General features: G+C 43.3%; 69 protein-coding genes, 1 tRNA gene and 1 pseudogene. 22 read left to right on the top strand and 49 right to left on the bottom strand.

What is annotated here, in order from left to right; translation table 11 throughout:
* The 3 genes from G3569_RS14590 to G3569_RS14600 all read left to right on the top strand — a co-directional run.
* A partial coding sequence (locus G3569_RS14590) for a lamin tail domain-containing protein (protein ID WP_165270490.1) occupies window positions 1-3,576 on the top strand: 3,576 nt, incomplete at its 5' end.
* A 160-nt stretch (window positions 3,577-3,736) separates the two neighbouring features.
* Entirely contained in the window at window positions 3,737-4,543 is an 807-nt protein-coding gene (gene murI / locus G3569_RS14595) for a glutamate racemase (protein WP_165270492.1), read from the top strand.
* Entirely contained in the window at window positions 4,543-5,790 is a 1,248-nt protein-coding gene (locus G3569_RS14600) for a BaiN/RdsA family NAD(P)/FAD-dependent oxidoreductase (protein ID WP_165270494.1), read from the top strand. The genes murI and G3569_RS14600 overlap by 1 nt, the downstream gene beginning before the upstream one ends.
* Window positions 5,791-5,850: 60 nt before the next feature.
* Here the strand turns inward: G3569_RS14600 and G3569_RS14605 are convergent, their stop codons facing one another.
* The 3 genes from G3569_RS14605 to G3569_RS14615 form a co-directional block, all read right to left on the bottom strand.
* Window positions 5,851-6,537, bottom strand: coding sequence for an ABC transporter ATP-binding protein (locus G3569_RS14605; RefSeq protein ID WP_165270496.1), 687 nt, complete (start codon window positions 6,535-6,537; stop codon window positions 5,851-5,853).
* A complete protein-coding gene (locus tag G3569_RS14610; RefSeq protein WP_165270498.1) occupies window positions 6,524-7,486 on the bottom strand; it encodes a hypothetical protein in 963 nt (320 codons plus the stop codon). Before G3569_RS14610 ends, G3569_RS14605 begins: the two co-directional genes overlap by 14 nt.
* Before the next feature lie 81 nt (window positions 7,487-7,567).
* Entirely contained in the window at window positions 7,568-8,896 is a 1,329-nt protein-coding gene (locus tag G3569_RS14615; RefSeq protein ID WP_165270500.1) for a PhoH family protein, read from the bottom strand.
* Window positions 8,897-9,375: 479 nt separating this feature from the next.
* On the opposite strand from G3569_RS14615, the gene G3569_RS14620 reads away from it, so the two are divergent.
* The 3 genes from G3569_RS14620 to G3569_RS14630 all read left to right on the top strand — a co-directional run bounded on the left by G3569_RS14620 (window position 9,376) and on the right by G3569_RS14630 (window position 12,970).
* Window positions 9,376-10,191 carry a GLPGLI family protein gene (locus G3569_RS14620; protein ID WP_165270502.1) on the top strand — a complete coding sequence of 272 codons (816 nt, stop codon included), beginning with the start codon at window positions 9,376-9,378 and terminating at the stop codon, window positions 10,189-10,191.
* A gap of 197 nt (window positions 10,192-10,388) precedes the next feature.
* Window positions 10,389-10,757, top strand: a complete 369-nt coding sequence (locus G3569_RS14625; RefSeq protein WP_165270504.1) for a carboxypeptidase-like regulatory domain-containing protein — start codon at window positions 10,389-10,391, stop codon at window positions 10,755-10,757.
* A gap of 83 nt (window positions 10,758-10,840) precedes the next feature.
* On the top strand, window positions 10,841-12,970 hold the full coding sequence (locus G3569_RS14630; RefSeq protein WP_165270506.1) for a TonB-dependent receptor: 2,130 nt from the start codon (window positions 10,841-10,843) through the stop codon (window positions 12,968-12,970).
* A gap of 66 nt (window positions 12,971-13,036) precedes the next feature.
* Here the strand turns inward: G3569_RS14630 and G3569_RS14635 are convergent, their stop codons facing one another.
* Entirely contained in the window at window positions 13,037-13,822 is a 786-nt protein-coding gene (locus tag G3569_RS14635) for a TrmH family RNA methyltransferase (protein WP_165270508.1), read from the bottom strand.
* Between the two features lie 122 nt (window positions 13,823-13,944).
* On the opposite strand from G3569_RS14635, the gene amaB reads away from it, so the two are divergent.
* The gene (amaB, locus tag G3569_RS14640) at window positions 13,945-15,474 is read left to right on the top strand and encodes an L-piperidine-6-carboxylate dehydrogenase (protein ID WP_165270510.1); all 1,530 of its coding nucleotides are present in this window, start codon (window positions 13,945-13,947) and stop codon (window positions 15,472-15,474) included.
* 75 nt (window positions 15,475-15,549) lie between these two features.
* Here amaB and G3569_RS14645 read toward each other — a convergent pair whose 3' ends face one another.
* On the bottom strand, window positions 15,550-16,497 hold the full coding sequence (locus tag G3569_RS14645; protein ID WP_165270512.1) for a DUF3078 domain-containing protein: 948 nt from the start codon (window positions 16,495-16,497) through the stop codon (window positions 15,550-15,552).
* Between the two features lie 75 nt (window positions 16,498-16,572).
* On the bottom strand, window positions 16,573-17,079 hold the full coding sequence (locus G3569_RS14650) for a phosphoribosyltransferase family protein (protein ID WP_165270514.1): 507 nt from the start codon (window positions 17,077-17,079) through the stop codon (window positions 16,573-16,575).
* Window positions 17,080-17,217: 138 nt separating this feature from the next.
* Between G3569_RS14650 and G3569_RS14655 the strand changes: the two genes are divergently transcribed.
* From G3569_RS14655 to G3569_RS14690, 8 genes are all read left to right on the top strand, one after another.
* Complete coding sequence (locus G3569_RS14655) at window positions 17,218-17,520, top strand: YtxH domain-containing protein (protein WP_165270516.1); 303 nt, start codon at window positions 17,218-17,220, stop codon at window positions 17,518-17,520.
* Complete coding sequence (locus G3569_RS14660) at window positions 17,513-18,700, top strand: DUF2851 family protein (protein ID WP_165270518.1); 1,188 nt, start codon at window positions 17,513-17,515, stop codon at window positions 18,698-18,700. Before G3569_RS14655 ends, G3569_RS14660 begins: the two co-directional genes overlap by 8 nt.
* A gap of 52 nt (window positions 18,701-18,752) precedes the next feature.
* Window positions 18,753-18,823: transfer RNA gene (locus G3569_RS14665), tRNA-Gln, on the top strand.
* Window positions 18,824-18,902: 79 nt separating this feature from the next.
* The gene (locus tag G3569_RS14670; RefSeq protein WP_165270520.1) at window positions 18,903-19,835 is read left to right on the top strand and encodes a ribose-phosphate diphosphokinase; all 933 of its coding nucleotides are present in this window, start codon (window positions 18,903-18,905) and stop codon (window positions 19,833-19,835) included.
* Between the two features lie 102 nt (window positions 19,836-19,937).
* Entirely contained in the window at window positions 19,938-20,648 is a 711-nt protein-coding gene (locus G3569_RS14675) for a 50S ribosomal protein L25 (RefSeq protein WP_165270522.1), read from the top strand.
* Window positions 20,649-20,687: 39 nt separating this feature from the next.
* A complete protein-coding gene (gene pth, locus G3569_RS14680) occupies window positions 20,688-21,245 on the top strand; it encodes an aminoacyl-tRNA hydrolase (RefSeq protein ID WP_165270524.1) in 558 nt (185 codons plus the stop codon).
* 36 nt (window positions 21,246-21,281) lie between these two features.
* Window positions 21,282-23,483 (top strand): sodium-translocating pyrophosphatase, encoded by a 2,202-nt coding sequence (locus G3569_RS14685; RefSeq protein WP_165270526.1) that lies wholly within the window; start codon window positions 21,282-21,284, stop codon window positions 23,481-23,483.
* 150 nt (window positions 23,484-23,633) lie between these two features.
* On the top strand, window positions 23,634-24,296 hold the full coding sequence (locus G3569_RS14690) for a hypothetical protein (RefSeq protein WP_205720226.1): 663 nt from the start codon (window positions 23,634-23,636) through the stop codon (window positions 24,294-24,296).
* A gap of 67 nt (window positions 24,297-24,363) precedes the next feature.
* Here the strand turns inward: G3569_RS14690 and G3569_RS14695 are convergent.
* Window positions 24,364-25,137: pseudogene (locus G3569_RS14695) on the bottom strand (class I SAM-dependent methyltransferase); the annotation flags it as partial.
* A 216-nt stretch (window positions 25,138-25,353) separates the two neighbouring features.
* On the opposite strand from G3569_RS14695, the gene G3569_RS14700 reads away from it, so the two are divergent.
* The 4 genes from G3569_RS14700 (at window position 25,354) to rnhA (ending at window position 29,412) form a co-directional block, all read left to right on the top strand.
* A complete protein-coding gene (locus G3569_RS14700) occupies window positions 25,354-26,607 on the top strand; it encodes an OmpP1/FadL family transporter (RefSeq protein WP_165270530.1) in 1,254 nt (417 codons plus the stop codon).
* A gap of 20 nt (window positions 26,608-26,627) precedes the next feature.
* Entirely contained in the window at window positions 26,628-28,007 is a 1,380-nt protein-coding gene (locus G3569_RS14705) for an SGNH/GDSL hydrolase family protein (RefSeq protein WP_165270532.1), read from the top strand.
* A gap of 123 nt (window positions 28,008-28,130) precedes the next feature.
* On the top strand, window positions 28,131-28,973 hold the full coding sequence (gene pyrF, locus G3569_RS14710; RefSeq protein WP_165270534.1) for an orotidine-5'-phosphate decarboxylase: 843 nt from the start codon (window positions 28,131-28,133) through the stop codon (window positions 28,971-28,973).
* Window positions 28,960-29,412, top strand: a complete 453-nt coding sequence (gene rnhA / locus G3569_RS14715) for a ribonuclease HI (protein ID WP_165270536.1) — start codon at window positions 28,960-28,962, stop codon at window positions 29,410-29,412. Before pyrF ends, rnhA begins: the two co-directional genes overlap by 14 nt.
* 728 nt (window positions 29,413-30,140) lie before the next feature.
* Here rnhA and tsaD read toward each other — a convergent pair.
* The 12 genes from tsaD to G3569_RS14775 form a co-directional block, all read right to left on the bottom strand.
* A complete protein-coding gene (gene tsaD / locus G3569_RS14720) occupies window positions 30,141-31,142 on the bottom strand; it encodes a tRNA (adenosine(37)-N6)-threonylcarbamoyltransferase complex transferase subunit TsaD (protein ID WP_165270538.1) in 1,002 nt (333 codons plus the stop codon).
* Window positions 31,143-31,190: 48 nt separating this feature from the next.
* On the bottom strand, window positions 31,191-32,132 hold the full coding sequence (nadA, locus tag G3569_RS14725; RefSeq protein ID WP_205720227.1) for a quinolinate synthase NadA: 942 nt from the start codon (window positions 32,130-32,132) through the stop codon (window positions 31,191-31,193).
* Window positions 32,133-32,153: 21 nt separating this feature from the next.
* The gene (gene nadC, locus G3569_RS14730) at window positions 32,154-33,017 is read right to left on the bottom strand and encodes a carboxylating nicotinate-nucleotide diphosphorylase (RefSeq protein WP_165270540.1); all 864 of its coding nucleotides are present in this window, start codon (window positions 33,015-33,017) and stop codon (window positions 32,154-32,156) included.
* 11 nt (window positions 33,018-33,028) lie between these two features.
* Complete coding sequence (nadB, locus tag G3569_RS14735; protein ID WP_165270542.1) at window positions 33,029-34,591, bottom strand: L-aspartate oxidase; 1,563 nt, start codon at window positions 34,589-34,591, stop codon at window positions 33,029-33,031.
* Window positions 34,592-34,853: 262 nt separating this feature from the next.
* Window positions 34,854-36,830 carry a molecular chaperone DnaK gene (dnaK, locus tag G3569_RS14740; protein ID WP_165270544.1) on the bottom strand — a complete coding sequence of 659 codons (1,977 nt, stop codon included), beginning with the start codon at window positions 36,828-36,830 and terminating at the stop codon, window positions 34,854-34,856.
* Window positions 36,831-36,952: 122 nt separating this feature from the next.
* The gene (locus G3569_RS14745; protein WP_165270546.1) at window positions 36,953-37,378 is read right to left on the bottom strand and encodes an Hsp20/alpha crystallin family protein; all 426 of its coding nucleotides are present in this window, start codon (window positions 37,376-37,378) and stop codon (window positions 36,953-36,955) included.
* 138 nt (window positions 37,379-37,516) lie between these two features.
* The gene (gene aroA, locus G3569_RS14750) at window positions 37,517-38,806 is read right to left on the bottom strand and encodes a 3-phosphoshikimate 1-carboxyvinyltransferase (RefSeq protein WP_165270548.1); all 1,290 of its coding nucleotides are present in this window, start codon (window positions 38,804-38,806) and stop codon (window positions 37,517-37,519) included.
* 3 nt (window positions 38,807-38,809) lie between these two features.
* Window positions 38,810-41,800 carry a DUF6340 family protein gene (locus G3569_RS14755; RefSeq protein WP_205720228.1) on the bottom strand — a complete coding sequence of 997 codons (2,991 nt, stop codon included), beginning with the start codon at window positions 41,798-41,800 and terminating at the stop codon, window positions 38,810-38,812.
* Between the two features lie 99 nt (window positions 41,801-41,899).
* Window positions 41,900-42,568, bottom strand: coding sequence for a CBS domain-containing protein (locus tag G3569_RS14760; protein WP_165270550.1), 669 nt, complete (start codon window positions 42,566-42,568; stop codon window positions 41,900-41,902).
* 23 nt (window positions 42,569-42,591) lie between these two features.
* Complete coding sequence (gene hflX, locus G3569_RS14765) at window positions 42,592-43,881, bottom strand: GTPase HflX (RefSeq protein ID WP_165270552.1); 1,290 nt, start codon at window positions 43,879-43,881, stop codon at window positions 42,592-42,594.
* A 42-nt stretch (window positions 43,882-43,923) separates the two neighbouring features.
* Window positions 43,924-44,505: a hypothetical protein gene (locus tag G3569_RS14770; RefSeq protein WP_165270554.1), complete on the bottom strand. Its 582-nt coding sequence runs from the start codon at window positions 44,503-44,505 to the stop codon at window positions 43,924-43,926.
* 4 nt (window positions 44,506-44,509) lie between these two features.
* On the bottom strand, window positions 44,510-46,645 hold the full coding sequence (locus G3569_RS14775; RefSeq protein WP_165270556.1) for a BatA domain-containing protein: 2,136 nt from the start codon (window positions 46,643-46,645) through the stop codon (window positions 44,510-44,512).
* A 114-nt stretch (window positions 46,646-46,759) separates the two neighbouring features.
* On the opposite strand from G3569_RS14775, the gene G3569_RS14780 reads away from it, so the two are divergent.
* Entirely contained in the window at window positions 46,760-49,399 is a 2,640-nt protein-coding gene (locus tag G3569_RS14780) for an FG-GAP repeat domain-containing protein (RefSeq protein ID WP_165270558.1), read from the top strand.
* Window positions 49,400-49,857: 458 nt separating this feature from the next.
* On the opposite strand, the gene G3569_RS14785 is transcribed toward G3569_RS14780, so the two are convergent.
* Complete coding sequence (locus G3569_RS14785) at window positions 49,858-50,754, bottom strand: TIGR01777 family oxidoreductase (protein ID WP_165270560.1); 897 nt, start codon at window positions 50,752-50,754, stop codon at window positions 49,858-49,860.
* A gap of 79 nt (window positions 50,755-50,833) precedes the next feature.
* Between G3569_RS14785 and G3569_RS14790 the strand changes: the two genes are divergently transcribed.
* Window positions 50,834-51,289, top strand: a complete 456-nt coding sequence (locus G3569_RS14790) for a MauE/DoxX family redox-associated membrane protein (RefSeq protein WP_165270562.1) — start codon at window positions 50,834-50,836, stop codon at window positions 51,287-51,289.
* A 140-nt stretch (window positions 51,290-51,429) separates the two neighbouring features.
* Here G3569_RS14790 and G3569_RS14795 read toward each other — a convergent pair whose 3' ends face one another.
* The 16 genes from G3569_RS14795 to G3569_RS14870 all read right to left on the bottom strand — a co-directional run bounded on the left by G3569_RS14795 (window position 51,430) and on the right by G3569_RS14870 (window position 64,055).
* Entirely contained in the window at window positions 51,430-52,215 is a 786-nt protein-coding gene (locus tag G3569_RS14795) for an ABC transporter ATP-binding protein (RefSeq protein ID WP_165270564.1), read from the bottom strand.
* 2 nt (window positions 52,216-52,217) lie between these two features.
* Window positions 52,218-52,862 (bottom strand): hypothetical protein, encoded by a 645-nt coding sequence (locus tag G3569_RS14800; RefSeq protein ID WP_165270566.1) that lies wholly within the window; start codon window positions 52,860-52,862, stop codon window positions 52,218-52,220.
* A 21-nt stretch (window positions 52,863-52,883) separates the two neighbouring features.
* Complete coding sequence (locus G3569_RS14805) at window positions 52,884-53,681, bottom strand: hypothetical protein (protein WP_165270568.1); 798 nt, start codon at window positions 53,679-53,681, stop codon at window positions 52,884-52,886.
* A 101-nt stretch (window positions 53,682-53,782) separates the two neighbouring features.
* A complete protein-coding gene (locus G3569_RS14810) occupies window positions 53,783-54,844 on the bottom strand; it encodes an IS5 family transposase (protein ID WP_165270570.1) in 1,062 nt (353 codons plus the stop codon).
* Between the two features lie 845 nt (window positions 54,845-55,689).
* Window positions 55,690-56,010, bottom strand: coding sequence for a hypothetical protein (locus G3569_RS14815; RefSeq protein ID WP_165270572.1), 321 nt, complete (start codon window positions 56,008-56,010; stop codon window positions 55,690-55,692).
* Window positions 56,011-56,100: 90 nt separating this feature from the next.
* Complete coding sequence (locus G3569_RS14820) at window positions 56,101-56,700, bottom strand: hypothetical protein (RefSeq protein WP_165270574.1); 600 nt, start codon at window positions 56,698-56,700, stop codon at window positions 56,101-56,103.
* Window positions 56,701-57,018: 318 nt separating this feature from the next.
* The gene (locus G3569_RS14825; RefSeq protein ID WP_165270576.1) at window positions 57,019-57,387 is read right to left on the bottom strand and encodes a helix-turn-helix domain-containing protein; all 369 of its coding nucleotides are present in this window, start codon (window positions 57,385-57,387) and stop codon (window positions 57,019-57,021) included.
* Window positions 57,388-57,685: 298 nt separating this feature from the next.
* Complete coding sequence (locus tag G3569_RS14830) at window positions 57,686-58,726, bottom strand: dipeptide epimerase (RefSeq protein ID WP_165270578.1); 1,041 nt, start codon at window positions 58,724-58,726, stop codon at window positions 57,686-57,688.
* Window positions 58,713-59,534, bottom strand: a complete 822-nt coding sequence (locus G3569_RS14835) for a phosphatidate cytidylyltransferase (RefSeq protein WP_165270580.1) — start codon at window positions 59,532-59,534, stop codon at window positions 58,713-58,715. The genes G3569_RS14830 and G3569_RS14835 overlap by 14 nt, the downstream gene beginning before the upstream one ends.
* A gap of 7 nt (window positions 59,535-59,541) precedes the next feature.
* Window positions 59,542-59,805 (bottom strand): putative signal transducing protein, encoded by a 264-nt coding sequence (locus tag G3569_RS14840; RefSeq protein WP_165270582.1) that lies wholly within the window; start codon window positions 59,803-59,805, stop codon window positions 59,542-59,544.
* Between the two features lie 12 nt (window positions 59,806-59,817).
* Window positions 59,818-60,723, bottom strand: coding sequence for a CPBP family intramembrane glutamic endopeptidase (locus tag G3569_RS14845; RefSeq protein WP_165270584.1), 906 nt, complete (start codon window positions 60,721-60,723; stop codon window positions 59,818-59,820).
* Window positions 60,724-60,775: 52 nt separating this feature from the next.
* Window positions 60,776-61,363, bottom strand: coding sequence for a DUF4199 domain-containing protein (locus tag G3569_RS14850; RefSeq protein WP_165270586.1), 588 nt, complete (start codon window positions 61,361-61,363; stop codon window positions 60,776-60,778).
* Window positions 61,335-61,835 (bottom strand): DUF2085 domain-containing protein, encoded by a 501-nt coding sequence (locus G3569_RS14855; RefSeq protein ID WP_165270588.1) that lies wholly within the window; start codon window positions 61,833-61,835, stop codon window positions 61,335-61,337. The genes G3569_RS14850 and G3569_RS14855 overlap by 29 nt, the downstream gene beginning before the upstream one ends.
* A gap of 9 nt (window positions 61,836-61,844) precedes the next feature.
* Entirely contained in the window at window positions 61,845-62,273 is a 429-nt protein-coding gene (locus tag G3569_RS14860; RefSeq protein WP_350356569.1) for an acyl-CoA thioesterase, read from the bottom strand.
* Between the two features lie 11 nt (window positions 62,274-62,284).
* Window positions 62,285-63,250, bottom strand: a complete 966-nt coding sequence (locus G3569_RS14865) for an acetyl-CoA carboxylase carboxyltransferase subunit alpha (RefSeq protein ID WP_165270592.1) — start codon at window positions 63,248-63,250, stop codon at window positions 62,285-62,287.
* Window positions 63,251-63,326: 76 nt separating this feature from the next.
* Window positions 63,327-64,055 (bottom strand): polyprenol monophosphomannose synthase, encoded by a 729-nt coding sequence (locus G3569_RS14870; protein ID WP_205720229.1) that lies wholly within the window; start codon window positions 64,053-64,055, stop codon window positions 63,327-63,329.
* Between the two features lie 155 nt (window positions 64,056-64,210).
* On the opposite strand from G3569_RS14870, the gene tgt reads away from it, so the two are divergent.
* Window positions 64,211-65,338, top strand: a complete 1,128-nt coding sequence (gene tgt, locus G3569_RS14875) for a tRNA guanosine(34) transglycosylase Tgt (protein ID WP_165270594.1) — start codon at window positions 64,211-64,213, stop codon at window positions 65,336-65,338.
* A 191-nt stretch (window positions 65,339-65,529) separates the two neighbouring features.
* Here the strand turns inward: tgt and G3569_RS14880 are convergent, their stop codons facing one another.
* The 13 genes from G3569_RS14880 to G3569_RS14940 all read right to left on the bottom strand — a co-directional run bounded on the left by G3569_RS14880 (window position 65,530) and on the right by G3569_RS14940 (window position 81,745).
* On the bottom strand, window positions 65,530-66,516 hold the full coding sequence (locus G3569_RS14880; RefSeq protein ID WP_205720230.1) for a carboxypeptidase-like regulatory domain-containing protein: 987 nt from the start codon (window positions 66,514-66,516) through the stop codon (window positions 65,530-65,532).
* Window positions 66,517-66,587: 71 nt separating this feature from the next.
* Window positions 66,588-67,580 carry a methyltransferase gene (locus G3569_RS14885; RefSeq protein ID WP_165270598.1) on the bottom strand — a complete coding sequence of 331 codons (993 nt, stop codon included), beginning with the start codon at window positions 67,578-67,580 and terminating at the stop codon, window positions 66,588-66,590.
* Window positions 67,581-67,694: 114 nt separating this feature from the next.
* Window positions 67,695-68,159: a nuclear transport factor 2 family protein gene (locus G3569_RS14890; protein ID WP_165270600.1), complete on the bottom strand. Its 465-nt coding sequence runs from the start codon at window positions 68,157-68,159 to the stop codon at window positions 67,695-67,697.
* A 74-nt stretch (window positions 68,160-68,233) separates the two neighbouring features.
* A complete protein-coding gene (locus G3569_RS14895; protein WP_165270602.1) occupies window positions 68,234-68,761 on the bottom strand; it encodes a YybH family protein in 528 nt (175 codons plus the stop codon).
* Window positions 68,762-68,907: 146 nt separating this feature from the next.
* Entirely contained in the window at window positions 68,908-69,930 is a 1,023-nt protein-coding gene (locus G3569_RS14900; protein ID WP_165270604.1) for a hypothetical protein, read from the bottom strand.
* A gap of 234 nt (window positions 69,931-70,164) precedes the next feature.
* A complete protein-coding gene (locus tag G3569_RS14905; RefSeq protein WP_165270606.1) occupies window positions 70,165-71,007 on the bottom strand; it encodes an alpha/beta fold hydrolase in 843 nt (280 codons plus the stop codon).
* 142 nt (window positions 71,008-71,149) lie between these two features.
* Entirely contained in the window at window positions 71,150-71,620 is a 471-nt protein-coding gene (locus G3569_RS14910) for an SgcJ/EcaC family oxidoreductase (RefSeq protein WP_165270608.1), read from the bottom strand.
* Between the two features lie 154 nt (window positions 71,621-71,774).
* Window positions 71,775-72,650, bottom strand: a complete 876-nt coding sequence (locus G3569_RS14915) for a hypothetical protein (RefSeq protein ID WP_165270610.1) — start codon at window positions 72,648-72,650, stop codon at window positions 71,775-71,777.
* A 176-nt stretch (window positions 72,651-72,826) separates the two neighbouring features.
* Window positions 72,827-73,831, bottom strand: coding sequence for a hypothetical protein (locus tag G3569_RS14920; RefSeq protein ID WP_165270612.1), 1,005 nt, complete (start codon window positions 73,829-73,831; stop codon window positions 72,827-72,829).
* A 38-nt stretch (window positions 73,832-73,869) separates the two neighbouring features.
* A complete protein-coding gene (locus G3569_RS14925; protein WP_165270614.1) occupies window positions 73,870-74,850 on the bottom strand; it encodes a hypothetical protein in 981 nt (326 codons plus the stop codon).
* A gap of 77 nt (window positions 74,851-74,927) precedes the next feature.
* Complete coding sequence (locus tag G3569_RS14930) at window positions 74,928-75,896, bottom strand: hypothetical protein (protein ID WP_165270616.1); 969 nt, start codon at window positions 75,894-75,896, stop codon at window positions 74,928-74,930.
* A 278-nt stretch (window positions 75,897-76,174) separates the two neighbouring features.
* On the bottom strand, window positions 76,175-77,176 hold the full coding sequence (locus tag G3569_RS14935) for a hypothetical protein (protein ID WP_165270618.1): 1,002 nt from the start codon (window positions 77,174-77,176) through the stop codon (window positions 76,175-76,177).
* Window positions 77,177-77,512: 336 nt separating this feature from the next.
* Entirely contained in the window at window positions 77,513-81,745 is a 4,233-nt protein-coding gene (locus tag G3569_RS14940; RefSeq protein ID WP_165270620.1) for a hybrid sensor histidine kinase/response regulator transcription factor, read from the bottom strand.
* Window positions 81,746-81,883 lie beyond the last annotated feature (138 nt).

An 81,883-nucleotide genomic window follows, 5' to 3' on the forward strand; every position in this document is an offset into this window, starting at 1 on the left:
TCTGTTTCAGCTTCCTATAAAGAAAATTGGGGAGAGGCCCCCAACGGAAAGGGCACTCCCGGCACGGCGAATACCATTACGACGGATAACGATGCCCCGCAACTGGCAAACTTTATTATTCAAGATAGTAACACCCTGGTTCTACAGTTTTCAGAACAGCTTAAACAGTCTTCCGTTACCAATACCAGCCAATACAGTATCACAGGCTCCCTTTCTGTCAATAATGTCCAGTTTTCCTCACCCGATAGTGTGTTCTTAACTCTCGACAGTGATCTGCTAAATGCCACAGAATATACGCTTTCAGCCTCAGGCATTAGCGATATTTTTGATAATGCCATCAGCTCCATAGACACAACCTTTACTTTTTATGAAGTATCTGCTGTTGACTCCGGCGAGGTATACGTCAATGAATTTAGTGCTATTCCGGCATCAGAAAGTACCGAATATATTGAGATCTACAATCCCACATCAAAATCATTTGACCTCCGCAACTGGACCATAAGCGATAGCCGGCAGAACCCGGCTACGATCACCGAATCTCAGTTCATAGTACCGCCCGACAGTTTTGTAGTTGTTGCTCCTGATAATACGCTTTTAACCAATAATCCGAACATTGCATTAATCTCCATGGGGTCCGACTTCCCATCCCTAAATAATAGTGATGATCAAATAATTCTGAGAGATGATAAGCAGATACTGTTGGATTCTCTGCAATATGATAACTCCTGGAATCTTTCTGAGGGTTCTCTCGAACGACGCCAACCAACCATCTCCGCTTACTATAAAGGAAACTGGGAATATTCCGAAATCACCGGCAGTACTACACCGGGTATGGCAAACACCGTTACCCAAGACCAAAACCCTCCACAGTTTACCGGCTTTAAAATACTGTCATCCAATAAATTACAAGTTAGCTTTGATGAACAAATAACAGAAACGACCGCCGCTAATACCACTAACTTCGATCTATCCGGAAATGTGATAACCTCAGCAACCGCCACCGCAGCTGACACCGTAGAGCTGGATCTTAAATCTGCCTTACAAAATGCCCAGGATTATACGTTAACCATTACCGGCCCCGAAGATATTTTTGGCAATAGTATGCCCAAAACAGACAGTACCTTTACCTATTATGAACTATCGTCTGTCACGGCCGATGATATTTTCATCAATGAATTTAGTTACGATCCCGCTTCAGGCGAAACGGAATACATTGAAATTATTAATACCTCCTCAAAATCCTTTGACTTACAACATTGGTTGCTAAACGACAATTCAGGATCACCCGCATCGATCTCTGATACCCCTTTTATTATCCCGCCCGATAGCTTTGCCGTTATTGCCCCGGACAACACCCTGCTTACCCATTATCCTGGTATTTCTCTCGTAGCTATGGGCAGTAACTTTCCTTCACTCAACAACAGCGGAGACGATATTATATTACGAGACGGCAACGGAACTACCCTCGATTCTTTGCGTTTTACTTCGGAATGGGGCGGCAATGAAATAGCCCTGGAACGTCGAACCACCTCACTTGCCGGTATTTATGACGAAAACTGGGGAGAGGCACCCATAGCACCCGGCACTCCGGGATCAGCTAATAATATTGCTGATGATAATACCGCTCCTGAATTAAAATCGCTCTCTTTTACAGACGCCTCTACGCTTCAACTCATATTTTCAGAACATCTGGAATCGACTTCTGCTGCCAATAAAAACAATTATTCGATAAGCCCGACGCGCGGCATTCAGCTGGTAGCAGTCAATGAAGATACGGTATCTCTGTTCCTTGACCAGGATATGAATTCCGGGGAGACCTATTCGGTTACTGCTTCAACTATTAACGACCTATTTGGCAATACCCTGGGTTCTGCAACCAAAGAAATTGAATACCTGAAGGTTGATAACGCCCAAACCACTGATATTGTGATCAATGAAATTTTATATGATCCCGGCGACACCGGTCAGGCAGATTTTATTGAACTGTACAATACCACCACCAAAAACTTTGACTTAAAAGATTGGCTTGTTGGGGATGCCAGCGGCGAAACCTCCATCTCGTCCCGCCTCACCATCAGGGCCGAGGAATACCTGGTATTAACCGGAGACAGAACCTTTGCCGGCAGTTCTGAAAAGATCAAATATGTCAGTGGTTTCCCTTCTTTAAATAATTCCACGCCGGATGCGGTATACCTTAAAACAGATAACGGCACCACCATTGATTCGCTCCACTACTCCCAACATTGGGGCACTCATAAAGAGGGCGCTTCCCTTGAGCGAAAAGATCCCCTGGCGGCCTCAAATGATGCTTCCAACTGGAAAACAAGTGGTGGAGATTCAGGTAGTTCTGCCGGAGAACAAAACATCAGCTTTCAATCTGATGATGCTGCCCCAGAGATTGTCTTCTCCAAAGCGTTGGAAAACAATCATTTCGAAGTACAGTTCAATGAATTCATAAAAATTACGAACGACCTCAACTTTTTAATCGATGGTCAACCACTCGAAATAGCTTCCTTCGATTCTACACAAGCAAATATAATCAGCCTGCGAACTCCAAAAGCAAAGAAAAAAGCACCGGCAAACATCGCAATTACCGCTCAAAACCTAACCGATGTAAAAGGAAATACAGCTTCAAAATCGGAACTGCCTGTGGCCTATCCCATGCGTTCAACCGATACAGATTTGGTAATTAATGAGATCATGTATAATCCCCTGGCCGAAGATGATGACAACCTACCCGACCAAAGTGAATATATTGAACTCCGTAACACCGCAGATTATGCTATCTCCCTCGAAGGCCTGGTACTGCACGACGCGCCGGATGAGGATGGCAACATCCGAGAGTTACAACCGGTAAGCAGTACCGCCAAGTGGGTGCCAGCCCAAGGGAATGCACTTTTCCATGCCGACAATGCCTCCCTCTTTTCTGAAAGCAAGATCGCCACATTTTTTGACCTTGCCCCTTCATCACAACACGCTATCATGCGCGCCGACCGTTCCAGCCTTAGCCTGGCCTCTTCCGGCGATGCCATATATGTGGCAGACAGCACCGGGGCTACAATCGACTCTGTCCATTATAGTGAAAGCTGGCAAAATCCCAATATTATTGATACCCGTGGTATTGCCCTGGAACGGATATCTCCCAAGGGACCCAGTAATGATCAATCGAACTGGGGCTCCAGTGTGAATGCCAAGGGCGGAACCCCCAATGCCGAAAACTCGATCTATCAGGCCCAGGGAGAAGCTCCTCAAGAAACAGGAATCAGCTTTACCCCCAACCCCTTCACCCCCGATGGCAATGGCGAAAAAGAGAACCTGTTTATAAACTACAAGCTGGATCAACAAGATTACCTGATCAAAGTCCATATTTATGACCGCTACGGGCGGCTCGTGAAAGAACTGGCCGACGGTAAGCCGGCCGGGCTGCAGGGGCAACTTATTTGGGACGGCCGAAAAGATGATGGCAGTCGCAACCGAATCGGCATCTATATTGTGGTATTTGAGGCCTATGACAGTGCCTCCGGTAAAGATAAAGCCTTTAAGAAAACCGTTGTACTTGCACGCCCGCTGAAATAATACTCATATAGGCTATACCACAGCAGCCTCGGGCTACCGGGGCTCCATCCCTTTTCGGCAATCCTCATAGTTCAATGGATATATTGGGGAACAATCTCCCTTGTTCATAAGCCTACTGTTCAATACCTTTTCTCATTCCTTTTAACTTCAACTAATATTGATGGATCCTTCCTCTCCTATTGGAATTTTTGACTCCGGTATCGGTGGCCTAACTGTTGTAAAGGCGGTTCGCAATGTCCTGCCTGATGAAGATATCATTTACTTTGGCGATACCGCTCGGGTACCTTACGGGATAAAGTCCGAACAAACGGTCCGCAGCTATGCCCTGCAGATTACAGATTTCCTGATGGAACGAAACGTAAAAATGATTCTTATCGCCTGTAACACGGTTTCTGCATCTGCGCGGGATGAAATCCAGGAGGCGGCCGGTGATATCCCGGTCCTCGATGTTATTACAGCAGGCAGCAAAGCCGCCATGCAGTTCCCGCATCACAAGCATATTGGTGTGATCGGTACCCTCGCTACCATCGGCTCAAAAGCTTATGAAAAAGCTATTCGACAATACAACGGGGAAGTTAAAATCACAGCCGAAGCATGTCCTATGCTGGTTCCTTTGGCTGAAGAGGGATGGACCGACAATGATATCGCAGAACAGATCGTAAGAAAGTATCTGCAACAGTTTGGAGGTAGCGATATTGACAGCCTCATTTTGGGGTGCACGCACTACCCACTGTTTACGAATACCATCCGCAAGGTCCTGCATGATTCAAGTATAGAAATTGTGGACTCTGCCCTTTCCATTGCCTCCATGGCAAAGAACAAGCTGGGGAACCTCCAGCTACTGAACAACAAACAGTCTGGTGATTTTCAATGCTTTGTCAGTGATCGCCCTCAACGTTTCCAGGAGCTGGCAGAACGCTTCCTGGGCCACGACATCCCCAATGTACATATAGCACAAATACAGTAATGGACAGCCCATCTTCCCAACAATCACTCGCTGTTATTGGTGGCGGAGCGGCAGGCTTTTTTGCTGCTGTCAATGCTGGCCGGCGTTATCCTGAGCTATCAGTTACCATTTTTGAAAAGAGCCGTGAAGTGCTTTCCAAAGTTCGTATTTCGGGCGGTGGCCGATGTAATGTTACCCATAACTGCTTTGACCCGGAGGTTTTCTCTCAAGCTTATCCGCGGGGCTCTAAAGAGCTGCGATGGGCTTTTGAACAGTTCCAGGCCAAAGATACGGTTGCCTGGTTCGAAGATCGCGATATAGATCTCAAGGCTGAAAGTGACGGGCGCATGTTCCCGACCACAGATGATTCAGCAACCATCATCAACTGCCTAAAACGGGAAGCCAATCAACACGGGGTTACCGTACAGACCAAAAGTCGGGTTGAAGTAATCGAAGAAATAGGTCAAGGAACATCTAAATACAAGCTGAGAGTGCGCGGCCAGTCGGATCAACTTTTTGATGCTGTAGTTGTTGCCACCGGGGGTTCTAACCGACGCAGCACCTATGAGTGGCTTACCGAGCTGGGGCACAGTATTACTGACCCCGTTCCTTCGCTGTTTACCTTTAATTTCCGGGATAAGATATTCAAAGACCTGGCCGGTATTTCTGTAGAAAATGGTTCTGTTTCTATCGAAGGTACTTCCTATCAGCATACAGGCCCCATCTTAATTACACACTGGGGCTTAAGTGGTCCGGCTGTTCTTAAAACTTCGTCCTGGGCAGCCCGCTACCTTTATGATAATGAGTATCGATTCACGATACGGGTCAACTGGGTTCATCCCAAAAATGAACAGGAAACTCGTAAAATATTGCAGGAGTTGCGCCAGGACAATGCCGCAAAGAATGCTGACAAACAAGATCGATTTAGACTGCCCAATCGTCTTTGGAAACGCCTGCTGAAACTAACCGACATCGCCCCCGACAGCCGGTGGGCAGAGCTTTCGAATCAACAGCTCCACGAGCTTGCTCAGGAGCTCACAGGAGCAACCTATGAAATACAGGGCAAAACCACTTTTAAAGAGGAGTTTGTAACAAGCGGCGGGATTCCCCTCAATGAAGTGAATATGGGAACGATGGAAAGTAAAAAGTGCCCGAACCTCTATTTTGCGGGCGAAGTACTGAATATCGACGGCATCACGGGCGGATTCAACTTTCAATCGGCCTGGACAACCGGATGGATCGCTGCCCAGCATCTCGATATTGGATAATTTTCAATTACTAAATCCCCGGCACTTTAAAAGTGCCGGGGACTCAGATAGCACTTAAAATCACAATAGCTTGTCAGCTAAATTTATTGCTTCCTCAACCTCTGACTTGCGATACTTTTCCTTCCACTGCTCAAAATTGCTTCGCTCAATGGGCTCTCCCAGCTGTCCATTCTGAAGAGGATAAATAGTATCACAAACTGTTGTTAGTACCTCAACAAAATGACTACTCAACACAATAATCTTTCCCTTATCTGCCAACAGGCGCAGCAGCTGTGCCACAAACTGATTAGCTTCCAGGTCCAGGTTGTTGAAGGGTTCGTCCAAGAGCATGATGGGACGATCCAGGCAGATCATCCCCATAATAGCCAGTTTTTTCTTCATACCGCTCGAATAGCTGTCCACCAACTGGTAGAGCGGAAGATTAAAAATCTCGTTCCATTCGTCAATTTTGAAATCGGGATTCCTGACCTGATGCAGCTGTAAGTATTCTGCCCCGGTCATTCGAGGATAAAAATAGGGGACTGTCTCCAGGTATCCTATATCGTGTATTGATATCGATTCTCCTTGGTAGTTAAGTACACCATCCTGCAAAGATTGGCGGCCTGCAATAACCTCAAACAAAGTTGTTTTTCCGGCCCCATTGGGCCCCAAAATACCATACACCTTTCCCACATTCAGTTGAACACTGATATCTTCCAATACCGGGACTTTATCATAATTGAATGTTAGATTTTTAAGCTCGAGCATATACTTTTTTGTTAAGGCGTCGTTTAGCTTTTATCCAGAGAAAGATGGCAATAAACGGTACTCCGATTTGCAAATATGGGACAAATAGGAAAAAGGATAATACGATAAAATATGTGGCAATCGGTAATTCGATAGATCTTTTAGGCTGATACAAAGTGTATTTTGCCAGTAAAACCATTGCCAATAAAATGGTATTAAGTAACAAAAATAATAGTGTATACAGGTACCGATCGGGATATAGCATAATACAACTCCCCCATATAGGAAGGCTTATTATACTGTATAAAGCTAATTCTCTGGTTATCTTTTTAATCAAAAAAGAAGTTGAATGGTCAGCAATTAAAGTGATAAATCGAATCGATTCATTCTCAGCATAGAAACCAGTAATGATAGCTGTAATACAAAATAGGGTTACCAATCCCGCTACAAAGTTTAGGTATGTCAATATGATTCCACCAGCCAATACTATTAATACCAACCACCACATATTCCGGAGGCCTCCGATCCATTCAAAAGAAGGTATTAAAAAGGAAGTAGAAAAGGCCTCACTATTGATAATATGGCTATCCCCTCTCCTCCTAAATATCAACGGCCAACCTGCTGCAAATGCCAGCACTACTGCTACTCCCGGCATAAATTGATTGTACAGTAAAAAGATAAGTAAAGGCAAAAAAGCCACGAAATATTCTATCGTGACAACAAGATAAGGTTTAGGACTAATCGAGTATAGAAAACCGATATCACTACGCCTGCTATGAATACCGGCAATAATACTACAAGCTGTCACCACCAGGGCCCAAAGTCCGGCCGGATCTCTAACATAGGTGAGCTGACCTACTCCTATCCCCATTAACACCAACAACAAAACAGAGCGCAGCCAACCCAGCTCAGTAAATAACCGGCTCACCATTTTAACACGGAGACGTAACAGGCATCCAATCTGCGTCATATACTTTGGTCTATCTAATGATCTAGCAAATCCCCTGACTTTTTAAATGCCGGGAATATGGGAGGCACTTCTAGAAAACGATTACAACAACTTGCTTGCCAGGTTGGCCAGCTCCGAACGTTCCCCTTTCTCCAGGTTGATATGGGCGTAAAGATCGTTATCATGCATACGATCCACCAAAAATGAGAGGCCGTTACTCTGGGTATCCAGGTAAGGAGTATCGATCTGATAAATATCCCCGGTAAAGATAATCTTGGTATTTTCGCCGGCCCGCGTGATGATGGTTTTTACTTCATGGGGCGTCAGGTTCTGTGCCTCATCCACAATAAAAATAATGTTCGACAAGCTTCGCCCGCGAATATATGCTAAAGGGACAATACGCAGCTTATCGGTTTCCAGCATCTTTTCTACATGCTGATATTTCTTACTGGTCTCGGGGAACTGGTTTTTAATGAATGACAAGTTATCCCAAAGTGGCTGCATATAGGGATCGATTTTGGCAGTAATATCTCCCGGAAGAAAACCGATATCATTGTTGCTCAACGGCACAATAGGTCGGGCCAGGTAGATCTGCTGAAAATTCCGGCGTTGTTCCAGTGCCCCGGCCAGAGCCAACAGCGTTTTACCGGTACCGGCCGCCCCCGTAATGGTAACCAGCAAGTTGTTGGGATTCATAATAGCCTGCAGGGCAAAAGTTTGTTCAGCATTACGCGGGGTTACCCCGTAAGCGGTACTGCGATGTACCGGTTCAATAAGATCTTTTTGGGGATTATAATAACCCAGTGCCGAACTGGAGTGATTCTTTAAAATATAGAAATGATTACTAGTAGGTTTCTCATCGGTTATTTCGCTGGGTTCCAGCTTCCCTTCCTCGTAAAGGCGATCAATAAATTCCGAACTCTCATACTTTATTTCTGTCTTTCCTTTATAGAGGTGATCGATATCTTTAATGCGCATCGTTTCATAATCTTCGGCCTCGATATTTAATGCCCGTGCTTTAATGCGCAGATTAATATCTTTTGAAACCAAAATAACCTTTCGGTCCGTCTCCTCCATTAATTTGAGAACCGAATTGAGTATCCGATGATCATTTTTCTTTTTCCCGAAGATATCGGAAGAATCCACCTCACTGTCTTCATCATTAAGAACCCGTAGCTTTCCGTGGGTTTTCCCATTCAGTGGGATCCATTTCTGAAGCATATTTTTGTCAGAAATTTTATCGAGGTAACGGCTGAACTCACGGGCATGCAGATTGATAACATCATTTCCTTTTTTAAAGGTATCGATCTCTTCCAATACCGTAATAGGAATGGCAATATCGTTTTTCTGGAAGTTTTTTACTGCATCAGAGTCATATAAAAGGACGGACGTGTCAAGAACAAAGATTTTTTTTTGCTTAGCTTCGGCCATAAAGCATCAATTTAGATTTTAAAGAACATCTATTTCTAAAACCTTCTCTATTCAACGTTATTGAATAGCCTGCCCAGAAGCAATTTTTAATGGAAATATTTGGAACAAAAAAATACCCCTCCTGCACTATTCAAAAACAGGTGGAATTCATTTGTTGACATGTCAAAAACCAGAAATTTCATTTCTAGATAATCCCCCCCAAATTTTGTATTAGAAAGAATTACTCTATACCTCCCCATTCTTTACCCCTATGATCTAAAAATTAGATTCATATAACACTTTCAATAAAATTTTTATACCTGTCCTAGTACTACTATAATAGTATTAGGCGTATTACTTATTTTAGAAATACCCAATGGGGTAGAAAAATTGCCCTATACCTTGATCTAATCTTGACCCGAAGTACTAAAGAGAGCTCATATACAATTACCCGTTGCCTGCTTATTGCAATACCATATTGAACCCAAAGAATGAGTCTTATGTATAAGTTTTTACTCTTAATCTTACCTTTGACTATTCAATCAGTTTATGGCAAACAGCATATTACTACCGCTGACTCCTTAACAGGAATGGTTATTTATTCTCAAAGAATTTCCCTCAGAACACCTGTTTTTACTACTGACACCCTAAAGTTTAACCGTCAAAGATCCATTTTCTCGTGGAATTTATATAATGATGATAACAAGTTGCCCGATGAGATTAAAAAAAGATTTCCCTCAGCTCAAATCCCTGAGGATGTCTCCGTATCTCGCAAAACGGGGCAAACAAACTATTATGATGCGATAAAGGATAGTTTATTCTCTCGGAAAAGCATGCGTCATATAAATAAAGTGCTTTACCTGCAGGAGAAAAAACCAACAATAAGCTGGAATATATCTGACAGTACCAAAAAAATTGGCAACTATACTGTCCAAAAGGCAACTGCAAGTTTCCGTGGCAGATCCTATACGGCTTGGTTTACCCCCGAAATTCCGGTGCCCTTTGGGCCATGGAAACTAAATGGACTGCCCGGGTTAATTTTAGAGGCCTATGATCAAAGTGGGAATATTTATTTTAGTGCCACTACTATCACATTTACGGATGTGGGGCCCATTGATCCCATCCAACGTAATGGGAAAGAACAGGTGGTCACCTTAGATCAGTACAAAAAAATTATGCAGAACTTCAGAAAAGAGATGCGGAATAAGGTAGTAAAAAAAGCAAGAGCCGTACTAAGTCAACAAGAGATAGCAAATATGAAGATAAACCTGCCGGATATAGAACTAATGGAAACTTTTGATAACGATACCCCCTAGTGTACACCACTATTTAGAACTCACTCTGCCAAGATAAAATATTGGGTTAAGGGCAAATATAGGAATTATTTACCTGTTAAAAGCTTTAGCCAGTTTTTAAGAACTTAATCTTTTGCGAAAGTTATATGCGTATTTACCACTTTGTTTGTCTTTGTATTCTTATCCTCTTGAGCACAGGCGTTTGTCAGGCCCAAGTTATGATCCAAGGCACTGTTACTGACAGCCTGCATAACCCAATATCCAACGTCAATATTTATGCCACCGGCCCGGATTCGACAAGCGTAAAAGCTTTTGACTACTCAGATTCCAAAGGAGAATTTACATTACAGCTAAATCTGCACCAATCCTATTTAATCCAGGTCAGTTCTCTCGGTTATAAAAAACGGGTTATCAAACTACCGGTATATACTACCCTCGATACCCTACACAAGCATTTTGTATTACAAACTGAAACTACCAAACTGAAGGAACTGGTTGTCAAAGAAAAAAGGGATCCTATCTCCATTAGAGAGGATACCGTCATTTTTAATACTGATGCCTTTAAGCAGGCAATGAAGAGAATGTAGAAGATCTGCTCAAGCAACTTCCGGGTATTTCTGTCAATAGTCAGGGCGGCATTAAAGCATACGGTAAAACAGTTTCTAAGCTATTGATTGAGGGGGATGATCTATTTGGACGCAACTACCAGCTGCTATCAAAAAATTTCACGGCCGATGCCATTGAAACAGTAAGCTTATATGACAACTATAAAGAAAACGAGATACTGAAAGAGATTAGTGAATCCGACGAAACCGTACTTAATTTAGCCTTAAAGGATGAATTCAAAGTTGACTTCTTTGGTACGCTTACCGCCCAATATGACGGAGATAAAAATTATGAACTGGATGGCAACCTGATCTCTATTACCAAAAAATTTAAGGGCTACCTGTTTGAAAATGCTAATAATATAGGTGCAGACCCTTCCGGCAATATTTATAACCTTCTGCGAACAGGCAGCAGTTTGCCCTTTCAAAACTCAACGCCCCTGGGCAGTAAGGCTTCGACAGAATTATTTGTATCAGAAACCGCTTACCGGGTATCGCAACTCGACCAACAACAGTACCTGAATAACCAGACCACTTTCCATGCTTCAGGGGGCATTTATAGCCCTACTGACAACCTTAAAATAAAGGGGGTAGGATATTTTCTACTGGCCAACCGCAGTATCCGCCAAGAGTTTCGTACTCGCTATGATCCATCTTTAGGGCTCCCTGATTTGGAACGTTCTAAAAAGACTGAAAAAAGTTTTGATGCCGCGTTTGGAAAGCTCAATGCCAAATACACTTTTTCCAAAAAAAGTAATCTTCGCTACGAAGGAATATATAAGTCCCAACCGAGCAGCAATCAAAGTGACAGGCAGTTTCGAGATCAGCCTCTTCTCACAACGTTAAAAACCAAGAAGCGTTTGTGGAATCAGCATCTGCGTTTCACTCACAAAATAGCAGATAAAAAAGCTTTGAGACTTCGAATTCGATATAAAAATGAGGATGGCGAGCAAAACTTCTCAATTACCCCTCCCCTTGCAAATGGTCCCTTTGGTAATAGCGATTCCACCAAAGCCTTACTTCAACAAACAGAAGCCCACACCTCCTATACGGGTGCTGATATAACTTATTGGGACCGTACCACCAAGAGCCTGTTTTCGATCCGTTCCGGCGCCGGGTATACTGCCACGACCCTCCAAAACCAAATTGAACAACAAGCGGACTTCACAGCTAAGTATTCATGGGATCGTTTACGCGCATTTTCAACACTCAGCTATCAGCATACGATCGGCAAGGGCTTAAAAGCTGAGACTCAACTCACAGGCAACGTTATCTGGAATTATACGAATCTGGAGCCTGCCATCGATGAATCCCTTTTTTACTTGGCACCGGGTGCCTCAATCACCTATGAGCCCAACGACAAAAATGAACTAACAATACGATATCAGTTTAACCGGGAACAACCCAACTTCCATACATTATTCAACGGTTTGCGTTTATCGAGCTATCAATCTGTTGTACAGGGCACCTCTGATTTTACCCTTTTACCCCAACACATCTTTTCCACTTCGTACCGCTATGGCAACTGGTCAGACGACTTCGTTTTAAACACCTTCTTCCGTATTTCTCATTCCGATAAAAACTATACGAAAGCTACTACTATTACTCCCACCTATAACTACGGTACATATCGTTTGCAGCGTAACCGTCGTATGTTAACCTCTCGTTTTGAAGTCAACCAATTTTTAAACGTTCTACAATCCAACCTTGCTGCCGAATACACATTTACCAATGCCTCATTCACTCGTTTCTTTAATAACCAATCCTATAATATTCGTTCTAATTCACATCTTATAAAGTCCTATTTGCGAACTGCTTTTGTCGGCCCAGTTAATGGGTCAATAGGCCTAAGATACAACCTCTCAGAATCAACGAACCGGATTAATAATTATAGAAGCCAGTATACCTATCTCTCAGCTTTTGCCAATACTACATTAAATATTAGTGATAAATTTCAGCTCTCTGCCGAATACACCTTTTATCAGATCGAAAATGCCGGCCATTATCACTTCCTAAATACATCTCTGGAATTTGAAACCATAGAAGATAAACTGACCTTGTACCTAGATGGACGCAATTTACTTGACCAAACGACTTTTAAATCGGTCAGTGCAGGAAGCTACAGCCAAAGTGAACAGTACGATACTTTAAACCCTCGCTTTGTGTTAGTCGGTGTCAAACTAGAGATCCGGTAAATGCCTACCATACCTGTTGACTAGTAGAATAACCTAGTCTTGCTTACTCTTCCCCACTTTTCTTTTTTAGGTCAATGCATAAAGGGCAATTGAGGTAGCTATTGCTGCATTTAAGCTCTCAACCTTGCGATTTTCCCCGACTGAGGGAATTTTCACTGTTTGCCTGTCACCGGTAATGAGCTCCGGGCGAACCCCGTGGGCTTCATTGCCTACTACGATGACGGATTTACCAAGTGAACTGACCTCTTTAAGTGGTATGGCCCCGGGGCCCGCATCCAACAAATAGATGGACCATCCCTGTGTTTCCAGCTCATCTAAAGCGGGAGAAAGCGGTCCATTTTTGTATGGGATACTGCAGGTAGCGCCCGCCGTAGCCCGAACAACCTTGGGATGAAAGAGATCAACCGTTCCCTTTCCCGAGATAATACCACGGGCTCCAAACCAGGATGCCGTTCGAATAATGGTTCCCAGGTTTCCGGGATCCTGTACTGCATCAAGAGCAATAATAATTCCGCCCCCCTCAACCAGCTTCTCCTGCGAGATTTCCGCGGGCATTCGGCACATTGCCAAAACGCCCTGTGGGTTGTCCGTATCAGACACCTCTGCAAAAAGTTCTTCGTCCAGTACGGCCCCCTCTACCTTTGCCAGTGCCTCTTGCCATTGTTGTTGATTCCAATACTGTTGGGATTCATCAAAAAAGAGATGCTGAACTGAAACTGAACTATTTGCCAGTACTTGCTCTACAGCACGTGCCCCCTCAATCAAAAAAAGCTGTTCTTTCGTGCGATACTTTTTCTTATTCAATTTGCGTAAAAGGGTAGCCTGTCTATTGGAGACCGGTCTGGGAATCATACTTTTTATACCTCTTTAATTGCACAACGCATATTTTTACATTAATCAAATACGCACTGCGGAAAACTCATTAACAATACTTATTTTACGATCAAAATTTAACAAATCAACGAACCAATTTTATGGATTTTCTTAAGAAACTAGGTATTGAAGGAACAAACCTCGGTACAAGTACCGGGCAACAATTTTTAGGGGATGAAGGAGCAGAAACTATTTCGAGCCATACGCCTATTGACGGCTCACAAATTGCCGACACTACTGTAACCACTCGCGAAGAGTACGACAAAGTGGTGGCACAAGCACAAGAGGCTTTTAAAGAATGGCGAATGGTTCCGGCCCCCAAACGCGGAGAGATTGTGCGCCAGATCGGACTGGAACTTCGCAAGCACAAAGAAGACCTGGGACGTCTTGTAACTTATGAAATGGGCAAAATCTACCAGGAAGGTCTGGGCGAAGTACAGGAGATGATCGATATCTGTGATTTTGCGGTAGGTCAGTCTCGCATGCTCTATGGTAAAACGATGCAATCAGAACGTCCCGAGCATCGTATGTATGAGCAGTGGCAACCCCTTGGTATTACCGGAATTATTTCTGCTTTTAATTTTCCCGTGGCTGTTTACAGTTGGAATGCGATGATTGCTGCTATTTGTGGAAATGTAATGATCTGGAAGGGGTCCGAAAAGACGCCATTATGCGGTATTGCCGTGCAGAATATCACGGCGAAGGTATTAAAGCGTAACGATCTACCCGAAGGCATTTTTAATCTCGTTACCGGCGGACGCGAAGTAGGAGAATGGATGACCGAGGATGAGCGCCTGCCCCTGATTTCTGCTACCGGTTCTATCCGTATGGGTAAAGAAGTTGCTAAAACCGTAGGTGCACGCCTGGGTAAAACTATTTTAGAACTGGGCGGCAATAATGCGATCATCGTTTCCGAAAATGCTGACCTTGAAATGGCCGCTCGGGCAACGGTATTTGGCTCAGTAGGCACCTGTGGCCAGCGTTGTACCTCGACTCGTCGTCTGATCGTTCATGAAGATGTATTTGATGAGCTCAAAGACAGGCTGATTGAAATTTATGACGACGTCAATATTGGTAACCCGCTGGATGAAGATACCCTGGTTGGTCCCCTTATTGATGAACAGGCAACTGAAAATATGCAAAAAGCCCTTAAGGAAGTTGAAAAAGCCGGCGGAGAAGTTATTTATGGCGGTGAAGAACTGGACGACACCAAATTAAAGGACGGCCAATATGTGCGTCCCGCTATTGCAGTAGCAGAAAACGATTTCGATATCGTACAGGAAGAAACCTTTGCTCCTATCTTGTATCTCTTGAAGTACAGTGATCTGGATGAAGCTATTTCCAAACACAACGGCGTAAAGCAAGGACTCAGCTCTTCGATCTTTACCCTCAACATACGCGAAGCCGAAACCTTCTTAAGTGCCCGCGGCTCTGACTGTGGTATTGCCAACGTCAACGTAGGCACCAGTGGTGCTGAGATTGGCGGAGCATTCGGTGGTGAAAAAGAGACCGGCGGTGGCCGCGAATCGGGATCTGATGCCTGGAAAGCGTATATGCGTCGTCAAACCAACACCATCAACTGGAGCGACGAGATGCCACTGGCTCAGGGTATTGAGTTCGATGTAGATTAGTTCGATCTTCAAAAAATCACACAATAAAAAAGCCCCGGTTCCCGGGGCTTTTTTGTTTCAGTATATATCGCAAACCTATAAAATACTGTATGAGATACCGGCTGAAAGTACCTGCTTAATCTGTACCTCTCGGGAAAAGTCACTGTCATAGATCATCACAAACTGAACTGACATATTCATGACATCATTAATTTTACCAATAAGCTCATTTGAGAAATTTACATCCGTATTGTCTACATGCCGCTGCAGGTTTGTGAATGTCTCAACCGAACTAATCAACTTTACATTTGAAAAGACTTTGCGCTCAAAACTCATTGCAACCGAATAACCGGGCTCAAACCGAAACTGCTCTCCCACTTCCAGGCCATAACGCGTCGACAAGGTCGTATCAGAAACAATCGTTTGTTTTAATGCCATACCCGCTTCCGCTGTAAAATAATCGGTAGGATTATAAGCAATACCGGCAATTTGTGTAAAGTAAGCCGGGGCAAAGAACTTTGATATAAGCTTGGGGTCCTCATCCTCGGGCACATTATAGTCATAGCCCTGGTCGAACTGGGTACTAAAATTAATATTTGCAAAAGCACTCCATCGCTCATCCTCAAAAAGGTAACTAAACTTATTATTTACAGCGATCCGATCATCTGTTTTTCGGGTGCCTTCACCTTCAAGACGGGCCTTACCATATTTAAAGTTCGTTGCCAAAGCATAGGCAAACTGATTTTTGCGAAACTTGGCATCAAAAACGGTAGAAGCCGTAACACTAATGGTATTAACACCACCCTGACTCCAATTGTCATAGGAAGCTTGGGCACCATTGAGCCCACTTACCCAATCGAGCTGCCAACCTTTGAGGGAATCAGCTACAACAACTTTTCGATTAATCCGCGACATATCTCTAACTGATATATCACTTTTATCTTCGAGCAGGTCACTAATTTCAATTGCCTCCTGCCCTGTAGCCTGGAAAGTTGATATAAAGAAGAACAAAGAGAGGAGTAATAAGGGGAATATCCGTTGCATTTTTTGCAGATTTGGTCAATAATTTGAGGGTTATGGAAAATATCACATATTTACTAAATAATAAACTGCCTCGCGTTACACTTTTTCTAAAGTTACTTCTTTTACCTCCATATCTTCTACAATAACAGAAACGTGTTCATTAACTTTTGTAGGCAGTTCCATACCGCAAAACTGAGCCTGAATAGGAAATTTTCTATGTCCCCGGTCAATCATCACAGCCGTATGTATTTCGGATGGCTGCATCTCATCTGCTATGATATTGAGCGCCTGAAACATTGTATGACCGGAAAAAATAACGTCATCGACAAGAACAATCAGCTTATCTTGCACCTCTGAAGTATCGATATCATCACTCCCTGCCAGAGATTCCGCTTCAAGCAACAGCTGTGCGGAGCTGACCTTCACCTCAGCAATATCCGACAGCAAACGGCTGAGTTTTTGGGCCACAGCATATCCGCGCTCATTGATACCAAATAAAAATATTTCATTATCCTCTGTATTCCGCTCTAAAATCTCATACGCCATTCTCTTGGCCGAACGATTAATGCGCTGCGTATCCATCAATACCAATGGAGTATCCATATCCTTTTATGATCTGATTAATATTAAAAATAAATGCCGAATTAAGACTAACTTATTTATAAACTGGCAAAGGCTTTGTACATTACATTATAAATAAGGCCAGAACTTACAAATCTTTATATAAAAGGGAGAACTTATATGGGACGAAAAGAAACAACAAACTCTATCATACTTCTTACCACCTCCTTTATAGGCGGAGTTGCCGCCGGGCTCTTACTTGCACCCAAAAGCGGGGCTCGAAATCGAGCATGGTTAACAAAACGAGTAAATGAACTCACCCATTGGGTTAATGACCAACGGAAGTCGGCCCGCCGGCTTAGTAAAAAAGAGATCCACAAATTCCACCGCCATGTCCAGCAAGGAGTTCGCCAAAATGTTCCCGATCTCTACGATGCCACCGAGGATATTGAACTGAGTGAACAAGATCTTAACGGTGAGTAAATCGAAGCCACCATATCACGAAGAACTACTGCACTGGATTTGGGAGCAAAAGCATGTTGCCCGGCATCAGTTATCTACCACCGATGGTAAAGAAGTTATTATCCATCACCCCGGGCAGCTCAACCGGTCCGATGGCCCTGATTTTACAAATGCAGAAATCACCATTGGTAACCTGCGCTGGTTTGGGGATGTCGAAATCCATTGGACCCCACCCGACTGGCATGCCCATGGGCACCACCAAGACCCCAACTATGAACAGGTTATTCTTCATGTGGTATTTCAGGATTGCGGCAAACGAATTAGGCGAAGTAACGGCTCTGTAATACCTGCCTTTTGTTTATCATCTCATTTGGAGAAACCCCTGCAGGCTTTTTTAGAACAGTATCGCCAGCAACCTAAACTACCCTGTTCCGGCCAGTACTCCTTTATTTCAGAAGAGGCATTTAAACAGCAGCTGGAGCAAGCTCACAAAGAATATTTTGAACAGAAGGTTGATGATCTCCTTGAATATTATGATCCGACCCTTGCTCCTTCAGCGGCATGGCAAAAAATGCTGAGCATTGCCCTCTTTGACGGCTTGGGAATCTCACATAACCGCCGCCCCATGCGCAGGCTGGGTAAGCAGCTGTTCCCCCAGGTCAAAGACTGTAACTCCCCGCATCAGCTTAAAGAAAAAGCGGTACAGCTTTCAGGTCTGGAAAGCCAAACACGGGCCACCCCTTCGTTTACCTGGAAACATCGTGGTGTACGTCCCGGCAACCATCCGCGGGCTCGCATTCAGCAAGGGGCCGAATGCCTCTGGTTCATCGTTAACCAGCCATTCCAAACCTGGCTACGCTGCAATCCCAAATCGTTTTGGGCCCAAATGCGAAATTCTATCACTACAACCCCCTCGCTGGGCCGCGAACGATCCGACATTCTTTTCGGCACCGTATTTCTTCCGGCCCTATATTCTCTGGGTAATCTCTTTTTTTGCAAGCGTCTAAAAACCCAAAGTTGGGAACTTTGGAAAACCCATAAAGTCACCCTTCCGAGCTCACTTTTGGGCCTACTCGAACAAACAGCCCTCCCCCCTTCCCTTTATGCCCATCGTCTGGGTACCATCCATCAGCTTCGCAGCTACTGTAAACCCAAGAAATGCCAAAACTGCAATGTATTTAAAAATGTAATTTCTTCTTGATTCGTATTCAGGAAATCCCTATTATCTGAATCTGTTAAAAACGGCACAACATTGCCCGGTCGTCTAATGGCAGGACAGCGGTTTTTGGTACCGTCAGTGGGGGTTCGAGTCCTCCCCGGGCAACACTTGATAATTAACTACGAAAGGATGACTGAAAAGCCATCCTTTTCTTTTATTTTTAAATTCCTGAATCTTCGCTTCGTTGGATACTCCCTTAGCCATATTTGCCGGACGCAGCAACCTCGCTCTTTCACGTGCCATTGCAGAAAGTTACGGTACCGATCTTGGAGAGGTTACCATTAAGCCGTTTTCGGATGGCGAACTGTATGCGAAGTACGAACAGAGTATCCGCGGTGAAGATGTATTTGTAGTTCAGTCTACCCCACCGCCCGGTGATAATATTATGGAACTGCTGCTATTGTTAGATGCAGCCAAGCGGGCGTCAGCAAAGCGTGTTACCGCAGTAATGCCCTATTTTGGGTATGCACGCCAGGATCGCAAAGATCAGCCAAGAGTTTCCATTGCTTCGAAACTGATGGCGAATCTTTTAACCGAAGCAGGGGCAGATCGAATATTAACCATGGATCTGCATGCTGCACAGATACAGGGATTTTTTGATATTCCGCTGGATCACTTATATGCCAGCAGGTTATTTATTGATCATTTTAGTGAACATCCGATAGAAAACCTGGTCGTTGTTGCTCCTGATGTGGGCAGCTTGAAGATGGCTCGATCGTATGCCAAGCGGCTGGGTGCCCGACTTGCTTTTATCGACAAACGCAGGCCCAAACAGAACGTGGCCGAAGTCATGAACATTGTCGGTGAAGTAGAAGGGAAAAATGTGCTTATCGTCGATGATCTTATCGACACAGCCGGCACACTCACTAATGCCGCTTCCGCACTAAAAGAACGCGGGGCACTAAACATTACTGCAACATGTACGCATCCCATATTATCAGGGCCCGCGTACCAACGCATTGAAGATTCACCTATTGATCAATTACTGGTGACCGATACGGTACCGCTTCGCAAACCTTCGAGCAAAATCAAGGTATTGAGCGTTGCAGGTATTTTTGCTGAAGCAATACAACGTATCCACACCAACGATACCATAAGTGCACTTTTTGACGATTAAATTTGTAACCACAGGAACACGAACACACTGAAGTTTATTACCACACTCTTTGCATTTTAATGTTTTGTGCTTTCGTGGTAAAAAAATCAACAACATAGAATTATGACTACTCCAGAAGTTGTAGAGCTTGAAGGAAAAATTAGAGAAACAGGACGCAATGCAGCCAAGAAACTTCGCGACGCGATGCGAGTTCCTGCTGTATTATACGGCCCAAAAGTAGATGAAAACGTTCATTTCTCTATTGATGAGCTTGAACTCGAAAAAATATTATCGGTAAGTAAGCGGCAAATTATCAATATCTCCATTGATGGAGAAACTCATGAGACGCTGCTTAAAGAGGTTGAATTTCATCCTATTACGGATCGTCCGGTACACGTAGACTTCTACGCTCTTGCTGAAGACCACGAAGTGACACTGAGCGTGCCCATCAAACTTGAAGGAACACCTGTTGGTGTTACCGAAGGTGGTGGTCGTATCTTCAAGCCAATGCAAATTCTCCGTATCCGCGTTACTCCTGACCTTATCCCCGGTGAATACTCCGTGGATATCAGTGAACTGGAAATTGGTGACAATCTCCACGTTCGGGATCTCGAATTGGAAGGAATTATTCCTCTCGATGATCTCAGCAGAACGCTTGTTACTATTCGTCCTCCAAAATCCGAAGCTCTGCTTACTTCTTCTCTCATTTCCGAGGAACCAAGCGAAGAAGAGCTCGAAGAAGGCGAACTGCCAGAAGGCGAAGAAGGCGAATTGGCCGAAGGAGAAGAAGCAGAAGGCGAGGAAGCCGAAGAAGACGAAGAAACAACCGAATAATTTGCACAAAAATACTGACTTAACCAGCGTAACTGCTTTATGCCGTTAATCATTGGCTTGGGTAATCCCGGAAGTAAATACGCTGGTACACGTCACAATATAGGTTTTGAATTAATTGATACACTGGCACAATCGCTGTCAGTACGACTAGGGCCCGGCAAGGGCCCTTTTCATGTGGGAAAAGGAAATCATGCAGGGCAGCCACTTTACCTCATCAAGCCCACCACATACATGAATAATAGCGGTAAAGCTGTACGCCAGGCCATAAATTGGTACAAAAAAGAGATCGATCATTGCCTGGTATGTTATGACGATTTGGCTTTAGAGGTAGGAACTATACGTCTGCGACCAAACGGAAGTGCAGGCGGACACAACGGAATAAAAGATATTATTCAACAACTGGGTACGAACGCTTTTCCACGCTTGCGAATCGGGATTGGAAGCGACTTTCCAAAAGGACAACAAGTACAACATGTACTCTCCCCTTTTACTGATAAAGAGCGTACCGTTCTTAACCCTACTTTGGATAAAGCCGCCGATGCAACCTTCTGCTTTATTCGCGAAGGTATTGAAGAGGCAATGAACAAGTTTAATTGATCAATTAATAACGCTTACAACTAACCAATAATTAATATGGATACCTTAATAACCTACTTAGTTCCCCTTGCGGGAGTTCTGGGCTTATTATATACCCTGATTAAATCTTCATGGGTTTCTAAGCAAGACACCGGAACTAAAAAAATGGCCGAAATAAGCGAACACATCCAACGTGGTGCTATGGCTTTTCTTAAAGCAGAGTACAAAGTACTTTCTATTTTTGTTCTCTCTGTTGCCATTCTTCTCGGTGTTACCGCAAATGCTCAGACCTCTCACTGGCTCGTTTCTGTTTCATTTATTATTGGAGCCTTCTGCTCTGGCTTAGCCGGTTTTATTGGAATGCGCGTTGCTACAAAAGCAAATGTACGAACTACCAATGCTGCTCGCGAAGGACTTGGAAAAGGCTTAAATATTGCCTTTGCCGGTGGTTCTGTTATGGGACTCGGCGTTGTAGGCTTAGGCGTTCTCGGACTTGGTTCTCTGTTTCTGATCTTTGGCGATATGTTCGGTACTGGAACAGCGGCTGATGTCAACAAAGTATTAGCTGTTGTTACCGGTTTCTCTTTTGGTGCTTCTTCTATTGCGCTCTTTGCTCGTGTAGGTGGGGGTATTTATACCAAGGCCGCTGATGTTGGGGCCGACCTTGTAGGTAAAGTTGAGGCTGGTATTCCGGAAGATCACCCACTCAATCCCGCTACTATTGCCGATAACGTAGGTGATAATGTCGGAGATGTTGCAGGAATGGGAGCCGATCTCTTTGAATCTTATGTAGGCTCTATTATTGGTACAATGGTATTGGGTGCTGCTTTTATGGCGAACCCAGAATGGGCAGATAACTTCAATGGATTATCTGCAGTACTGCTTCCCCTCGTATTAGCCGGCACCGGAATTGTTACATCGATCATCGGTACCTTCTTTGTACGCGTTAAAGAAGGTGGAAACCCACAAACTGCACTTAATATTGGTGAATTTGTTTCTGCCATTATTATGTTGATTGCCTCTTACCTGCTTATCCAATGGATGTTGCCTGCAAGTTGGGCACATACAACTATTTTTGGTGATGAACTTACAATTACAAGTATGGGCGTTTTCTGGGCCACCATCTTTGGCCTTGCTGCCGGTCTGCTTATCGGACTTATTACGGAACACTACACCGGAACCGGAACCGGCCCGGTTAAGTCCATTGTTCGTCAATCTTCCACCGGAGCAGCTACAAATATCATTGCCGGTGTGGGAGTAGGGATGATTTCTACTGCCATTCCCATCGTAATTATTGCTATTGCAATGATCGCTTCATATGAATTTGCCGGCTTATATGGAATTGCTATTGCCGCTGTTGGAATGCTCTCAAACACCGGTATCCAGCTGGCTGTTGATGCTTACGGTCCTATTTCAGATAACGCCGGCGGAATTGCCGAAATGTCTGAACTTCCAAGTGAAGTACGCGACCGTACCGATAAACTGGATGCGGTAGGTAATACTACAGCAGCCATTGGTAAAGGCTTTGCAATCGGATCTGCAGCTTTAACTGCCCTTGCACTCTTTGCTGCATTCATTACATCTTACAATGCAACACACGCTACAAATTTATCTGGAATTAATATTACCCAACCTACAGTAATGGCTGCACTCTTTATTGGAGCCATGCTTCCCTTCCTGTTCTCTGCACTTTCCATGAATGCTGTGGGACGTGCTGCGATGTCAATGATTGAGGAAGTTCGTCGCCAGTTCAATGATATTCCGGAACTGCGTGCCGGTCTTGATGCCATGGGGCGCAACGAAGGTGAAAAACTGGAAAACTGGTCTGAAGAAGATCAGGAAATATTTGAAACAGCTACCGGTAAAGCAGAGTATGAGAAATGTGTTGAAATTTCTACCACTGCTTCATTGCGTGAAATGATTGCACCTGGTGTACTGGCTGTAGCCGTTCCGGTAGCATTTGGATTTATCGGAGGCCCGGAGATGCTGGGTGGACTACTTGCCGGCGTTACGGCTTCTGGTGTACTGATGGCCCTGTTCCAATCCAACGCAGGCGGTGCCTGGGACAATGCTAAGAAAATGATTGAAGAAGGCTTTGAGCACGAAGGAGAAATGCTTGAAAAAGGCTCCGAAGCTCACAAAGCATCTGTTGTTGGCGATACCGTTGGCGATCCATTCAAGGATACTTCCGGTCCTTCTCTCAACATTCTTATTAAGCTGATGTCAGTTGTTGCACTCGTTATTGCAACCATGATCTAAGTCTTACACAATATCTTGATCTTAAAGCCCTGCAGCATAAAGCTGTAGGGCTTTTTTAATAGTTATAGCACTTGTCTTCCTGAACTTGTTTCAGGATCTTACCGTACTGCCCAGAGCAATTACAACCTTCGTTAGACAGCAATTTCACAGATGGATATTTTCAAACTGTTTTTCAATCACGACCAGCGCCTGGATAAACTGGCCAAGCGCAATGCCAATAAAACCAAAGAAGAGATTGAGGCAAGCCTGGCAGATTTTATGTCGCCGGACCCTACCTATTCTAAATTTTATATTACCGGCACCCGGCTCGAAAATGAACAATTTGGCCTTAATACCTTATCCAAATATGAAGCTGTTGTTCAACAACTGAATAGAACATTTACCGATCGCACCATTCATACAGCTTTAGGCCGATTCGATTCATTACCGAAAGCTATCAATAATATTGATATAGGTCAGATAGTAATACTAAGTTCAGAAGCTGAAAGTGAATACAACTTTGATGTATTAGAGATAGATGAAGATTCGAATGTAGGCCATAAAAAAGAAGCGCTAAGTGAGGTCTTAAAAGAGGGAGATTACGTACTTTATAAAGAACAAGCCCACCATGGCTTCGACCTGCACCTGTTTTCCATGGAAAATATTTATCCTATCCTATTTGAGCACTTGCAACCATTGGTGGATAATGATTTTCGTTTCTTTAGTATTAACAGCAAGCGCATGGGCTCAGAGCGCCATTTCTATTTTGAGACATGGACCCTGGACCATCCGCCACACGGAGCTGAAGAGGTCTTCGCTAAAACAAAAATATAGACTACCAGCAGATCTGTATGTAAGGGCCGGCGCGCCCTATTATGAAATAGAAACCATCAATATTGAATTATTCATGTAGCAACTGACATATCATCAAAAGTCGAGGGCTGGTCTCGGGATCAAAATCACTTCCTCTATAATCTCCTTTCACATCTAGGATCTCAAGGTTTCGCTTATCCATCTCACTTTTAAACCAGGGTAAGCCATAGAGTTTTACCCGTTCAGAGTAAGAACGAGGCTCATCAAGCCCCTCCCCATCAAATACAATATCTTTGTGGATAGCCCCATTTTCTACATATCGTTTAATACGATAATGAATATCATGAAATTCCCCCTGGTCTTCAGGGCTGTATTCCCGTTTTACTTTTTCCGCATTTAAATAATCTAAAACAAATAGCCCGTTGGGATTCAACATTTTTACCACACTGTCAAGCACCGATGCATTTTCACCATCATGCTCAAAATATCCAAAAGTGGTAAACAGGTTTACAACAGCATCAAACGACTGATCCAGCGGGTCACGCATATCCCCAACTTCAAAAGAGACATTATCGAGTTCCAGCTCTTCGGCTTTTTTTCTGGCTGTTTTAATCGCTTGGGGAGACAGATCAATTCCCTTTACCGTATATCCTTTTTTACCGAGACTTATAGAGTGACGTCCACGTCCGCATCCCAAATCAAGAATTGAGGTACAACTATTTTGCAGAAATTTTTGTTCTAAAAAATCAATAAGCTGCCGTGCTTCTTCCTCATCACGGTTAGCGTATAACTTTTCATATAATGGACTATCAAACCACTTTTCGAACCAACCCATATAAAATCTGTTTCTATATTGACTATTAACTGCACGGAATGAATCAAAATTGCCGGATTATTCCAAACTTTTGCTTTTATCTTTCCTAAGCTTTTAATTAGTTATGATTAACAGTGTTAACTAATTTTCCTCAATAGACAAATAATTTAAACTATTGATCAAATTGAAGTTAGAACACGAGTACTATTAAAACAGTAGACCCTGCTTAGATTTTTAAAATTAATAATTAAACCCGGAGAACTTATGCGAAGACTAATAGCTACAATATGTTTAATATTCTTATGTTCGGGATCTGCTCTCGCCAGCGGATTCTCAATATATGAAGCAAGTGTACGCGCAAATGGCATGCTCGGTGCCTTTTCTGCTTATGCTGATCATGTTTCTACCATTTATTATAACCCGGCCGGTTTGGGCGGTATGGATGGATTACGTGTTAGTGGTGGAGCTACCATTATTGCTCCTCGTTCTACGTTCCGTAATCTATCGTCCCTTGCTCCACGAGGGCAAAAGACAAGTATGGAAAAACAGAACTTTTTGGTTCCCAATTTTTACGGTTCTTATCAAGTAACAGATAAGCTTACGGCCGGTATTGGAGTTTATGCTCCCTTTGGCCTGGGCACAAAGTGGCCCTCCGACTGGGTAGGTCGTGGCTCGGCGATAGAGACAAGTATTGAAACAATTTTTGTCTCACCTTCCGTCGGATACCAATTACCCGATTTCGGCATCGGAAAAATTAAGATTGGTGCAGGTGTCCGTATTGCCGCTCATGGTGAGGTAAAATTGCAACGTGCAGTAGCTTCATTCTCCCCCGAAGGGACCTTTACACTCAATGGTGAGCTCGAAAAACCGGCCTATGGATACCATGCCGGCATACTGTATGAACCGGTCAAAGATGTAACCCTTGGCTTTACCTATCGCAGCGAAGTTACCACAACGTTTGAAGGGGATGCTACTTTTGAAAACCTCAATGTTGGTTTCCCTTCCGAAGCCAAAGGAAGTGCAGAAATAACCATGCCTTCCAGCTATGTTATTGCCTTAAATGTTAAGCCTATTGACGGACTCTCTACCGAACTTGATTACGTCTGGTGGGGATGGTCAAGTTATGATGAACTAGCTATTAATTTTGACCAGTCAATTCCTGCACTCGGAGGTAGTACTATCGTTAATGAACGAAACTACAACAATTCCTGGCAGCTTCGTTTTGGGGCAGAGTATACAAAGATTGGTGTAGAAGGGCTCACTCTTCGCGGAGGTATTGCCTATGATGAAAATCCCATTAAGGATCGATACGTAGATCCCACCCTCCCCGACTCCGATCGCTGGCTCTTTTCCGGCGGTGTTAGCTATAACCTGACTGATTATCTGGCCATTGATGCTGCATATATCTTTATCCGTGCCAATCAACGCAAGGTTACTAACACTCATGAAGGGGGCATTGATGGGGTCTATACGACCTACGCAAACCTTCCGAGCCTGGGCTTCACTCTGAATTTATAAATAATTAAGGATATTACGTTATGAGTTATTTTAAAAAATATATTAAAGGAATACTCTCGCTGGCGTTTTTGCTGGCACTTGTAACAGGCTGTAAAGATTACAACGATCTAGATCCTGCTGCTAATAATTCGGGAGATGCTGATTTTTCTTCTTATGTAGCCGTTGGTAACAGTCTAACAGCGGGCTTGCAAAATGGAGCACTATACGAATCAGCACAAAAGTACTCTTTCCCCAAACTTTTGGCACGCCAGATGAACAAATCTGAAAGTTTTGAGCAACCCCTTATCAGTAATCCGGGAATTGGTTCCGGGGGACGTATAGAGCTTTCCAACCTTGATCCTCTGGTTACAACCCGTAACTCCAATCAGGGCAATCCAATAAACCAAGAAGATAAACCCTTCTCAAATCTGGGAGTTCCGGGAGCTGTTTTGGTTGATTATATGAATCCCAACAATGCTGGAAATCTAAAAGAACGGGCTACCGATCAAAGTAACCCTGCTTTTAATCCATTCTACAAGGTAGCAATGGAACAGGCCGAACTGGCTAAATCTGCTCCAAATCTTCATAACCAGGTTGCTAAACAAAATCCTACTTTTATTACCTTTTGGTTGGGCAACAATGATGTGCTCGGTTATGTCACATCAGGTGGCGAAGGCCAATCAATCACACCTGCAGCAAACTTTTCTCAACTCTACCAAGCTTCGGCCCAGGGTTTAGCAGCAACTGGTGCCGATGTAATGGTATATACGATTCCGGATGTTACCAATATTCCCTTTGTCTTTTACCTCCGAACACAACTGGAACAACAAGGGGCTATAACCTTTAACTCAAGTAGTCAAACCTATCAGCTTGTTACTGAAAACGGTAACTTTGATATCTATATTGAGGTTGACGGCAATGCTGAAAAAATGCGTCAAGATGACTTTCCTTTGCTAAGTGCTCAATCGTACTTTGCCAGAGTACAGAATGGTCAGGTACCACCTCCTATTCAACCTCAAAGTGCCATCCCGGATGAACTCGTACTAGACGGAAACCTGGCCACTCAGGATGCCTCAGATTCTGAGCTTGAACAAGCAGCTGCCGCTGTTGCACAATATAACGGCACAATTTCTTCAGTCGCATCGTCCAATAACTTTACAGTTGTAGATATCAATAAAGTTTTCAAAGATATCTTTACTACCTTCCAAAGTTCTCAAGGACAAAATGGATACCAGACTGATGGCTTAAATTTACGTCCCGTCCCGGGTGAACTGTTTAGCTTCGATGGCGTCCATCCCACAAACCGGGGAGCAGCTGTTATTGCAAACAAATCTATTGATGCAATTAACAGTGCCTATAATGCTAACCTCGACAAGATCAATGTAGCGAAAATACCTGAGGGGTTTCCAGTGGCTAATTAAAATCTAACTTATCTTTTTGTATTGTAAGCGGAGGAAGCGATTCCTCCGCTTTTTTTATGGGATAATGATTTCGAATCACACAAGGCAGTTTGTATCTTTTGCTGAAATTAAAACAACATACACATGGATTTCAGAACGAAACTTAAAAAAGCGGTTCGTAGCAATAACTCTACGGTTTGTGTGGGGCTGGACCCCAATCTACAGCTGCTACCGGCCGAATTAACCAAAATTAAAGACCCTGCCAAACGGGTTGACCATTTTCTTAAGCAGGTTATTGATGCCACCCGGCAACACTGTGCGGCATATAAACCGAACCTCGGCTTCTTTGAAGCCCTGGGCGCTGACGGCTGGGATACTTTTGAAAGTGTATTGGATTACATCCCCGATGATAAAATCATTATTGCCGATGCAAAGCGAGGTGATATCAGCTCTACGGCCGAGCATTATGCAAAAGCTTTTTTTGAGACTCATGATGTGGACGCCGTTACATTAAACCCGTTAATGGGATTTGAAACACTGGAGCCATTCCTGGGTAATCCGGCAAAAAGTATCTATGTACTTACCCTCACCTCAAATCCCGGGGCTCAAGATATTTTGTTGCAACAATTAGACAGTGGCGAAACTCTTTCTACCTTCATCGCCAAGAGACTGCAAAAGCAGCAACAAGATCATCCAACTGCGATAGGAATGGTCGTAGGAGCCACAAAAGCGAAAGAGCTGGAACCGGTGATTTCTCACTTTACGGAATCCCCTCTATTGATACCGGGGGTTGGCAAACAGGGAGGATCGGTCAGTGAACTTTCTGAGTCCCTTAAAGAGCATACTGCTGTTCCGCTTGTGAACTCGAGCAGAAGTATTATTTATGCCGGTAATGATTCCCCGGACTGGAAACAAGCAGTAGCTCAATCAGCATTAGATCTCAAAGAACGTTTAGCCCCAATAACAGCTCGATATGTCAAAGGATAAGCAAAAAACGGTTATTGTATTTACGGATGGCGCCTGCAGTGGAAACCCCGGTCCTGGTGGTTGGGGCGTGCTGTTGCAATGGAACGGCGTTGAAAAGGAACTGACCGGAGGTGCTTCGCATACCACTAATAATCGTATGGAGATGCGCGCCGTTATTGAAGCATTAAATGCCATCACACAACCCTGCCACGTTAAAATTCATAGTGACAGTGCTCTTATTGTAAACGCCTTTAAACAAAATTGGATTAAGAGCTGGAAAAAACGGGGCTGGAAAACGGCAAACAAAAAACCGGTAAAAAACAAGGATCTTTGGGAAGAGATGCTGGAAGCAATGAAACCCCACAAGGTTGAATGGATTAAAGTGAAAGGCCACTCCGATAATGTCCGCAATAACCGGGTGGATCGTCTGGCTGTAGAAGCTTCCAAAAAATATCAGTAATTATTTTATTAGTGCGTTGAAAGCAGGCTGGCGAACAGCTTAACCGGGGCTACTGAAAAGTAGAAATCCGATAGCTCCAAGGGAGTTGTACTCCCGTAGCGCTGGTTCTATTCGCCTGCTTTTAAACTACAGGTAGACAGATAATAAGTTGTGCTTACATTTATATTTCCTGCTGATCACCCTCCGCCACTACGTTAAAACTTTGAGGCACATAGCTGCACCTCCTACCGTTCACACTATCAACGTCTGTCATCGCGAGCGGAGGGGAACGCAGCGCGGCGATCTCCCTAAAAAAACCAGTTGATGTATGAGGGCTGCTCTTTGGTTCTACGCATACCTACGCCGAGATGAACTCTGTTGAAGCTTTTTTGAAGAATGGCTTCGGCGCACTTCGCGAACTAAGAACAGGAGACTGCCGCGGTCTTCCGGAAAATCGCCGGAATCCCTCCCCGCCAAACGGGGAGTGACACTGCTTTTTTTAATCAACGGCTGTCATTGTGAGGAGTGCCGTGGGTTGGCGGAACGACGCGGCAATCTCCCTGAAGAAACCGCTTGATGTATAAGAGGCTGCCCTTTAGGTTCTACGCGAACTTATACATGGAGATCCTGAAACGAGTTCAGGATGACATTGCTTCTAATATTCTTTTAGAACTTACTTTGGCATTTGGGCGCCAGGTATACCGATGAGATTTCTCACCGCATTGCAACCATTCGAAATGAGCTGTGGCTTATTTTCTACTGCTCAAACTGGCAAAAGGCTTTAGTTCCATATCAGAATACATATCCCGCTCAGCCATCATCCCCCCCGTTATTGCGATCATGGCCGCATTATCGGTACAATAAGCTAGCTTGGGAATATGCAGCCTACAGTCCATCTCCTTCGTTAATTCACGGGCCTTTCGACGTAACATTGAATTAGCAGAAACGCCTCCTGCCAACACCACACTTTCAACGCCCGTATGTTCCATAGCATTACGTAGTTTCTTCACCAACACTTCAGTAATAGCATATGAAACGCTGGCACAGATTTCATCCAGGTGATCCTCTAAAAATTGCTCTTTGTCTTCTTGATCTTCTAGAAAATATTTAACCGATGTTTTAAGTCCCGAAAAGCTAAACTCAAAGTTATTATCTAACATCGCCTGCGGGAAGTCATGAAAACGGGGATCCCCATCTTTGGCACGCTCATCAATCACCGGCCCAGCCGGATAAGGCAAGCCCAGTATCTTACCGATCTTATCAAAAGCCTCTCCAGCTGCATCATCCCGTGTTTCGCCCAACAGCTTGTGTTCAAAAGGAGCCGTCACGTGCACCAGTTGTGTATGTCCCCCCGATACGGTAAGTGCTACAAAAGGATAAGCAGGCGTTTCATCAATAAAGTTGGCATAGATATGAGCATCCATATGGTTGACCCCCACAAGTGGAATATCCCGTGACAAGGATAACCCTTTGGCAAAACAGAGCCCAACCAACAACGATCCCATAAGACCGGGCCCCTGGGTAACAGCGATAGCATCAATTTCATTTATATGAACCCCTGCCTCATCCAGAGATTGCTGTACCGTGCGCCATATCGTCTTATGATGAGCGCGAGATGCCAATTCGGGGACTACCCCTCCATACTGCTCGTGCACCGCTTGTGAGGCAATAACATTCGACTCCATGCCTTTGCCGGTATAAACAGCAGCTGCTGTCTCATCACATGAGGACTCAATACCAAGTATCTTCATTTTTGATCAATAAAAAGTGGTCTTAAAGACCAGGTTTAAACACTACTGTTAGGCGATACTTAACATGCGTTCGATCGGCAGATGGGCACGCTCGGCCAACTCTTCATCTACTTTTACCTCATGCTGCTCATGCTTCAGTGAATCATATAACTTCTCAAGGGTAATCATCTTCATGAATTCACATACCGCATTTTCATTAGCCGGGTGGAATTTTTTACCCGGATTTTCTTTGCGCATCCGGTGCAGAATCCCTGTCTCGGTAGCAACCACAAACTCATCGGCATCCGACTCTTGAGCACGGTTCAGCATACCACTTGTGGAATGGATATGTCCATCCTCACAATCAAAATACATCGCTGATTTCATCATGCACGAGGTTGAGCAACCACATTCGGGATGAATCAACATTTCAGCTTCGGGATATTCTTCCTGCTTTTCAGAGAGGTTCAGCTCCCCAATCTTTTCGTGAACATGGCAAGCCCCATCCCAGATATTGAGCTCACGACCGGTAACCATCTCAATATATCCGCCCAAAAACTTATCCGGCAAAAACAAGATCTCCTTATCTTCCGGTATCGTATTAATAACATCCACCGCATTTGAGGAAGTGCAGCAGTAGTCGCACTCCGCTTTTACCGCAGCCGTAGTATTGATATAGGTTACCGTAACAGCATCAGGATGCTCAGCTTTCCACTCGCGCAGCTGCTCGGCGGTAATACTGTCGGCCAGTGAGCAACCGGCTTCTAAATCCGGGATGAGCACCTTTTTATCCGGCGAAATGATTGAGGCTGTTTCTGCCATAAAGTGGACGCCGCAAAAGATAATCATCTCGGCATCGGTATCTGCTGCCTGGTGCGACAATCCCAGAGAATCACCGATATAATCGGCGATATCCTGTACTTCGGGCACCATATAATTATGGCCCAGAATCACGGCATTTTTTTCTTCTTTTAGTTCTTTTATCCCATCAATTAACTCTTGGGTATTCATAATAACTATTCCGTTTTCATTCTATTTATAAATTTCTTGTAGCTGCTGGCTGATATCAAACGCGGTTACTGAATGCGTTAACGCTCCAACAGAAATGAAGTCAACCCCCGTAGAGGCTACTTCTGCAACTCTGTCCAGAGTAATATTACCCGAAGCTTCAGTTTCAGCTTGTCCATTTATCAATTTCACTGCCTCTTTCATTTTAGCGGCACTCATATTATCGAGCATAATGATATCAGCACCGGCGGCCAAAGCTTTTTTGACCTCATCTAAACAGCTCGTTTCAACTTCAATACGTACAGCTGGGGCATTTTTACGAACACGCTGCATAGCGGCCTCAATACTTCCTGCTGCTACTATATGATTATCTTTAATCATCGCCAGATCAAAAAGTCCCATGCGATGATTCGTTCCCCCACCGGCAGCAACGGCCTGCTTATCGAGCAATCGCAGCCCCGGCACTGTTTTACGCGTATCTAATATCTTGGTATTCAGTACCCCGATTTCTTCAATATATCGTCGGGTCGTTGTTGCAATGCCTGACATACGCTGGGCAATATTCAAGGCGATCCGTTCGGCAGTTAACATAGCCCGGGCATTCCCCTTTATAGTGACCAACTTTGTTTTCTCAGAAACGTTTTCGCCATCGCTAACATGCGGGCTCCAAAGGATATCAGAGTCCAGCTTTTCAAACACGCGCCGGGCAATATCAACACCGGCTATAATACCCTCTTCTTTGGCAACCCAAATCGCCTCGGCCTTATAATCTTCATCCACAACAGAGTTGGTCGTAATATCACCGCTTCGTACATCTTCTTCAAAAGCACGTTTTATAAGTGCTTCAATGGCATCATCTTTTTCTATTGTTTTTTCCAGATCCTTCATTATTCCGATATCTATACCGAGAGTGTTTTCAAATTTTCTTTCTGGTAGTGGATGGGAGCTGATGACGGCTGCAACTCAGGGAAATCACTGCGCGTATGAACACCCCTGCTTTCTTCTCTTTCTAAAGCAGAACGGCTTATCAATTTTGCAATCCGGATCAACCCTTTGGAACGCAGGTAATAATATTCGTTATCTACCGGCGTCAACTTATTTTCCAAAACTTCCAATTCTTTTAATGCCTTCTTTAATCTTTCTTTGCTGCGTCTTATTCCCACATAATTACTCAACAATTCTGCTACCTGCTGCTGTAGTTCAGTAAATGAACTTTCCTGCTCATCATCAACTTTAAACTCCGTTGAAGCTGTTTGTTTGTCTACCGATATATCATTTTCCGCAGCAACATCAACAGCTCGCTTACTAAATACCAGGCATTCCAGCAACGAATTACTGGCCAAACGATTAGCCCCATGAATACCTGTTGCTGCTACTTCGCCACAGGCGTATAATCCTTCTATGGATGTCCGTGCATGAAGATCCGTTTCGATGCCCCCGATACAGTAATGCGCAGCAGGAGCTACCGGGATTCCTTTATTCCGCAGGTCAATCCCCTGCTCTTCTATACGCCGAATTAGCGTTGGAAAATGGTTGCGCAGCTTATCAATATCAAGATGACTGACATCCAGGTAAACATGGTCTGTTTTCTGATGCTGTATCTGCCTGAAAATCTCTTGGGAGACGATATCCCGCGGGGCCAATTCTTGCTGGGAGTATTTGGCCATGAAACGCTCACCGGCTTCATTAAACAATCGCGCCCCTTCACCTCGTACCGCTTCACTAATTAAAAAGGTAGATCCATCTCCCGTATAAAAAGCCGTGGGATGAAACTGAATAAATTCGAGATCACGTAGTGTAGCTCCAATATTATATCCCAGCCACAAGCCATCTCCTGTAGAAGTATGCGGATTGGTGCTTCGTTGATAAAGTCCCGAATACCCGCCGGTAGCTAAAATAGTAACCGGGCTCTGAACCGTTAACAACTGCTCTTCTTGATACAGATAAGTGCTGGCCCCCGTACATTGCTCACCGTCGGTACACAATTCATAGGCAAAAGCATGCTCAAGAACTTTGATATTTGACTGTTGCTGTACCAGTTCTGCAAGAAATTCAACCAATGCTTTTCCGGTAGCAGCACCATTAGCATGAAGAACTCGTCGGTTAGAGTGCCCCCCTTCCAGACCAAGTTCAATATCTCCGTTTTCCATATCGAACGGCATCCCACGCTCAATAAGTTCTTGAACTCGCTTGGCCCCTTCCTTGACAAGAATATCAACAGCCTGCTTATTACAAATACCGCGCCCAGCCTCCAGGGTATCATTCTTATGGCTTTCAAAGCTGTCCTGATCATTCAAAACAGCAGCAATACCCCCTTGTGCCCAATAACTACTACTGGCTTCAAGGCTGGATTTTGTAACAAGCGTTACATTTCCGTATTGACTGGCATGCCAGGCCGCATGCAGGCCTGCTGCACCACTGCCAATGATGAGAAAATCGGTTATTGAGGTGTTACTGTTCACTTCTTGGGATAACTAAAATTCATTCAAATATAAGGCATTATATGCATCTCACCTAACATCCTTGCCGGTTTACTCTAGTTTGTTAGATGGGGTAGCTCATCGCTTTCATTCTCACATTTTCTCGCTGCATTTATACCCACTGTTAGGCCGAGTAGTATGCTCATTTGGACCAACGAAAATAATAAGTCTCTATTATAAAAAGAAAGCCCCCCATCGATAAGATGGAGGGCCCAAAGACTAATGATAAACCATCAGCTGATGATTACTCTTTGTCTTCATCATCAACAACTTCGAAGTCTGCATCTACCGCATCTTCGTCGTCATCCTGCTCGGCACCAGCATCGGCAGCACCGTTAGGAGCACCTGCTCCAGCGGCAGCGCCAGCTGCAGCACCACCCGGTCCGGCAGCTCCGGGTCCGGGCTGTCCTTCACCTTGAGCAGCAGATTGATAGATCTCTTGCGAAGCTTCTGACCATGCGTTATTAAGTTCTTCCATTGCATCATCGAGCTCATCCACTTTTTCTTGATCGTGGAGTTCTTTCACTTTCTCAAGTGCTTCTTCGATCTTCTCTTTATTCTCATCAGAGATCTTATCTTCATGTTCATCAAGCTGCTTGCGCGTAGAGAATACAAGACTGTCCGCTTTGTTAAGCTTCTCTGCTCTTTCGCGGATACGCTCGTCTTCCTCTTCGTGCTTCTCAGCTTCTTCTTTCATCTTCTCTATTTCTTCCTCAGAAAGACCGGAAGAAGATTCGATGCGAATGCTCTGCTCTTTACCTGTTCCTTTATCTTTGGCGCTTACATTGAGTACACCGTCAGCATCAATATCAAAGCTTACCTCAATTTGAGGTACACCGCGTGGGGCGGGTGGAATACCATCCAAGTGGAAGCGTCCCAGTGTTCGGTTATCCTGTGCTTTGGCACGCTCACCCTGCAGTACGTGAATTTCTACGCTGGTTTGGTTGTCAGCAGCAGTAGAGAATGTTTCGGTCTTGCTTGTAGGGATGGTGGTATTTGCTTCAATAAGCTGTGTGGAAACGCCACCCAGTGTTTCAATACCGAGAGACAGTGGAGTAACGTCGAGCAGTACTACATCATCAACATCACCAGACATTACACCACCCTGGATTGCAGCACCAACGGCTACAACTTCATCAGGGTTAACGCCCTTACTTGGATCTTTACCGAAGAAATCTTTTACAACTTCCTGGATCTTTGGAATTCGAGTAGATCCACCAACCAAGATAACCTGGTCGATATCGTTCTTCGTCATATCCGCATCGCCCAGAGCTTTCTTGCAAGGATCGATCGTTTTTTGCACCAAGTCATCAATCAGTTTCTCGAACTCGGAACGACTGATGTCAACATCCAAGTGCTTGGGACCAGAATCAGTAGCCGTAATAAATGGCAGGTTCACATTTGTTTTCTGTGAGCTGGAAAGCTCAATTTTTGCCTTTTCAGCAGCATCTTTCAGTCGCTGCATCGCCATCGGATCTTCACGGAGATCGATGCCTTGATCTTTTTTGAATTCTTTGGCCAGGTGATCAATCAGACGCGAGTCAAAGTCATCTCCGCCGAGGTGCGTATCACCACTTGTGGATTTCACTTCAAAAACGCCATCACCGAGCTCCAGAATAGAGATATCGAAGGTACCGCCACCGAGGTCATATACTGCGATAGTCTGGTCTTGATCTTTCTTATCCAGACCGTATGCCAATGAAGCAGCCGTTGGCTCGTTAATAATTCGTTTAACATCGATGCCTGCAATTTCACCTGCTTCTTGCGTAGCTTTACGCTGTGCATCATTAAAATAAGCAGGAACCGTAATTACGGCTTCTTCAACATCTTCGCCGAGATACTCTTCAGCTGTCTGCTTCATCTTTTGAAGCACCATCGCAGAGATCTCCTGAGGAGCATACTTGCGATCTTCAATCTGCACACGAGCGGTATCGTCATCGCCCTTCACAATCTCATATGAAGCCTGGTGCGTCTCTTCTTCTACCTCATTATACAGACGCCCCATAAAGCGCTTGATAGAAGAAATCGTTTTTTCTGGATTCGTTATTGCTTGTCGTTTAGCGGGTGCACCAACTAAGCGTTCGCCGTCTTTGGAAAATGCCACAACCGATGGGGTTGTTCGGCCACCTTCAGAGTTTTGAATCACTGTAGGTTCATTACCCTCCATAACAGCAACGCAGGAGTTGGTAGTACCCAAGTCAATTCCTATAATTTTTCCCATAATAGTTATTTGGTCTTTTTTGTTAGTTATTTAATTCTTTGTGCAATTTCTTGTTGTACCTGTCATCCCGAACTTGATTCGGGAGCAATCAGGTGCTGAAGCAAGTTCAGCATGACAAGTAATTATTTAATTGGTATCGACTGTGCATCATTAAGCACCTCTGATTTGGGCATGGTAATTGTTAATACTCCATTGCGAAACAGGGCATCTGTTTCGGCAGTATTAACATTTTCCGGCAGCGCAAACGAGCGAGAAAAAACTCCCGTTGACCGCTCTTGACGGCGGAACACTTCCTCATCATCAAGTTTGGTAACTCGTTCGCCCTTCACCGTTAATACATGCTCTTTCAGAGCGATATTAATCTCTTTCTTTGACAAACCCGGCAGATCCAGCTTAATGACAAATTCTTCATCGCTTTCAATAATATCACACGATGGAGTAAAATCATGCCCACGATCTTCAAGCGGTACAATGCGCTCTACAAAATCCTGGATATCTTTGCCCAGCTTCGTTAGCTGTTTTTCAATATCAATTGCGAAATCATTCATAGATCCACCGGTCTAATTCAAGTTCACTATAGTATGAGCAATGACAATGCCAAGCTTAATAGGCAGGATACATTTATGACGTATTGGCATTATTACGTCAGCACCGAATAGGATTTGTCAGATTTGCGTAAAAGGAGATCAATTCGTCAGGGTTCGAAGGTCTTCCCAAAAGGTGGGGTACGAAATGGCAGTACACTCGGCTTCGGTAACCCGACAGGTATTTTCTGCCATTAACCCCAACACAGCAGCCGACATTGCTATGCGATGATCATCATAACTGCTAAATGTTGACGGCTGGGGTGAAAACTGAGGATCCCCGTGGATTTCCAACCCATCCTCATATTCCGTAAAATCGGCTCCTGCTTTTGTCAACATATCTGCCATAGCAGTAAGGCGATCCGTTTCTTTATGACGTAACTCCTCGGCCCCCGAGATACGAGATACTCCATCAGCAAACAGCATAGCAACCGCTAGAATGGGTATTTCATCAATACAATTGGGGACGATATCTTCGGTTATTGTGATGGGTTGCAAGGCTGAACTGGAGACCGACAGGTCTGCTACGGGTTCTGCTCCCTCGCTGCCCGTATTGGATACGGTAACAGAAGCCCCCATCTTTTTTAAAATATCCAGTGCCCCCGTTCGCGTGGGATTCATACCAACTTTAGGTAATGTAATTTCAGCTTCAGGATGTATGGCTCCCGCAACTAACCAAAAAGCAGCTGCTGAAAAATCATTAGGGATGCGATACGACTGTTCCGGTATTTCATCACTTCGGGAGGAAGTTATAATCTTCTTTCCATTTTCTTTTTGTATGGGAAGATTTAACAAACGCTCGGTATGGTCACGACTGGGTAATGTTTCTATCACTTCGGTCTCCTCATCCCCAAACAAACCGGCCAATAATACGCATGATTTAAGCTGCGCACTGGCGATAGGTAACGGAAAATGCAAGGGGGCTATGGGACCGTTTCGGCTGATAGCCAAAGGCGCATAATCATCTTTGCGGGCATCGATATTGGCCCCCATCTCGGAAAGGGGATCTATAATACGTTTCATCGTGCGGGCCGACAAGGATTCATCACCGGTAAGCCGCGCCGGAACTCCTGACCCTGCAATAATACCGCTAAGCAATCGCATTGTAGTACCCGAGTTACCACAGTCCAAATCATCTGAGGGGGTCTCTAATCCATCACGCCCCACTCCTTCTACCTCAATAGTATTGTCACCCAACTCGCGAATAGCAACACCCAACCGCCTCATACAATCTAATGTGCTGTGCGGGTCGGCTGCTGTCGAGAAATTGTTAATTGTTGAAGTGCCCTCATGAAGAGATGCAAACATCGCAGAACGATGGGAAATCGATTTATCAGCAGGCAGTTTAAGAGTTCCTTGTAATACTTTCGCAGGTGTAACGTCTTGGTTCATTTCTTACGATTGGTCCAGTAAGCGTTGCGCTTCTTGTGATTGTGGTGTATCGGGATAATCTTTAATCAGTTTTTGCAGAGCTGATCGGGCCTCCCCTCGTTGCCCCAGCTGAATATAACATTTTGCTTTGCCAAGTAACGACTTAGCAACCCATTTGTCAAAAGCCTGGTACAGTACATTCACGTTGGAATAAGCCTTGACTGCAGCTTGATACGATTTTTGTAATTGCAATACTTCGCCCAACAGGTATTGTGCTTCTGCACCAATCTCAGTGGTATTCGATTCTGCGACTAGGCTCAATAAATCCTTAGCCTGTTGATAATTTTCTTTTTGTATCGCCACCTTCGCCATTCCCACTTTTGCCGGGGCGTATTCCTGATTGTTATTGAGTGCTGCCTGGTAATGCTTTCCAGCTTTATCAATGTTTTTCATTGCAAGCTGAGCATCGCCCATCCCTATTAATGCTTCCTGCCTATATTGGCTAGTCTTGTTTAAAAGCTGTTCAAAATAATTGAATGACTCTTGGTACTTGGCCTGATCGTAGGCAATTCGTCCTAATGCAGCAAGTGATGGTGCCAGCCTTTCAGCGTTAGGGAAGTCAGAGACAATGGTCTGATATTCTTGTACCGCCTTATCCATCTGGTTGGTCTGTTCATAGGCATTGGCCAGGTTAAAGTGAGCGTCCGGCTGTAATTCTTCGTTATTGGTGATACGTAGGTATTGTTGGAACTCTTTAATTGCCCCTCGGTAATCACCCGTCTGCATACGGTTATCAGCCTGTCGAAACCGCAGTCGGTCGGCCATAGAAGTTTGTGGATGCTCTGCCAGAAAATCCTCTAACACAGCTGAGCTGGAATCGGCTTTTCCACTCGACATCTGAGCATACTGAATACCGTTGACCGCCTCTATGATATACTCACTTCGAGGATACTTCTTCATTACTTTTTTATAAGCATTAATAGCTTTTTTGTAATCCCCGGCATTGTAGTAGGTATCACCAATATTATACTGCGAACGAGCTGCCCAACTGGTGTTGGGATATTTATTAATAACGGTCTGGAACTCCTCTACTGCCTGCGTGTAGTTCCCGGTATTCAGATATATGTAAGCAATATTATATTGGGCCTGTTCTCGTAAACGGCTGTAAGGATAAATACGCAAGAATCGACGAAAAGTCGTTACGGCCTCATAGGTTTGTTCATTGCGATAATGACTGTTCGCAACCTGGAACATAGCATAATCTCCACCGGGCTCGGCTCCAATAGCCTGCTGATAATATTTTATGGCATTTTCATAGTCGCTGATAGCGTAATAAGAATCCCCGATACGTAATTGCGTGTCGGTATCATAGGGATAAAGCGCTATTTCCGGGGCTTCGTATTTGTTTTTGAAGCTGATAAACGGCTCTATTGCTTTTTGGTAATCACCCATTTTAAAATGGCTCCATCCCAACGAGTAGTTCGCCGGTCCCACCAATTTATGTTCGGGATAGCGTTGAATAAATTCCGCAAATTGTGCCCTGGCCGGTCCATAATCCTCCAGGTGATAATAAGCATCGGCACTCCAGAACAGTGCTTCTTTGCCTAGCTTAGAATCCGGGTATTCTTCATTAAGCGACTCAAAGATAGGTTGTGCCTGCTTGTACGCCTGATTACTGTACTGGACCCAAGCTTTTTGAAACTGTGCTTGGCGTTTTATCGCAGGAGCTACATCCGTTACTTTTTCTGCCTCATTAAAAGCCTGTAGGGCCCGTGTATATTCTTCATTGGCAAAATAAGCTTCTCCTAACAGCGTAAATACCTTACCCTTCCATTCCAGTTCGGCATCACTACGGACCAGCGGTAATAACACCTCAATAGTTTCACTGTAACGCCCTATCTCATAAGCCGTGATGGCCCATTCATAATACGCTTTTTCCACCCAAAGGCCCTCTTCAAACCGATCGCCAAAAGTCCGAAAACTTTCAATCGCCTCTCGGTACCGAGACCCCAGTTTTTCATTCACAGCTTTATAGTAGAGGCCTTTGCGTGCCAGTTCATCCCTTCCTTTAGCAGCTTTTCCAAACTCTTCGGCCGCCCAGTGGTAGATCTCCTGCTTATGATAGACCCATCCTAAGCCATAGTGCGCGGCACGTACCTTATCCGTACCCTTGGTTCTGTTTATGTATTGCTTGTAATAGGTTGACGCATTATCAAACTTATTTAAATAGTTATAACTTTCGGCAATCAATAAAACAGCCTTCGTTTCCAGTTCTTCATCCAGGTGTGGAATGGCATTTTTGAACGCTTTGATCGCTTCTTTATATCGGCCTTGTTGGTAGTATGATTCTCCGAGAGCAGTTCCAATACGTCGGGTCATTTCATCACGGGGATAGCGTTCTTTTAGTAACTCAAATGCTACTGTAGAAGAATCATATTTATTTTCACTCAGGTATAACCGTCCCCGGGTATATAACGCTTTGGGAGCCCAATCAGAATCAGGGTATTTATCCGCTAATGTGAGAAAATAGGTGCGCGCCTGGCTATTATTATCATTGTCAGCGGCCGCCTCCCCCATCCAATAATAGGTGCGAGATGCCTTTTTATTATTGAGTCCAAGTTTTATAGCCCGATCGTAATAGGTTATTGCTTTATCGAACTGCTCCTCTTTTTCTGCCTGTTGTCCCAGCTCAAATAAAAGCTTTGAGGAAAACGGACTTTGAGGGTATTTACTGATAAATGTCTCATAATGCGCGACCGTATTGGCAGAATCTACTTTTGCTTTAGCACGAACCAAGTAAAAACCGGCGGAAGGCTGCAAGTTGTGACGCCTGTTATCCGATATAAACTGATTCAATTCATCTATCGCTTCTTCATACAATCCCCGGTCAAACAGTGTAATACCATCTTGATAGTCTTTGGTAGCTGGAGACTGGATTTGCTGGGCTTGCAGTGGAGTAGCAATGGAAACAAAGAGAAATAGGGACAGACCAAAAATTACACGCGTATTTAACATCAGGTAGATAAACAGTTAGCGTTTCAGTTATTACTGAATATATCAAGAAATGTCTTTTTGTTCCGAAAAAAAAGGAAGGAAGTCAGATTGAACAGCTATTTACATATCGATGTAATTTAACAATTCATCTGCTCGATTTTCCAGGTCTTCTCCGAAAACGGTACTCTTCGATTCAGCAAGTACCGTATACTCATATCGGCGAAGGGCTGCCACTACTCGCGAAACATCTTTGAGATTTAGTTTAAAAGAAACCTCAAACTTCTTGTCCGCCTCTGCAGGAGTTTCAACGGTAACCCCCAAAATATTTGCCCCTTCGGTCTCAATAATTTGGACAATTTCAGATATTGAGAAGTTAATTTTGCTAAGCTCCACAGTAATAACCGATCCAAAAGAAGCCAGATTAAGCATACGTGATAGCGATTCCAGTACTTTCTCTTTCGTAAGCACCCCAATATAGGTCCACTCTTTATCAACCACCGGCAGCAGATGTAATTCATGTTGTAACATGAGACGAGCGGCCTCAAAAATATGCTGCCCCTGGTAAATCTTTACGGCTTCATCCAGTTCCAGATCTGATACAGGTGCTTCATCACTCATATCCTCGATCTGGTCTCTGTTTATCTGACCAATCAGCTTTTGGGTAACCTGGTTAACAACAGGCAACGTATTATAACGCTCCTGATCCATACGCTCCTTTATCCTTTTGACCTGATCGGACCCTTCCAACGGCTCAAACTTTTGCTTGACTATCGATTTGTTTGCCAACATAGTTTTAATCTTTGAGGGTTTTCTTATGCAACTGACTCTGCGGCATCATTATTATCCAATAATGTTTCCAAGCGCATTAAATCAGGTTTATCAATACTAAACGTAAGCTCAACATCGGCACCAACATATTTCTTTTCTATAATATTCGCTTCGCGATGTAAAAAAGCGACTCCTTCATACTTTGCAGCAGGTATCTTCATAGTTTTTGTTACGTAATCCTCCTCAATAAGTTCCGTAATCTCATCCTCAAGTTTAGCCAATCCAATATTCCGTTCTGCAGAAACAAATACGGCATCGGGATATCTATGCTTGAGCTCTGTTATCTTATGCGAATCCAACAGGTCTACCTTATTAAAAACGAGTACACTTTTCTTATCGTCTACATCCATATCTTCGAGTGTATCTTCCACCACGTCGATATAATCCTGGGTCATACGGGAAGATGCATCTACCACATGAAGCAAAATATCGCACTCACGCACTTCATCAAGTGTAGACTTAAAGCTTTCAATAAGATCGTGAGGCAACTTTCTTATAAAACCAACGGTATCCGATAGCAGAATATCATGATTCTCGATCTCATATTGCCGAACGGTTGAATCTAGCGTAGCGAACAATCGATTTTCGGCTAGGACCTCCGTTTCAGTAAGGGCATTCATCAACGTAGACTTACCGGCATTGGTATATCCAACAAGAGAAACGCGATTCTTTTTAGATCGGCCTTTCCGTTGGGTTTGGCGCTGTTGATCTATTTTTTCCAACTTATCTTTTAGCGTAGCAATACGCTTATCGATCATACGACGGTCCATCTCAATCTGTGATTCACCGGGACCTCGCGTGCCAATACCTCCCTGCTGGCGAGATAAGTGAGTCCAAAACCGTGTTAGTCGGGGCAACAGATACTGCAGTTGTGCCAATTCAACCTGTGTCTTTGCAGCTGCCGTTTTAGCCCGGGAAGCAAAGATATCTAAAATAAGGCCACTGCGATCCAACACTTTGGCCTTGGTTCCCTTTTCGATATTACGAATCTGAGTCGGAGAAAGGTCGTCATCAAAAATGAGGGTATCAATATTCTTTTCACCGGCCATACGCTTGAGTTCACGCAATTTTCCCGAGCCTACATAGGTTGAAGCATCGGGATGCATTCGATTCTGCAAGACCTTATCTACAGTTACACCGCCGGCAGTATATGTTAATAACTCAAGCTCATCTAAATATTCTTCGGCCTGTACACGCGGAGTGCCGGGACCATAGACTGCCACAAGGAGTGCTCGCTCTTGGACAATATCAGAATTTCGTATCTCTTCAAACAAATGACTACTGGTAAAAAGTTAAAAATTATGCGATCACAACAGTTATTCGAACTGTTCTACATTAATGTCACCCTTCATATAACAACGAATGCGTCGTCCGAGTTTATGAGAAATCAATTTTTGGAAGGATTCTCTTTTTTTATGCGGCACATCAAGTTCTAATCGGATCAGATTATACTTATCGTCCGTTTCTTGCAGACTATAAATAAAGATATATCGTGTGTTCTCCTCAGTTTCTTTTTCGACAAAATCTCTGATCTGGTGCCATGCTACTGTCTGAGAGGGCTTATTTACGTTTTTAACGATGCCGTGATCAGTAATAAATCGTTTCGTTACCAGGTAACTTGTTGTAAACCAGCAAAATCCCAACCATATATAAAAGCCGGCAGCTATCATTTCAGCAGTTTCGGCCCTAAACGTTGCAATACCGCCTACAAGAAGTCCCGATATTAAAAACAAGGTTGAAAATAAGGGATAACCATACATTTTGCCAGTTTTCCAGCTCAATCTCACATTTCGTAACCGCAAGACATTTACCAAGGCCATGGTTGCCAACACTGCCGCTCCAAAGGTAGTAGGAACAAGTATCAGCCAAAGTACGATATTTTCAGTGAGTTGAATCATAGAATCAAGATACGGATTCTGCTTTATATATCCGCGTAATAACAGTTTCTAATATTAAAAAAAGCAAAGCTAACCAAATAAACCAGCTCCATATTTCTTGACCGAACATACTGGCACTCAATTTTTCATCGAGTTCTTCTGCCGACCACTGCCCGGCCTTAATCCCTTTATTAACACTTAAGGCGTTAGACGAAATCATTTCTTGCCAGGCTGTACTCTCTAACGAACCAAACCGCGATTCAAGTATATTTTGATTTACAGCAATTTTATATGACTCTTTCCCCGCTTTTATTGTCAGTATCCCGGGCTCCCACTCTTGCCCGCTATAAGAAATACGAACTCCGTATGCCGCTTGTTCAACCTTTGGTCTATATTCCGACCCATCGAGTTCCAACTTAACATCAGACGATTGTAATGCATGCTCCCATCGAAATGCTTTACCCAGTTCATATTTCTGCAAACCGGCTTTTTGGGATGATGAAGCATAAAGTATACTTCGGTAATAGAGGGGCGCAAATATCGGATTCACCGGCAAGTTAGACCAACCGGGATCTGTTCCTAATGTCGAAATCAAGAACACCCCCTCACCAAACTGCTGTTCCGTTAGCAGGGGATCTTCATTGGTTGCTTTTAGAATATCGATCGATCCTGCGTTCCCAGAATTCCGATATCGGTAATAGTAATAAAGAGAGGGTAACTCAATATTTATATCTTCATCCCCTTTTTTGGCAAACACATTTTCTAACACGGGGTGGCCTTCTTCGATTTCTGCCATCTTTATTACTTGTTCAAAAGAACCGTACTCCCCTACAATATTTGTGAATTTCCCCGCATTAAAAAGCGATAAAAATCGGTTATAATTTTCGATAGCTCCTTTTTCTGATGGAAAAAACAGCAGGCCATTACCATTTTGCACATATCGCTGCATATCCTGAAACCAGTAATCCGGAATTTGTTCAATACCGTCCAGCACTATGGCGTCATAATTTGGCCATTGTGAAGGCGTAACTTGATTCGGTTGCTGTACTTTAAATGATAGTTGTGCACGTGATTGCTTTGCAGCTTCAAGAACAGATTGGAGGTATGAGGAGAAAGGGGAGTCGGCCTCTTCTTTTTTTACTAATAATACTGAGCGTTCTTCGGGAATATTAACCACAAAGTAACGGCGGTTGTCATAATCCACCTCATCTCCTTCTATTATAATGCGCCCAGTTAAATTACCTGTCTGTCCCGGCACCGCCTGAAACAAAAACTCTTTCGACTCCCCAGGCTCTAGTGCTACTTCATGTTGCCCCAACAGCTCTCCATCCACTTCCAGGGATACGAACTGATTCGTCACGGCAGCATCGCCCACATTTTCTACATCTACCGCTAAAGTGATAGGCGTACCCTGGCTTATCATCTGATTTTTTAAGGTGATCGAAGAAACTGCTACATTTTGTTGTTTCCCCTTTTCCAGGCTAATGGGCTGTATTGTAACCGGCTTTTGTGCATTATCTTTTCGTTGAATGCTGAGATCTTTTAGGTCTAGCATCTGGCTTTTCTGTCCATCTGATATAATATATATCATCGCCTGAGCCTGGGGCGCACCTTGCAGTTGTTGATAGGCTTTTAAAAAACGCTCTTTAGTATAATGCCCACTATTTTGGGGCTCAATATCAGATATGATCTCATTGCTTCTCTTTTTGTCCAACAATCGATCTTGTGAAAACGAATCCCCGTTTGTGGTGGTAATATAAAATTTATCATCCGAGTTTGCGTTTTGTATAATACGGCCAGCTACTTTTTTGGCTTGCTCTATAAGAGGCCCCCGGCTGCCGATGCGATTCATGCTGGCACTGTTGTCTAATACAATAGCCACTACTTTAGGCTCCGTGGAACTTGTTGGGCCCGTTATCGTTGGAGGTAAAAAGGGACGGGCCAAAGCCAGTGCTAAAAACAGTAACGCTAACACTCTTAGTGCCATTAACAGATACTGCTTGATGCGTATTCTACGGATGGTTGTTTTACGAAGCTCATTAAAAAACGACAACGTCGAAAATGCAACTTTCTTTGGTCGCTGCAAATTGATGAGATGAATAATAACCGGTATGGCTACGGCTAGTAATCCGAATAAGAAAAATGGATTTAAGAAGTTCATTTACATCAAAAATTGTTACTTTGGGCGGGTTGTCCCCCAGATTGATTAAGACAACACTAAGCTATAAAATTAACAGCGTTTTAGTAATAATATTACTGAGAAATTTACCCATTCATGACACGACTGAAACTTCCGGGCTTATTTCTATTAATTTTTACCTTATTCACAGCCTGTTCATCCATTCCAGACCGGCCATGGTCCGATGCCATTCCCGAAAACGCACCCTTTGTTATCATCCCTGCTGAGGGGGCAACGCTAAATTCTGTTTTAGCATCATCCTATACTCCTTTTCTGGATGACGTAACCTCTTCTGCCGTCCAGCTGTTGTCCAGGGTAGATTCAACGGCATCTCAGTCGATCCCTTTACAGGCAATTATGCTTTACACCGGTTCAAACGACCAGCTTGAAACCGTCTGGATGGCCGATGCAGAACCGAATATATTACGTAAGCTTACAGATCATTTTTATCAGCGCTTTTCACAAAATGAATATTTTTTCCAGGATGTAACCATTCACAAACTTCGTATGCAAGACCGTACGCTTTTTGCGGCTCAAATGCATGAGCACCTGTTAATATCTGAATCCAGTCTCGGTATTGAAGATGCCATCCGTGCCTATCTGGGAAGTTCACCACGTGCAGACTTATCCGACCTATCACTGGCACCCGGGAATATCGTAATGAATACCCCATCACTTGACGAATGGCTTCGCCAACTTACTTCTGTTACTTACCGCCCTCAAATAAAGAATGCATTAAAAGGGACAAAGCCTTCTTTACTCTCCGCTAACAGGAAGAGCGACAAAACACAAGAAGTTGCGTTTTCGGGCACTCTTCCTCTATCTAAAGAGATTCCTACAGATCTTGTGGCCTCATTTTCCAGTATCAATGCTCCTATTTCTCTTGATCGGTATATCTCATCGAATGCAGCAGCATTTGTTCTTCTACGCCTCTCCCCGAGAATGGCTCCTCCTACAAGCATAAATAATCCTACCAAACTGGATTCAACTTTACTGGCCGACCAGTATCAATACACAGAAATAGCACAAACTCTCGATCCTGAATTTGCCATGGTTACCTATGCACAATCAGGATTTTTATCTACGGGGGAACACCTTTTTATTCGCAAAGTTTCTGAACCGGCTACCCTGAGACAGCAGCTTCGGCAGTTAACACAAGATGATCTAATCCAAAGAAAAGATGGCACCTACTTTGTTCAAAGTCCTACAATTGCAAAACTTGTTGGTAGCAGCCTCTGTTCTTTTCGTGACTTTTATCTCGACGTCACCGGAAATGCTGTTATAATTTCCAAAAGAAAAGGATTGGTTGAGATGGTATCATCAGATCGCAACCGGCGAAGAACGATGTACTATGAACAACATTTCCGCGATATTAAAAATGACCTTTCGGATCAAATAAGTGGACTGTTTGTAACCGGCGAAGACTTTTACCCATTTATAAAGCCCTTTTTAGCTCCTGATAACTATCTGGATGCGATCACATCAAAATTTAATACATTCACTGCCTCAGCTACTCTCAACGATAATAAAGATGAGCTGGCATTTGAATTTCAGACCTATCAAGCTGAAGATCGCAGTGCCCCCTATCGTGAAAAGTGGATTTTTCCAACTGGCGCTGAACTCTCCGGGAAACCGGTAATGGCAGACATCGGCGGCAGTGACCAAGAAGAGATTATTTTTGCCACAAAATCGGGTAACCTTTATGCCCTGGCTGCCGATGGTACCGTGGTACTGCAAGCCAATACCGGCTCCGATGAACCTTTGGGATCTCCTGTCATCTATGACTGGTACTCGACCAACCAGAACGTGATTTTAATTGCGGCCGGAGATAAAATATACGGTTGGAATGATAATGGTCAGCCTCTGCCGAAGTTCCCTTTTAGACTAAACGAAAAAATAACGTCCCCATTGCAAGTAGATGATATTGATCGCAATGGATTACCAAACGCAATTGTCGCTACTAGCGATCGTAACCTCCACGCTTTAAATGGGCGTGGAAAAAATATCGGTGGATGGCCTGTAACCACAAATGCTAAAATTCGCACACAACCTGTCGTTGAAGAGTACCGGGGTGATCGCTCTGTATTGGCTTTTTCAGAAAACGCTGTTCACAGCTGGTCGGCAGACGGAAACCAGCGCAACGGATTTCCGAAATTTGTTAATGCCTCGCTTAACGGGTCTCCTCTAATTCATGAAAACCACATCCTGGCAAATGCTGCGGATGGCTACCTTTATGCTGTTGGCCCTAAGAAACTTTTTGCCGACTCACTAAATGTACTTGAGACCACCTCAGAATCCTCAGGCATCGAAGCTGTTTATGCCTCCAGCAGTGCACTCATGGGTACACCTTCTGTTCATAATATGCGCTTGCGTGCCAACGAACAAACCTATCGCGAAGATATGATATTGACGATAAGTAACAATGGATCCATCTTCCTGCTTAATACCAAAGGGCAACTTCGATTTACTCAAAACATGGGGCAACCTGCCGCTTCTTCATTCTCTCCCTTTATTACCGACATTAATAATGATAACCTTGATGATATCGTAGCGTTGGCTAATTTTGGACGGCTTTATATTTGGGAGGCGTATAGTGGAGAACGTATCTATTCTGTTCCCACCTCTGCTATGGCCTATCCGAAAATCGCGGATATCGATGGAGATGGTTATAAAGAACTCATGGCCCAAACCCGTGAAGGACTTCGCTGCTGGACGATATTCGGTGAGGATAAGTAAGTATATATTTTAAAGTGCATGAGTAGTTGGCTCATGTGCTTAACTTATCTTTTTTGTCTCGTTCTCTTTGCCCCCCCTCCTTCCGGAGCGGAGCACCGGAAGGAGGATGTTGCGAGTAATGACCAAGTACTGTTTCCGTCGCTCTGCCGCGGAAACAGTACTTGGGAGATAGTCAGCTGATTCCCCAACACCAATAGCGCGAGTATACGAGATGCTGAAAGAGAAACTTCGACAGGCCATCCTATGCCAAGGTTTAATCTACCGAAATACAACCTACGTAGCCGAAAACTGCTTCAGTCTCTTATGCTCCATAGCTTCAGCGACGGAGCACGCAGTAGACCCTTGAGCGCAGGCATAGCTTCGTAGCACAAGTTCACTTTTTTAGAAAGAAGGACAACCACTTGACATCAAGGTTGTGAGAGTGTTGTCCGGCTCAACATAATTAACAGACTACAATGTTATAAAATATCGGCCAGGGCTTCTTGTAAATAGGGGAAGCGAAACTCAAAGCCGTGTTGCTGCAGCTTTTTAGGTTGTAGGCGTTTACTCGTTAAAATCGGATCAGCCGCCTCTCCCAGTACTAACTTTAACACTGATCCCGGGACTTTAAACAGCGACGGACGATTGAGCTGTGCCGCCAACTCGTTGGCAAATGTTCGCATGGTAACCGGGTTGGGGGCGCTCAAATTATAAGCTCCCGTAAAATCTTCGTTATGGATTGCAAAAACGATGCCTCTGCATAGGTCATACATATGTATCCAGGGAAAATACTGGCCTCCACTACCAATGGGACCACCTACACACAGCTTGAAGGGGGTTAACATTTGCTCCAAGGCTCCGCCATCTTTTTCTAAGACAACAGCAATGCGCGGAATAGCCAACCGAACGTCTAAAGCGGTAACCAGCTCTGCTGCCTGTTCCCAATCCACACAAACCTTGGACAGAAATCCCTCGCCCGATTCCTCTGTTTCATCCAGTACCTTGTCCCCACAATCTCCATAGTAGTCTGCTCCCGACGCTGAAACCATTACGGAAGGACGATTATCGGCTTGCTCAATTGCACTTACGAGCTGGGTGGTTGTCTCAATTCTACTGGAATATATTTTTCTTTTAACTTCTTCGGTCCATCGCTGCCCAAAAATGGAGGCTCCTGCCAAATTAATAACGGCATCAGCCTGTTCCATTTCAGCTGCAAGATTGTCATCCCATGACACAAATTGCTGGTTCTCAGCTTTTTCTTCTTCATACTTCTTAGGATTACGTGTTACAATGGTCAAAAGATGTCCCTCACGAAGCAGCATGCTTCGAAGATAAGAACCAACAAAGCCTGTAGCACCTGATAAAAAAATCTTCATAAAAATAATTTCATTTTTTTGGTAGCTATCAATTACATTAGTAATCGACTAATCATTCCAGAGTTAAGGTAATGTAACAATGATGAACCCAAAATATCGACGTTATTCCATATTAACCATAAGAATTATTTTAGGACTACTGTTCCTGATTTCGGGGGTGGGCAAACTCATCAACGGGGCCGACGCACGCTACCTGGTAGAACTGCTGGCTACAGAATATTTTTGGCTTATTGAGTATGCATCAGCAATAGTGACAGGAACTTCTATACTGGAGTTAGTGCTCGCCGTTTTTTTACTCTGGGGAAAATACCTGAAGTGGGCTCTTTCGGTTACCCTGCTCATGCTAATCGGCTTTTCGTCGGTACTGGGGTATTTTTATCTGCAGGGAATGAATGTTGACAGTTGCGGTTGTTTTGGGGCTTTTGGCTTTGCTTCGGGATTGGAGTTTACGCTAATACGAAACGCGGTACTTATTACAATGATCTTAGGGGCTTATCTACTAATGAGTTCCAACGATAACAGCTGGCAAAAGTAGCCGTACGATCCATCGCAAACAAGCGGACCAACTGCTGAAATTTCTGATCGATTATAATATGCTATGCTTCATAAGACTATAAAGTATACTTCTGTATAAGGGATGACATTTTTACTCATAAAATTATAAAGAAATCATTTTTATAACCACGAAAGCTTCTTACTTCCCTTTTTAGTATCCTTAGTGGAAACAGCATCTATAAATATTTCTTCCAGAGATTCATAAGTCTCTTTGGTTAACTCATTTTTTATTTTTGCTCGTATCTTTTGTGTCTTACACTGAAAAACAAGCTTTCCTTTATCAATGATTGCCACTTCATCACAGAATTTTTCTACCGCATCAAGATTATGAGAACTAAGTATCACCGTAACCCCCTTTTCGGCCATTAAGCGCAATGTATCCTTGATCTGTTTTACAGCAACAGGGTCAATCCCTTCCAGCGGTTCATCCAGTATAAGCAGTTTCGGTTGATGTATCATTGCCGCTGCCAGAGACACTTTTTTCTTCATACCTTTTGAACAGAATTCAATTCGCTCATCTTTCTTTTCATCTAACTCAAAAAAATGCAATAGTTCTGAGACACGCATTTCAATTTCCTTTGCCGGCAGTTCATACATCGCAGCACAAAAATTCAGGTAGTCTATTACGGATAGCTTTTCAATATAATGAGGTTTATCAAGTACGAACCCAACCTCTCTTTTGTATTCGTAACCTCCTTTTTTAATCTGTTTCCCAAGAATTGTAAAACTTCCTTCTGTTTTATTGATAACTCCTGCAAGAATGTTCATAACGGTTGATTTACCCGCTCCATTGGGACCTACAATGCCGAAAATGGAGGATGAGGGAATGGCCAAAGAGAAATCATCAACAGCACAAATAGATTTCTTATACTTTTTTGTAAGGTTGTTTATTTCAATCGCATTCATATCTAACTGATTTTATAAAAAACGGTTTGGAAGTTTCTCTCCGCCCAGGGGAGTTCATAGAAGTACCACACAAAGCAAGAAACACAGAAAAATAAGACACACAACGTCCAGCTTCCCATCCAGCTTTTAAATATCAGGTATGGAACAGGAGAAACAGCAACAATGAGCCATTGAAGGGGAGAAAACCCCAGACGTTCTGATGACATAATATTTTTTGAAATACTAACAACATTTCCCAATAGTAGACATACCGATATTGAGGTAATAAAATATAGCGCCATATCTATATAGTCCTGCGCGGCAATAGGAACAAAAAATGAGGCTGCTACCAGCATAGGCAGGGGCACTGCTGCTGATAATAAAAGCAAGGCAATATTTTTCGACAGAATAACAGACCGCAGAAACCAGGGAGTGAGCATATAACCCTGTATTTCGTTCTTTTTTTCGCAAAACAGACGTCCAAATAATCCTCCCGTGAAAGAAATAGCTAATGCAACACTAATTAACGGAATATTGATAGCGTAGGATCGACTAAAGTCTACCAGGATGATCCCTGAGAGTATATAAAACAGAACTAAACCAATAGTCAGATTCAAGTAACGATTCATTATTTTTAGCTGAACCTGAATATATTTCAAACGATCCATGTACATCTATTTTTATTGATTCTAGCCCAATCTTGAAATTACAAGTAGCAAGATTAATGGCAGACCTAAACTGCCCAACAATATTGGAAAGTTCTCCCACACTAGTTGCGGGCTCTCTGTCCAGAGTCCATATAAAGTAGCTCCAGCCTGTTTCAGTACAGGAATTTTAACCATAAAATCATCTATAAACTCTTCCATACCTGTAAGAACGACGATGAAAAAAACCGCTATATACTGAATATTATTTCCCATTTTATCTAAGTATTTCCCAAAAAGGCTATAGAACAGAGCTGTCCAAGCTAAAATAATGCTTAATAAAAGAAACCATACGATCACGCTTAAAAATGCCCCTGTATACAGTGATTGTTGCACAAACAAAACTACAAAGCAGACCATCGATGATAGGTATATCAACGATTTGTAATCCAACAGCAAAATTGCAAAATGGAATAGAGTTTTTTTCCATTTACTGATTGGAAAGATCGCCAGTTGATAAGGCTCGATAAATGCCCTGTTTGTAATTCGAGCTATGATTGCAATTATATCAAAAACAGCAACAAAGTAAGCCACCACTATAAACGAATCTCGATCTGTATAATCTTTAAACAACGTCACTGATATCATTGAAATAACTGCCACACAAAATATACCAATCACGAAAAAATAGAGCCATGGGTTTTGGCGAATACTTTTGGAGAGTTTTTTATTGACTTTATATAGCTCTTTGGTAGTAGTTAGCATTACTTGTGTTTTATTAGGGGGCTTTGAATTACTTGCTCTTTTCGAGTTTTTCTCAATTTGGGATTTTGCAGACTCCAAAAATGTATAAATAGTCGATAATCATAGTCATTTCTGTTGTTATTGGCCCGAAAATCGGGCCAGCGAGGCCGATTCGGCCTCTGATGGGTACAGCTCACCCATCAGGTGACCGCTGCCGGCAGCAGGGGCGAGCCGGATTTGGCCCAGCTGATGCTGCGTTCGATATTCCAACAGATCGCACTCATGATAAACCGGGCCTTGTTGCGAAGTTTGGTCTTGGCGGAGGCAGTAGCCATTCCGTAGCGGTTTTTAATGGCCGCGAAGGGATGTTCCCCGTAGCGGCGGACCCGCCGCTTGCGGGTGTTTCGGGCTTTCTGGGATGAGCTCAGCGGGCTGTTCCGGTAGGCTTTATCGAGTATGCCATAGTAGATTCCCTGCTGGCGGCAGGTGACCTTCAGGTCCTTGCTGGGATAGGCCTTGTCGCCGAAGATCGCCCGTTCGTCGCCACTGAGCAGGTTCTCCAGTTGGGTAGAGTCATGCGGGGAGGCCGTCGTAAAGCTCACCCGGCGAATCAGCTTGCTGCCCACGTCCATCCCAATATGGCCTTTGTAGCCAAAGTAGTGGGTCCCGCCTTTTTGGGTGGAGTCGGCGTCGGTGTCGATTTGGGCCGAAGGCTGCTGTTCTAATCCCCTGCATTTATCGTCGCTAAGCGGGCGTCCCGCTGATTCGATAATGCTCGCATCGACGACCGTCCCGCGCTTCAGGATCAACCCCTTGGCCTCCAGCTGACCGGTTACCTCCCCGAACAGATCCTCCAGGTGGCCGCCCTCGGCCAGGGCCTCGCGAAACCGCCAGAAGGTACTGAAGTCTGGGACCTTCTGGTCCAGGGGGAGCCTAGCGAAGCGGCGAAAACTCAGCCGATCGATGAGCTGATCCTCCAATTGTGGATCGCTAAGCTGGTACAGGTGCTGCAGAAACAGCCCGCGGATCATCCATCGAACCGGTTTGCGGGGCTGCCCGCCCTGGGGGCCCGTTTTGTCGATGCGGCGGCCAATCTCGTAGAGCGGAGCCCAGTCGATCCACTCGTCTATTTCGGCCAGCCGTTCGGTTGAACGGCTAATTTGACCAGATTGGGTGGCCCATTGATCCAACATGCTGAGTTGGTGGCGTTTGTCCGAGATAACAAAACAATATGAGGTGAAAAATTGGTGATGTTCAGTCAAATCTACCTATTTTGAGTAAAAATCGCTAAATCAGGGGGTTCTGCAAAGCTCCCTATTAAAAAGAAATAGATTCCTAGCTCCATTTTTCTATATAGCATTGATAAAATTTTCTTCCTTTTCTTGAGTATTTATCTTAAATTTTTTGATGGAATTATGATAGGCTATTTAAAACCAGAGTTCAAATAATATGTGCAATAAGGCGGACATATTCTGGTTCTCAAAACCAACATTCCAACTCAGCCATGAGAATCGTCATCAAATAAACGCCTTGTTAGATGAGGGTCTTAACCAAAACGAAATTACCCGGACTATCGACGTGCCCTGATTGCCCATCTCTTCTGAGCTTAAAGGCAATGTAGCCAATAATGCCCAATCAAACCTTACACCCGGAGGTCGCCCAGCAACTGACCAATCAGCGCCACCAGAATAAACCTAAACACCACCGGCCACGTCTAAACTATAATCGATTAGCTCTTCGTAACTCCACCTGCATTCATCAACTCCTGACCTTTGACAATGACAAAGCTTTTGCCCCAGCATAAAGTCACTGAGGCCTTAGGGCTGATACCTATTTTACGCATCCGTATACTTCTCCAAGACAACTGGAGCGTGGGAATTTTCATTTAGGTCACAGCAAATCTTTCTAAAGAGTCAAAACATGTAAGGATATCCAAGCAGCGCACCAAAAGCTCAAACAATACCTGATCGTTCGTCCCATTCGGGGATTTGATTACCTTTTTCCTTTCCAAAAATCCTAAAACACCACTGTGCTGCATTGTTCAGTTGAACACGGCATAACATTATTTTTCATAACTTTTAAGTTTAAGTTTTAAATGGAATGACTTCTAAAAGCCGTAAAGCCATATAATGGCTACCATTGAACCAACAATACCCAATGAGGTAAAAACATTTTTTTTGTCTTCTTTAAAACGAATATAGGTGTAATACGTCCAAATAGGTACACAAAATATTGATATAAGAATAAGATATTGAATATCAGGCCCTATGTATAGTAAAGAAGTGATGTATATCCCCATCAAGATAGATGAGAAATAGCCTAGCAGCTTAGTTTTTTCGCTTAATTCAGTTTTTTTCAAACTTAAGAGTTCATAAATAACATAAAGTACTAAAACGCCAGTTATTATATATGAAAAATCAGAATCCATAGTTCATGTCTTAAAGATAAAAACTGAGTTCTAAATGTGATCAAGGTTTTACTTTTCCCAGATCACATTCATTATTTTATTTATTAAGATTCATTCAGCCATACAGGCATTATAATCATCTATTGCAGTAGCTACAGCTAATGTTGCATTATAAACTGCCCCCGCAGCACAAGTGGCATAACCACCAGGGCCAGTTCTTAACCCTATTATTGTACATCCGTAATAGATCATAAAATCATATGTACGATGAGCGCTTTGTATGTCTTCCTCAAATTGCGCTTGACAGTTATTGCTTTTGTTTAAAGTATTGTTGTTCGAAGTCGAAATATTGTGAAGTATTTTGAATAGTTGTCTTACCTCTACTTCAGGACGCTTACTAAGCTCGAATTGTTCTTTTAAGTAATTGACCTTCTCCATAATAAGAATTTTTCTTTCTTCCCAATATTCTTGATTTAATCCGATTTGGTTTAAAACATCTTCTTTTGATTGATTCTTAGAAAATGAAGTTTTCCGATTCATCATCTTTTTTCTAATCTGACTAAATTGATTAGTAGTTTTCTTATTGAGTTCAACATATACAGAATCCTTGGAAATTTCCTTTGCTAATTCTTGCACCGATAAGCTGCTAAAATCAATACTTTTGGTATTACTAACCTGTTCTTGACACCCCCAAAGAAAAGAACCAAACATACACTAATTGAAAGTAAAGTTTTCATAATTATTTTTTTGTTTTATATTTTCTCATCCAAAAAGCCAACGTACTAACCTATTTCAATGAGGTGCTCTCTTAGCCCTTTTAATGAATGCCTTTCCAATATCATGAATGGGATTAAGCCCGTCAATATTGAACTGTATCCCATTTGTTTTCTGTCTATCCGTTTTGTTTGATGCCGATTTTAGGAGCCAAGATACAAGATATTAGGATCCCGGAAATTTGTTAATTCCATAACTGATTAGTGTTTTCATCTTCGACAGTAAAAGATAACCGACATAAGTCTAACTCTTTGCTTAGTTGTTATACTCTTTATCATATAAGAGCTTCTCTCTAAGCTCGGTAAAATTCGTTTCGTAGTGTCGTTTAAGAAACTTGTATAGGGCTTGCTCATCTTTTAAGCCGATCTCCGCAGCGATAGCCCGACTTGTTTTGTAAGGATACTGTAAAGTCGCTTTGTGTAGTTGGGTATATCGTACTCTGCAAAGACATTTATATGGCGTCTCACCGAAGTGCTCTGAAAAAGAAGTCGAAAAATAACTTCTCGAATATCCCATGTACCGGGCCCAATCTTGTACGCTTGTTATTTGCTTTAAATTCTTTTTTAGAATATTGAGTGATAATTTTAAGTGAATAGGTTTATAGCAATATTTTTTCTCTTGCATATCTAGCCGAGTTATATTTCTATTATGATACTTTATATCAAGAGCTTCAGCCGATACTTTTGTTACATTAGAACCCTTTAATTGTTATAGAACTAATAATTTTTCAAATATGGCTTCTGCCAGTATCATTTTACAGTATGCTTGTAAGCCAACTATTTCAATGAGAATTCGAAGAACAAATATTGTAAAAGAACTTCTATGTTATAACGAGTAGGGGGAATACTAGAAGTTTGACGTGGGGAACAACAAACCCCGACCCCGAATCCACCGGGCTCGTGATGGCAGCTATTAAGGGATTTTAAACCATCTTGTTATTATTTCGAAAAACACCCAACCCGGGCTGATCACTTAATACAAGCTTTTTATCTTCGGTAAGTGCTACCCCTTCAAAAGGATCATCCTTAATCAACAAAAAACCATCCAGGTCCACATAATCAGCCCATGTCCCGATCAGGGCTCCGGCGGAAATGGCCAGCGAACTCTCAATCATACAGCCCACCATTACGCTTAAATCATACTTTTGAGCCTGTGCAATTACATTTCGTGCTTTAACCAGGCTCCCTATTTTCATCAGCTTGATGTTGATGCCGTGAAAAGCCCGGGACATCTGCTTCAGGTTTTCGTTCCCCTTAAAACTTTCATCGGCCATAAGGGGCAACGGCGACCACTGTTTTAAGGCTATCATCTCATCAAACATGGCCGACGGCATCGGCTGCTCTACCAGTTCTATATTTTGATCCGCTAAGAAGGTGATCTGTTTCTTGGCCTCATTGACGTTCTTCCACCCTTCGTTGGCATCTACGCGAATAGGCTTATCCGTAATTTCCCGTATGCCCCGAATAATATCACGGTCACGCTCGGTACCCAGCTTTACTTTCAGGATGGGATATTCTTCTGCTTCACGAACTTTCTGTTGCATCACTTCAATGCTGTCCAAGCCGATGGTAAAGGATGTGGAAGGAGTTATATTTGAAGGAGCATTCCAACATTTCCATAGCGGCTGCTCTTCTGATTTGGCCCACCAATCCAACCATGCCATCTCGAGCGCTGCCAATGCAGCATATACCGGGGAATCCAAGCTTGCTAATTTTTGAGCCACGGCATCCGGACTATCCAAGTCGTCAAAAAAACCTTCTCCAAGATCATCAATGAAGTTGATAACTGTTTCGGCATCTTCAGCATAGCGTCGATTGGGCCCTGCTTCTCCCCAACCGGTAATGCCGTCGGCCGTAAGGCTGACCACCACATTGCGCACTGTTTCTTTGGTACCGCGGGCAATAGTAAATGGATTGGTTAATGTGAGTTCACTGACTTGGCACTCAATATTAAAATGAGACATACCCAATAACTTTCAAGAAATAGAGGTAACAATAAAAAGCCGGTGCTGCTAAGATAAGGGCATCAAATCGATCGAAGACACCACCATGTCCCGGCAGTATGTTAGAAGCGTCTTTTACATTTGCTGCCCGCTTGAGGCGACTTGCTGTTAAATCACCAATAGGGCCAAAAATACTAACAAATACGGCAGCAGGAGCTATAGCCAGTATAGAGACAGGAAACTCAAAGGGCACAAAATATATGACTAACCCTAATCCTACCAATGCCCCGATGATCCCGAAAAAAAAGCCTTCCCAGGTCTTGTTCGGACTAATGGTGGGAGCCAGCTTATTTTTACCAAATGCCTTCCCACCAAAATATGCAAAAACATCATTCCCCCAGACCATCAGTAGTACGCTTATGGTCAATGCAAAGCCCATTTCACTGCTTCCCATATCACGTATCAAAAGCATCGTTAATAAGCCCAATGGAGCATAAATGCCTGCAAAAAAGGTAGATATAAGTTCTTGTAACCCAACATTCCCGGTTTTAAATATTTTAACTGCCACAAAAACCAGAAAAATCCCAATACCTATAGGAAAAGCGTGATCCAAAAAAGGGATCAAAAGCACCCATAGTCCAATAGCATAGGGGAAATAAGGATCCGGCTTAAAACCGGATCCTTCACTTAGGGCCGAGAGTTCATACTGAATAAATAAAGATATAAGTACCACCAACCCTGCAAAGCTCCAACCACCCATCCAGGTAATAAATAAGAATAGAGCCGCAGCTGGCGCGGCAAAGAGAATACGCTTAGCTAATTCACTCACAGCTTATCTACTCTTCCTCCCCTTCATTATTAAGCGCAGTTTCAGCCAGGATTTCACGGGCTTCCTCTTCATACTCATTTGGTACGTACAGATATACCAAAGCTGTATCTCCTATATTCAAACTTAAGGCAGAGTCGCGCTTCGATAAAATATTAGCCGGTATATCTTGGTCAGCCAGGTGATCTTTAGCCATTTCAACTTTATACTCTGTTCCTGCCTCCATAACACAGGCCCAATTTTCAATTTCGTTCGGATCGGCTTCATTAAACATAGTAACTCCGTTTTAGGTTGCCCTTTTGGTGTACTGGTTGTACATGAAATATACAATAAAACCACTTATTAACAGACTCGGAATTACAGCTTCTATAGGCGGCATTGATTCGGGTGTAATTTCGGCAAAAGCGGAATCCGGGTAGTAGGTACCTACCAGCACGCTTCCCCCGTTATTCACCAAGTGAGCAACCATCGCCGGTAGAATACTGCGTGATGTCCACGTTATAAAAGCAAAAACCATCCCCAGTGTTGCTAGAGGCAACAAGTTTGTAGGCTGTATGTGATACATCCCAAAGAAGATCCCTGAAACAATAATTGCGGGCCAAATCCCCCAACTTTTCTCCAAAGCTCGCATTACGTAGCCGCGATATAGCACTTCTTCACATACAGCAGGTACCAGGGCTACATGAAAAAGAGTAAGCCATACCAGGTGATCTCCCTTCAAGAAATCCTCAATCATCTGCATCTGGGTATTTTGCATCTCACTCAGGAATTCAGGAGCCGGAACCATGGCATTAAGCCATGATAAGAACCATACAAAAGGTTGTATGGCAAAAATCAATGCAATAGTTAGGACAATCTTTGACGGAGTATCGGGGTTGAAGTTAAACCGAAAAAAAGAGGGGCGACCTCTAGAAGAAACATGAAGACGTGCAAAAAACCAGGTAGCTAACCCCAGAAATAGAATTTGGCCAGTAGAATTGCCAATAAAGAGAAGGTCAATATTCTCTGTAACTAATTTTTCTATCTGGGCAGGATCAAAGGTCCCTCCTTGTTGCCATACTATTAACAGTATCCCGACAACGTTAGCAGTAACCTGAAACAAAACGAAGGCACCAATAATCCAAAGAATGGCCAGTGCCCAGTCGGCAAAACCGTTTCGTTCTGCCCATGAAGTATAATGTTCTTCGCTCATTAAAAAATTAAATTCTCAAATTGGCAATATTATTTATTGCCAGAATAAACAATTATCCCTCGTCTTTGCCAAATATTTTAGCGCCGATCATTCCTGTTATAAGATTTCCAATTCCCAATATTACGGTATTCATTAAAAATCCCTTTGTGATACCCCAAAGGGTATTACTGTTTTTAAATTCTGAGGCTATGCTATCAACCATTTGCTGTTTTTGCCCTTCAGGAACTCCTTCCATGGCTTCAAAATTTGCAATCATGCTATCCATAAGACGCTCAGTATATGTTGGATCAATGACATTCCAAAATTGGTTCAGGACAGTAACAACAATAGCGGTGGCAATGGCAACATATAGTCCTATTAGAGCTCCCTTTCCAAGCGTAATAGATAATCCGCCATATGTTTTAGAATAATGCCAAATAGCAAGTATAGCACCACATATACCAACCAAACAAGCGATACTAGAGCTTACCGTCTGATTCATATTGCCAAACATAGAACCGGACGGTTCTGAATTAATCATTGCATAACCACCAATTAGTGATATCGCAAAATAAAGAATACCAAAAATAAGTGCAGCTATACCTACAGATGTCCAATATGACGGCTGTTCGTTAACTGTTTGTTGTTGTGACTCTTCCATGATTTATCCCCTTTGATTTGATTGTAGTTAGAAAAAAGTCTCTTGAAAAGATTAGTGCGCCAGTTGAGCCCAATAGGATCCCCAACACCAATCGCGAGAGAAGCGTATTTTGCCAAAATCCGAGCATATTTCCAACAACATCAATAAAATTTAATATAAGTGCTGAAAGTGCTAATTTTTTGGGCGATAGTAAGTTAGGAAAAGTCCATTTAGCCCATAAAGGCATTGTTATCCAGAATATGGCAAAGGCCGAATAGATCCCCAAACACCGGCTGCAAACAGCCATGGGTTGTCCATTTATCCAAAATGAACGTTCTGGGAGTTGGTGGCACAGCATCTGAAATGCCTGATGTTGCCACTGAAATAGCCAAAAGCCCGATTGATTCCATAATCCACCACCTAATGCCACCAAAACAATGCCGCAAGTTAAAACCAATACTAAAAAGTAAAGTTTTAACTGCTTCGTTTGCATAACCTTAAATTAGATCGCAGATTCCAAGTTACTGATAAAATCAGCGGGAGCCCGACACGGTTTCCGGTTTTCTTCTTTCATAAAACAGAGTGATACCTGTCCAATTATATGAGGTTGTTCCCTCCTTTCAGTATAAACTTCGTAGTACGTTTCGAGTTTTACTGTAGGAACCTCAAACAGCATCACTTTAATAGTCATTAACTCATCATAGAAAACGGGTGCTTTATAATCAACTTCGGTATGGATAACCGGAAGCATAACGCCGTTTTCTTCGAGCTTGGTATAGGGAAAGCCCAATGACCGAATCATTTCGGTACGGGACTCCTCAAAATATTCCAGATAGCGTCCATAATAGACATAGCCCATCTGGTCGGTTTCTCCATACCGGCTGCGTAGGCTATGAGAGTAACAATAGATCGGGTCTTCTGATGGAATCACAGTGCGATATGTTAGGCCGGCTGGGCAGCTTGTTCCCATTCGCCCATATTGGAATACTTTTCAATACGGTTTTCAACCAGTTCTGCGGGCGACATTTTTTTGAGACGCTTTAATGATTCCAGTAGCTGTTCTTTGACTGCCTTTGCCGATTGATCAGGGTCGCGATGGGCTCCCCCTAGTGGTTCATCAATAATTCCTTCAATAATACCCATATCTTCAAGATCAGGAGCCGTTAACTTTAGTACCGCTGCGGCCTGTTCTTTATAGTCCCAGGTTTTCCATAAAATTGAAGAACATGATTCGGGAGAAATTACCGAATACCAGGTATTTTCCATCATATACACTTCATTACCCATGCCGATACCGATTGCACCACCGCTGGCACCTTCTCCTATCACCACTGAAATAATAGGCACCTTGAGCGTTGCCATCATCTTTAAATTCTTTGCTATGGCCTCGGCCTGTCCACGTTCTTCGGCTTCTAAGCCAGGATAAGCACCGGGGGTATCTAACAAAGTAATAACCGGTATATCAAACTTTTCGCCTAGTTTCATAAGGCGATGAGCCTTTCGATATCCTTCAGGGTTTGCCATCCCAAACCGGCGATATTGTCGGCTGTCGGTATCCCGGCCCTTTTGATGCCCCATGATAACCACTGATTGGCCATCAATTGTTGCAAATCCTCCTACAATAGCTTTATCGTCACTATGGTATCGGTCACCGTGAATTTCTACAAAGTTTTCGGTGATTTTATAAATATAATCCAGCGTATAGGGCCGCTCGGGATGACGAGCCAGCTGTACACGCTGCCATCGTGTTAAATTGGAAAAGATGGATTTTCGCAGTTCATCAACACGCTCTTCAAGTCGTTCGATTTCAGGTGTTAATACATCATCGTCCGTTATCGAAAGCTCGCTGAGCTCTTTAATTTTCTTTTCGAGATCAGCAATTGGTTGTTCGAAATCTAAATACTCCATACCATTTATTTGTCGCTTGAAAATTCCGTTCAAATATAAGAACTAAAGCTAAGATTTAAGAACTTATCTTAGAGTTTTACAGTGTCCCGAAAATACTTTGAAGTTTTAATGTCCAAACCCTCCATATCGCTTCCCAGACAATACCTTTCGACATTTTAGACACCCCTTCTTCTCGCTCACGAAAGATAATTGCTACTTCTCTGAGTGTAAACCCTGCTTGCCAAGCTCTAAAATGTAATTCGATCTGGAATGCATAGCCATTAGATTTGATCCCATCCACTGGAATATGTTCCAACACATTTCTATGGATACATTTAAAACCGGCGGTAGTATCAAAAATAGGAAGCCCAGTAATATAACGGGCATACAGATTGGCACTATAAGAGAGAATTAATCGACTCAAAGGCCAATTAATAATGCTGATACCATCAGCATAACGCGACCCAATAGCCACATCGGCATCACTATTTTTAACTTTATTAACTAAGCGCGGCAGGTCATCAGGATCATGAGAAAAGTCAGCATCCATCTCACATATATAATCGTATTCATGCTCCAGGGCATATTTAAATCCTCGCACATAGGCTGTGCCCAATCCCAATTTTCCGGATCGTTCAATTAAATGAAGGCGACCACCATATTGCTCTTGCTGATCTTTAACGATCTGCGCCGTTCCATCCGGGGATCCATCATCCACAATCAGCAGATGCATAGCCGGGGCTAATCCCATAACCTGCTCAATTAATCGAGGCACATTATGAGACTCATTATATGTAGGTACAATAACTAATGTCTTATCAGACATAATACTTTCTGAATAACTCTTTAATAGTACTGGTAAAACAGCAGATTAATAATTGCTAAGGATACAAAAATGTAACTTAAGGTTACATCAAATAATTTATTAATTTCCAGCCCAATATTATCAACAATACTGAAAACTCATAATCCTATACATTTTTGTTTGAACTAAAAAAGACGGCAGCCTCAACGAAGGCACGACTAGGTACGCTAACAACAGACCACGGTGAAATATCGACCCCTATTTTTATGCCTGTTGGTACACTGGCATCTGTGAAAGCAGTTAAGCAGGATGACCTGAAAGAAAAAATTAAAGCTCAGATCATACTCGGCAATACCTATCATCTTTATTTGCGCCCCGGATGCGATATTATGGAAAGTGCCGGAGGATTACATTCTTTTATGAGCTGGGATCGCCCTATTCTAACTGATTCCGGCGGATACCAAGTATTTTCATTATCAGATAATCGAGAACTTACCGAAGAAGGGGCAGAGTTCAAAAGTCACCTTGACGGATCTAAACATATGTTTACCCCAGAAAACGTGGTTGATATACAGCGTACCCTGGGTTCCGATATTATGATGGTACTGGATGAATGTCCGCCCTACCCCTGCAGCTATGAATATGCTAAAGAATCAATGGAGCTGACTCATCGCTGGGAGAAGCGCGGGCGCGAGGCTTTCTTAAATACAGAGCCTAAATACGGACACAAGCAAGCCCAGTTTGGTATTGTTCAAGGGGGTACTTTTGAAGACCTTCGTATTGAATCATCCAAGCGGGTAGCTGATATGGATTTTGAGGGTATTGCTATTGGCGGGTTAAGTGTAGGGGAACCCACCGATCTGATGTATGAGATGACTGATTTAAATACCGATTATCTTCCTGAAAACAAGGCCAGGTATTTGATGGGAGTAGGCAAGCCCGCTAATCTTCTGCATTGCATTGCGCGCGGAATCGATATGTTTGATTGCGTACTGCCAACCCGTAATGCCCGTAACGGTCAAATATTTACCGATAATGGATACATTAATATTTCCAATGCCAAGTGGAAGAATCATAATCAGCCCTTAGATCCGGCCTTTCCTTCTGACCTCTGCTCCAAATATAAGATGTCTTATATCCATCACCTCTTCCGAAATAATGAACTGTTGGGACTTGAACTTGCCAGCCTCCACAACCTCACTTTTTATCTATCGCTTATGGATGAAGTCAAAGAACGTATTGCAAACGATACTTTTCACAATTGGTACAAAGAAAAAGCTGAAGTGCTGGATACCAAAATTTAGTAGCTGATATAACTTTCTCTTATCCTGACTCCTGCACTTGCCCCGCCTGCTCAAAATAAACCTGTATATTAAACAACAATCACTATTTAGACTGATAAAAGCGTTAGAACATCTGCCAATGTTACCTTCGGTGACTCCTGCCAGGATATGCTTGAAACGGGAAATTCTACATTGTAAATTTATGGTCTCCGTTACCGTTTGGAGCTCGTAGACTGTCGAAATTTGTTAAATATTTTCTGCTGGATACCTTGAAGCTTTTTGGTTGTTATATCCTTAGGAATTGGAATCGTTTCCTTTCCAAAATGGATCCATCCCTGAATATTCCCGCTTGCCAATTTCTGTTGATGTTTTTGCTTACTTCCTTCAGCTTCGGGTACTACAAACTGTTTCGTTTTGGTAGAATCCCCTAGATTAGCAAACACCATATTGTTAGTCTCGGGATCTGCATAACTTGTATTTACCCCTGAATCCGAATACGACTTAACATAAACTGTATCTCCGGGTGCAGCAAACTGATCTAAATATGCTTGATTTCCGTACTCTGAACGTCCTCCCCTTATTAAATCGTAGCTAAAGACATCATAAGAAGAAGGATCAGCAGAAATATCCTCAGAAGTACTATACAACGTTACTACTTTTCCCAGACCGTTGTGGGGAACAGTTGCACTAATGAAGCCTTCAGCATCAATAGTTATATCTCCATCGAAAGAAGTATCCGTATAGATGGTATCAATATTCGTTGTAAAGTCAGGGATTTTTGACAGTTGCGTATACTCCCCCGGCTTTATAAAAGCCTGTCCATTTCCTGCAAAGCTAAAAGCCGGAATGCGCATTGTACCAAAACCGGCCTTCTCAAGACTGATATCATATATGCCTGCCCGTACATCTTCCAGTAAGAATCGACCATCTGCATTCGTGCGATCAGAATTAGAGGTACCCTTCAGGCTTACCGTTACATTTTCCTGCTCGTCAATCGGCCTTACCCACTGGTCGTTCGTTTTTACAAAACCGGTGATACTTCCCTTTGATCCGTCAGCACTGCTGCTATTATCACAGCTTGTAATAACAGCAAATAAAAAGAATACTGCACATACAAACATTACAGAACCAGTCCACGGGAAAAAGCTATGCATATTTGTGCGATCAGTTTCGCCTTTATCCTTTGACCTGTAAAACATGATTAATTCGACTAAATTTGAAAAGTTAAAATCTATAGTTGTGAAAAATATTATGATTCCGGCTCCTTGAATTACAGACTGGCCTCAAGAACCATTACCGGAGAATCTGTTGGTATTATCTGATTTAGGGACAAGCCGGCTTCTTGTAATAAAGCTTCAAACTCGTCCGCGGTTCGCTCCTTTCCTGCATTCATAACCTGCATGTGCAGATCAAAAAACAGGGGACTCATGCCTGTATCTTCATCCAACACCCGTTCGATGAGCAGCAATCTGGTATCATCATCCATGCTTTCTTTACAAGTCTGCAAAATTTGTACGGCCTGCTCATCTTTCCAGTCGTGGATGATATGTTTCATAATCAGCACATCGGCCCTGGGCACACTTTCAAAGAAATCTCCTCCGCGGATATCTACTTGTCTTTTGATATCGTTTAACTCATGGTTTTCTACCACTTCGGCTTTGTCGAACAAGATGCCCTGCAAGTCGGGATTTGATTGCAGGATGCTTTTGAGTAAAATCCCACGGCTCCCGCCAATATCACATATGCTCTCACAGTCAGAAAAATCATAGACCTCCGGAATAAGATCGGCTGTCATTTGGGATTCAACTGTCATCCAATCATCAAAAATATCGGCATGCTTGGTGTGTTTCTTCGTATACTCGAAAAACGGCATCCCCACCGCATCTTCAAAGGCAGATTCTCCGGTCTGTAGTGAATGTGACAGATTATTCCAGGCTTTTTGCCATGGCTCACTGCCCATCAGAACAATAATATCATAGATACTGTCAGGCTCATCCTTAATGAGCAACCGTCCCGATTTTGTCAACTGATACCGATCATTATTTGAGGTAATCAAATTAATACCGGATGCGTAACGTAATACCCGGGGTAAAACCCCAGCATCCAAATTACAACACTCGGACAGCTCTTGCAGTGATGCTGGCCCATCCTTTAGCTGCTCACTGATGCCTGTTTCTACGATTGCTGACATTACTTGCAGATGGGCAAAGCTGGTAACCAGCTTCATTATTTCGTTATTAAAAGGTGAAGGTTGATCTTGCATACTACTTCTATTTATGATCTAAATTACTGTTTTATTAATGCTCCAATTTGTCACCAGCTGTCTGATCTCAGTTAAAAAAGATTATAGCCGGTAAAAATTCGGAAAAACTATTCCTTAGAATGGCTTTAAGTTTGCGTGAGCCGTCCATTGCCACATATTATCGGCCGGCTCCCACGTCCAGACGCTGAGCCGAGGGGCGGGTTCCGAGCTCGTGCGTTTGCCCTTTATGGTCTCGGTTACAGAAACTGTGTAGGTAACTATAAGCTGGTCATTTTTTTTGGTGGTCGTAAAATTACTCAGCTCATATTCGCCCAACTTTAGCCCTTCAATTAATTTAATTTCGGCCATGCGCCCGCGGGAACCATCGGAATGCACCGACTGAAAATTTTCGTCTATATGTTCTTTCAACCAGCTGATATTCGTATTCGCCATAGCTTTCCATACCTGTTTTTCTAGCTGTACTCCGTCAGCTTCAGGTGGTTCTGCTGTTGTTTTATTTTTTTGCTCGCAACCAATAAATGTAGTGGCAAGTAATATTAAACTGATTATAAAAAAGAGTGCTCTGTTTGAAGCAACCATATCCGAGTAGATTTATTAATTAAATTTTGCTGTAAACAAGTGATTTAGAACCAGGTTATGAACTAATGATTGAGTTACTTATTAGGGTTGTAGTTTTCGTCCATAAATATTTGGGCTTCTACTATCCATTCACTGTCTTTTTTGAGCAGAAGTAAGAGCGAGTGGTTTTTACGCAGTGGCACTTCATCGCCGTTGGGGTATTTTTGCCCTTTTATTTCCTGGTAGGTCCATGCAACCGCTACATCCGGCTTTAGAATACGAACCTTTCCAGTGGGTTCTCCGACCATCTCTCCGCTGTTAAATTCCGAAGAAGAAAACAATTTTTTCAGCTTCTCCTGTATTGCTTCCTGTCCTTCTCTCCAATCTCCAAAAGCGTTGAGCCACTGGGCTTCAGAAGAGTATATACTGGAAGCCATTTCGGCATCACGTTTGGCAAACCCCTCTGCCATAATACCTAATACCTTTCCAACGGCCTCTTTTTCGGTTTCTTTTGTTGGCTTATTCTCAACCGAAGTGCTGTTATCTTTGCAGGCAACAAAACTTGCCAGTATTGTTACGATTAGAGCCACTCCAATTGCAGGGTAAAATTTAAATGTACTCATGCTCAGTATTAATTTATTGTAGTTAAAATTAGTTATCTAAACTGGTTCGTTAGTCGAACACAAAAAATGTTGCTGGTTCCTTTACGATACTCTCCCCCTAATTATGATTGGTGTCGAAGATCCCATCGGTCGTCCTCTTTTATATTTCAGTTTCCCTTGTTTTCCAACGTTATTATTGCTTTTGGAGGATCGCCATCATGACCAGGAAAACCACCTATAGCTCCCTCGTTCTTGCTTGTTTCATAATCATCGGGTCCGTCCGCGATAAAATAACCGTAATCATCATCACCGCCATTTACGCCGCCATCGGCCTCTTTCACCCGTACTTTCAACTTATTTGATGCTGAGATAGCCCCGTCATATATAAATAGATTCGTATTCTTTGTAGAAGCAAGGTCAGGTAATGCAGGCTTAACACTCACCATGCCTGATTTTGTTGCATGACTCTCATCCAGCCTGCGGGACATAAAATAGAATTCACAGTCTCCGCCGAATATGCCGTCGTTGGTATAGTTTTTAATCCCTACCACCCGTGTAGTGGTACTGGCCTGTATCTTGCCGCCATTCCGGCTGCTGGTTACAACATATCCCTTTCTCCGTGCACTTAAACTATCCTTATGAATCTTTGGCTCTTGGGGATGCAGACTAAACATTGCCGCTATTTTAGCTTCTTTAATTGCCTGGCGAGAGGTAAAGGTTTCCGTGCTACCATCCGGGTGGTAGGAAGTTGCTTCTTTAATGTCGGGGTCAAGCACACAGGTGACAAACAGGTTGCTTTTGGCGTGTTCCCAGGTCTCGCGGTGTGTTTCGTAGGGAAGATAAAAATCCATGCTTGGCAACTCATCGAGCAAGCGATTGAGGACGTCTTCGCCGCCAAGTTTTTGGGCTACCGCTTTTTTCAGGGCGGCCCCTTCGGGTTGAGATAAAAACTCTCCAAACACCAGTTTATGCTCACGATAGGGTGAGGCATCCATCGCGCTGTGCACGCCTTTACGTACGTCGGGATTATCCAGAGCTGCCGCAACAGCATAAGCCAGTTTTTCGTTTGGTGCTGCGGGAAGGGGTTCCGGGGTGACACCCTGGTTACAACTCCCTACTAATAACATACCCAGAATCAATCCAATAACTTTTAACTGGTTCTGTTGGGTATTGCTCGCTGAAAATTTCATATAACTTCTTTTTGTTTTGTGATTAAAAACCAAGTGTTGTAAGCATTTGATGCCATCTAAAACGTAACAGGACAACAGGTTTGCTGCTTGTACAGATGTTGCAGATGTTTGTAATTTTGTGACAATCAGGCCTATATCAGCTATAGCCGTACTTTTTCAAAGACAATAATTTTTAACAGATCGCCTTCAAAGGAGCTTGCCATAATTCTTTATCATGTTCATTATTTACCTGTTTTAATAGGATTCATCAGCTGATTTAAAAAATTCTATCAGGTGTTTATTAAAAACGAATGGGCGATCCAGGAAAGGGAAATGCCCTGCCCGGGGAATAGCCTTAAATTGAGCATTCGGCATAATCTTCTTGGTTAACCGACCATATTGTGCAGGAATAAACTGATCTTCTTCCCCCCACAAAATAAGAGTCTTATGACTCACACTATTGAGCTGCTCATTTGTGAAAGGATCAAATACTTTTCCCTTTCCATCCCAAAAGGGACGCCTGCCACCGGGCTTTTCAAGTACTTCAGCCGCATACTTAGCTAAGGCTTCACAAATATTTGATTTTTCATGAACCAGAAATTGGGTTGCCCAGCGGGCGGTGGTCAATGAGGGGTAACAATTAAGCAACAAAAATCTTAGCTTGGCTCCATTATCCATCTGCTTACCCAGAGCACCGGAATTGATTAATGCCAGTCTTTTAATCCGCCCGGGGTTATTCATCGCAAACTGCAGCGAAATAGCTCCTCCACACGAGTTCCCAACCAGATAGCCCTCATGCAGCCCAAGCTCATCAAAGAAATTACGCAGCCAACGGGCATAAAAAGCTTTATCATAGGCCGCTGGTGGCTTATCGGATTCACCATATCCCACCACATCAGGTGCAATAACCCGAAAATGAGTAGAAAGGGTCCCGATAGACTGATACCAAACAACACCTCCTATCCCCGACCCATGCAGCAAAACCAGCGGGGGGCCGTCACCGGCCGCCAGGTAAGCCGTCTTGATATCACCGACCTGGATTTCGCGTTGCTCTACCGGCACCCCTATGGCTTCAATTAATTGTTGTCTTGCAGACATTTTATCCATGGTCTGATTTCCTAAACAGTCATTAAGAGCAGTGTAATAAAACAGGTGCCAATAATGATGCGAAATAAGCACCTGCGAAATACTCAGAATAATTTTGGAGAGGTAGTATCGGCTGCTCTTCCTGCTCTCCCGTCTATCCGGATTCCACATTTAGTGTTTTATCATCGCGCGCGTCCATATACATATCCGATATTATTTTCCATTTGCCATTGCGCTTGACCAACACCTTTAATGAAAAATTACGACGAACCTCCATAGGCTCTCCAGACTGAGTGTATTGCCCCTCACGTTCGGCATATGTTTTAGCTACTGCCACTCCATTCCCAATAATTCGAATGGTCGCTTGCGGTTCACTCACGAATGCACCTGTCTTAAACTGTTGTTGAGCTAGCAACTTTTCCAAGTAACACAAAATTTCATCCCTTCCCTTTAAGGTTGTTCCAAAAGCGTTAGTCCAATCGGCATTTTCTGTATAACAATCGGCCGCTAAGCTGGCATCCAACGTGCTAAAAGCTTTACCTATTTTGGCCAATACTTTTCCGACTTCTTGCTTTTCAGATTTACTATCGATACCAGTTACTTTACCTGTGGTTTCATTTTTCATATTTAATGACTGTGTTATTGCTATTATCTTATAGATTCAAATATAGATTTCTGGTTGTATGCCAATCGCTTATAGCGCATTCCCGTTGTAAACAACTGCTTGGACGCACGGCCAAAGCCATCTTCAACTGAGCCCAAAATAACCTGGCAATGCCCTAATCAATGACAAATGTGGCCTCAATTTTTGGTGGATTTCGTACCGGGTTTGCGTTATCAATACTATAGCTCCCTTCTTTGGTTAGGACTTTGGTACCATAGGTATCATCCTTATTTATACCACCCCATCCGCCATCAGATTCATATACCCTGGTATACAGTTCTCGTTCAGAAACCTTGTCGGGATGAATAGCCGCAAGTGGCGATATATCGGTTGTCGATGGATCGTCATCGCTCCCCGAATGAGCATGGATATTGTTGGACCTGTACAAATGAGGGGAATCTACCTTGTTGAGATACGTCTCAAAATAAATTTCACAGTCCCCACCGAATATGCCGTCACTTGTCCAGTTTTTAATTTTCGATAGTCGCGTATGCCACCTTGTTGACTGTTGTAATGATCCGCTCGCCTGGGATTCTGCAGCAGTACGATAGCTTTTGGGTTCTGCAGGATGCAGGGTAAACATTGCCGCCACCTCGGCCTGGTGAATCTGCTCTTCGGAACTAAGCGTTCGGCTGCTGCCGTCGGGATGATAGGCCGTAGCCTGTTTAGCATGAACATTCAGCACGCATACCGCCATCAAGTTATCATCGGCATGCTCCCATGTTTCGCGGTGCGTCTCATAGGGTAAGTAAAAATCTAGGGCCGGCAGCTCTTGTATAAGTTGTTTCAACTCATCTACGCCCCCCAACCTCTCTGCTAAACTACTTTTGAGGATACTCCCCCTCGCTTCTTGTAAAAAACTACCGAGCACCAGTTTATGCTCGTGGTAAGGTGAGGCATCCATCGCTTCATGAACACTCTGGCGTACCTCGGGATTGTCCATTGCTGCTGCCAGGGCATATGCCAGGCGCTCATTGGGTTCCTCCGGCATTGGGTTAGGCTCGGCCCTTTGGTTACATCCCCAAAATATCACTGCTATAAGCAAAAAGATTAGAAGGGGCAGTATTCTGTACGTATTGAAATTACTCTGATATAGCATAAACACGATCCTTGATAATTGATGATTAATCTGCCTGGTAATCTTTCTCTTTAAAAAATTGAGGTAACTTACTTTACATTTACAAAAACCCGGGCTTTGGGATACAGTGAACCTTCAAGAGGTTGTTCCGTCTTTTTACTGGTGTCGTATTTGCCCGACTTGGTTACTGTAAATGTGCCGTAATTATCATCCCCACCGTTTCCAAACCCACCGTCGGCCTCCATAGTTGTAACGGTCAGTTCATTTGACTCCGATGCGGCATCGGGATAGATCCAAACCGCAGGAGAAACAAGCTTGTTTCCGGCATGACCCGGCAGATTAGTTCCACTGCCTCCACGTCTTGGAACATGTACTATCTTTGAACTCCGGCTATTCCCGTCAGAATCGCTGGTCTTGAAATATATCTCGCAATCACCGCCGAAATAACCATCCGTTGTCCAGTTGTAAATACGGTAGACTCGTGTTTTCCACCTATCCGACTGAGTTGCTATAGGCGTTTTTACTTCGGAATCACCACGAAGTATCTTCTTCTCGGCAGGATGTAACGTAAACAGAGCAGCAACTTCCGAAGCATGCACCTCTTCTTTTGAGGTCAACATTTGGCTACTGCCATCTGGATGGTAGGCCTTAGCTTTTTTCGCATCCACATCCAAAATGCATATGGCCATGATATTGCCATTGGCGTGCTCCCACGTCTCGCGATGCGTCTCATAAGGGAGATAAAAATCCATTCTGGGAAGTTTGTCCAATAACTCATCTAACTTTTTCTCTCCTTCAAGCTGACTTGTTAGTTCTTCTCGAAGTTTGGTACCCTCCGAGCTCTCTATAAACTCCTGAAATACCAGCTTATGCTCACGGTGTGGAGAGGCATCCATCGCCGAATGGACGGTCTCTCGCACCTCGGGGTTATCCAAGGCCGCTGCCAGCACATATGCCATCTTATTATTAGGAGATTCTGGAAGAGGGTCCGGCGATGTTCCCCGGTCACATCCCACAATGGTCACAGCTATTAATAGACAGGCGACAATTTTCGGGAAATGAGTTACATCAATAGAAATAAAATTCTTCATCATTCAAAGGATTTTGTTTTAATAAGTTCTGCTCGCAATCGCTATCTGACAACAATTTTAGCTTTTACAGTTGGATTACTTAGGTCGGAATCACTGTCTCGTTTACCGGTAGCATAAACTCCCTCCTCTTTAACAGTAAAAAATCCCTCACTGTCATCACCAAACTGTTCCGGACCGTCGGATTCCAATACATGTACATTTAACCACTCTTCTGATTTGACAGCAGCATCAGGATGTATCCAAACCTCAGTCGATAATACTTTAACCTTTGGAGTATCTGATCCAAACGGATTTGAAGGGACATGCATTATTTTTGAACGGTATTCTTTTTCTGATTTGGTACTGCTGGTCATAAAATAGATTTCACAGTCCCCGCCAAAAAGCCCGTCATCGGTCCAGTTCCAGATCTTTTTAGCGCGAGTTCGCCAACGATTTGTTGACATTGCTACGTTATTTTTAACCGAACTGGCTGAACGCTGTATTTTGGGCTCTGCAGGATGCAGGGTAAACATGGCGGCCACCTCGGCCTGGTGAATCTGCTCTTTTGAATTGAGCGTACGGCTGCTTCCGTCGGGATGGTAGGCTGTGGCTTCCTCGGCATGCACCTCCGTCACACAAACCGCCATCAGATTATCATTAGCATGCTCCCACGTCTCGCGATGCGTCTCGTAGGGTAAGTAAAAGTCCAGTGTCGGCAGTTCTTGAAGTAACTGCTTCAACTCCTTTTCACTACCCAACTTTTTCACCAACTCATTCTTCAAAAGAGCCCCTTCTTCGTGCTGCAAAAATTCACCGAAGATCAGCTTATGCTCGTGGTAGGGCGAAGCATCCATCGCCGAATGGACGATCTCTCGTACTTCGGGGTTGTCCAGAGCTGCCGCCAAGGCATATGCCAGGCGCTCGTTGGGTTCCTCCGGCTGCAGCTCAGGGTCAGTCCCCTGATTACAGGCCGTTACCAACAGCAAGCCTACTGCCAGCAGCATCAAATAAACGTTTAGGCTATTAAAGATTCCGAATCTCATAAGAATGTACCTCAAAATTAATTGTATATGTTTCAATACTATTTGATGGTTCGACTTAATTTGCTAGGCAACCTCCCCTACCGAACCGTTATGTATTGCTCTGTTTTGGGATATTTTAAAAGCACTACATCAGACTCATACTTCCCTTGCATCACAACCTTAAAACTACCGTAATTATCATCATCACCACCGTGGAAAAGTCCCCCATCATCTTCCATTACGGTTACCTCTAAGGGATGAGTATCGGTCGCTGCATCGGGGTGAAGCCATACAGCAGGGGATACGTCTTTTACTGCCGCTCCAAATTTTTCATTTGATCCTGTTTGAATGCTAATTGTTTTTGAACGATGGGTTTCTCCTGCCGGATTCTTGGTTCGAAAGAAGATTTCACATCGCCCGCCAAAAGGACCGTCAGTGGTTCGGTTCCATAATTTGTTGACCCGTGTCTTCCAGGATTCATACTTCATTTGGTCACCTCCGGCAGTTGTCCTACTACTCCGATGGATCTTCTTTTCTGTAGGATGTAAGGTAAACATAGCCGCTATCTCTGCTTCTTTGATCTGCTGGCTGGAACTCAGCACTTGCCTGCTGCCATCCGGATGGTAGGCGGCAGCTTCTGTGGTATCTACATCCGTAATACAAACGACCAGCAAATTACCATTGGCATGCTCCCAAGTCTCACGGTGGGTCTCATATGGGAGGTAAAAGTCTAAATTGGGCAACTCTGCGAGCAGTTCATTGAGTTTATTCTCTCCGCCCAGTTCTTCGGCTAATGCCTGTTGAAACTTACTTCCAGTGGAGTCTTTCAAAAATTGGCCAAACACCAGTTTATGTTCTTGGTACGGGGACGCATCCATGGCGCCGTGGACACTCTCCCGTACATTTGCATCACCCAGTGCCGATGCTATTGCAAACGCTAACCTTTCATTAGGCTTTTCGGGTAGGTGACTCGGGGTCTTGTCTTTGTCACATCCCACAATTAAAACCATCGAAAGACTGATAGTTATAAAAAACGATTTTGTGATAGCTGTACCTAAATTTTTCATACTGATAGAATTTGTTTTGCACGAGCTCAGCTTGTAGTGAGCAAGGTGCAATATCGTTTGTGATTATTTCACTGCTAACCTATTAGAAATTGCGTACTAACGCTTGCACAGATGTTGCGATTGTTTGCACAAATGTGATCATCTGCCTTTATAAGCTCTGAGTAGGTTTTTTTAGAGAAATAGTCCATAATTTCCACATTCCCTTCTCAAGGTAGGCAGAGGATGTACCCTCATATTTTCTTTAGAGAAACGGCTGAAATATGAGGGTTCAATGTCAATTACTGATTATCCAGTCTAACTGTTGCCTTGGGAAAATTCTCGGTCTGATTTTTACTTGTATCATAATCTCCCGGCTTATCTACTATAAAATAACCGTAGTCATCGTCCCCACCGGTTCCACCACCATCAGCTTCATACATCCTTACTTTTAACTTATTTGACCCTGATACTGGCCCGTCATATATAAATAAATCTGTTTCCTTTGTCGGGGGAGTGTCCGAATTTTTTAATGCGGAAACCAATGCCGATTCAACACTCACTTGACTTGATTTGGTTGCATGGCTTTCATCTAGCCTGCGGGCCAGAAAATAAAATTCGCAGTTTCCGCCAAAAACTCCGTCAGCGGTATAATTCGCAATTTTAGTAACGTATGTTGCTTCATTACTCTGGATGATCTCACTACTTTGACTCCCCAAAACCGAGTGGCTCCTTTCCCGGGAGTTTGAGCTATTTTTGTGTATTTTCTTTTCTGCAGGATGCAGGGTAAACATAGCCGCTATTTCCGCTTCTTTGATCTGCTGGCTGGAACTCAATATTTGCGTGCTGCCATCCGGATGGTAGGCGACGGCTTCTGTGGTATCCACATCCGTAATACAAACGACCAGCAAATTACTGTTGGCATGCTGCCAGGTCTCACGATGAGTCTCATACGGGAGGTAAAAATCCAGCTCGGGAAGTTTATCCAAGAGTTCATTGAGTTTATTCTCTCCACCCAATTCCTCAGCCAATGTCTTTTGCAGTTTAACACCGGCTGAGCTCTCTAAGAATTGGCCAAACACCAGTTTATGCTCCCGGTACGGAGAGGCATCCATCGCTGAATGGACACTTTCCCGTATCTCAGCATTGCCCAATGCAATAGCCATAGCATAAGACAATCGTTCATTGGGTTCTTGCGGTAAGGGGTCGGGACTGTTTCCCTGATCACATCCCACAATTAAAACCATCGAAAGACTGATTGCTACTATGAATGATTTTATGATAGTTATATCTGAAATTTTCATACTGATAGAATTTATTTCGCACAAACTCGGCTGGTAGTGAGCGAGGTGCGATATCGTTTGTGATTATTTCACTGGGAACCTATCAGAAATTGCGTATAGACGCTTGTACAGATGTTGCAAATATTTATACAAATGTGATTTTCTGCCGTAAAATCCTTTCAGGAGTCATTTTGGATCTCCAAAGATGGGCTGAAATATAATCCAGAATGACTTTAGATCTACAGATTTACTCCTTACATATTCTGGTGGATTGATTCCTTCCGGTAAATAATCAGAGGGGCTGTATCCCCAAGAAAAGCGAAAGTCCCTCACATTTTATGAGGCATACAAGTTCAACTACGAGCTGGTATCATCAAGATATGCTGAAGGGGAAACTCCATATTTTTCTTTGAAACGCCGACTGAAATAAGACAAGCTGTTAAAACCTACGCTGTAGGCAATCTCGGATATATTATATTGATCTTCTCTCAAAAGATGTGTTGCCTTTTTAAGGCGAATATCTCGAATTAGTTGCGCCGGTGTTACCCCTACTTCTTCCTTTAATTTTCGGCTAAGATGCGAACGATCAATAGCCACTTCATCGGCAAGTTGTGACACCGTAAAATCACTGTCGGTCAGGTGTTCTTCTATAACTTCACTAACTTGTTGTTCAAGTTGGGAAGACTGGTCAACACTTTCTAGGTCAAACTCACTATCGGTAAATACCTCATGTAATCGTTTTCTTTGCTCCAAGAGATTTTTGACCCTTGCACGAAGAACATCCGCATCGAACGGCTTGGTTATATAGGAGTCGGCTCCCGTTTGCAAACCTTTTAGTTGGCCCTGTTTATCGGCCATGGCAGTAACAAAAATAAGAGGAATTCCTCGAGTCATTGTGTCTTCTTTGAGTCTACTACTCAATTCAAAACCGTCCATTTCGGGCATCATTACATCGCAGATAACCAGATCCGGTAATTGCTTGCGTACCGCCGAAAGCCCCTCTTTACCGTCAGAAGCTTCTAAAATTGTATAATCGGCTGCCATGATCGTTCGAATATAATCCCGAATATCTGCGTTGTCATCAATGACCAACAAAGTGGTGGTGTCTCTCTCTGCGTCCCCATCACTTTCATAATTTTCAACTTTTTGCCGAGCATCTAATACGGCCGATGACTCTATTTTATTGTCAGAAGTTTCTTCTCCGGGTTCAGTAATCTGCTCTACTGTCAAATGTGTTTTGCCTTTTAGTAAACTCAATGAGAAGGTACTCCCTTCGCCAAGTGTGCTCTCAACAGTAAGCGTACCCTTGTGCAAGTGAACCAGCTCTTTTGCAAAAGCAAGCCCAACACCGGTGCCCTCATTCTTTCGAGTTGATGTGCTGTCTACCTGGTAAAAGCGATCAAAAATATGACTCACCTCTTCTTCGTCAATTCCGATACCAGTATCAGAGACTTTTATCGTAACCTCAGTATTACTTTCAATCACCTTAACAGAAACCCGTCCATTCTCGGAGGTAAATTTGAGTGCATTAGAGAGCAAATTGCTGAGTGCTTTCTGTATTTTTTGATTATCAAAGTAAATCATGCAATCACTATCGGGTAGCTCTGTGGTGAGACAGATATTTTTGACTTCCGCCATAGGCGAAAATTCAAGTATTAATTCTTCCACAAAACTTGTCATTGATTGACGGGACGCTTGCAACTCCACCATTCCTGCTTCGATACGCGATAGTTCCAGTAGCTGGTCGATCAAACGCTGTAAACGTTTTCCATTACGAATCATAGGCTCTAGTTGATCACGAACAGCTTGCATCTCGATATCTTCATTTTCTCGGAGAATCTTCAGCGGCCCAATAAGCATAGTAAGGGGCGTTCGCAGTTCATGGGTAATATTAGTAAAGAACTGATTTTTCCGCTTATTAAGGCGCATTAACTCTTGTGCCTGCTTCTCTGTCTTGATTTTTTCTTGCATAAGTTGGTGCGAACGCTCTTGTACAGCTTCTTCGAGCTCCTTTTCTCTTCTTTTCAAGCGATAAGTTCGCAATTTCACTAATCCTCCTAGCAAGACAATGCCGAGTATACTCACCAATACATAAAAAATAGTCGTTTCATAGAAATAGGGACGTACATTTAGGGTAAGCTGAGCTTTCTTTGGATTCCAAATACCTTCATTATTGGCCGCTGTCACTTCGAATGTATATTCGCCGGCAGGTACATTCGTATAAAAAGCAGTCCGACGAGTCCCGGCATTAATCCATTTTGTATCAAATCCTTTAAGTCGGTATTTAAATTGGACCGCATCCGGTTGCCAAAAACTGAGACCGGTAAATTCAATCTCAAAATTTCGCTGCTTTGCATCTAAAGAAACTATGTCCTTATTAACAGCAATTTTTTGTTCTTCGCTTATTACTTCTTCAATCACCAGTGGGGGCGGAAGTGTATTGTGGGGAAACTTTGTAGGATTTACTTTTACTAACGCCTCTTGTGAAGGGAACCAAAGATTTCCGTTGTTGTCTTTGATACCCGCTTCCTGTACGCCTCCATTAAATTCCCTGCTTTTCAATCCACTTTCTTCATTATATCCGGTAACTGTCACTTGACCAAGCTCTCCACTGCTCAATCGATCCAACTGAGATTTTGAAACATAAAAAAGACCTTGATTGCTGCTCATCCACAACCGGTCCTGTGAATCTGCCAAGATTTGGTGTATTCCATTACTATAGAGCCCATTGCCCTTATCAATTACTACAAGCTCTTTCATATTCGGGGTACCACCATTTACCTCAATACGATTTAACCCTTTATCTTCTGAACCCACGTAAAGCAAGTAATTATCCGTTGTGTCAGCTGTATCTATATATAAACTGCGGATAAGGTTACTCGACAGATCATCATTTGTATCATATGTTGTAAACGTATGATCCTGGTAGTGCAGAATTCCCCTTCCGTTGGTTGCAAGCCATAATGAACCATCGGGCGCTTCTGTAATGTAGCGTACAGGATAATTTAGGCCCGGGCTGTTGCTTTTAACTTTTTGCCATTTCCCTTTCTTTTGTTGAAACAACCCATAATTTGTACCAGCCCACAGAATATTATTGCGATCTTCATAAAGTGTATATACAGAAAATACCTCCTCTTTACTCTCCAACGGAAATGGTGTTGAGAGTTGTCGAAATTGTTGCTCTTCTTTTTCAAAACGGAACAATCCCTCTCCCAATACCCCAATTAGCAATTCCCCATTTTTTCGCTCAATTATCGACTGTACATAAATAGAATTAGGAACTTCGCGCCCCGCTAGCATTTTAAAATCAAAATCACTATATGTACCACCATCTTTCAACCTTACCGGCCCGCTTCCATAGGTACCAAACCATATGCTACCATTGTCTGTTTGTTGTACCGAATATATATTAGCTTTTTTCTTATCTCCTTGGGGCTTATAAAACTGAAATAAGCGTGGTTTCAATCGAAGCAGTCCCGCATTGCTTGTTGTTAACCATAAACTCCCTTCGCGATCAAACACATAATCACTGATCTGACTAGCGGATTGAAAAATAAGACGCCCATTTTTGTATACAGCATCCGGCCCTAAAAACCATGGGCTCCCCTTGTAGCTGATCAACATCTCACCGCCAAGAGACCAGCCACTACCCTGGTGTTTTTTTATCCATTTATCCTTCATTTTGCGGAAGACACCATTAGTTTTGGTAGCAACCCTAACGATTCCGTTTTCTGACTGATAAATATCAGTTATCTGTGCGGACGGAAATCCTAAATCATGTAATTTTCCCTCCTTATATCTCCAAATAGTTCTATTAGCCCCAATCAGGGTACTCCCATCTTCCAGTGTAAGTATTGGGTTAACATTCATCCCATTTTCAGTTCGCACGGTGATAACTTTTGATACTTTTTCCCCATCAAACTGATACAGGGTTTGCTCTGCTTGGTTCTTGTACCATACCTCCCCCTTTTTGTTGACATACACTCTGGATATGGGACCTTGTATTTTTTCAGGTTCAAAGGCAACAAATTGCCCCTTGTGGTATCTTGTGATACCCCGTTCTGTTCCCATCCAAAGGCGCTGTTCACTGTCCGTATACAAGTAGTTAACTTCATCTCCGAATAAACCGTCTTCTGATTTTATTTGTCGGAATTTGCTATCTTTATAGCCTATTATCTCATCTTGGTCAGTAACCAGCCATAACGTTCCATCACGGCTCGTCTTTAAACTCATTATTCTATTGGTGGGAAGTGATGGGTATTCACTGGACTTAAAAATTTTAAATTCCACACCATCAAAACGTACTAGCCCGTCAGTAGAACCAAACCACAAATATCCTTTGTTATCAGTTATTATTTTTGTGGTAGAATTAACTGGAAGCCCCTCCTTAACAGTCCATTGATCATAGATATAATCATTATCTAAAAAAGACTTCGGTGACTCCTCAGTTTGGATACTAGTAGAATTTTGAAAATCTAAGATTCCTGAAGATAATCCTGAGATAGATAGCCCCAGACCAAATAAAGGCTGTACAGATGCAGCAAATACTATTGCCAGTTGCAATAATATCTTGTTGATGGGCCTGAACATTTTATTTTCCTTTATCCCGTCTATCTAATTATTTAGTATTTGATGAACAACACTATAGTATATAATAAGGTACTTAAACTATCGAGGCTTTTTTGATATCAATAAAAAAAGCCCTTCACGCGATTGGGCGTGAAGGGC

The organism is Fodinibius halophilus, assembly GCF_011059105.1.
GTDB lineage: Bacteria > Bacteroidota > Rhodothermia > Balneolales > Balneolaceae > Fodinibius > Fodinibius halophilus.

Excerpts from the sequence above, each read along its gene's own strand:
- nadC (WP_165270540.1), bottom strand. The coding sequence starts at position 33,017 with ATGAAGGATCTGGAAAAAACAATAGAAAAAGATGATGCCATTGAAGCA.
- G3569_RS14815 (WP_165270572.1), bottom strand. The coding sequence starts at position 56,010 with ATGGATTCTGATTTTTCATATATAATAACTGGCGTTTTAGTACTTTAT.
- G3569_RS14900 (WP_165270604.1), bottom strand. The coding sequence starts at position 69,930 with ATGAAATTTTCAGCGAGCAATACCCAACAGAACCAGTTAAAAGTTATT.
- G3569_RS14605 (WP_165270496.1), bottom strand. The coding sequence starts at position 6,537 with ATGCTCGAGCTTAAAAATCTAACATTCAATTATGATAAAGTCCCGGTA.
- G3569_RS14865 (WP_165270592.1), bottom strand. The coding sequence starts at position 63,250 with ATGGAGTATTTAGATTTCGAACAACCAATTGCTGATCTCGAAAAGAAA.
- G3569_RS14895 (WP_165270602.1), bottom strand. The coding sequence starts at position 68,761 with ATGAGTACATTTAAATTTTACCCTGCAATTGGAGTGGCTCTAATCGTA.
- G3569_RS14690 (WP_205720226.1), top strand. The coding sequence starts at position 23,634 with ATGGATATTTTCAAACTGTTTTTCAATCACGACCAGCGCCTGGATAAA.
- G3569_RS14785 (WP_165270560.1), bottom strand. The coding sequence starts at position 50,754 with ATGAAGATTTTTTTATCAGGTGCTACAGGCTTTGTTGGTTCTTATCTT.
- G3569_RS14920 (WP_165270612.1), bottom strand. The coding sequence starts at position 73,831 with ATGATGAAGAATTTTATTTCTATTGATGTAACTCATTTCCCGAAAATT.
- G3569_RS14625 (WP_165270504.1), top strand. The coding sequence starts at position 10,389 with ATGATCCAAGGCACTGTTACTGACAGCCTGCATAACCCAATATCCAAC.
- G3569_RS14650 (WP_165270514.1), bottom strand. The coding sequence starts at position 17,079 with ATGGATACTCCATTGGTATTGATGGATACGCAGCGCATTAATCGTTCG.
- G3569_RS14675 (WP_165270522.1), top strand. The coding sequence starts at position 19,938 with ATGACTACTCCAGAAGTTGTAGAGCTTGAAGGAAAAATTAGAGAAACA.
- G3569_RS14790 (WP_165270562.1), top strand. The coding sequence starts at position 50,834 with ATGATGAACCCAAAATATCGACGTTATTCCATATTAACCATAAGAATT.
- G3569_RS14830 (WP_165270578.1), bottom strand. The coding sequence starts at position 58,726 with ATGTCTCATTTTAATATTGAGTGCCAAGTCAGTGAACTCACATTAACC.
- pth (WP_165270524.1), top strand. The coding sequence starts at position 20,688 with ATGCCGTTAATCATTGGCTTGGGTAATCCCGGAAGTAAATACGCTGGT.
- amaB (WP_165270510.1), top strand. The coding sequence starts at position 13,945 with ATGGATTTTCTTAAGAAACTAGGTATTGAAGGAACAAACCTCGGTACA.
- G3569_RS14850 (WP_165270586.1), bottom strand. The coding sequence starts at position 61,363 with ATGGAAGAGTCACAACAACAAACAGTTAACGAACAGCCGTCATATTGG.
- G3569_RS14855 (WP_165270588.1), bottom strand. The coding sequence starts at position 61,835 with ATGCAAACGAAGCAGTTAAAACTTTACTTTTTAGTATTGGTTTTAACT.
- G3569_RS14915 (WP_165270610.1), bottom strand. The coding sequence starts at position 72,650 with ATGCCGGAGGAACCCAATGAGCGCCTGGCATATGCCCTGGCAGCAGCA.
- G3569_RS14925 (WP_165270614.1), bottom strand. The coding sequence starts at position 74,850 with ATGAGATTCGGAATCTTTAATAGCCTAAACGTTTATTTGATGCTGCTG.
- G3569_RS14845 (WP_165270584.1), bottom strand. The coding sequence starts at position 60,723 with ATGAGCGAAGAACATTATACTTCATGGGCAGAACGAAACGGTTTTGCC.
- G3569_RS14935 (WP_165270618.1), bottom strand. The coding sequence starts at position 77,176 with ATGAAAATTTCAGATATAACTATCATAAAATCATTCATAGTAGCAATC.
- G3569_RS14620 (WP_165270502.1), top strand. The coding sequence starts at position 9,376 with ATGTATAAGTTTTTACTCTTAATCTTACCTTTGACTATTCAATCAGTT.
- G3569_RS14870 (WP_205720229.1), bottom strand. The coding sequence starts at position 64,055 with ATGTCTGATAAGACATTAGTTATTGTACCTACATATAATGAGTCTCAT.
- rnhA (WP_165270536.1), top strand. The coding sequence starts at position 28,960 with ATGTCAAAGGATAAGCAAAAAACGGTTATTGTATTTACGGATGGCGCC.
- G3569_RS14905 (WP_165270606.1), bottom strand. The coding sequence starts at position 71,007 with ATGTCTGCAAGACAACAATTAATTGAAGCCATAGGGGTGCCGGTAGAG.
- G3569_RS14795 (WP_165270564.1), bottom strand. The coding sequence starts at position 52,215 with ATGAATGCGATTGAAATAAACAACCTTACAAAAAAGTATAAGAAATCT.
- G3569_RS14700 (WP_165270530.1), top strand. The coding sequence starts at position 25,354 with ATGCGAAGACTAATAGCTACAATATGTTTAATATTCTTATGTTCGGGA.
- G3569_RS14600 (WP_165270494.1), top strand. The coding sequence starts at position 4,543 with ATGGACAGCCCATCTTCCCAACAATCACTCGCTGTTATTGGTGGCGGA.
- G3569_RS14705 (WP_165270532.1), top strand. The coding sequence starts at position 26,628 with ATGAGTTATTTTAAAAAATATATTAAAGGAATACTCTCGCTGGCGTTT.
- dnaK (WP_165270544.1), bottom strand. The coding sequence starts at position 36,830 with ATGGGAAAAATTATAGGAATTGACTTGGGTACTACCAACTCCTGCGTT.
- G3569_RS14780 (WP_165270558.1), top strand. The coding sequence starts at position 46,760 with ATGACACGACTGAAACTTCCGGGCTTATTTCTATTAATTTTTACCTTA.
- G3569_RS14685 (WP_165270526.1), top strand. The coding sequence starts at position 21,282 with ATGGATACCTTAATAACCTACTTAGTTCCCCTTGCGGGAGTTCTGGGC.
- G3569_RS14760 (WP_165270550.1), bottom strand. The coding sequence starts at position 42,568 with ATGTTGGCAAACAAATCGATAGTCAAGCAAAAGTTTGAGCCGTTGGAA.
- G3569_RS14840 (WP_165270582.1), bottom strand. The coding sequence starts at position 59,805 with ATGTTTAATGAAGCCGATCCGAACGAAATTGAAAATTGGGCCTGTGTT.
- G3569_RS14890 (WP_165270600.1), bottom strand. The coding sequence starts at position 68,159 with ATGGTTGCTTCAAACAGAGCACTCTTTTTTATAATCAGTTTAATATTA.
- aroA (WP_165270548.1), bottom strand. The coding sequence starts at position 38,806 with ATGAACCAAGACGTTACACCTGCGAAAGTATTACAAGGAACTCTTAAA.
- G3569_RS14770 (WP_165270554.1), bottom strand. The coding sequence starts at position 44,505 with ATGATTCAACTCACTGAAAATATCGTACTTTGGCTGATACTTGTTCCT.
- G3569_RS14940 (WP_165270620.1), bottom strand. The coding sequence starts at position 81,745 with ATGTTCAGGCCCATCAACAAGATATTATTGCAACTGGCAATAGTATTT.
- G3569_RS14930 (WP_165270616.1), bottom strand. The coding sequence starts at position 75,896 with ATGAAAAATTTAGGTACAGCTATCACAAAATCGTTTTTTATAACTATC.
- G3569_RS14615 (WP_165270500.1), bottom strand. The coding sequence starts at position 8,896 with ATGGCCGAAGCTAAGCAAAAAAAAATCTTTGTTCTTGACACGTCCGTC.
- murI (WP_165270492.1), top strand. The coding sequence starts at position 3,737 with ATGGATCCTTCCTCTCCTATTGGAATTTTTGACTCCGGTATCGGTGGC.
- G3569_RS14910 (WP_165270608.1), bottom strand. The coding sequence starts at position 71,620 with ATGAAAAATGAAACCACAGGTAAAGTAACTGGTATCGATAGTAAATCT.
- G3569_RS14610 (WP_165270498.1), bottom strand. The coding sequence starts at position 7,486 with ATGACGCAGATTGGATGCCTGTTACGTCTCCGTGTTAAAATGGTGAGC.
- G3569_RS14755 (WP_205720228.1), bottom strand. The coding sequence starts at position 41,800 with ATGTTAAATACGCGTGTAATTTTTGGTCTGTCCCTATTTCTCTTTGTT.
- G3569_RS14775 (WP_165270556.1), bottom strand. The coding sequence starts at position 46,645 with ATGAACTTCTTAAATCCATTTTTCTTATTCGGATTACTAGCCGTAGCC.
- G3569_RS14885 (WP_165270598.1), bottom strand. The coding sequence starts at position 67,580 with ATGCAAGATCAACCTTCACCTTTTAATAACGAAATAATGAAGCTGGTT.
- G3569_RS14745 (WP_165270546.1), bottom strand. The coding sequence starts at position 37,378 with ATGAATGATTTCGCAATTGATATTGAAAAACAGCTAACGAAGCTGGGC.
- G3569_RS14635 (WP_165270508.1), bottom strand. The coding sequence starts at position 13,822 with ATGATTCCCAGACCGGTCTCCAATAGACAGGCTACCCTTTTACGCAAA.
- G3569_RS14825 (WP_165270576.1), bottom strand. The coding sequence starts at position 57,387 with ATGCAAGAGAAAAAATATTGCTATAAACCTATTCACTTAAAATTATCA.
- nadA (WP_205720227.1), bottom strand. The coding sequence starts at position 32,132 with ATGAATACCCAAGAGTTAATTGATGGGATAAAAGAACTAAAAGAAGAA.
- G3569_RS14820 (WP_165270574.1), bottom strand. The coding sequence starts at position 56,700 with ATGTTTGGTTCTTTTCTTTGGGGGTGTCAAGAACAGGTTAGTAATACC.
- G3569_RS14655 (WP_165270516.1), top strand. The coding sequence starts at position 17,218 with ATGGGACGAAAAGAAACAACAAACTCTATCATACTTCTTACCACCTCC.
- G3569_RS14800 (WP_165270566.1), bottom strand. The coding sequence starts at position 52,862 with ATGGATCGTTTGAAATATATTCAGGTTCAGCTAAAAATAATGAATCGT.
- G3569_RS14645 (WP_165270512.1), bottom strand. The coding sequence starts at position 16,497 with ATGCAACGGATATTCCCCTTATTACTCCTCTCTTTGTTCTTCTTTATA.
- G3569_RS14880 (WP_205720230.1), bottom strand. The coding sequence starts at position 66,516 with ATGTTTTACAGGTCAAAGGATAAAGGCGAAACTGATCGCACAAATATG.
- pyrF (WP_165270534.1), top strand. The coding sequence starts at position 28,131 with ATGGATTTCAGAACGAAACTTAAAAAAGCGGTTCGTAGCAATAACTCT.
- tsaD (WP_165270538.1), bottom strand. The coding sequence starts at position 31,142 with ATGAAGATACTTGGTATTGAGTCCTCATGTGATGAGACAGCAGCTGCT.